The sequence below is a fragment of the Pseudomonas sp. GW822-FHT02D10 genome (assembly GCF_058802345.1).
This window is the reverse complement of the sequence record NZ_JBXAOB010000009.1, coordinates 115,344-227,323: the sequence shown is the minus strand read 5'-3', so window position 1 is coordinate 227,323 and position 111,980 is coordinate 115,344. Positions and strand designations below refer to the sequence as shown.

110 protein-coding genes and 2 pseudogenes (2 of these 112 cut by a window edge) are annotated in these 111,980 nt (G+C 58.4%); 56 read left to right on the top strand and 56 right to left on the bottom strand.

The features are described 5' to 3' along the window. Nucleotides 1-338 carry the end of a LysR family transcriptional regulator gene (locus AC1RPZ_RS16990; RefSeq protein WP_493138126.1) on the top strand. Its footprint begins 577 nt before the window's first position, so 338 of the gene's 915 nt are visible here — the last part of the coding sequence; the start codon falls outside the window, past its left edge; the stop codon is at nt 336-338. A 15-nt stretch (nt 339-353) separates the two neighbouring features. Here the strand turns inward: AC1RPZ_RS16990 and AC1RPZ_RS16985 are convergent, their stop codons facing one another. The 4 genes from AC1RPZ_RS16985 to AC1RPZ_RS16970 all read right to left on the bottom strand — a co-directional run bounded on the left by AC1RPZ_RS16985 (nt 354) and on the right by AC1RPZ_RS16970 (nt 4,567). Beyond that, on the bottom strand, nt 354-2,162 hold the full coding sequence (locus AC1RPZ_RS16985) for an aminopeptidase P family protein (protein ID WP_493138125.1): 1,809 nt from the start codon (nt 2,160-2,162) through the stop codon (nt 354-356). A 58-nt stretch (nt 2,163-2,220) separates the two neighbouring features. Beyond that, nucleotides 2,221-3,390, bottom strand: a complete 1,170-nt coding sequence (locus tag AC1RPZ_RS16980) for an aminotransferase class V-fold PLP-dependent enzyme (RefSeq protein WP_493138124.1) — start codon at nt 3,388-3,390, stop codon at nt 2,221-2,223. 195 nt (nt 3,391-3,585) lie between these two features. Further along, nucleotides 3,586-4,200 carry a LysE family translocator gene (locus AC1RPZ_RS16975; RefSeq protein WP_019692862.1) on the bottom strand — a complete coding sequence of 205 codons (615 nt, stop codon included), beginning with the start codon at nt 4,198-4,200 and terminating at the stop codon, nt 3,586-3,588. A gap of 97 nt (nt 4,201-4,297) precedes the next feature. Then, entirely contained in the window at nt 4,298-4,567 is a 270-nt protein-coding gene (locus AC1RPZ_RS16970; RefSeq protein ID WP_493138123.1) for a hypothetical protein, read from the bottom strand. 274 nt (nt 4,568-4,841) lie between these two features. Here AC1RPZ_RS16970 and AC1RPZ_RS16965 point away from each other — a divergent pair, with 274 nt between their 5' ends. After that, entirely contained in the window at nt 4,842-5,300 is a 459-nt protein-coding gene (locus AC1RPZ_RS16965) for a VOC family protein (protein WP_493138122.1), read from the top strand. A 94-nt stretch (nt 5,301-5,394) separates the two neighbouring features. On the opposite strand, the gene AC1RPZ_RS16960 is transcribed toward AC1RPZ_RS16965, so the two are convergent. From AC1RPZ_RS16960 to AC1RPZ_RS16950, 3 genes are all read right to left on the bottom strand, one after another. Further along, nucleotides 5,395-5,931: a GNAT family N-acetyltransferase gene (locus tag AC1RPZ_RS16960; protein ID WP_493138121.1), complete on the bottom strand. Its 537-nt coding sequence runs from the start codon at nt 5,929-5,931 to the stop codon at nt 5,395-5,397. A gap of 118 nt (nt 5,932-6,049) precedes the next feature. Then, a complete protein-coding gene (locus AC1RPZ_RS16955) occupies nt 6,050-7,375 on the bottom strand; it encodes an ATP-binding protein (protein ID WP_493138120.1) in 1,326 nt (441 codons plus the stop codon). Beyond that, entirely contained in the window at nt 7,372-8,052 is a 681-nt protein-coding gene (locus tag AC1RPZ_RS16950) for a response regulator (RefSeq protein WP_493138119.1), read from the bottom strand. The genes AC1RPZ_RS16955 and AC1RPZ_RS16950 overlap by 4 nt, the downstream gene beginning before the upstream one ends. A gap of 153 nt (nt 8,053-8,205) precedes the next feature. Here AC1RPZ_RS16950 and dsbD point away from each other — a divergent pair, with 153 nt between their 5' ends. Genes dsbD through dsbG form a run of 3 tightly spaced genes read left to right on the top strand, consistent with a single transcriptional unit; the run spans nt 8,206 to nt 11,551 of the window. Further along, nucleotides 8,206-9,942, top strand: a complete 1,737-nt coding sequence (gene dsbD / locus AC1RPZ_RS16945; RefSeq protein ID WP_493138118.1) for a protein-disulfide reductase DsbD — start codon at nt 8,206-8,208, stop codon at nt 9,940-9,942. Further along, nucleotides 9,942-10,808: a TlpA family protein disulfide reductase gene (locus tag AC1RPZ_RS16940; RefSeq protein ID WP_493138117.1), complete on the top strand. Its 867-nt coding sequence runs from the start codon at nt 9,942-9,944 to the stop codon at nt 10,806-10,808. Before dsbD ends, AC1RPZ_RS16940 begins: the two co-directional genes overlap by 1 nt. Next, nucleotides 10,784-11,551, top strand: coding sequence for a thiol:disulfide interchange protein DsbG (dsbG, locus tag AC1RPZ_RS16935; RefSeq protein WP_493138116.1), 768 nt, complete (start codon nt 10,784-10,786; stop codon nt 11,549-11,551). The genes AC1RPZ_RS16940 and dsbG overlap by 25 nt, the downstream gene beginning before the upstream one ends. A gap of 189 nt (nt 11,552-11,740) precedes the next feature. Here the strand turns inward: dsbG and AC1RPZ_RS16930 are convergent, their stop codons facing one another. Together AC1RPZ_RS16930 and AC1RPZ_RS16925 are read right to left on the bottom strand one after the other, a co-directional pair. Then, entirely contained in the window at nt 11,741-12,496 is a 756-nt protein-coding gene (locus AC1RPZ_RS16930) for a substrate-binding periplasmic protein (RefSeq protein WP_493138145.1), read from the bottom strand. Nucleotides 12,497-12,637: 141 nt separating this feature from the next. Then, a complete protein-coding gene (locus AC1RPZ_RS16925; RefSeq protein WP_493138115.1) occupies nt 12,638-13,261 on the bottom strand; it encodes a TetR/AcrR family transcriptional regulator in 624 nt (207 codons plus the stop codon). Between the two features lie 179 nt (nt 13,262-13,440). Between AC1RPZ_RS16925 and AC1RPZ_RS16920 the strand changes: the two genes are divergently transcribed. The 7 genes from AC1RPZ_RS16920 (at nt 13,441) to ppnP (ending at nt 21,927) form a co-directional block, all read left to right on the top strand. Continuing rightward, a complete protein-coding gene (locus tag AC1RPZ_RS16920) occupies nt 13,441-15,231 on the top strand; it encodes an acyclic terpene utilization AtuA family protein (RefSeq protein WP_493138114.1) in 1,791 nt (596 codons plus the stop codon). Between the two features lie 11 nt (nt 15,232-15,242). Beyond that, entirely contained in the window at nt 15,243-16,859 is a 1,617-nt protein-coding gene (gene atuC / locus AC1RPZ_RS16915; protein WP_493138113.1) for a geranyl-CoA carboxylase subunit beta, read from the top strand. Nucleotides 16,860-16,897: 38 nt separating this feature from the next. Beyond that, entirely contained in the window at nt 16,898-18,055 is a 1,158-nt protein-coding gene (atuD, locus tag AC1RPZ_RS16910; protein ID WP_493138112.1) for a citronellyl-CoA dehydrogenase, read from the top strand. Beyond that, nucleotides 18,052-18,849 (top strand): enoyl-CoA hydratase/isomerase family protein, encoded by a 798-nt coding sequence (locus AC1RPZ_RS16905; protein WP_493138111.1) that lies wholly within the window; start codon nt 18,052-18,054, stop codon nt 18,847-18,849. Before atuD ends, AC1RPZ_RS16905 begins: the two co-directional genes overlap by 4 nt. A 138-nt stretch (nt 18,850-18,987) precedes the next feature. Then, nucleotides 18,988-20,949 carry an acetyl-CoA carboxylase biotin carboxylase subunit gene (locus AC1RPZ_RS16900; protein ID WP_493138110.1) on the top strand — a complete coding sequence of 654 codons (1,962 nt, stop codon included), beginning with the start codon at nt 18,988-18,990 and terminating at the stop codon, nt 20,947-20,949. 70 nt (nt 20,950-21,019) lie between these two features. After that, nucleotides 21,020-21,562: a 3'-5' exonuclease gene (locus AC1RPZ_RS16895; protein WP_493138109.1), complete on the top strand. Its 543-nt coding sequence runs from the start codon at nt 21,020-21,022 to the stop codon at nt 21,560-21,562. An 80-nt stretch (nt 21,563-21,642) separates the two neighbouring features. After that, nucleotides 21,643-21,927 (top strand): pyrimidine/purine nucleoside phosphorylase, encoded by a 285-nt coding sequence (gene ppnP, locus AC1RPZ_RS16890; RefSeq protein ID WP_007940055.1) that lies wholly within the window; start codon nt 21,643-21,645, stop codon nt 21,925-21,927. A gap of 68 nt (nt 21,928-21,995) precedes the next feature. Here ppnP and AC1RPZ_RS16885 read toward each other — a convergent pair whose 3' ends face one another. Together AC1RPZ_RS16885 and AC1RPZ_RS16880 are read right to left on the bottom strand one after the other, a co-directional pair. Then, nucleotides 21,996-22,802 carry an MOSC domain-containing protein gene (locus tag AC1RPZ_RS16885; protein WP_493138108.1) on the bottom strand — a complete coding sequence of 269 codons (807 nt, stop codon included), beginning with the start codon at nt 22,800-22,802 and terminating at the stop codon, nt 21,996-21,998. A 101-nt stretch (nt 22,803-22,903) separates the two neighbouring features. After that, a complete protein-coding gene (locus tag AC1RPZ_RS16880) occupies nt 22,904-23,839 on the bottom strand; it encodes a chemotaxis protein CheV (RefSeq protein ID WP_493138107.1) in 936 nt (311 codons plus the stop codon). 571 nt (nt 23,840-24,410) lie between these two features. Between AC1RPZ_RS16880 and AC1RPZ_RS16875 the strand changes: the two genes are divergently transcribed. The 3 genes from AC1RPZ_RS16875 (at nt 24,411) to AC1RPZ_RS16865 (ending at nt 26,949) form a co-directional block, all read left to right on the top strand. Then, complete coding sequence (locus AC1RPZ_RS16875) at nt 24,411-24,881, top strand: hypothetical protein (RefSeq protein ID WP_493138106.1); 471 nt, start codon at nt 24,411-24,413, stop codon at nt 24,879-24,881. A 518-nt stretch (nt 24,882-25,399) separates the two neighbouring features. Then, a complete protein-coding gene (locus AC1RPZ_RS16870; protein WP_493138144.1) occupies nt 25,400-26,293 on the top strand; it encodes a sensor histidine kinase in 894 nt (297 codons plus the stop codon). After that, nucleotides 26,290-26,949: a response regulator gene (locus tag AC1RPZ_RS16865; protein WP_493138105.1), complete on the top strand. Its 660-nt coding sequence runs from the start codon at nt 26,290-26,292 to the stop codon at nt 26,947-26,949. The genes AC1RPZ_RS16870 and AC1RPZ_RS16865 overlap by 4 nt, the downstream gene beginning before the upstream one ends. Nucleotides 26,950-26,978: 29 nt before the next feature. On the opposite strand, the gene AC1RPZ_RS16860 is transcribed toward AC1RPZ_RS16865, so the two are convergent. Together AC1RPZ_RS16860 and moaB are read right to left on the bottom strand one after the other, a co-directional pair. After that, entirely contained in the window at nt 26,979-28,166 is a 1,188-nt protein-coding gene (locus AC1RPZ_RS16860) for a molybdopterin molybdotransferase MoeA (protein WP_493138143.1), read from the bottom strand. A gap of 22 nt (nt 28,167-28,188) precedes the next feature. Further along, complete coding sequence (gene moaB, locus AC1RPZ_RS16855) at nt 28,189-28,728, bottom strand: molybdenum cofactor biosynthesis protein B (protein ID WP_054596381.1); 540 nt, start codon at nt 28,726-28,728, stop codon at nt 28,189-28,191. Nucleotides 28,729-28,809: 81 nt separating this feature from the next. On the opposite strand from moaB, the gene mobA reads away from it, so the two are divergent. After that, entirely contained in the window at nt 28,810-29,412 is a 603-nt protein-coding gene (gene mobA / locus AC1RPZ_RS16850; RefSeq protein WP_493138104.1) for a molybdenum cofactor guanylyltransferase MobA, read from the top strand. Between the two features lie 77 nt (nt 29,413-29,489). Continuing rightward, nucleotides 29,490-29,711: a YgdI/YgdR family lipoprotein gene (locus tag AC1RPZ_RS16845; RefSeq protein ID WP_493138103.1), complete on the top strand. Its 222-nt coding sequence runs from the start codon at nt 29,490-29,492 to the stop codon at nt 29,709-29,711. 132 nt (nt 29,712-29,843) lie between these two features. Here AC1RPZ_RS16845 and AC1RPZ_RS16840 read toward each other — a convergent pair whose 3' ends face one another. The 4 genes from AC1RPZ_RS16840 to AC1RPZ_RS16825 all read right to left on the bottom strand — a co-directional run bounded on the left by AC1RPZ_RS16840 (nt 29,844) and on the right by AC1RPZ_RS16825 (nt 32,893). Continuing rightward, on the bottom strand, nt 29,844-30,734 hold the full coding sequence (locus tag AC1RPZ_RS16840) for a pseudouridine synthase (protein ID WP_493138102.1): 891 nt from the start codon (nt 30,732-30,734) through the stop codon (nt 29,844-29,846). Nucleotides 30,735-30,827: 93 nt separating this feature from the next. Further along, nucleotides 30,828-31,148: a transcriptional regulator gene (locus AC1RPZ_RS16835; protein WP_123428899.1), complete on the bottom strand. Its 321-nt coding sequence runs from the start codon at nt 31,146-31,148 to the stop codon at nt 30,828-30,830. Between the two features lie 123 nt (nt 31,149-31,271). Beyond that, complete coding sequence (locus AC1RPZ_RS16830) at nt 31,272-31,508, bottom strand: glutaredoxin family protein (protein WP_493138101.1); 237 nt, start codon at nt 31,506-31,508, stop codon at nt 31,272-31,274. A gap of 176 nt (nt 31,509-31,684) precedes the next feature. Continuing rightward, on the bottom strand, nt 31,685-32,893 hold the full coding sequence (locus tag AC1RPZ_RS16825) for an ammonium transporter (protein ID WP_493138100.1): 1,209 nt from the start codon (nt 32,891-32,893) through the stop codon (nt 31,685-31,687). Between the two features lie 386 nt (nt 32,894-33,279). Here AC1RPZ_RS16825 and AC1RPZ_RS16820 point away from each other — a divergent pair, with 386 nt between their 5' ends. The 8 genes and pseudogenes from AC1RPZ_RS16820 to AC1RPZ_RS16785 all read left to right on the top strand — a co-directional run bounded on the left by AC1RPZ_RS16820 (nt 33,280) and on the right by AC1RPZ_RS16785 (nt 42,251). After that, nucleotides 33,280-33,594 carry an ElaB/YgaM/YqjD family protein gene (locus AC1RPZ_RS16820; RefSeq protein ID WP_493138099.1) on the top strand — a complete coding sequence of 105 codons (315 nt, stop codon included), beginning with the start codon at nt 33,280-33,282 and terminating at the stop codon, nt 33,592-33,594. Nucleotide 33,595: 1 nt separating this feature from the next. Further along, nucleotides 33,596-33,985 (top strand): phage holin family protein, encoded by a 390-nt coding sequence (locus tag AC1RPZ_RS16815; protein ID WP_493138098.1) that lies wholly within the window; start codon nt 33,596-33,598, stop codon nt 33,983-33,985. Beyond that, entirely contained in the window at nt 33,982-34,326 is a 345-nt protein-coding gene (locus AC1RPZ_RS16810) for a hypothetical protein (protein WP_493138097.1), read from the top strand. Before AC1RPZ_RS16815 ends, AC1RPZ_RS16810 begins: the two co-directional genes overlap by 4 nt. Before the next feature lie 124 nt (nt 34,327-34,450). Continuing rightward, a complete protein-coding gene (locus tag AC1RPZ_RS16805; RefSeq protein ID WP_493138096.1) occupies nt 34,451-35,614 on the top strand; it encodes an EAL domain-containing protein in 1,164 nt (387 codons plus the stop codon). A 66-nt stretch (nt 35,615-35,680) separates the two neighbouring features. Next, nucleotides 35,681-37,012, top strand: a complete 1,332-nt coding sequence (locus AC1RPZ_RS16800; protein WP_493138095.1) for a deoxyguanosinetriphosphate triphosphohydrolase — start codon at nt 35,681-35,683, stop codon at nt 37,010-37,012. Nucleotides 37,013-37,282: 270 nt separating this feature from the next. Continuing rightward, nucleotides 37,283-37,660, top strand: a pseudogene (locus tag AC1RPZ_RS16795) (response regulator); the annotation flags it as partial. Between the two features lie 326 nt (nt 37,661-37,986). Next, complete coding sequence (locus tag AC1RPZ_RS16790; RefSeq protein ID WP_493138094.1) at nt 37,987-38,613, top strand: response regulator; 627 nt, start codon at nt 37,987-37,989, stop codon at nt 38,611-38,613. An 8-nt stretch (nt 38,614-38,621) separates the two neighbouring features. Next, entirely contained in the window at nt 38,622-42,251 is a 3,630-nt protein-coding gene (locus tag AC1RPZ_RS16785; RefSeq protein WP_493138093.1) for a transporter substrate-binding domain-containing protein, read from the top strand. A gap of 55 nt (nt 42,252-42,306) precedes the next feature. Here AC1RPZ_RS16785 and AC1RPZ_RS16780 read toward each other — a convergent pair whose 3' ends face one another. Together AC1RPZ_RS16780 and AC1RPZ_RS16775 are read right to left on the bottom strand one after the other, a co-directional pair. Beyond that, the gene (locus AC1RPZ_RS16780; protein ID WP_493138092.1) at nt 42,307-42,789 is read right to left on the bottom strand and encodes a GAF domain-containing protein; all 483 of its coding nucleotides are present in this window, start codon (nt 42,787-42,789) and stop codon (nt 42,307-42,309) included. Next, nucleotides 42,786-43,676 (bottom strand): ATP-binding protein, encoded by an 891-nt coding sequence (locus AC1RPZ_RS16775; RefSeq protein ID WP_493138091.1) that lies wholly within the window; start codon nt 43,674-43,676, stop codon nt 42,786-42,788. Before AC1RPZ_RS16775 ends, AC1RPZ_RS16780 begins: the two co-directional genes overlap by 4 nt. 166 nt (nt 43,677-43,842) lie before the next feature. Here AC1RPZ_RS16775 and AC1RPZ_RS16770 point away from each other — a divergent pair, with 166 nt between their 5' ends. Then, entirely contained in the window at nt 43,843-46,170 is a 2,328-nt protein-coding gene (locus AC1RPZ_RS16770) for a hybrid sensor histidine kinase/response regulator (protein WP_493138142.1), read from the top strand. On the opposite strand, the gene AC1RPZ_RS16765 is transcribed toward AC1RPZ_RS16770, so the two are convergent. The 3 genes from AC1RPZ_RS16765 to msrB all read right to left on the bottom strand — a co-directional run bounded on the left by AC1RPZ_RS16765 (nt 46,154) and on the right by msrB (nt 47,596). Continuing rightward, nucleotides 46,154-46,615, bottom strand: a complete 462-nt coding sequence (locus AC1RPZ_RS16765) for a MarR family winged helix-turn-helix transcriptional regulator (protein WP_493138090.1) — start codon at nt 46,613-46,615, stop codon at nt 46,154-46,156. The two genes, AC1RPZ_RS16770 and AC1RPZ_RS16765, sit on opposite strands and share 17 nt — an antisense overlap. Beyond that, on the bottom strand, nt 46,612-47,097 hold the full coding sequence (locus AC1RPZ_RS16760; RefSeq protein WP_262117121.1) for a glutathione peroxidase: 486 nt from the start codon (nt 47,095-47,097) through the stop codon (nt 46,612-46,614). The genes AC1RPZ_RS16765 and AC1RPZ_RS16760 overlap by 4 nt, the downstream gene beginning before the upstream one ends. Before the next feature lie 103 nt (nt 47,098-47,200). Next, nucleotides 47,201-47,596: a peptide-methionine (R)-S-oxide reductase MsrB gene (gene msrB / locus AC1RPZ_RS16755; RefSeq protein WP_493138089.1), complete on the bottom strand. Its 396-nt coding sequence runs from the start codon at nt 47,594-47,596 to the stop codon at nt 47,201-47,203. A gap of 224 nt (nt 47,597-47,820) precedes the next feature. On the opposite strand from msrB, the gene AC1RPZ_RS16750 reads away from it, so the two are divergent. Both AC1RPZ_RS16750 and htpX read left to right on the top strand, forming a co-directional pair. Beyond that, the gene (locus AC1RPZ_RS16750) at nt 47,821-49,032 is read left to right on the top strand and encodes a pyridoxal phosphate-dependent aminotransferase (protein WP_489111775.1); all 1,212 of its coding nucleotides are present in this window, start codon (nt 47,821-47,823) and stop codon (nt 49,030-49,032) included. A 313-nt stretch (nt 49,033-49,345) separates the two neighbouring features. Further along, entirely contained in the window at nt 49,346-50,233 is an 888-nt protein-coding gene (htpX, locus tag AC1RPZ_RS16745) for a protease HtpX (protein ID WP_493138088.1), read from the top strand. Nucleotides 50,234-50,294: 61 nt separating this feature from the next. Here htpX and AC1RPZ_RS16740 read toward each other — a convergent pair whose 3' ends face one another. Continuing rightward, nucleotides 50,295-50,960 (bottom strand): thiopurine S-methyltransferase, encoded by a 666-nt coding sequence (locus AC1RPZ_RS16740; RefSeq protein WP_493138087.1) that lies wholly within the window; start codon nt 50,958-50,960, stop codon nt 50,295-50,297. Nucleotides 50,961-51,063: 103 nt separating this feature from the next. Between AC1RPZ_RS16740 and AC1RPZ_RS16735 the strand changes: the two genes are divergently transcribed. After that, nucleotides 51,064-51,831: a DODA-type extradiol aromatic ring-opening family dioxygenase gene (locus AC1RPZ_RS16735; protein ID WP_493138086.1), complete on the top strand. Its 768-nt coding sequence runs from the start codon at nt 51,064-51,066 to the stop codon at nt 51,829-51,831. 106 nt (nt 51,832-51,937) lie between these two features. On the opposite strand, the gene AC1RPZ_RS16730 is transcribed toward AC1RPZ_RS16735, so the two are convergent. Beyond that, nucleotides 51,938-53,611: a DEAD/DEAH box helicase gene (locus AC1RPZ_RS16730; protein ID WP_493138085.1), complete on the bottom strand. Its 1,674-nt coding sequence runs from the start codon at nt 53,609-53,611 to the stop codon at nt 51,938-51,940. 422 nt (nt 53,612-54,033) lie between these two features. On the opposite strand from AC1RPZ_RS16730, the gene AC1RPZ_RS16725 reads away from it, so the two are divergent. Further along, entirely contained in the window at nt 54,034-54,825 is a 792-nt protein-coding gene (locus AC1RPZ_RS16725; RefSeq protein WP_493138084.1) for a crotonase/enoyl-CoA hydratase family protein, read from the top strand. A gap of 105 nt (nt 54,826-54,930) precedes the next feature. On the opposite strand, the gene AC1RPZ_RS16720 is transcribed toward AC1RPZ_RS16725, so the two are convergent. Next, nucleotides 54,931-55,686 (bottom strand): spermidine synthase, encoded by a 756-nt coding sequence (locus AC1RPZ_RS16720; protein WP_493138083.1) that lies wholly within the window; start codon nt 55,684-55,686, stop codon nt 54,931-54,933. A gap of 156 nt (nt 55,687-55,842) precedes the next feature. On the opposite strand from AC1RPZ_RS16720, the gene AC1RPZ_RS16715 reads away from it, so the two are divergent. After that, nucleotides 55,843-57,189 (top strand): class II 3-deoxy-7-phosphoheptulonate synthase, encoded by a 1,347-nt coding sequence (locus AC1RPZ_RS16715; RefSeq protein WP_493138082.1) that lies wholly within the window; start codon nt 55,843-55,845, stop codon nt 57,187-57,189. Between the two features lie 81 nt (nt 57,190-57,270). Here AC1RPZ_RS16715 and AC1RPZ_RS16710 read toward each other — a convergent pair whose 3' ends face one another. Further along, nucleotides 57,271-58,515, bottom strand: a complete 1,245-nt coding sequence (locus AC1RPZ_RS16710) for a winged helix-turn-helix domain-containing protein (protein WP_493138081.1) — start codon at nt 58,513-58,515, stop codon at nt 57,271-57,273. Nucleotides 58,516-58,579: 64 nt separating this feature from the next. Further along, nucleotides 58,580-58,801: a DUF1127 domain-containing protein gene (locus tag AC1RPZ_RS16705; protein ID WP_493138141.1), complete on the bottom strand. Its 222-nt coding sequence runs from the start codon at nt 58,799-58,801 to the stop codon at nt 58,580-58,582. A gap of 97 nt (nt 58,802-58,898) precedes the next feature. On the opposite strand from AC1RPZ_RS16705, the gene AC1RPZ_RS16700 reads away from it, so the two are divergent. After that, nucleotides 58,899-59,753 (top strand): LysR substrate-binding domain-containing protein, encoded by an 855-nt coding sequence (locus tag AC1RPZ_RS16700; protein ID WP_493138140.1) that lies wholly within the window; start codon nt 58,899-58,901, stop codon nt 59,751-59,753. On the opposite strand, the gene AC1RPZ_RS16695 is transcribed toward AC1RPZ_RS16700, so the two are convergent. After that, a complete protein-coding gene (locus tag AC1RPZ_RS16695; protein ID WP_493138139.1) occupies nt 59,743-60,477 on the bottom strand; it encodes a sulfite exporter TauE/SafE family protein in 735 nt (244 codons plus the stop codon). The two genes, AC1RPZ_RS16700 and AC1RPZ_RS16695, sit on opposite strands and share 11 nt — an antisense overlap. Before the next feature lie 191 nt (nt 60,478-60,668). Here AC1RPZ_RS16695 and AC1RPZ_RS16690 point away from each other — a divergent pair, with 191 nt between their 5' ends. Both AC1RPZ_RS16690 and AC1RPZ_RS16685 read left to right on the top strand, forming a co-directional pair. Continuing rightward, on the top strand, nt 60,669-61,130 hold the full coding sequence (locus tag AC1RPZ_RS16690) for a MarR family winged helix-turn-helix transcriptional regulator (RefSeq protein WP_493138080.1): 462 nt from the start codon (nt 60,669-60,671) through the stop codon (nt 61,128-61,130). A gap of 243 nt (nt 61,131-61,373) precedes the next feature. Then, the gene (locus tag AC1RPZ_RS16685; RefSeq protein ID WP_493138079.1) at nt 61,374-61,793 is read left to right on the top strand and encodes an organic hydroperoxide resistance protein; all 420 of its coding nucleotides are present in this window, start codon (nt 61,374-61,376) and stop codon (nt 61,791-61,793) included. A gap of 76 nt (nt 61,794-61,869) precedes the next feature. Here the strand turns inward: AC1RPZ_RS16685 and AC1RPZ_RS16680 are convergent, their stop codons facing one another. After that, complete coding sequence (locus AC1RPZ_RS16680) at nt 61,870-62,439, bottom strand: elongation factor P (RefSeq protein WP_007899917.1); 570 nt, start codon at nt 62,437-62,439, stop codon at nt 61,870-61,872. A 48-nt stretch (nt 62,440-62,487) separates the two neighbouring features. Continuing rightward, on the bottom strand, nt 62,488-63,624 hold the full coding sequence (gene earP, locus AC1RPZ_RS16675) for an elongation factor P maturation arginine rhamnosyltransferase EarP (RefSeq protein ID WP_493138078.1): 1,137 nt from the start codon (nt 63,622-63,624) through the stop codon (nt 62,488-62,490). Nucleotides 63,625-63,746: 122 nt separating this feature from the next. Here earP and AC1RPZ_RS16670 point away from each other — a divergent pair, with 122 nt between their 5' ends. Then, nucleotides 63,747-64,148: a hypothetical protein gene (locus AC1RPZ_RS16670; protein WP_493138076.1), complete on the top strand. Its 402-nt coding sequence runs from the start codon at nt 63,747-63,749 to the stop codon at nt 64,146-64,148. A gap of 2 nt (nt 64,149-64,150) precedes the next feature. Further along, nucleotides 64,151-64,633 carry a GreA/GreB family elongation factor gene (locus AC1RPZ_RS16665; RefSeq protein WP_493138075.1) on the top strand — a complete coding sequence of 161 codons (483 nt, stop codon included), beginning with the start codon at nt 64,151-64,153 and terminating at the stop codon, nt 64,631-64,633. Here AC1RPZ_RS16665 and cysB read toward each other — a convergent pair. The 5 genes from cysB to AC1RPZ_RS16640 all read right to left on the bottom strand — a co-directional run bounded on the left by cysB (nt 64,630) and on the right by AC1RPZ_RS16640 (nt 68,573). Continuing rightward, nucleotides 64,630-65,604: an HTH-type transcriptional regulator CysB gene (gene cysB / locus AC1RPZ_RS16660; protein WP_003183769.1), complete on the bottom strand. Its 975-nt coding sequence runs from the start codon at nt 65,602-65,604 to the stop codon at nt 64,630-64,632. The genes AC1RPZ_RS16665 and cysB overlap by 4 nt on opposite strands. 113 nt (nt 65,605-65,717) lie before the next feature. Continuing rightward, nucleotides 65,718-66,218, bottom strand: coding sequence for a universal stress protein (locus AC1RPZ_RS16655; RefSeq protein ID WP_493138074.1), 501 nt, complete (start codon nt 66,216-66,218; stop codon nt 65,718-65,720). 84 nt (nt 66,219-66,302) lie between these two features. Next, complete coding sequence (locus tag AC1RPZ_RS16650) at nt 66,303-67,208, bottom strand: 5'-nucleotidase (protein ID WP_493138073.1); 906 nt, start codon at nt 67,206-67,208, stop codon at nt 66,303-66,305. 19 nt (nt 67,209-67,227) lie between these two features. Continuing rightward, the gene (locus AC1RPZ_RS16645) at nt 67,228-68,190 is read right to left on the bottom strand and encodes a putative 2-dehydropantoate 2-reductase (protein ID WP_493138072.1); all 963 of its coding nucleotides are present in this window, start codon (nt 68,188-68,190) and stop codon (nt 67,228-67,230) included. Then, entirely contained in the window at nt 68,187-68,573 is a 387-nt protein-coding gene (locus tag AC1RPZ_RS16640; RefSeq protein ID WP_493138071.1) for a YbbN family protein, read from the bottom strand. Before AC1RPZ_RS16640 ends, AC1RPZ_RS16645 begins: the two co-directional genes overlap by 4 nt. Between AC1RPZ_RS16640 and AC1RPZ_RS16635 the strand changes: the two genes are divergently transcribed. Then, on the top strand, nt 68,572-69,015 hold the full coding sequence (locus tag AC1RPZ_RS16635; RefSeq protein WP_493138070.1) for a PilZ domain-containing protein: 444 nt from the start codon (nt 68,572-68,574) through the stop codon (nt 69,013-69,015). The genes AC1RPZ_RS16640 and AC1RPZ_RS16635 overlap by 2 nt on opposite strands. 132 nt (nt 69,016-69,147) lie before the next feature. Further along, on the top strand, nt 69,148-70,224 hold the full coding sequence (locus AC1RPZ_RS16630) for a 3-deoxy-7-phosphoheptulonate synthase (protein WP_493138069.1): 1,077 nt from the start codon (nt 69,148-69,150) through the stop codon (nt 70,222-70,224). A gap of 63 nt (nt 70,225-70,287) precedes the next feature. Here the strand turns inward: AC1RPZ_RS16630 and AC1RPZ_RS16625 are convergent, their stop codons facing one another. After that, nucleotides 70,288-70,569, bottom strand: a complete 282-nt coding sequence (locus AC1RPZ_RS16625; protein ID WP_019692933.1) for a GNAT family N-acetyltransferase — start codon at nt 70,567-70,569, stop codon at nt 70,288-70,290. Nucleotides 70,570-71,204: 635 nt separating this feature from the next. Between AC1RPZ_RS16625 and oprI the strand changes: the two genes are divergently transcribed. Further along, a complete protein-coding gene (oprI, locus tag AC1RPZ_RS16620) occupies nt 71,205-71,456 on the top strand; it encodes an outer membrane lipoprotei OprI (protein WP_002553018.1) in 252 nt (83 codons plus the stop codon). A 124-nt stretch (nt 71,457-71,580) separates the two neighbouring features. Here the strand turns inward: oprI and AC1RPZ_RS16615 are convergent, their stop codons facing one another. The 3 genes from AC1RPZ_RS16615 to AC1RPZ_RS16605 all read right to left on the bottom strand — a co-directional run bounded on the left by AC1RPZ_RS16615 (nt 71,581) and on the right by AC1RPZ_RS16605 (nt 73,649). Further along, the gene (locus tag AC1RPZ_RS16615; protein WP_123427782.1) at nt 71,581-72,549 is read right to left on the bottom strand and encodes a L,D-transpeptidase family protein; all 969 of its coding nucleotides are present in this window, start codon (nt 72,547-72,549) and stop codon (nt 71,581-71,583) included. A 143-nt stretch (nt 72,550-72,692) separates the two neighbouring features. After that, the gene (locus tag AC1RPZ_RS16610) at nt 72,693-72,986 is read right to left on the bottom strand and encodes a hypothetical protein (protein WP_493138068.1); all 294 of its coding nucleotides are present in this window, start codon (nt 72,984-72,986) and stop codon (nt 72,693-72,695) included. 57 nt (nt 72,987-73,043) lie between these two features. Next, the gene (locus AC1RPZ_RS16605; protein WP_493138067.1) at nt 73,044-73,649 is read right to left on the bottom strand and encodes an arylesterase; all 606 of its coding nucleotides are present in this window, start codon (nt 73,647-73,649) and stop codon (nt 73,044-73,046) included. A gap of 10 nt (nt 73,650-73,659) precedes the next feature. On the opposite strand from AC1RPZ_RS16605, the gene AC1RPZ_RS16600 reads away from it, so the two are divergent. From AC1RPZ_RS16600 to greB, 3 genes are read left to right on the top strand one after another with little or no spacing between them, the layout of a single operon-like run. Next, nucleotides 73,660-74,346: an ABC transporter ATP-binding protein gene (locus tag AC1RPZ_RS16600; RefSeq protein ID WP_493138066.1), complete on the top strand. Its 687-nt coding sequence runs from the start codon at nt 73,660-73,662 to the stop codon at nt 74,344-74,346. Further along, on the top strand, nt 74,346-76,850 hold the full coding sequence (locus tag AC1RPZ_RS16595; protein WP_493138065.1) for an ABC transporter permease: 2,505 nt from the start codon (nt 74,346-74,348) through the stop codon (nt 76,848-76,850). The genes AC1RPZ_RS16600 and AC1RPZ_RS16595 overlap by 1 nt, the downstream gene beginning before the upstream one ends. A 34-nt stretch (nt 76,851-76,884) precedes the next feature. Further along, nucleotides 76,885-77,382 (top strand): transcription elongation factor GreB, encoded by a 498-nt coding sequence (gene greB / locus AC1RPZ_RS16590; protein WP_071554293.1) that lies wholly within the window; start codon nt 76,885-76,887, stop codon nt 77,380-77,382. Nucleotides 77,383-77,396: 14 nt separating this feature from the next. Here the strand turns inward: greB and AC1RPZ_RS16585 are convergent, their stop codons facing one another. The 3 genes from AC1RPZ_RS16585 to AC1RPZ_RS16575 form a co-directional block, all read right to left on the bottom strand. Next, nucleotides 77,397-77,705, bottom strand: coding sequence for a class I SAM-dependent methyltransferase (locus AC1RPZ_RS16585; RefSeq protein ID WP_477770004.1), 309 nt, complete (start codon nt 77,703-77,705; stop codon nt 77,397-77,399). Nucleotides 77,706-77,952: 247 nt separating this feature from the next. Continuing rightward, nucleotides 77,953-78,387 carry a DoxX family protein gene (locus AC1RPZ_RS16580; RefSeq protein WP_493063246.1) on the bottom strand — a complete coding sequence of 145 codons (435 nt, stop codon included), beginning with the start codon at nt 78,385-78,387 and terminating at the stop codon, nt 77,953-77,955. A 107-nt stretch (nt 78,388-78,494) separates the two neighbouring features. After that, nucleotides 78,495-79,916, bottom strand: coding sequence for an MltF family protein (locus tag AC1RPZ_RS16575; protein WP_493138064.1), 1,422 nt, complete (start codon nt 79,914-79,916; stop codon nt 78,495-78,497). A 233-nt stretch (nt 79,917-80,149) separates the two neighbouring features. Between AC1RPZ_RS16575 and AC1RPZ_RS16570 the strand changes: the two genes are divergently transcribed. The 3 genes and pseudogenes from AC1RPZ_RS16570 (at nt 80,150) to AC1RPZ_RS16560 (ending at nt 83,094) form a co-directional block, all read left to right on the top strand. Beyond that, entirely contained in the window at nt 80,150-80,956 is an 807-nt protein-coding gene (locus AC1RPZ_RS16570; protein ID WP_493138063.1) for a TatD family hydrolase, read from the top strand. A gap of 109 nt (nt 80,957-81,065) precedes the next feature. Further along, entirely contained in the window at nt 81,066-82,547 is a 1,482-nt protein-coding gene (locus tag AC1RPZ_RS16565) for a methyl-accepting chemotaxis protein (protein WP_493138062.1), read from the top strand. Nucleotides 82,548-82,731: 184 nt separating this feature from the next. Then, nucleotides 82,732-83,094 (top strand): annotated as a pseudogene (locus AC1RPZ_RS16560) (terminase). Nucleotides 83,095-83,099: 5 nt separating this feature from the next. Here AC1RPZ_RS16560 and AC1RPZ_RS16555 read toward each other — a convergent pair. The 3 genes from AC1RPZ_RS16555 to AC1RPZ_RS16545 all read right to left on the bottom strand — a co-directional run bounded on the left by AC1RPZ_RS16555 (nt 83,100) and on the right by AC1RPZ_RS16545 (nt 85,162). Continuing rightward, entirely contained in the window at nt 83,100-83,897 is a 798-nt protein-coding gene (locus AC1RPZ_RS16555; RefSeq protein WP_493138061.1) for an acyl-CoA thioesterase, read from the bottom strand. Between the two features lie 122 nt (nt 83,898-84,019). After that, the gene (locus tag AC1RPZ_RS16550; RefSeq protein WP_493138060.1) at nt 84,020-84,787 is read right to left on the bottom strand and encodes a CHAD domain-containing protein; all 768 of its coding nucleotides are present in this window, start codon (nt 84,785-84,787) and stop codon (nt 84,020-84,022) included. Nucleotides 84,788-84,883: 96 nt separating this feature from the next. Then, nucleotides 84,884-85,162: a hypothetical protein gene (locus AC1RPZ_RS16545; RefSeq protein WP_493138059.1), complete on the bottom strand. Its 279-nt coding sequence runs from the start codon at nt 85,160-85,162 to the stop codon at nt 84,884-84,886. A gap of 224 nt (nt 85,163-85,386) precedes the next feature. Between AC1RPZ_RS16545 and AC1RPZ_RS16540 the strand changes: the two genes are divergently transcribed. Further along, nucleotides 85,387-86,424, top strand: a complete 1,038-nt coding sequence (locus tag AC1RPZ_RS16540) for a patatin-like phospholipase family protein (RefSeq protein ID WP_493138058.1) — start codon at nt 85,387-85,389, stop codon at nt 86,422-86,424. 103 nt (nt 86,425-86,527) lie between these two features. Here the strand turns inward: AC1RPZ_RS16540 and AC1RPZ_RS16535 are convergent, their stop codons facing one another. The 6 genes from AC1RPZ_RS16535 to kdpF all read right to left on the bottom strand — a co-directional run bounded on the left by AC1RPZ_RS16535 (nt 86,528) and on the right by kdpF (nt 94,523). Continuing rightward, the gene (locus tag AC1RPZ_RS16535; RefSeq protein WP_493138057.1) at nt 86,528-87,223 is read right to left on the bottom strand and encodes a response regulator; all 696 of its coding nucleotides are present in this window, start codon (nt 87,221-87,223) and stop codon (nt 86,528-86,530) included. Between the two features lie 48 nt (nt 87,224-87,271). Continuing rightward, complete coding sequence (locus tag AC1RPZ_RS16530) at nt 87,272-89,923, bottom strand: DUF4118 domain-containing protein (protein ID WP_493138056.1); 2,652 nt, start codon at nt 89,921-89,923, stop codon at nt 87,272-87,274. Between the two features lie 118 nt (nt 89,924-90,041). Beyond that, a complete protein-coding gene (kdpC, locus tag AC1RPZ_RS16525; protein WP_493138055.1) occupies nt 90,042-90,587 on the bottom strand; it encodes a potassium-transporting ATPase subunit KdpC in 546 nt (181 codons plus the stop codon). 53 nt (nt 90,588-90,640) lie between these two features. Continuing rightward, on the bottom strand, nt 90,641-92,719 hold the full coding sequence (gene kdpB, locus AC1RPZ_RS16520; protein ID WP_493138054.1) for a potassium-transporting ATPase subunit KdpB: 2,079 nt from the start codon (nt 92,717-92,719) through the stop codon (nt 90,641-90,643). 11 nt (nt 92,720-92,730) lie between these two features. Next, nucleotides 92,731-94,425 (bottom strand): potassium-transporting ATPase subunit KdpA, encoded by a 1,695-nt coding sequence (gene kdpA, locus AC1RPZ_RS16515; protein ID WP_493138053.1) that lies wholly within the window; start codon nt 94,423-94,425, stop codon nt 92,731-92,733. Nucleotides 94,426-94,433: 8 nt separating this feature from the next. After that, a complete protein-coding gene (kdpF, locus tag AC1RPZ_RS16510; protein WP_093421975.1) occupies nt 94,434-94,523 on the bottom strand; it encodes a K(+)-transporting ATPase subunit F in 90 nt (29 codons plus the stop codon). Nucleotides 94,524-94,926: 403 nt separating this feature from the next. Here kdpF and eat point away from each other — a divergent pair, with 403 nt between their 5' ends. Further along, the gene (gene eat / locus AC1RPZ_RS16505; protein ID WP_493138052.1) at nt 94,927-96,291 is read left to right on the top strand and encodes an ethanolamine permease; all 1,365 of its coding nucleotides are present in this window, start codon (nt 94,927-94,929) and stop codon (nt 96,289-96,291) included. A 123-nt stretch (nt 96,292-96,414) separates the two neighbouring features. Next, a complete protein-coding gene (locus AC1RPZ_RS16500; protein ID WP_401120743.1) occupies nt 96,415-96,582 on the top strand; it encodes a DUF2897 family protein in 168 nt (55 codons plus the stop codon). Nucleotides 96,583-96,668: 86 nt separating this feature from the next. On the opposite strand, the gene AC1RPZ_RS16495 is transcribed toward AC1RPZ_RS16500, so the two are convergent. From AC1RPZ_RS16495 to AC1RPZ_RS16475, 5 genes are all read right to left on the bottom strand, one after another. Next, nucleotides 96,669-97,520 (bottom strand): urea carboxylase-associated family protein, encoded by an 852-nt coding sequence (locus tag AC1RPZ_RS16495; protein ID WP_493138051.1) that lies wholly within the window; start codon nt 97,518-97,520, stop codon nt 96,669-96,671. A gap of 15 nt (nt 97,521-97,535) precedes the next feature. Next, entirely contained in the window at nt 97,536-98,189 is a 654-nt protein-coding gene (locus AC1RPZ_RS16490; protein WP_493138050.1) for a GntR family transcriptional regulator, read from the bottom strand. A gap of 81 nt (nt 98,190-98,270) precedes the next feature. After that, on the bottom strand, nt 98,271-99,065 hold the full coding sequence (locus tag AC1RPZ_RS16485; protein WP_493138049.1) for an SDR family NAD(P)-dependent oxidoreductase: 795 nt from the start codon (nt 99,063-99,065) through the stop codon (nt 98,271-98,273). 219 nt (nt 99,066-99,284) lie between these two features. Beyond that, nucleotides 99,285-99,620, bottom strand: a complete 336-nt coding sequence (locus tag AC1RPZ_RS16480; protein ID WP_493138048.1) for a ComEA family DNA-binding protein — start codon at nt 99,618-99,620, stop codon at nt 99,285-99,287. A 113-nt stretch (nt 99,621-99,733) separates the two neighbouring features. Further along, nucleotides 99,734-101,728, bottom strand: coding sequence for a polysaccharide biosynthesis protein (locus AC1RPZ_RS16475; RefSeq protein ID WP_493138047.1), 1,995 nt, complete (start codon nt 101,726-101,728; stop codon nt 99,734-99,736). A gap of 678 nt (nt 101,729-102,406) precedes the next feature. Here AC1RPZ_RS16475 and AC1RPZ_RS16470 point away from each other — a divergent pair. The 8 genes from AC1RPZ_RS16470 to AC1RPZ_RS16435 all read left to right on the top strand — a co-directional run. Next, the gene (locus tag AC1RPZ_RS16470; RefSeq protein ID WP_493138046.1) at nt 102,407-103,207 is read left to right on the top strand and encodes an ABC transporter permease; all 801 of its coding nucleotides are present in this window, start codon (nt 102,407-102,409) and stop codon (nt 103,205-103,207) included. A 13-nt stretch (nt 103,208-103,220) separates the two neighbouring features. After that, nucleotides 103,221-103,964, top strand: a complete 744-nt coding sequence (locus AC1RPZ_RS16465; protein ID WP_493138045.1) for an ABC transporter ATP-binding protein — start codon at nt 103,221-103,223, stop codon at nt 103,962-103,964. A gap of 713 nt (nt 103,965-104,677) precedes the next feature. Beyond that, nucleotides 104,678-106,108: a UbiA family prenyltransferase gene (locus AC1RPZ_RS16460; protein WP_493138044.1), complete on the top strand. Its 1,431-nt coding sequence runs from the start codon at nt 104,678-104,680 to the stop codon at nt 106,106-106,108. After that, on the top strand, nt 106,105-107,418 hold the full coding sequence (locus tag AC1RPZ_RS16455; protein ID WP_493138043.1) for an FAD-binding protein: 1,314 nt from the start codon (nt 106,105-106,107) through the stop codon (nt 107,416-107,418). Before AC1RPZ_RS16460 ends, AC1RPZ_RS16455 begins: the two co-directional genes overlap by 4 nt. Then, complete coding sequence (locus AC1RPZ_RS16450; RefSeq protein ID WP_493138042.1) at nt 107,415-108,155, top strand: SDR family oxidoreductase; 741 nt, start codon at nt 107,415-107,417, stop codon at nt 108,153-108,155. The genes AC1RPZ_RS16455 and AC1RPZ_RS16450 overlap by 4 nt, the downstream gene beginning before the upstream one ends. Then, a complete protein-coding gene (locus AC1RPZ_RS16445) occupies nt 108,116-109,123 on the top strand; it encodes a lysylphosphatidylglycerol synthase transmembrane domain-containing protein (protein WP_493138138.1) in 1,008 nt (335 codons plus the stop codon). Before AC1RPZ_RS16450 ends, AC1RPZ_RS16445 begins: the two co-directional genes overlap by 40 nt. Before the next feature lie 69 nt (nt 109,124-109,192). Next, nucleotides 109,193-111,109: a hypothetical protein gene (locus AC1RPZ_RS16440; RefSeq protein WP_493138041.1), complete on the top strand. Its 1,917-nt coding sequence runs from the start codon at nt 109,193-109,195 to the stop codon at nt 111,107-111,109. Between the two features lie 471 nt (nt 111,110-111,580). Further along, nucleotides 111,581-111,980, top strand: the start of a protein-coding gene (locus AC1RPZ_RS16435; protein WP_493138040.1) for an acyltransferase family protein. Its footprint extends 785 nt past the window's final position; the window shows 400 of its 1,185 coding nt (coding positions 1-400); the start codon lies at nt 111,581-111,583; its stop codon lies off the right edge, out of view.

Here is a 111,980-nt window from a genome sequence, read left to right as displayed (position 1 = left end):
ACCTGCTGAGCAGCCAGAATCAGTGGATCTACGAAAAAAACGCTCAGCGCTACAGCGTGCGGATCAAAGGCAACGCCCAGAGCAACAGTTCGGAGGCCATACGCGAGATGGTGTTGGGCGGGCTGGGTATTGCGCTGTCGCCCGTGTGGTTGTTCAGTGAGGATTTGAAGGCCGGTCGGGTGACCGCGATCTTGCAGGATTACCGCGCACAAGCGCTGCCAATCCATGCCGTGTCCCCGGCCAATCGTCGCCAGTCGGCCAGGCTCAAGGCATTCGTCGACTACATGAGCGAGGCCCTCGCCCACGCGCCAGAGCTTGCGCCGCCGTCTGAAGACTGACGGCGCAACACCGACTCAGATCGCTGCGGTTCGGGTGTTCAGCCACGCCAGCGCAGCACCGTCGAGCAAGGGACTCAAACGCTCACGAACGTGCGCGTGATAAGCGTTGAACCACTCGCACTCATCCTGGGTGAGCAACGAAGGTTCCAGGCAACGGGTGTCGATCGGGCACAAGGTCAGGGTTTCGAACTTGAGGAACTCGCCAAACTCGCTGCTGCCCGCCTCGCGGTTCAACACCAGGTTCTCGATCCGCACACCCCAGCGACCCGGACGATAAGTGCCCGGCTCGATCGAGGTGATCATCCCCGGCTGCATCGCGGTTTGCGGCGCCGGCGCGGCTTGATAGGCGATGACTTGCGGGCCTTCGTGAACGTTCAGGAAGTAACCGACGCCATGCCCGGTGCCGTGACCATAGTCGACGCTTTCAGCCCAGATCGGCGCACGCGCGATGGAGTCGAGCAGCGGCGAGAGAATGCCACGCGGGAACTGCGCACGGGACAAGGCAATCACGCCCTTGAGCACGCGTGTGCAGTCGCGTTTCTGCTCGGCAGTCGGCGTCCCCACCGGTACCATCCGCGTAATGTCGGTGGTGCCACCCAGGTACTGGCCGCCGGAGTCGATCAGCAACAGGCCGTCGCCTTCGATCACTGCGTGTTCTTCCTCGGTGGCGTGGTAGTGCGGCATTGCGCCGTTGGCGTTGAATGCAGCAATGGTGTTGAAGCTCAGCGACACATAGCCCGGACGACGGGTACGGGCAGCGGTCAGGTGTTCGTCGATAGTCAGCTCGGTGATGCGTTCGCGGCCAAGTGCGCTGTCCAGCCAGGTGAAAAACTCGCACAGCGCCGCACCGTCCTGCTCCATGGCCTGACGGATGTGTTCGGCATCGGCGAGACTTTTCTGCGACTTGGCCAACGTGGTCGGGTTCAGACCTTCAATCAGCATCACGCCACTGCCAAGGTTATCCAGCAGACCGGCCGTCACCCGCGCCGGATCGACTTGCAGGCTTGCGCCATTTGGCACAGCAGCCAGCGCCGAGGCCACTTCGCTGTAATCGCGCAGGGTCACGCCGTCCTGTTCGAGGATCGCGCGCAGTGGCGCATCGACCTTGTTCAGTGCGACAAACAAGGTTGCCTGCTGTTGACTGATCAGAGCGAATGATACGAACACCGGGTTGAACGATACGTCGCCGCCGCGCAGGTTGAACAACCAGGCGATGTCATCAAGGGTGGCGATGAAGTGCCAATCGGCCCCGCGCGCTTTCAGGCTTTCACGCAGTTTGGCGAGTTTCTCGCCACGACTGACGGTGGCCTGCGGCGGCAAGTGCTGATAGATCGGTTGATTCGGCAGGCTCGGGCGATCGCTCCAGACTTCGTTCAACAGATCGATATCAGTGCGCAGCCGTGCGCCACGCTCCTCGAGCTTGCTGCTCAGTGAACGCGCCGACGCCACGGCCATGACCGCGCCGTCGACCGCAACCACACCCCCTTCCGGAGTTTGTTCGGCCAGCCAGTCCAGCGGGCCGGGTTGGCCAGGCTGAAGTTTTACCAACTCGATGCCGCTGCCCTTGAGCTCCTTGGTCGCCTGTTCCCAGTAGCGACTGTCGGCCCAAACGCCAGCGAAGTCCTGGGTGACGATCAACGTGCCGACCGAGCCATGAAAACCCGACAACCACTGACGCCCCTGCCAGTAACCCGGCAGGTATTCCGACAAATGCGGGTCGGCCGACGGCACCAGCAAGGCGTGGATACCCTCCCGGCTCATCAGCTCGCGAGTGTGCGCCAGGCGCTGGGGAACCGTTCCGTGGGTCAAAGGCTGCGTACTCATCATGTCTCCTGCTAACCGCTTGAATATTGTTATAGGGCGCTGACTTTTGGTCTGCGCATCAGGGTTGGGTGGTAGCCCAGAACGCCGGTGCACTGGCGGTTGCTGCTTTAATCAATTGTGCGGCCTGATCGATGTCCTGCTCGGTGGTGAAACGCCCGAGACTCAAGCGAATGGTCCGCCCCGCCGTCTGCGCGTCATGCCCCAAGGCTAGCAGCACATGGGAAGGCGCATTACTCGCGGAGTTGCAGGCCGACGTCGCCGAAAAGGCGATCGAAGCACTCAAGGCCTGGGAATTGAACTCGCCTTCACTGAAGGTCAGGCTCAGGGTATGGGGAATGCGCTGGGTCGGGCTGCCGTTCAAGCGTAGACCGGTAATGCCGCTGAGTTGCTCAAGCAAGCGCTCGCGCAAGCGGGCGATAGTGGCCGCCTCTTCTGCAAAGTGTTCCGCTGCCAGCGCAAAGGCTGCGCCCATGGCTGCGATCTGATGCGTGGCCAGAGTCCCGGAGCGTAAACCGCCTTCGTGCCCGCCGCCATGGATCTGCGCCTGCAAGCGTTGCTGGGCACGCGGGCCGACGTAGAGTGCGCCGATCCCCTTGGGACCGTAGATCTTGTGCGCGGAAAACGACATCAAATCCACCGGCCATTGGGCCAGATCAATCGCTACCTTGCCCGCGCCCTGCGCGGCGTCAACGTGAAACAACGCACCGTGCTCACGCACCCGCTGACCGATGGCCGGGATGTCGTTGACGGTACCGAGCTCGTTGTTGACCAGCATCAGCGACACCAGAAAGGTGTCTTCACGCAGTGCCTCGCTGACCGCTTGCGCGGTGATCAAACCGTCGGCGTCCGGCAGCAGATACGTGACGGCGACCCCGGCATCCTGCAATTGCCTGGCGGTGTCGAGGATCGCCTTGTGTTCGATCTGGCTGGTGATGATGTGACCGCCGGACTGGCCGCGGGCCTGGGCCACGCCTTTGAGCGCAAGGTTGTTGGATTCGGTGGCGCCGGAAGTCCAGACGATCTGCAGCGCTTGCGCGCCCACCAGATCGGCGACTTGCTGACGTGCCCGCTCGACCGAACGCCTGGCTTGCTGGCCGAAGGCGTGGGAGCTGGAGGCCGGATTGCCGAAGTTACCGCTGAACCCCAGACAGTCGACCATGACCTGAATAACCCGCTCATCCACCGGCGTGGTGGCGGCGTAATCAAAATACAAAGGACGCTTATTCATAAAAAGACTCGCAGAGCTTGTTCCGGGATCAGGTGTATTCGCTGAAAGCGCCGCACTGGAGGTGGTGTACAAACTGCGGGAAATCAGCAATACCTGATCGGATGCCGTTAAAGAAGTACGACTTCATTTCAAAGTGCGTAGGAACGCTCCTGAAGTCGAGCTTAACAGGCATCGGACACCGGGTTGAAGCGTAAGTCAGCTAAAGCTCTCGTGCAGCATTGGATACAGCGACGCCACCAACAGCAAGGCCATGCCCCAGTTGAATACCCGCAACCAGCGCCGATCACGCAGGACATTGCGCAACAGGCTGCCGCAAGCCACCCAGACACTGACGCTCGGCAGGTTGATGATGGCAAACACCGCAGCGATGACAATCACATTGGTGAAATAGCCCTGCAGCGGTGTGTAGGTGCTGATGGCGCCAATCGCCATGATCCACGCCTTGGGATTGACCCATTGAAACGCCGCCGCGCCCCAGTAGCTGATGGGCTTGGCATGACCTTGTTCGGCTTCGGAGACGGGACCTGAATGGGCGATTTTCCACGCCAGATACAGCAAATAGCCCGCGCCGACATAACGCAGCACGCTGTAAAGCACAGGGTAGGTTTGAAACACCGCGCCCAGGCCAAAACCGACGGCGAGCACAAGGATGAAGAAGCCGCAGGTGATGCCGAGCATGTGTGGGATGGAGCGGTTGAAACCGAAATTGACGCCCGAGGCCAGCAACATTGTGTTGTTTGGGCCCGGGGTGATCGAGGTCACCAGGGCGAACAGGGCAAAACCCAGCAGTAAATCCAGCGAGAGTGTCATAGGGCGATTCCATCAGGGTCGGTCAGGTATTGACCCTATCGCAGCCCATGCGTGAAACCCACGGACAGTTAGGTGAAACTTCGAGCAGTACAGTCGCTTAGCTGGCGTGGCCGTGAAGGCTAACACCGCGCGCAGCGTTCATTTCACCCTGCTGGTCAAAACTGAAAGCTTTCTGCGGCTGGCCGAGCAATTCGGCTTTTTTCGCCTGGTACTCATCAAACGACAAACCGCGACGATTCAATGCTTCCAGCGCCAGCTCTTTGGTTTCTTCGGCAGTGTACGGGCGCAATTCGGGGGCAGGATGACTGGCGCAACCGGCAAGCACCGAAGCAACCAATATCAATGATGTGACGAGTGAACGGTTCATGGGGAGGCTCCCTGCGAGCGGGTCTTGAGCAATGGACACAGGCTACTCCCGCCCTTTGAGCGACAAAAATCATCGCTCTCGATAGTCGCTATCGACAGTCGCTATCGACCTCTGCAAAAGCCGTTCAGCTCACCGGGCTGGTTGATGGCAGAACATTGGCAAACCTGCAACCCGTCGGCCACTCGGTTGCCTTGTTGGGGCTGGCCTATAGTCAATCGACCGGAAATCGGCGAAGGACTTGCTACATCCCCCAACAAGAATATGGAGAACGGTCATGAGCGTTAAACCCATTCCCGAGGGTTATCACAGCATCACGCCCTACTTGGGAATCCAGAAATCTGCCGAAGCTATCGACTTTTACAAAAAAGCCTTTGGCGCCACGGAAGTCATGCGCCTGGCGATGCCCGACGGCAGCATCGGCCATGCCGAACTGCGCATTGGCGACTGCCCCATCATGCTCGGTACACCATGCGATCAAGGTCCGCTGAGCAACCCCGACAAATCGCCGTCCGTAGGCCTGCATCTGTATGTCGAGGATGTGGACAAAAGCTACGCCCAGGCGATCAAGGCGGGCGGTACGGTGGTTTCGGAAGTGAAAGATCAGTTCTACGGCGACCGTTCGGGCACCTTGAAGGACCCCTTCGGCCATGTGTGGTTCCTGTCGACCCGCAAGGAAGACCTGACCCAGGCGCAAATCGAAAAACGGGCGAAGGAGATGTTCAACCAGCAGTGACCCCCTCCCCCTGTAGCTGGCGCAGCCTGCGATCTTTTGATCTTGCTGCTTCCAGCCAAAAGCCCCCGTAACCTTGCGGCAGAGGGGGCTTTTGTCAGCGGCGTGTCCCGTCCTGAATAAGGATTACACCTTCTGACTTCTTTTCAGGAAGGTGTAGCGTCAGCGACTTGTTCATGGGGACCGCCGTGAGCCCGGCGACACTGAAGGTTTCAGCACAGCGTCGGTACCCAAGGTGCTGAAAAAATTCTTCACTGGTACAGGTGCTGTTGAGGCGCGCCTGGCTGAAACCATGCTCGATCAACCAGGTTTCGAGGCCCTGGATCAACGCCTGCCCGGCACCCCGCCGAAACCATTCCGGCAGGACGTAGCAAAACCCGACCTTGCCGCTGACGGCCGCCATGGCCACACCGATCGGTTTGTCATCCAGCAACGCGAGGTTCAGGTACAGGCGTGGATCAGACAGCCAGGGCTGCACATGTTCAACGGTTTTGTTGTGGGTCCAGGCCGCAACGACTTTCGGGTCATTGCGGTGATCCGCGGCGCAGCCGACCTTGATCGAGCGTTCGACGATCCGGCTGATAATCCCCGCATCCGCGGGCCCGGCTTTGCAGATGTGTATCAATGTATCCATAGCGCTATCACCTCAATCCATTGAGTCAAAGCTGCGAAGGACGATAGCGCCGCGGGGGCCAGGTGGCTAATGGAGAGAAGTTACATTTGGTGTGCAACAGGCACTCATAGGGTGTTTGTCAGACTGACTGCAACGGCATCGTCAGTTCAACCCGCAAGCCGTCGGCACGGCTGTCGAAATGCAGCACGCAACCGCAGCGCTGAACGATCGCCTGGACAATCGCCAACCCAAGACCGCACCCGGTGCTCGCGCCGTTGCGCCAGAAGCGTTGGGTCAGGTGTTGCAGGTCCTCGTCGGCGATTCCAGGGCCATGGTCGCGCACCTGAAAGCGCACGCGGTTACCCGTGGTTTCCAGACTCAGCTCCACCGCCGCGTCCGCTGGAGTGTGGCGCAAGGCGTTATCCAGCAGGTTGCGCAACGCGGCAATCGACAACACGGCCGGCATTTGCACCGGCGCCTGTGAGTAATTCGCCGGCAAGTGCAGTTTGATCCGCTGATGATCACCGCTGGCCGCGTCCTGAATCGCCAAACGGGCCACCTGCTCGGCACTGCACTGCACGCCATCGTCGAACGACAGGCTGCCTTCGACCCGTGCCAGCAACAGCAGTTGCTCAAGCGTGCGGTGCAAGCGGTCGGCGCCTTCCTCGGCACGGGCCAGGGACTGATCACGGGCAGCGCCTTCGGTCATGCGCGCCACTTGCAGGTGCGTCTTGATCGCCGTCAGCGGGCTGCGCAGCTCATGGGCTGCATCGCCGGTCAGCCGTCGCTCGCGCTCGATGGTCTTGCCAATTCGCTGGAACAGCTGATTCTGGGTTTCCAGCAACGGTTGCAGTTCGCTCGGCAGTGGCTGGATCTGCAACGGCTCAAGGGAATCGGCGCTGCGACGCATCAAGGCATCGCGCATGCGATTAAGCGGCGCCAGGCCTTGGCCAATCCCCAGCCAAAGCAGACACAAACAACCGAGCAACGCCACGCCTACCGGCACCGACGCCGCCAGCAGCACCGACATGTTCAGCGCTTCACGCTCGACTTGCCGGTCGGCCGTGGTAATACGCACATCACCGCGAGCCAGGGTGAAACTGCGCCAGCGCGCACCGTCGATCATCTGGTCATGGAAGCCCATCTTTTCGGCTTCCAGGGTTTGCTCGGGAGTCGTGTGGCTGCGGGCGAGGATTTCGCCACGCAAGGAGCTGACCTGACAGGCCATCCCCCCCGGAATATTCAACTGCTCAGCACTGAAATGGGTGCCATCGCCCTTGCTCGGCAGGGCCGGCAATTGCTCCAGCAACCCGGCGACCATCCGGGCCGAGGCCACCAGCCGCTGGTCGAGGGAAAACATCATCTGATTGCGCAAGTCGCTGAGCATCCAGGCCGCGGCCAGGGCCCAGATCAGCGCGAAGGCCGCGCCGAGGGTCAGACTCAGGCGCAAACGCAAACTCATCACTTCGATTGCTCTCCGCCATCCGCCGGCCCCAAGCGATAGCCCAAACCGCGCACGGTCTCGACAATGCCGTTGCCGAGCTTGCGCCGCAGGTGATGGATATGCACGTTGAGGGCGTTGCTTTCCAGTTCATCGTTGAAGCCGTAGACGCTGTCCTTGAGTTGCTCGGTCGACAGCACCCGGCCACGGTTGTGCAGCAAGGCCTGCAACAGCGATTGCTCGCGGCGCGACAAGTCCACTGGCTGACCGGCAAGCAGGGTTTCGCGGCTGCTCGGATCGTAAGTCAGGGCGCCGTGTTCGATCAGATTGACGCTGCGCCCCGCCACCCGCCGTAACAAGGTGTGCAAGCGCGCGGCCAGTTCACGCAGGTCGAAGGGTTTGAGCAGGTAATCGTCGGCGCCGGCCTGCAGGCCATCGACGCGGTCGGTCACCGAGTCGCGCGCGGTGAGAATCAGTACCGGAATCTCCAGTCCGTGATGGCGCAACTGCTGAAGCAGCTTCAGCCCATCTTCGTCCGGCAGCCCCAAGTCGAGCACCATCACGTCGAACGCGGCGACTTTGAGCATCGCTCGGGCAGCCGAGGCCGTGGCGACATGCTCCACGGTCAGGCCCTGGGCAGTGAGGCCGGCAACAATGCCGCTAGCGATCAGCTCATCATCTTCACAGACAAGTACGTGCATGGTGAGACCTGTAGAAAAGCAGTGATTAAGAAGGCGCCGGATTAAGCGGACATTATGCCCGACGCGCCATTGCCTCAAGGATAATGCGGTTAATCATCGGTTAATCGCCACCCATCATCGTGCACCGTACTTGCACCGCGATAAGGCTTACTCATGCGTCGTCTGTTTCTACTGCTTTTTCTTTTCATCGCAGGACTGGCCCAGGCGGCGTCGAATCCGTTCGAAACCAAACCGGATTTCCTGCCTGTCAGCAAAGCCTTTGTTTTTACCTCCGAACGCCTTGAATCCGGCGAAACCCAGCTCTTCTGGCAAATTGCCGACGGTTACTACCTGTACCAGAAACGCATGAGCTTCAACGGTTTGCCCGATACCCAAAAACCAGCGCTGCCCGAGGGCGAAGCCCACAGCGATGAGTTCTTCGGTGATCAGCAGGTCTATCGCCAAGGCCTGGAGTTAAAGATTCCAGCTGGCGCCAGTGGCCAGATCAAAGTGGGTTTCCAAGGCTGCGCCGATGCCGGTTTGTGTTACCCACCGCAAACCCAGGTCGTGGATCTGGGGGGCGATGCGGCGGTGGTCAGTGCCGGCGAGGCACCGGATCAAGCCCTGGCCAGCGGTCTGCAACAGCGCGCGCTGGGCTGGAGTTTGCTGGTGTTCTTTGGCCTGGGGCTGTTGCTCGCTTTCGCGCCCTGCTCGCTGCCGATGTTGCCGATTCTCGCCGGTTTGATCGTCGGCAGCGGCGCCAGCCCCAAGCGCGGTTTCGCTCTGGCCGGCAGTTATGTGGTCAGCATGGCGCTGGTGTATGCGGCTCTGGGCGTGCTGGCCGCGTTGCTCGGTGCAAACTTGCAGGCGCTGTTGCAGAACGTTTGGTTACTTGGTGGTTTCGCCGTGGTGTTTGTGCTGTTGTCGTTGCCGATGTTCGGTTTCTTCGAACTGCAACTGCCGGCCGCGCTGCGTGACCGTCTGGAAAACGCCAGTCGCCAACAAGGTGGCGGCAGCCTGGTCGGTGCCGGTGTGCTCGGGGCCTTGTCCGGTTTGCTGGTCGGCCCGTGCATGACTGCGCCGCTGGCCGGGGCCTTGCTGTACATCGCCCAGAGCGGCAACGCATTGCACGGTGGGCTGATCCTGTTCGCCATGGGCATCGGCATCGGTTTGCCGCTGTTGTTGCTGGTGACCGTCGGCCACCGTTTCCTGCCCAAGCCCGGCGCCTGGATGAACCTGCTCAAAGGCCTCTTCGGTTTCCTGTTCCTCGGCACCGCGCTGGTGATGGTGCGGCCGGTGCTTGATGAGTCACTGTGGGTCGGTCTGTGGGGCGCGCTGTTGTTAATCATCGCCTATAGCGCCTGGCGCCAGACCGGTGGACACGACCGCGCCGCTCATGTGTTCGGTGGCCTGGCGCTGCTTTCCGGATTGTGGGGCAGCCTGCTGTTGATCGGGGCCGCGGGCGGCAGCGATGACCTGTTCAATCCGTTGCAGGTTTACAGTGCACAGGCGTCGACCAGCGTTCCCAACCCGGCGGCCGACGACGTTTTTATCACCGTCAAGGATCCCGCCGCGCTGCAACGCGAACTCGACGCTGCCCGCGCCCAAGGCCAGTGGGTGCTGCTGGACTACTACGCCGACTGGTGCGTGTCGTGCAAGATCATGGAGAAACAGGTGTTCGGCAAACCTCAGGTAGTGGACGCGCTGAAGGAAGTCCGCTTGCTGCGTCTGGACGTGACCGCCGACAATGCCGCCAGCCGTGAACTGCTCGGCCGTTATAAAGTGCCGGGACCGCCAAGCTTGCTGTGGATCGGCACCGACGGCATCGAGCGCCGCAGCCAGCGCATCACCGGAGAGGTGAATGCCGCCGGTTTCCTCCAACGCTGGAACATCACCCGGGACGCTCGTTGATGCTGACCTTTACCCTCGGCACCTTTGCCATTGCGCTCAACCACCTGCTGCTGATCAGTGCCTTGGCACTGGCCACCCTGGTCGGCTGGCGGGTGGCCAAGCGCGGTGGCGAGAACCCCGAGTCAGTGCTGTTCAGCCTGTTCCTGTTGGGTTTGCTCGCCGCCAGGATCGGTTTCGTGCTCGCCTACTGGGCCCACTACCGCGATGATCCGTGGCAGATCATCGACCTGCGCGATGGCGGTTTCCTCGCCTGGCCCGGGGTGATTGCCCTGCTGCTGGCAACGCTGTTGCGCGGCTGGCGTCGGCCAGCGCTGCGTAAACCGCTGGGTTTCGGCGTTGTCAGCGGTCTGTTGTTCTGGCTGCTGGCGAGTTTGTCCCTGAGTCTTTACGAACAAGGCACACGTTTGCCGGGCATCGTCTTGCGCAATGCCGCCGGCGAAACCGTGCAACTGGCCGATTATCAGGGAGGCCCCCTGGTGATCAATCTTTGGGCCACCTGGTGCCCGCCCTGCCGGCGCGAAATGCCGGTGCTGGAGAACGCCCAGCAACATCGGCCGGACCTGACCTTTTTGTTCGTCAATCAGGCTGAAAGCATGCAAAGCGTCAGCACCTTCCTCGCCACTCAGGGCTTGAGCCTGTCCAACGTGCTGTTCGATGGCGGCGGCCGACTGGGTCAAGCCGTCGGCTCGATGGCATTGCCAACTACGCTGTTCTACAGTGCCGAGGGCCGACTGCTCACCAGCCACCTGGGTGAATTATCGGAAGCCAGCCTGGCCCGCGCCCTGGAAAACTTCGACTCCCCGAATTCAGCCATACAGGCCACACCGTCAAGGAAACTGCCATGCCCCGCCTCCGCCACCTGCTGACGCTGTCCCTGGGCGCAGCGCTGCTGCAAATCCCGTTGCTGCACGCCGAAGAACTGCCTGCGGCGATCCGCAAGATCGAAGCGAAAGGCGCAAAAATCATCGGCAGTTTCGACGCACCTGATGGCCTGCGCGGTTACGCAGCGCAGTATCAACACCGTGGCATGACCCTGTACCTGACGCCCGACGGTCAGCATGTGCTGCTCGGCAACCTGTACGACGCCGACGGCAAGGACCTGAGCGCCGAGCCGTTGCAAAAGCTGGTCTATGCGCCGATGGCCAAGGAAGTCTGGGCGAAGATGGACGCCAGCAACTGGATCGCCGACGGCAGCAAGGATGCACCGCGCACCGTCTACCTGTTCAGCGACCCGAACTGCCCTTACTGCAACATGTTCTGGGAACAAGCCCGGCCGTGGGTGACGGCCGGCAAAGTGCAACTGCGGCACATCATGGTCGGGATCATCCGTGAAGACAGCCCCGGCAAATCCGCTGCACTGCTGGCCAGCAAAGACCCGAGCAAGGCCCTGGAGGAACACGAAAAGGCTGGCAAACAAAGCTCGCTGAAAGCGCTGACAACCATTCCTGCCGCGATCCAGGCCAAACTCGACGCCAACATGAAGTTGATGGAAGAGCTGGAACTGTCCGCCACCCCGGCGATTTTCTACATGGACGACAAGGGCGAGTTGCAACAGCAACAAGGCGCGCCGTCGCCGGACAAACTGGTGAAGATTCTCGGGCCGAAGTAGTTTTTGCCGTTAGATTTCTACTGGATTCACCGACGCCATCGCGAGCAAGCTCGCTCCCACCTTTTCGGCTCAGCGCTGACTCTGGACAAGGACCTGGCTCACGTTAATCGTCGACAGTTCAACGATGTGACGTGAGCCAGGAGGGGAAATTCAGGGGCTGGAATAAAATTGGCGATTGATGGCCTGATTTCAGCTTTTGGGCACCGGCACGATGGCAATTTTGTACGGATCGAAAATCTTCAGCATCTGCCCATTGTCCCGCAAGCCTTGCAGCAACTTGCCGAAGGTTTCAGCGCTGATCGGCGCTTGCGGACGTAACAGCGCGTAGTGGTGATAAACCTGATCGATACGCTGGGATACCAGCAACTGTGCCCCGACCTTTTCATTGCGCAGCAGGTAATCGTAGAGGTACGAACGCGTGACCAGTGCGATGTCGGCACGATCGCGAAGGATCATTAAAATATTGCTGTCGTGGGAAGTCGTGAGCGTCGCGTTGTAAGTGTTCTTGAGAAATTGCGGATCGGCATTGAACCCGGCAAATTCGTAGTGATAATCCTTGTACAACGCCAGACGCTTACCTTTCAAATCGGCGAAGTAGCTCTGCTGGCGGTCCGGTTTGCTCTGTGCGACAAAAATTTCAGCATCTTCCAGCCCCATGTCGACAGTGCTGTGCGGGATATCCTTCCAGCCCCACTCCGGATTTTCGAAGATTGCCATGTCAACCCGGGCGTCCTCGAAATCACCAAAACGACGCTGTAATGAGGTCGGCACGAGTTTGAACTGATAGTCGGTTTGCAACTTGTTCAGTGCCTCGACCAACTGCGGCAGCAGTCCGGTATCGTCGCCATTCTCCGGTCGAACGGTATAGGGAGGAAAATGCGCAGCGCCCACCTGTACCACTTGCGCGGCCGAAGCCGGCAGCACGAACAGCGCGCCCAGCGCCATCAGCGAAATCCGTAAAACCTTCCGAACGGATGAAGAGTTCAAAACAAACCCACCTTTAAAAATACATTCACTACAAAGCTAGGCGGTTTTATCCACTTAGACAATGTGATGATGGCTATTTAATGGTTTCTGGCAAAACCGTCATTTTTCTTCCAGCACCAGAATCAACGCTTCGTCCGCCAATTGATCAAGGCTCATACTGCCGTCCGCACGAAACCAAGTGGTGGTCCAGGACAGCGCGCCGGTTAGAAAACGTCGGGTGATGAACACGTCGCCGCGAATAAAACCGGCGTCTTTCGCCTCTCCCAGCACTTGCAGCCAGATCTGTTCATAGATATCACGCAGCGCCAGCACCTGGGCCTGGCCTTCTTCGGACAGCGAGCGCCATTCGTAGACCAGCACCGCCATCGCTTCACCGCTACCGCCCATGATCGACTGCAATTCGCAGCGGATCAGCGCCAGCACCCGCTCACGCACAGTGGTCGCTTGCGCCAGGGACGCGCGCATCAGCGCGGTGTTGTAGCGAATGGTTTCCTCCATCACCGCCCGCAGGATTTCATCCTTGCTTTTGAAGTGATGAAAAATGCTCCCCGACTGAATCCCCACCGCGCTGGCCAGGTCACGCACCGTGGTGCGCTCGTAACCCTTGTTGCGAAACAGGTGAGCAGCCATTTGCAGCAGTTTGCCGCGAGCGCTGTCCGGATCGGTCAGTTGCCCGTTATCGACCAACTCGCGCATTACCAGCAGGGCTTTTTGCTCGTCCACCCGTTCTCTCCTACAGTCGCTCAATCACATGTGCGATCACACCACGAAAACAGTGGGTTGCGCGGGCAATTTAAGCTGACCGGGGCGACCAAGCAAGCGCTTGGGCAGAAGAGGTTGCCGGCATTTACAAACCAAGCGCTTGCTTGGTAGTCTCAGCTCACTTCTGTCGGAGGCTTGCAATGAACAAAACCGTTCGTATCGGCTGCGCCAGTGCCTTCTGGGGCGATACCTCGACCGCCGCCGCGCAATTGGTTGAAGGCGCTCGGCTGGACTATCTGGTGTTCGACTACCTGGCAGAAATCACCATGTCCTTGCTGGCCGGCGCGCGAATGAAAGATCCCCAGGCCGGTTACGCGACCGACTTCGTCGAAGTCCTCAGCCCGCTCCTCGAGCGACTCTCCGAACAGAACATCCGGGTGATCAGTAACGCCGGCGGGATCAATCCACTGGCCTGCGCAGCAGCGCTGCAAACGGCGTGCGATAAAGCCGGCGTGCCACTGAAGATCGCTGTATTGCTGGGCGATGACCTGCAACCGCAGTTCAAGCAACTGGCTGCCTGCGGCGTACAAGAAATGTTCAGCGGCGCGCCCCTGCCAGCGATGTGCGTGTCGACCAACGCCTACCTCGGCGCCCCCGGTATTGTCGAAGCGCTGCGTCTGGGCGCGGACATCGTCATCACCGGCAGAGTGGTCGACAGCGCGGTGGTCAGCGCCGCGTTGGTGCATGAATTCGGCTGGTCGTGGCAGGACTACGACCCACTGGCCCAGGCCGCGCTGGCCGGACACATCATCGAGTGCGGCGCGCAGTGCACCGGCGGCAACTTCACCGATTGGCAAGAAGTACCGGACTACGAACACATCGGTTTTCCGATCGTCGAGGTCAGTGCCGACGGCCAGTTCATCGTCAGCAAACCTGAAGGTTCCGGCGGTTTGGTCACTCCGCTGAGCGTTGGCGAGCAACTGCTGTATGAAATCGGCAACCCTCGCGCTTACCTGCTGCCGGATGTGGTCTGCGACTTCAGCCAGGTCAAACTCCAGCAACACGGCAAAAACGCCGTGCACGTTCACGGTGCCAAAGGCTTGCCGCCGCCTCGTCAATACAAGGTCAGCGCAACCTGGCCGGACGGTTTTCGCTGCACCGCCAGTTGCCTGATTGCCGGGATCGACGCGGTGGCCAAGGCGCGTCGGGTGAGTCAGGCGATCATCGCCAAGACCTCGGAAATGTTCAGCCAACGCGGCTGGGCGCCCTACAGCGAAGTGAACATTGAACTGCTCGGCAGCGAAGCGACCTACGGCCCCCATGGTCGGCGCCAAGACAGCCGCGAAGTGGTGATCAAACTGGCGGTGCGGCATCCGAACAAACAAGCGCTGATCCTGTTTTCCCGAGAGATCGCCCAGGCCGCCACCGGCATGGCGCCAGGGCTGACCGGAATCGTCGGCGGGCGGCCAACGGTGTACCCGTTGATCCGTCTGTTCTCGTTCCTGATCGACAAAAACACCTGCACGCTGGAAATCGACCTGCAAGGCCAACGTCACCCCTGCGTCCTGCCTGCTCTCGATCACCTTGACAGCGCCGACCTGCCGGTATCTTTTTCGCCCCCCAAACCCCAAGGCCGGGCCGACGCCAGTGTGGCGCTGGTGAAACTCGCGGTGGCGCGCTCCGGTGACAAGGGCAATCACAGCAACATCGGCGTCATGGCCCGCACCCCCGAATACCTGCCGTGGATCGCCGAAGCGCTGACGCCGGCGGTAGTCGTCGACTGGATGAGTCACGTTCTCGACCCGATCCACGGGCGTGTCGAGCGCTGGTATCTACCCGGCACTCACAGCCTGAATTTTCTGTTGGAAAACGCCCTCGGCGGTGGTGGCGTGGCCAGCCTGCGAATCGACCCGCAAGGCAAGGCGTTCGCTCAGCAACTATTGGAAATCCAGATCCCGGTGCCGCAAGGCATCGCTGACCAAGTCAAGTAGAGGACTGATCCATGCCGCTGATTGAATCGCAACTCGACCCCCACACTCCGCAGTTCGCACAGAACCGCGAGGCGATGTTGAGCAGCATCGAGCAGGTCCGTCAGCTGGAACGCAACCTGCTGGCCAAAGCCGCTGAGGCCAAAGCGAAATTCGACAAACGCGGGCAACTCCTGCCGCGCGAACGGCTGAACCTGCTGCTCGATCCCGGCGCGCCGTTTCTCGAACTGGCCAGCCTGGCCGGCTACAAGCTGCACGACGACAAGGACGGCAGTCAGGCCGGTGGCGGGTTGATCGCCGGGATTGGCTACGTGTCCGGCGTGCGGGTGCTGGTGGTCGCCAACAACAGCGCGATCAAGGGCGGAACCATTTCCCCCAGCGGTCTGAAAAAGTCCCTGCGCCTGCAACAGATCGCCATGGAAAACAAACTGCCGGTGATCACCCTCGCCGAAAGCGGCGGCGCCAACCTCAATTACGCCGCCGAGATTTTCGTCGAGGGCGCGCGCAGTTTCGCCAATCAGGCACGGATGTCGGCCATGGGTTTGCCGCAAATCACTGTGGTGCACGGTTCGGCCACCGCCGGCGGTGCTTATCAGCCGGGGCTCTCGGACTACGTGGTGGTGGTGCGCGGCAAGGCCAAGCTGTTTCTCGCAGGTCCCCCGCTGCTCAAGGCCGCCACCGGCGAAGTCGCCACCGATGAAGAGCTCGGTGGTGCCGAGATGCACGCGCAAACCGCCGGCACCGCTGAATACCTGGCCGAAAACGATGCCGACGGCGTACGGCTGGTACGCGAAATTGTCAGCCTGTTGCCGTGGAATGCGCGGTTAGCGCGGCACAGCGCCCAACACTGGGACGAGCCGCTCTACCCCATCGACGAGCTGCTGGGATTGATTCCCGACGATCCGAAAAAGCCCTACGACGTGCGCGAGATCATTGCGCGCATCGCCGATGGCTCATGCTTTCTCGAGTTCAAGGGCGAGTTCGATCAACAGACGGTTTGCGGCCATTTGAAGATCCAGGGACGGCCCTGCGGCTTTATCGGCAACAACGGTCCGATCACCCCACAAGGCGCCAGCAAGGCCGCGCAGTTCATCCAGCTCTGCGACCAGAGCCAGACGCCGCTGCTGTTTTTCCATAACACCACCGGTTTCATGGTCGGCACCGAGTCGGAACAGCAAGGGGTGATCAAACACGGCGCGAAGATGATTCAGGCAGTCGCCAATGCGCGGGTGCCGAAGCTGACCATTGTGGTCGGCGGCTCTTACGGCGCCGGCAACTACGCGATGTGCGGCCGTGGGCTCGACCCGCGTTTCATCTTCGCCTGGCCCAACAGCCGCACTGCTGTCATGGGCGGCGCCCAGGCCGGCAAGGTGCTGCGCATTGTCACCGAAGCCAAGCAGGCCAAGCAGGGTTTGGTCCCGGACCCGAAGATGCTCGACATGCTCGAGCAGGTCACCGCGCAAAAACTCGACAGCCAGTCCACTGCACTTTATGGCAGCGCCAACCTGTGGGACGACGGGCTGATTGACCCGCGAGATACCCGCACCTTGCTCGGCTACCTGCTGGATATCTGCCATGAGGCCGAGGTCCGTCAGTTGCAACCCAACAGTTTTGGTATTGCACGTTTTTGAGGCTCTGATCACCACCAGGTTTAGGGAGAACAATAAAAATGATCTTCACCCAGGAACACGAAGAACTGCGCCGTACCATCCGCAATTTTGTCGACCGCGAAATCAACCCGCACGTCGATGAGTGGGAAAAGGCCGGACGTTTTCCGATTCACGAGATTTTCCGCAAGGCCGGCGCGCTCGGTCTGTTGGGGATTTCCAAACCGGAAAAATTCGGTGGCATGGGCCTGGACTACAGCTATTCGATTGTCGCCGCTGAAGAGTTCGGCACCATCCATTGCGGCGGGATTCCGATGTCGATTGGCGTGCAGACCGACATGTGCACCCCGGCCCTCGCCCGCTTCGGCTCCGATGAGTTGCGTGAAGAATTCCTTCGTCCGGCGATCAGCGGTGAACAAGTCGGCTGCATTGGCGTCTCGGAAGTCGGTGCCGGCTCTGATGTCGCCGGGCTGAAAACCACTGCGCGCAAGGACGGCGACGACTACGTGATCAACGGCAGCAAAATGTGGATCACCAACTCACCCAGCGCCGACTTCATCTGTCTGCTGGCCAACACCTCGGACGACAAGGCGCACATCAACAAGTCGTTGATCATGGTGCCGATGAACTGCCCCGGCATCAGTCTCGGCTCGCACCTGGACAAACTCGGTATGCGTAGCTCGGAAACCGCCCAAGTGTTTTTCGACAATGTGCGTGTGCCGCAACGCAACCGCATCGGCCACGAAGGCGCAGGCTTCATGATGCAAATGCTGCAGTTTCAGGAAGAACGCCTGTTCGGTGCGGCGAACATGATCAAGGGCCTGGAATACTGCATCGACAGCACGATTGAGTACTGCAAGGAACGCCAGACGTTTGGCAATGCACTGATCGACAACCAGGTCATCCACTTCCGCCTCGCGGAGCTTTCAACCGAAATCGAATGCTTGCGGGCGCTGGTCTACCAGGCCACCGAACAATACGTCAAAGGCCAGGACGTCACGCGCCTGGCGTCCATGGCCAAACTCAAGGCCGGGCGGCTGGGCCGGGAAGTCAGCGACAGTTGCCTGCAATACTGGGGCGGCATGGGCTACATGTGGGACAACCCGGTGGCCCGCGCCTACCGCGATGTGCGGCTGGTGTCGATCGGTGGAGGCTCCGACGAAATCATGCTGGGGATCATCTGCAAACTGATGGGCATCCTGCCCGGGAAGAAAAAATGAGCACTCTGCCCGTTTGCCAGACTCTGCTGCTGGAACCACACAACGGCGTTCTGCACATCACCTTGAACCGGCCGGACTGCCGCAACGCCATGAGCTTGCAGATGGTCGCCGAATTGCGTGCAGTACTGGCGGCGGTACGCGATGACCGCAGCATCCGCGCATTAGTGCTCGGCGGTACCGGCGGCCATTTCTGTGCCGGTGGCGATTTGAACGACATGGCCAACGCCCGCGTTCAAGGTCAGGAGGCTTACCGTGAGTTGAACCGCGCGTTTGGCGCCCTGCTCGAAGAGGCCCAGCACGCGCCGCAAGTGCTGATCACGGTGTTGCAGGGGGCCGTGCTCGGCGGCGGCTTCGGTCTGGTCTGTGTCAGCGACATTGCACTGACCGACCACAATGCCCAGTTCGGTTTGCCGGAAACCAGCCTCGGCCTGCTGCCGGCGCAAATCGCTCCATTTGTGGTCCAGCGTATCGGTCTGACCCAGGCGCGACGCCTGGCGCTGACCGCCGCGCGTTTTGACGGGCATGAGGCGCGGCGTTTGGGGCTGGTGCATTTTGTCGAACACGATGCGCAAGCCCTGGCCGAACGCCTGGATGCGGTGCTCGCCCATGTTCTGTGCTGCGCTCCCGGTGCCAATGCCGCGACCAAGGCCTTGTTGCTGGCCAGCACCGAACAGCCGCTGGGGCCGTTGCTCGACCAGGCAGCCGAATGGTTCAGCGAAGCCGTGACCGGGGCGGAAGGCGTCGAAGGGACGATGGCCTTTGTGCAGAAACGCAAACCGGGTTGGGCGCCCTAAGAGCATCGCGAGCAAGCTCGCTCCCACAGGGGTTCCAGGGTGTTTGCACTATCCAATGCCTACCAAAGATCCAATGTGGGAGCGAGCGTGCTCGCGATGAGGCCCTCACGAACACCGCATCACTAAAAGGATCAACACATGCCCACCCTGCGCAAAATCCTCATCGCCAACCGCGGTGAAATCGCCTGCCGCATCCAGCGCACCGCCCAGGCGCTGGGCTATCGCACGGTGGCGGTGTTCAGCGACGCCGACGCCGATGCCCTGCACGTGCGCATGGCCGATGAGGCGGTCAACATCGGCCCCGCTGCCGTTGCGCAGTCCTACCTGAACAGCGCGGCGATCATCGGTGCCGCATTGCGCAGCGGTGCAGACGCGATCCACCCCGGCTACGGCTTTCTCTCGGAAAACGCTGAATTCGCCACGGCCTGCGCCCGGGCCGGCATCACCTTTATCGGTCCAAGTCCTGCGGCCATTGAACTGATGGGCAGCAAACGCTTGTCGAAAATCGCCATGCTCGCCGCGGGGGTGCCGTGCATCGGCGGTTACCAAGGGGCTGAGCAGGACGATGCCACCCTGAGCCGTGAAGCCGAGCGCATCGGCTATCCGCTGATGGTCAAGGCCAGCGCTGGCGGTGGTGGACGCGGCATGCGTCTGGTACACCGTGCGAGTGAATTGCTTGAGCAGATCCGCACCGCACGCTCCGAAGCCCTGCACGCGTTTGGCAGCGACGAGTTGATTCTCGAACACGCGCTGATCGAACCGCGCCACGTCGAAATCCAGCTGTTCGGCGACCAGCACGGCAACCTGATCTACCTCGGCGAGCGCGACTGTTCGGTCCAGCGGCGCCATCAAAAAGTCATCGAAGAGGCACCTTGCCCGGTGATGACCGCCGAATTGCGCCAGGCCATGGGCGAGGCCGCGCTGAAGGCCGGGCGTGCGGTGAATTATGTCGGCGCCGGCACCGTGGAGTTCTTGCTCGATGCGCGGGGACAGTTCTATTTTCTGGAGATGAACACTCGCTTGCAGGTCGAGCACCCGGTGACCGAATTGATCACGGGGCTGGACCTGGTGGCCTGGCAACTGGATGTGGCCGCCGGATTACCGTTGCCGTTGCGCCAGGACCAGGTCGAACTCAAGGGCCACGCGATGGAGGTGCGTCTTTATGCGGAGGATCCGGCGCAGGGTTTCCTGCCCCAGACCGGGCAGATCACGCGCTGGGAACCGGCCCTGCAGGACGGGGTGCGCATTGACCACGGTTTGCTCGAAGGTCAGCCGGTCAGTCCGTTTTACGACCCGCTGCTCGGCAAAATCATCGCCTACGGCGCCACCCGCGAAGAGGCTCGGCGCAAGTTGCTGCGAGCAGTCGAAGACAGCGCCTTGCTGGGCCTGCAGACCAATCAGCGTCTACTCGCCGGCTTGCTGGAGCATCCGCGGTTTATCGCCGGGGATTTCAATACCGGGTTCATCGCGCAACACTTCGCCGATCACCCGAGCCTTCACCCACACGCGCCCACGGCCGAAGAGCTGGCTATCGCCACGGTGCTGTTCTATCTGCAGTCCGCCGGCGTCCATACGCCAGGACTCGCCGGTTGGCGCAACAACGCCACCGCGCCGTTGCTGCAACAGATCGGCCTCAACGACGGTCGCTGGTCAACCGAAATGAGCGTCCTGCCCGACGGGCAATTACGCGTTCAGGTGGCCGGGGAAACGCTGCAACTGAAGCTATTCGATATCAACGCACGCTCGGCCAACCTGGAAATCAACGGCATTCGCCGCCGCTACGCCTGGCAACTGGCCGCCGGACAACTGTGGTTGTTCACCCGCCCCGGCAGCCTGCTGTTGCAAGACCAGACGCTGGCGCCCGTCAGCGGCCAGGTTGGCACCAGCACCGGCACGCTGAAAGCGCCGATGGATGGTGCGATTGTCGAAGTGCTGGTCAGCGAAGGCTCCCCGGTGAGCAAAGGGCAACTGTTGCTGGTGCTGGAGGCGATGAAAATGGAGCATCCGCTCAAGGCTGGCATCGATGGTGTGATCAAACGGCTGCAGGTCAGCCCCGGCGATCAGGTAAAAAATCGTCAGATTTTGTTGGAGGTTGAATAAGTCGCTAGGCGGATCCGTCGCGGTTGGCTACGCTCAGCCTCATCAGGACGCGGAAACCAGGAAACCTGCGATGCCTCATTGGCTGGTAATTGATCTCGAAGCGACAACGGATGACGGTGGCTGGCCAGTGACCGAGATGGAGATCATCGAAATCGGCGCCACCCTGGTCAATCGCGAAGGCCGCGAACTGGACCACTTCCAGCGCTTCGTTCGGCCCCTGCGACGGCCGCTGCTGACGCCCTTTTGTCGCGAACTGACCCGCATCACCCAAGCCAATATCGACGCCGCCCAGCCGCTGACCGAGGTCTGGCCGCTGTTCGAGCGCTGGCTCGGCCAGCATCACACGCGCCTCCAAGGCTGGGCCAGCTGGGGCGATTACGACCGCAAACAACTGCTTCAGGAATGGCAACGCCTGCAACTCGACAGCGCCCTGAGCCGAGTCCCCCATATGAATCTGAAACAGCGCTTCGCCAAGGCCCGCCGACTGGAGCGGCCGCTGGGACTCAATGGCGCTCTGCAACTGGCGGGAATGCAATTTACCGGTCAACAGCACCGGGCCCTGGAAGATGCACGTAATACCGCGCGCCTGTTACCGCTGATTCTTCCGGGTTGATCCTTGAGTGCAACAGGTGACGGGCGGAAAGGCCTTGTGCATACTGGCCGGCCTTTTTAGCCCATTTCGAGGAATCGCCCATGTTTAAAGTCAACGAGTACTTCGACGGCACCGTCAAGTCGATTGCCTTCGGCACTGCTGAAGGTCCGGCCACTATCGGCGTCATGGCACCGGGCGAATACGAGTTCGGCACCAGCCAGCGTGAAATCATGCACGTGGTTTCCGGCGCCCTGACCGTCAAACTGCCTGACAGCAGCGACTGGGAAACCTTCGCCGCCGGCAGCCAGTTCAACGTGCCGGCCAACAGCAAGTTCCAGCTGAAAGTCGCCGTCGACACCGCTTACCTGTGCGAATACCGCGGCTAAGCGTTTCACCGCGATAAAAAAATGCCCGTGTCGAAAGACACGGGCATTTTTATTCCGGCGTTACAGCGTCATTCGAGAATCTCTATCGGCATGCCGACTTCAAGCCGGCCATTGCCGTCGTTGACCAGGTTCTGGCCAAACATCGCGCCATCCTCTTGCGCGCGGTATTTCTGCAGCGTAGCCAGAGGTTCACGGTCGTCGCTGCGCTCACCGGTCTGCGGGTCGATGGTGGTGAGGACACAGCGTGAACACGGTTTGACCACGCGGAACTCGACATCGCCAATCCGAATGCGCTTCCAGCCGTCTTCGGCAAACGCCTCACTGCCCTCGATCACCAGATTCGGTCGAAAACGCAGCATCTCGAGTGGACGGCCAACGCGTTGCGACAGGTCCTCAAGCGAAGCCTGGCCAATCAATAGCAACGGAAAACCGTCGGCAAAGGCGACTTTATCGTCATCCTTGCCATAACCGGCCTGAGTGGTACGGGCCAGCGCCTCGGGCACCTGCACCAGCCGCGTCGGTTTGCCGATAAACTCACTGACCCAGGCACCGGCCGCATCACCGGCATCAGGAACCCGCAAGGTATCGCGCCAGATGGTCACGCCGCGCAGTTCAGCGTCGCTGGCTGGCAGGGCAATATCGATCGGCGAGCGACCGGGTGCACTGAGCGTCAGGCCACCGGCGGCATTCCACAACGCCGACAACTGGCTCATGTCCGCTACCGCGCGTTGCGTCAGGAAGCGTCCGCTGGCCTCGTCCACCAGCATCCAGCGTCGATCCCCGTCCAGCCCCAGCTTGTCCAGGCTGACCTGTTGCAGGGTTTCGCCCTTGCCGGACTTGAGTGGATAACGGTAAAGCGCGCTCAGACGCAACATGGCCAGCTCCCTGGTGGGCAAAAGCGCCACGATATACGAGCCGGCTGACGAATCAAAGAAGCACATCACGGGCAGACGCCAAGTCTACCCGTGATGCTCCGTCAGGCCGGGACTGCGTCGAGCATCAGGCGCTGGCGCACTACGTCGACCAGTTTGTCTGGCTGGAATTTCGAGAGGAAGTTGTCACAACCGACCTTCTTTACCATCGAGTCGTTGAAACTGCCGGACAGCGAGGTGTGCAGGACTACGTACAGGCGACGCAGACGTGGATCGTTGCGGATCTCGGTGGTCAGACGGTAGCCGTCCATTTCGGGCATTTCCGCGTCGGTGAAGATCATCAGCAGTTTGTCGGTCATGACCTCGCCGGTATCGGCCCAGGCCTTGAGCATGTTCAGTGCCTTCAGACCATCGCTGGCGACGTGCATTTTCACCCCGAGCTGACCCAGGGTGTCGCGCAACTGGGACAGGGCCACCTTGGAGTCGTCCACCAGCAGCACTTCACGACCGCGGGCACGCTCCAGCACCGGGTCGTCGAGCTTGTCACGCGAAACCTTGGCGTTGTAAGGCACGATCTCGGCGAGTACTTTTTCGACGTCGATGATTTCCACCAATTGGTCATCGACCTTGCTGATGGCAGTGAGGTAATGCTGGCGGCCGGCACTGGTTGGCGGCGGCAGAATGGCTTCCCAGTTCATGTTGACGATGCGATCGACGCCACCGACCAGGAATGCCTGCACCGAGCGGTTGTACTCGGTCACGATGATGGTGCTGTTGGGCCCCGGCACCAGCGGCCGCATACCGATGGCCTGGGACAGGTCAATTACCGGCAACGTCTGGCCACGCAGATTGACCACACCACAGACAAACGGGTGACGCTGCGGCATCAAGGTCAGCTTTGGCAATTGCAGGACTTCTTGCACCTTGAAGACGTTGATCGCAAACAACTGCCGACCGGCCAGACGAAACATGAGAATTTCCAGGCGATTCTCACCCACCAGCTGTGTGCGTTGATCTACTGTGTCGAGAATGCCGGCCATTGATGACTCCTGGGCTTTTCTGATGATTTCACTAAAGATGGTTATCGGCGGTTCACGCGCAATCTTGACCCGCGAACAAAATGCCATGCAAAGGAATTGATGTCACATTAACATCATGCTCTACTGAAGCGGTCGTTTCATCAACTGCACAACCCTTCCCTTCGCGGGACCCGCCTTTGCGCGTCAGGTTCCGTGGCATAAGGGAATCCCCTAGCCGCAATCAGGACTCGCCTGATATTCGCGATATCCAATAGCCATTAATGTGATGCCATTCTCATTGCATGAATGGAGTCGGGCTTTTGTTTGTGATCGAAAAACCATTGCCGAGCTCGTTCTTCAGCCCGCCAGGTTACGCCGCTCATGCCTTATGGCGAATGATTGCGGCACCTCGTTACGCTGCAAATCAGACTCGTTCAATCGGGGAATTCGTGTCGAACGCAAACAGACCGTTCATCGCCAGCCACAAAAAATCAGAACTGCCCTACAGATTCCGGTCGTCGTCCGGCAGTACCTTACGCCCGTTCGCCATACGGCTGATTGCATCACCTGACTTGATGTCGTGGAGAAAAGCATGCTGAACGATCGTAAAAACCGGAATCAGCGACTGCCCGAATTGTTGATCGAGGCAGAATCCCTGCTGGCTAAATCCGAGGAATGCCTGAGCCACCTGCAACTGATCAACAATGATCAGGACGCCATCGACTGCATGCTGAACACACTGTTCACCCTGGCCAACCGGGCCGATGCATTGGCACTGCAGGCCGTATCGGAGTTCTCGATGTGCCTTCACGCCTTGCTCAGCAATACACGCAATCAAATCGATCTGAATGACCAGGCACTTTGCGCGTTGAAAGAGTGCTTCACATTGATGGCCTGGCAACTTGAACTGGTCGACCTGACGACCGGCCAACTCAGCCTTGATGACGCTGAACAGAGATCATTGATCGAAGCCTTCGCGATGGAAATTGGCCGTGCCCCGACGCGCCAGGCATCACCCTCCAGGCCATTCGCATGCGCCCTGCTTTCGGCAACACATGCCTGAATTGCATCAAGTAATGCATCGGATCGCTTGATAATTTCCAGCACTTCCAGCAACAACCTTTCACGTCGCAATTGAACATTTCATATTTTTTAACGACAGAAGCCAGTTAATAACCCAACTATTGGTTGTCGACTTCCGACCTCTTGAACTACCCGCCTGGAGCGCTGCGAACTGTTTAGCAACGTAATGAATCACGCTGGACGCTCCGTCACCAGCCCATGCCCGCTAACGTGGAGCAGACGTCCAGCAATGACAAAATTCCTGACGCCATGGACCTATATAGCGAACGCGACCAACGGTATGTTAAGTGGTATTATGCGGCCCAATTAGTTAGCACTACTTTAGGGCACTCTGACTTCAGGCTGGGCCTATCCTCTGGAAGGTGCAAAACTCGATTTTGACAATCAGACTGCGCTAACTTGAAGCCGACTTCTCAATCACCAGCGTTTTCCAGACAGAGACCCGTCAGCCGCCCTGATTGGTCTGCCCGCAGCGAACATTCATTGGCTCCATCCGCTATGTACGCCAGCCTCAAGTCAGTCACCTCTTGGCCACCCTCCCGAAAAAACGTTCGCTGGTTCACTCTGTTGCTGTGCCTGTGCTCGGCAGTGGGCAGCCTGCTGGTTTATTGCCTCTCCTGCCGCCTTCCAGTTGTGCTGCTGGTACTGAATCTGGCAGCAGCCACCGGTGTCTGGGTGCAGCATCGCAACTCGCGCAAATCGATCAAGTTCCAGCCTCAGGAACTTGCCGACCGTTTGCTGGAAGTACAGGAAAACGAGCGCCATCGGCTCAGCCGTGAACTCCACGACGATATCGGTCAATTGTTGACGGCGGCGAAGCTTCAAAGTGAATGGCTCAAGCGACGTTTGCCCGCAGAACTACAAAGCCATTGCACCGTGCTCTGCGACACGCTGGAAGAAACCCTGACCAAAGTTCGCGATGTGTCGGCCATTCTCAATCCAAGACAACTCACCAGCCTTGGCCTGGAAGCCAGTTTGCGTGCGCATCTGCTCAAGACACTGGCCAACACTGCCGTGAACTGGAGCCTTGAATGCCAGCAGCGTCTGACCGGTATTCCAGAAGAAATGGCGGTGGCGGCCTTTCGGATTACTCAGGAAGCCGTCACCAACATGCTGCGCCATGCCCAAGCCAAAAATCTGTTGATCCGCGTGCAACGCCTGCCCCAAGGGCTTGCGCTGTTTATCAGCGATGATGGGCTGGGCTTTTCTCCAGCCACCCATCCTGGCCGTGAAGGACAGCGCGGAATGGCCGGAATGTCAGAGCGGATCGAGCAACTGGGCGGCACCCTGAGCATTACCAGTGAGCCCGGCAAGGGTACGCAGATCGAAGCACTTTTCCCCTGGGCGCCCCGCGCGCTCGAACGAGCCAGTCCGAATAAGGTTCCACATTGACTTGTAACTTGCTTCTGGTGGATGACCACTCGCTGATCAGGGCCGGCGTACGCGCACTGGTTCTGGATATTCCGGGTTACGCCGTCATTGGTGAAGCCAATGATGGCGCGCAGCTGCTCGAAATGGTCGAACAGCTAAGCCCCGACATCATCCTGCTGGATATATCCATGAAGGAAACCGGCGGGCTTGAGGCTCTGCAAAGACTCAAGACCGTACGCCCGCAGAGCAAGGTGCTGATACTGTCGATGCACACCGACCCGGCGCTGATCATGCAAGCCCTGGAGTCCGGTGCTCATGGCTACCTGCTCAAGGACACCACCGCCACGGAACTGGAACACGCGCTTGAAGCTTTGCGCAACAACGAACGCTACCTGAGCCCGGCCATCGCTCACACCGTGATCAACCAGGCACTGATTCGTGTCCGGAAATGCCAGACAGAACCGGTCGACACGCATAATCTGACGGCACGTCAGCTAGAAATTCTGCGCTTGATCGTACGTGGCAAATCCACTCGCGAGATTGCCAGCGGTTTGGGCCTGAGCATCAAAACAGTGGAAACCCATCGCTCTCAGATCATGAAGCGCTTGCAGATCTTCGATGTCGCGGGCCTGGTGCTGTTTGCCGTGCGCGAGCAAATCATCAGTCTCGACGACTAGCTGTTGAGATCCCATAGTGCGCAAAAGGCTTATCCCAGCACTTCACTCAGCGGGATGAAATTCACCCAATCACCTTCGGCCAACGTGCGCTCTTCCAGCACTTCAACCAGCCCCTCAGCCCAGGCTGCACTGCGCAAAACACCCGAGCTCTGGTTTTTGTAGATAATTGCCCGCCCATGCTCCAGACGACCGCGCAGGTATTCCCGGCGATTGCCGGCCTTGGACCAGACGAATCCTGCCGGAACCTGAAACTGCAAGGGCCGGACTTCTCTTACGCCTTGACGACGTAACAGATAGGGACGTGCCAACAAGGCGAAGGTCACCAGTGTCGAAGCAGGATTGCCAGGTAATCCAATCACCGGCACACCTCGAAAGTGCCCAACCGTCAGTGGTTTCCCTGGCTTGATGGCCAGCTTCCACAACGCCAGCTCACCCTCTTCACGCAGCGCAATACCCAGAAAGTCCGCCTCGCCAACCGATACACCGCCGGTAGAAAGGATCAGGTCGACATTCCCCAATTCGGCGAGACGATTGCGAGTGGCTTGCAAATCGTCCGGCAGAATCCCCGCATCGATCACTTCGCAGCCTAAACGCTGCAACCAGCTGCACAGCAATACCCGATTGCTGTTGTAGATCTGCCCTGGGCCAAGGGCCTGTCCAGGCTCGACCAATTCGTCCCCGGTGGACAACACCGCAACCCGTACCTTGCGCACGACTTCAAGTTCTGCACACCCCAGTGAGGCCGCCAAACCTTGTTCGATCGGACCCAAGCGCGTACCGGCGATCAACACCCGTTCACCCACCGTGGTTTCCTGACCTTGCGGGCGGATGTTCTGCCCTGCGCGCATAGGCTCGGTAAAACGTACCCGTTGGTCTGGCTGAACTTCTGCGTTTTCCTGCATTTCAACGCAGTCTGCACCCGCTGGCACCGGGGCACCGGTGAAGATCCGGGCACAGGTACCCGACGCCAATGGCTCCGGGGCTTGCCCGGCAAAGATCTTCTGACTGACCACCAGTGGCTCGCCAGTCCAATCGGACAGGCACAAGGCATAACCGTCCATGGCGCTGTTGGGCCATGGAGGCAGATCGAGGGTCGATACAAGGTCCTCGGCAAGAACACGGCCCTGGGTCGCAGCCAACGGCAATCGCTCACGCTCAAGGATTGGCGACGCCTCGGCCATTTCCAGCAAGCGTGCCAGCGCCACTTCGACGGGCATCAAACTGCCGGTCTTGCCCGGCTTACCCACGGGATTCACAGGGTGCCGCCTGCTTCAAGTGAGCGACGAAGTTGCACGGGCGATGCCGCGAATCCAGTTGCTCCGCGAGAATCCCGTCCCAACCGGTTCGCACCGCGTTGGTGGAGCCTGGCAGACAGCAGACCAGCGTGCCATTGGCCAGCCCTGCCAACGCACGGGATTGCACCGTCGAGGTACCAATGTCCGCAACTGATATCTGCCGAAACAACTCGCCAAATCCGTCGACCTGCTTATCCAGCAGGCAACTGACGGCTTCCGGTGTACTGTCACGACCGGTAAAACCCGTACCGCCAGTAATCAACACCACTTGCACGACGTCGTCAGCGATCCAGGTCGCGACTTGCGCACGAATTTTGTAGAGGTCATCTTTAAGCAGAATACGTGCGGCCAGGTTATGTCCGGCGGCGCTCAGACGGTCAACGAAGACCTGTCCCGAGGTATCGGTTTCCAGCGTGCGGGTATCACTGACAGTCAACACCGCAATGTTCAGCGGCGCGAAAGGTACATCAGCCTTGGCTTTCATAGGCTCGTCCAGTTGTAGGAGAAACAGCCCGGTGTTATATCACAGCGCCTCATTTTTTCACCGCACCTATGGAGATGCGCCATGACCTCGAACATCCAGTTGCCACCCTGCTCCATCCTGCTTCTGGCGGGAGGACGTGGCCAGCGCATGGGTGGTCAGGACAAGGGGCTACTGGTGTGGCAAGGCCTGCCTCTGATTGCTCATCTGCACCGCCAGACTCGAGGTTTAAGCGATGACCTCATCATTTCCTGCAACCGCAATCTGGAAACATACGCGCCTTACGCCGACCAGTTGGTCCATGACGACAACAATGACTTCCCGGGCCCATTGGCCGGCATCCGCGCCGGATTGGCGGTCGCGCGACATGCCCATCTGATGATACTGCCCTGCGATGTGCCGCGCATTGATGCCGAACTACTCACGGCTATGCGCGAAGCCGCCCGCCTACAGCCGGACAAACCCTTGATGCTACGCCAGGGCGAGCATTGGGAACCGTTGCTGTGCATTATCCCTGTGGCGCTGGCAGGCGAGTTTGAAAACGCCTGGAACGAGGGTGAGCGCAGCCCCGGACGCATCATGCGAAACCTGGGTGCCATCGCGCTGCAATGCCCCGAAAACGATCGACGCCTGGCCAACCTGAATACACCGGAGCTGTTAAGCCTGCACAGCAGCGTGTCAGAATGACGCCAACCAAGGAACTTGCACACCAGGCATACGTCTGAGTTTCAGTACTCAAAAGAATTCATTTTCGGAGACATCACATGACTCAACGGACCCTCGCCACTCTCATGCTCGCCTTGGGCCTCGCTACCCTTGCCGGTTGCTCATCGCCTGCGGTGATCACCTTGAATGACGGTCGCGAAATCCAGTCGGTTGACACACCTCAATTCGATTCCAAGTCGGGCTTTTACGAATTCGAGCAACTGGATGGCAAGCAAACCCGAGTCAACAAAGATCAGATTCGCACCGTTAAAGACCTGTAAGCCTCACGGCGACAGCCAGGCAAACATAAAGCCCGCGACGTGCGGGTTTTATCATTTCTGATAGAAGAAAATCCTGTCCAGCCCAGGCCTCTCACTGAGCGCCTCGCTTGAGCTCCATAACCACCACGGGACTCACCACTGCAGGGTGATTTCACTTTCAAAGCTTCGCTCCAGCCCGGTCACCGGATCGATAAAACGCAACCCTTTGGCCAGCAACTTCAATGGATTGGCGTAATCATCTTCAACGTCTTTCAACGCATCAGGATAAAACGGGTCATTGCAGATACTCGCCCCCAACGCGGTCATGTGTACCCGTAACTGGTGCTTTTTACCGGTCACCGGATACAGCGCATAACGCCAGAGGTCGGCGTTTCTTTCCAGGACTTCAACTGCAGTCTCGGTATTGCTCGCACCGGGGCCCTCTTGCATGCGAAAGAACGGTTCGCCATCGACCAGGCGGCTTTTATGCACCAGCGGAAACGACAACTCCGGCAAAGCGCGAGCAATCGCTTCGTAACGCTTTTCGATCTGCCGTGTCGGAAACAGCGACTGATAGGCCGAACGACTCTCTGGGTTGGCAGAAAACAGCACCAGCCCCGCCGTGTGCCGGTCGATGCGGTGCAAAGGCACCAAATGCGGGTTATCCAGGCGACGGATCAAACGCCGCAGCAGCGTCTGTTCGACGTATTCGCCCGCCGGGGTCACCGGCAGAAAGTGTGGTTTGTCCGCGACCACCAGATGCTCGTCGGCATACAGAATCGTCTCAAGCACCGGGATTGGTTTTTCATCGGGGACTTCCCGGAAATAGTGAATCCGCAGCCCTTCCTTGTAAGGCAGGTCCACGGCAATCGCATGACCTTGACCATTCAGGACACGACCACGGGCAATCCTGTCCAGCCATTGTTCGCGACCAATGGCGTTGAAGTGCTCACACAGACAATCGAGTACGGTCAACCAGGCACCCGGCGGCAGGTACAGCGTACTGGCCTGATTCTGTGCGGCGGAAAAAGATGAGGTGGACATACGAAAGCTCTGGCCCTTAATACAGGCGTGCATTATCCAACAAGGGCATGAGCGAACCTAGGAGAGATTCCGTGCGAGCCGCCCTCATGATTATCACGCTGTCAGCGACTCTCGCTGCGCCGCCGCTTCGGTAAACTCCTTCAGCCAGCGCAATACATCGACAGCCTCCCAACGGCCAGGATCATAAAGCGCATATAACAACCCTTGATAACCCACGACATCCAGTTGACGGTGATAACCCGCACGCTGAAACAAGGCTTCGATTTCAGCGAAGCACGTGTTGAAGTGCAATTTGTTGAATGGCGTTTTTCCTTCCGTGACCAAACCATCCAGGCGCAACTCCAGCACCGCCTCCTGTACGACATCAGCCGACATACGGTTCACGCTGGCTTTCAATTGTTCGACATTGACCATGCTGCATCCCTCTAACGCGAATAACTGTACGTGCATACAGTAAACGAATAATCGGGGTTACGCCAACGCATTACCTGGGGATCGCGACAGGTGGAACGTCTGCCGCTGAAAGCGAGAAGGGGGTTAACGCAGGAATGCCACGACCTGTTCGGCGTCGAAAGGCCAACCCAGCTCGGCCCCCGTATCAACGCGGCGCAACACCGGAATGCGCAAGCCGTAGGCTTCAAACAAGTCTTCGCTGCCTGCAATGTCGACCAGTTCCACCAACAAACCGTGCTCAATCAACGGCATCAGCTCCGCTTCAGCGAGTTCACAGAGATGGCAACCAAGGGTGCCGAACAACTGGCATTCAGGGGGCATGACAAGCAGACCAACGAGGATTGGGTGACTATTCTAGGCCGGGGATGAAAAGTCGTCGAGCGACGGCCCCCCTGTGGACGGCCAATTTGAGTTATCCGGATAACAAGGCGCGGTTACCGCGCCCGCGCAGAACCGTAAAATATCCTGCGCGAGCTCGGCCGATCAACTAAAGGCAACTAATCCTGGCTGACCGCGCCGATCTTGTGAATCGACAGATCCGCTCCGTAATACTCCTCTTCCTGACTCAGGCGCAGCCCATGGAGCAGCTTGATCGCGCCATACACCGCAAAGCCTCCGATCAGTGCCACGGCTATCCCGAGCGCGGTGCCGATCAACTGGCTGATCAGGCTTACCCCACCGAGCCCACCCAAGGCGCTCTGACCGAATATCCCACAGGCAATCCCGCCCCAAACGCCACAAAGACCGTGCAACGGCCAGACACCGAGTACATCGTCGATCTTCCATTGGCTTTGCGCCGCGATGAAACACCAGACAAACAAAGCCCCGGCAATGGCTCCGGTCACCAGCGCACCAACCGGGTGCATCAAGTCAGAGCCGGCGCAGATTGCCACCAGCCCGGCCAGTGGACCGTTGTGCAGGAACCCTGGGTCGTTACGGCCGACAATCAGCGCGGCAACCGTGCCGCCGACCATCGCCATCAACGAGTTGACCGCCACCAGACCACTGACGCCTTGCAGGGTTTGCGCGCTCATCACGTTAAAGCCGAACCATCCGACGATGAGAATCCACGAACCCAATGCCAGAAACGGAATGCTCGACGGCGCAAACGCCACCAGACGCCCATCGCGATACCGGCCATTGCGCGGCCCGAGCAACAATACCGCCGCCAGCGCCAGCCAACCGCCCATGGCGTGCACCACCACAGATCCCGCAAAATCATGGAAGCTGGCACCAAAACGCGCTAACAGCCAGTCTTGCAGACCAAAGTTTCCGTTCCAGACCATACCTTCAAAAAACGGATAGATGAACGCAACGATCAGCGCCGTCGCACACAACTGCGGAACGAATCGAGCGCGCTCGGCAATACCCCCGGAGATGATCGCCGGAATGGCTGCGGCAAAGGTCAGCAGGAAGAAAAACTTCACCAACCCATACCCGTGATCAGCACTGATGACCGCGGCCGGTTGCATGAAAGTGACACCGTAGGAAACCCAGTAGCCTATAAAGAAGTAAGCCAGCGTCGAGATGGCAAAGTCGCTGAGGATTTTCGATAAAGCGTTGACCTGGTTTTTTTGCCGAACCGTGCCGACTTCCAGAAAAGCGAAACCGGCATGCATGGCCAGAACCATGACAGCGCCGATCAGAATGAACAGCGTATTGGAGCTATGGACCAGGCTGTCCACAGCACTTTGCAAATTTTCCATGGAGTTGGCAGACCTTAAAGTCGCAAAAGCACCAAAGCAGTTCATTGAGCCAATTTACGCACCAAGTTGATACCAGGCTTGGCATCGACCCTTACACCGGCGAACCGTTTTGGCGCAAAAAACTCATTGAGGTCAATCGTTGCTCGGGTGTTTGCGCGCGGTTCTATTATTTGGGTTAAGGTTTTCGCGAAACATGCCCAGTTTCAGCACATCGGCACTGGCTGGCGCACCACGACATAGCAAAAGCTGTACCAGGCATTAGGGGGCGTTCTCAATTAGTTTCCCCGGCGCGGAGGGGAAACTAATTGAGAACGCCCCCCCCTAGCACTGAACCTTCGAGCAAGGCTCATACTCGAACATTTCATACGCCATTGATGGAGATCACCATGGTCAGCAAAACGGCAAAGACTGCTCAAGAAATCCTGATGGAAGATTTTCAGACACTGGTCAACGACACTGAACGGTTGCTGGAACACACCGCCACACTGGCCGGTGATCAAGCCGATGAGCTACGCAGTCAGATTCACGAAAGCCTGCTGCGGGCTCGCGAAACCCTGCAACTGACCGAAGACTCCATGCGCGAACGCGGCAAGGCAGCCGTCACCGCCACTGAAGACTATGTTCAGGCCAATCCTTGGCAAGCCGTGGGTATCGCGGCCGGCGTAGGCTTTTTGATTGGTCTGCTGGCGACGCGGCGCTGATATGGCTATTGGTGAATCCGGCTCGTCCGAAACTGGCCCTGGCGCTTCATCGCGACGCCTCGGCGCCGCTTTCCTTGGATTGCTACACGGCCATGTCGAGTTGTTCGGCATCGAATTACAAGAGCAGAAAGCCCGCACCGTCAGTCTGTTGCTGTTCGCAGGCCTGGCGCTGGTTTTCGCCTTGCTGTTGCTGATGGGGCTTTCGGCGCTGGTATTGATTCTGCTGTGGGACACTAATCGCCTGGCGGGGATCATCGGCCTGTGCGTCTTCTATACGCTCGCGGCGCTCTTCTGCGGCATACGCTTGAAAACAGCGATCTTTGATGAATCATCGCCTTTCAACGCCACCCTTGAAGAATTGGCGAACGACAGGGAGCGCCTGCTGCCATGAGCCTGCCTGAAATCCCCAAAAACAGTTCCCGGCAAGAGATGCGCAAGGCGCTGATTCGCTTGCGCATGGAAATGCATCGCCAGGAGATTCGCCATGAATCACGGCAGCTGTTGCAGCCCTTGCAACACGTACGCGCGATGAAGCAAAACTTCCAGGAGGGTCTGGGCATCAAGCACGCGCCGCTCTGGGGCATCGCCGCCGTGACCTTGCTGGGCTTTCTCAGCGGCAAGGGCGCCAAGAACGGTGGCATCAGCAGTGTCACTCGGCTAGTCCAGCTGGGTACCAGCCTGTTGCCGCTGATCAAGTTGGTACTGCAAGGCTCCTCGGGTAAAAACCAGTAGGCCAACATCTGGCTGCATTCTTGCAAAGCATCAAGGAACGAACCTCTTTATCGAGGGGTTCGGTTCTGCCTGCCTACCCGGCAACCAGGCTCGACTCCAAACCAGACCTTACTAAGGAGGCCACGTGATCGACGGGCAACCGCTCGCCTGCTTTCAGCCGTTCATCGATACCGCCACAGGACGTATTGCTGGCGTCGAAGCGCTGGGTCGCCTGCGCCAGGCCGATGGCCAACTCGCCTCGGTCGGCCCGCTGTTTGCCGATCAACGAACCCCCGCCATCGCGTTACGCCGTCTCGATCGGCAAATCCGTGATGACGCTTTGAGCCGGTTGCATGAAGCTCCCGCCGACTGGTTTCTGAGCCTGAACATGTCACCGCGCTGGATCAGCCGATTGCGTGCGGATCAGGCATTACCCAGCCTCAAACAACTGAACCGGCACGCTGTCGACCCGCGACGCATTGTTTTCGAGATTACCGAACTGGGTGGCGACAGCCAGCGTCTGAGCGAGGTGGTGACTCGCTATCGACAGGCAGGTGCGCGAATTGCCATCGATGATTTCGGCGCCGGGTATTCCCAGCTCGATCGCGTTCTGGCGCTGCAACCCGATATTCTCAAACTCGACATGCGCCTGTTCCAGGCGGCCGCACGGGGCGGTCCAAGCAGCGATGTGGTCAAGGCACTGGCACAAATGGCAGAGAAAACCGGTTGCTGGATCATCGCCGAAGGCGTGGAAACCGAAGCTCAGTTGAATTTCGCTCTGGAGTGCGGCTCACGTTACGTTCAGGGCTTTCTGTTCGCCAGGGCGCAGGTCGATTTCTTCGCCAGCGATGCATTCGTCGAACACTTCGCAAGGTTGCGAGAACGCTATGTGCAACAGAAACTCGCCGAGCGCGGACGGCTGATGGTCATGCGCCAACAGCTCGGCGAACTGATGGGTATTCTGCAAGCCTGGGCTCAGGCCCATGCGCCCATCAGCCATTTGCCGCAATTGAATGCTTTCCCCTGGCTACTGCGCTTTTACCAATGCGACCGGCAGGGTACCCAGCTCACCCCCAACCTGGAATGGCGCAATGGCGGCTGGGAAGCCGACAACAGCTATCTGGGTCACAACTGGTCCTGGCGACCGTACTTCTATCATCTGCTGGCCGAGGGCTGGGACGAGCGACGCTTGACCCTGTCGAACACTTACCGCGATGCCACCAGCAACCAGTATTGCCTCACCGCCGGGCAGTTCTTCGACAATGGTCAACGCTTGCTGCTGATCGATATCGACGCGGTGGGCCTGTAGTTCCGCTTGCAGGGCGTTGCACGAACCGGGAAGCTAGGGCATCAGTCACCTGACGGAGAACCTGCCTTGGATTGGCATACCCTGCTTAATCGTGAACGCCTCGGAAAACCGGTGCACAGCCCGGAAGAACTCGGTCGCAGCCCCTTCCATAAAGACCACGACCGGGTCATTTTCTCCGGCGCCTTTCGCCGTCTTGGCCGCAAGACCCAGGTCCACCCGGTATCCAGCAATGACCATATCCACACGCGCCTGACCCACTCACTGGAAGTCAGTTGCGTGGGGCGCTCATTGGGTATGCGCGTTGGTGAAACCATCCGCAGCGCCCTGCCCGACTGGTGCGAGCCAAGCGACCTGGGCATGGTGGTGCAGTCAGCTTGCCTGGCCCACGACATCGGCAATCCGCCCTTTGGCCACTCGGGTGAAGACGCCATCCGCTACTGGTTTCAACAAGCCGCGGGCAAGGGCTGGCTGGATGCCATGAGCGAAGTCGAACGCGACGACTTCCTCAACTTCGAGGGTAATGCCCAGGGCTTCCGGGTGCTGACCCAACTGGAATACCACCAGTTTGACGGCGGTACACGGCTGACCTACGCAACACTGGGTACGTACTTGAAGTATCCATGGACCGCGCGCCATGCCGATTCGCTGGGTTACAAAAAACACAAGTTCGGTTGCTATCAGAGCGAACTGCCTCTGCTGGAGCAAATCGCCCAGAAACTGGGCCTGCCTCAACTCGAGGAACAGCGCTGGGCCCGGCATCCTCTGGTCTATCTGATGGAGGCTGCCGATGACATTTGCTACGCCTTGATCGACCTTGAAGATGGTCTGGAGATGGAGCTTCTGGAATACGCCGAGGTGGAGTCCCTGTTGCTCGGTCTGGTTGGGGATGACCTGCCGGAAACCTACCGTCAACTCGGCCCCAATGACTCGCGTCGCCGCAAACTGGCGATTCTGCGTGGCAAAGCCATCGAGCACCTGACCAACGCTGCGGCACGCGCATTCGTCGAGCAACAGGACGCACTGTTGGCGGGCACCCTTCACGGCGATCTGGTGGAACATATGCATGGGCCCGCCAAGCGTTGCGTGCTGAATGCCAAGGACATGGCGCGTAAAAAAATCTTCCAGGACAAGCGCAAAACCCTGCACGAAATCGGTGCATACACTACGCTGGAAATTCTGCTGAATGGCTTCTGCGGCGCGGCGCTGGAGCAGCACGGCGGTCGAACAGCTTCATTCAAGAACCGTCGCATCCTCGATCTGTTGGGAAGTAACGCGCCCGACCCGCACGGGCCTTTGCATACCTCGTTTTTACGCATGATCGACTTCATTGCCGGCATGACCGACAACTATGCAAGCGAAATGGCACTGGAAATGACCGGACGCTCCAGCCACTCGTGAAATCAATCGATCAGTCGCCCCGGAATATTCAGTGGCGGCTGATCATCCCCCAACACTTTGTAGTACTGAGAGATTTTCCCTACATCTTGTGCAGAGTAAACTGATCGTTTGCTCTATATACACCCGAAATAATCACTCTATCCTGATCAACAGGATCGAGAGCCGTAAAGCGGACAGATATCCATCAACGGCAAAGAAGACAGTGCTGATTAAAACTATAAAATTATTTCTGACGCCACCGCAGGTCAGCCATTTTGCATGGAAAGCTATATGTTCAAATACGATCTGCGCATCCTGCTGGTGGAGGATCACCCCTTTCAGCTGAAAGCGACCCAATACCTGCTTGAAAGTTACGGTTTCACTCAGCTCACCGCCGTAAACAATGCTGAAAATGCATTACAGGCGATGACTCAAGTTCAGCGACCATTCGACATCTTGCTGTGCGATCAATGCCTGCCTGACCTCTCCGGCCTCGACTTGATTGGCATTGCCAGCCACCAGGGTCTGATCCAACAGGCAATCATCCTGAGCAGCCTTGACTCGACCGAACTGGATACATTGAAAAAAAATGCACACGAACGGCGACTGCCATTACTTGGGTATTTGGCAAAACCACTGAAACAATCTGAATTTATAAACTTGTTGACCCCTAGAACACAACAAACACAACAAACACAATTAACGGAGAACCCTCAGACACCTCATGACAAACAAAAAGCCCTCAACACCACCACGCACCAGAAATAGTGATTGGGCACTAACTGTAAAAACCCATATCAACCAGAACTAATGACCGTCTACATACCGACCTAATACTCTCACTCTTCCTCACAAGCCTAGTTAGCACGTAGTCCGTTGCCTCTTTTAATGTAGGACATGTCCTATATTGCACCTACAGGCCCGTCACTTCATGCGTCAACTCCCTTATCTGAGCTAAGGTGCTCGCTTTATTTGTGCACGTATGGGACATGATTATGAACTCAGTTTTTATTGTCGACGATCACCCCGTCATTCGCCTTGCAGTTCGTATGTTGCTAGAACATGAAGGTTACAAAGTAGTCGGTGAATCCGACAACGGAGTCGATGCGATGCAGATGGTTCGCGAATGCATGCCCGACCTGATCATCCTTGACATCAGTATTCCGAAACTCGATGGACTGGAAGTGCTCTCCCGCTTCAATGCTATGAGTACTCCGCTGAAAACACTGGTTTTGACGGCCCAGTGCCCAACACTTTTCGCCATCCGCTGCATGCAGTCCGGAGCCTCCGGTTACGTCTGCAAACAGGAAGACCTCAGCGAGCTGCTGAGTGCCATCAAGGCCGTGCTGTCCGGTTACAACTACTTCCCCAGTCAGGCCTTGAACCCGGTTCGCGGGGATGAAGGACGCTGCGCAGAACTGGACTTGTTCAAGACCGTCAACGATCGCGAACTGATGGTTCTGCAGTTGTTCGCCCAAGGTCGTACCAACAAGGAAATCGCCAAAGGCATGTTCCTCAGTAACAAGACCGTCAGCACCTACAAAAAAAGACTCATGCAGAAACTCAAGGCCAAATCCTTGGTTGAGCTTATCGAGATGGCAAAACGTAACGCGCTAGTGTGAGAGACAGGATGCCCAGGTGTTTAAAGGACTATTTATTGTATTTGAGTGCAGGTTTATGCCTGAGCACCTCCGCGTCCGTAGCAGACACCGGAATCGGCAACTACACACTGCTCAGCCGCTCAACCGCAGGTCATATGGACGTTCAGCTGGATAAATCACAACGGCTGTGGATACACAATAAACGCGAACTGATCCTGGGGACCTCCGCTCCTGACTACCCTCCTTTCGATTTAACAATCAGCGGCCACGACTATGAGGGGTTCACAGCTGATTATGCGGGGATTCTTGCAAAATCCCTGGGCTTGCCGATCAAGGTCCGTCGCTACCTCGACCGTGAGGCTGCCATCCAGGCACTCGAAAACGGCGAAATCGATCTGCTCGGAACGGCCAATGGTTTTGAAGCAAGGCACTCAAACATCGCGCTTTCTGCACCCTACGCCATTGATCAACCGGTTCTGGTCACTCGGGAGGCGGAAAAACGATCATTAACTGAAGGCCTGGCCGACATGCGCTTAAGCATGGTCTATCACTATCTGCCGCTGGATGAGGTAAAGGCGCTATACCCCAAGGCAATCATTACCGCCTATCCGTCCTACCAGAATGCGATCAGTGCCGTCGCCTTTGACCAGGCAGACGTGTTCCTCGGCGATACCATTTCAACCCACTTCACGATCAACAAGGGTTATCTGAAGAACATACGGATGGCCAACTTCGGCAAACATGAGGCCTATGGGTTCAGCTTCGCTGTGCGCAAGGACGATCAGAACCTGCTGGACATCATCAATGCCGTACTCAAAGGGGTACCTGCGGGCGAGCGGGAAAACATTGCCAAACGATGGAGCGCGGGCAGCGACATCCTTCTGACGGACCACAAACTGCAATTGACCCATCGTGAGGAGCGCTGGCTTGTGCAGCACCCGGTTGTTCGCGTGGTCGTCAATGACGCCTTCGCACCGCTGACGTTCTTTGACGCCGACAAGAGCTTTCGGGGTATTACTGCTGACTTGCTCGAATTGATCAGGCTTCGAACCGGTTTACAGTTCGAGATTCACCGCAGCCGAAGTGACAGCGAGATGATCAGACAGGTTAAAGACAACCAGGCTGACCTGATTGCCGCGATTCTTCCCAGTACCGAACGCGAGGCGCAGCTGAGTTTCACCCGTCCCTACCTGGAAAACTCATTTGTACTACTGACCCGAAAGAGCACCATCAGCCCACTCAGTCTTGAGCAACTGAGTGGCAAGAGCCTTGCAATCACTCAAGGTAATCCGCTCCTCGACTACCTGCGCCGCGAACACCCGACGATCCAGCTGATTGAAACGCCTGACACGTTCAGCGCGGTAGAGTTACTCGCCAAGGGTCAGGTAGAGGGCGCCGTCAACTCATTGGTGATTGCCAACTACTTCATTTCATCGCAAGTGTTCGAGGACGCCTTGCAAATCAGTGCGACTATCGGGACACAGCAAGCCGCGTTTTCACTGGCGACCGCGCGCGGCGCTACCGAACTGAACGCCATCCTCGAAAAAGCCCTGCTAAGCATTGCGCCGGATGAACTGGGAATAATCAACAGTCGCTGGCGCGGCTACACGGGCACCTCCAATAGCACCTGGCGTAACTACCATCGCCTGTTCTATCAACTGGTGATTGGCAGCGGTCTGTTGTTGCTGATTTCACTGGCCTGGAATGCCCACATGCGCAGGCAGATCAAACAACGCCAGGAAGCGGAGCGCGCACTCAATGACCAGTTCGAATTCATGCGCTCGCTGGTCAATGGAACACCTCACCCCCTCTACGTACGCGACCGCGAAGGACTGCTGCAAAGCTGTAATGACAGTTACCTGGAAGCTTTTTGCGCCAAACGCGAGGACGTGATAGGCAAAAACGTCATGCAAGGCGCGATGAGCAATGAGTTCGAGGCCAGGGAATACCAGGCGGATTACCAGCGAGTCGTGGCCGAAGGCGTCCCGCTGATTCTTGATCGCCCCCTGCACATTGGCCGGCAAAAACTGACGATCTATCACTGGATTCTTCCCTATCGAGATTCGACGGGTGAGGTCCAGGGGATCATTGGTGGCTGGATCGACATCAGCGAACGACGGCAGCTTTTTGATGAGCTCAGGTCCGCCAAAGAACAGGCAGACAAGGCGAATCGCGCCAAGAGCACCTTCCTCGCCACCATGAGTCATGAAATCCGCACGCCGATGAACGCGGTAATCGGCATGCTCGAACTGACCTTGAAACGGGCCGATCAGGGTCACCTGGATCGGCCGGCCATTGAGGTGGCCTATAGCTCGGCCAAGGACTTGCTGGAGCTGATTGGCGATATCCTCGATATCGCCCGAATAGAATCCGGCCATTTGAGCCTGGCGCCAGAACGGGTGAACCTCGGCGAAACCGTGGAAGCGGTCGTGCGAGTCTTCGACGGATTGGCCCGGCAAAAAAACCTCAGCCTGGTGCTGGAGTTCCCCACCAGCGCTGAACAACCCGATGTGTTGATAGATCCCCTGCGCTTCAAACAGATACTGTCCAACCTGATCAGCAATGCCATCAAGTTCACCGAGCACGGCCAGGTCAAGATCAAGGTCACGCTGCAACCGGCCCTGGAGCCCGACAGGATGGAAATGGAGTTATCGGTCAATGACACCGGTGTCGGCATCAGCGAAGACGATCAGCGACGGTTGTTCGAACCCTTCAACCAGGCGGACAACACCGGGCACTTGGCCAGAAGCGGCGCGGGTTTGGGCCTGGTGATCAGCCGCAACCTGTGCGAAATGATGGGCGGTTGCGTGCAGTTGACCAGTTCGCCAGGGGTCGGCACTCAGGTCCGGATTTCATTGCGGATGACTGCGCTGCCAGACGCAGTGGTGCCCGACAACCCGCAACCGGTGATCGCGCATACCTCGGTCACCTTGAGCGTGCTGGTGGTCGATGATCATCCCGCCAATCGATTGCTGATGTGCCAGCAGCTCGGCTTTCTGGGGCATCAATCCGTCACGGCCGACAACGGTGAGGCTGGTTTCCAGGCATGGAAAGAAGGCCATTTCGACCTGGTGATTGCGGACTGCAACATGCCACTGATGAATGGCTACGAATTGACCCGTGCCATTCGCCAGACTGAGCACGATGAGCAACGCCCGCCCTGCACCGTGCTTGGCTTCACGGCCAATGCTCAACCAGAAGAAAAACAGCGATGCCGGCAAGCAGGCATGAACGATTGCCTGTTCAAACCCATCGGTCTGACGACACTGAGCCAGCGACTGGAAGCTCTCAAGCCGGTCAGCGAAGATCAGGCGTTTAACCTGGACGGTTTACAGTTACTCACCGGCGGCGATCCAAAACTGGTTCAGCGCTTGCTCGCCGAACTGCTCAACAGCAATCGCCTCGACCGCCAGGAGCTCCTCGCGCTGCCACCTACGAGCGGGCCGCAAGCCTTCATCGATGTGGCGCACAAAATCAAAGGGGCGGCCCGTATCGTCCAGGCATCAAGACTTATCGACGGCTGCGAAGCGCTTGAGCGCATGTGCCATGAAGGCTTCTGTCTGGACCAGCTCGAGGCCCGCAGCAAAGGCATAGAACACGCCATGCTGGAGCTGGAACAGGCGCTGCAACGACAGATCCGTCATCACGCCAACGTGTAAAAACCACGCTGAAACAACTCGTAGCAGCTGCCTTCAGCAACTGCTACGGGCTAGATCAGCATTCGGTCAAACGCAGGAAAATCGCCGCCAACTGCTCGATGCCGGCCTGATCATCAACGGTGAAACGCGCCAGCAAAGGACTGTCCAGGTCCAGCACGCCGATCAACCGACCGTCCTTGACCAGCGGCACCACCAGTTCACTGTTCGAGGCACTGTCGCAGGCAATATGCCCGGCGAACGCGTGCACATCCTCAACCCGTTGAGTGCAAAGAGTTGCCGCCGCTGCACCGCAAACTCCACGGCCGAATGGAATGCGTACACAGGCGATCTGCCCCTGGAACGGTCCGAGCACCAGCTCCTCGTTGCGATTGAGGTAAAAGCCGGCCCAATTCAGGTCATCGAGCTGGTTGTACAAGAACGCCGAAAACTGCGCGGCGTTGGCGATAAAATCGCACTCATCCGCCAGCAACGACTCCAGTTGCGCGCAGAGCAGGCCATAGCCCTCAAGACCTGCGCCGCTCTTTTGCAAATCGATCATGCCTTGTGCTCCAACAACTTCAGTCCGACCCAATACCGGGCAAATTGATAGGCGCAACGTCCGTTGCGATTACCGCGTCCGGTGGCCCAGCGAACCGCAAGAATCTCCAGCTCTTCATCACGTTTCCACTCAAGACCGGCCTTGCCTGCCAACGCTCCCACCCAATGTTCGACCACATTGAGAAAGTGCTCTTGAGTAAATGGATAAAACGACAGCCACAGGCCAAATCGATCCGACAACGCGATCTTGTCTTCGACCGCCTCGTTGGGGTGAAGCTCGCCGTCGACCCTTTTCCAGTTTTCGTTATCGCTCTCTTTTTCCGGGACCAGATGACGACGGTTAGAGGTGGCGTACAACAGCACGTTATCCGGTGCCTGTTCGAGCGATCCATCAAGCACACTTTTGAGCACCCGGTAGTCGCCCTCACCGGCCTCGAAGGACAGATCATCGCAAAACAGCACAAAGCGCTGAGGCAGCCTGGCGACTTGCTCGACGACGCGTGGCAGGTCCGCCAGGTGATCGCGCTCGATCTCGATCAGGCGCAAACCACCCTTGGCGTGCTCAGCCAGCAAGGCCCGCACCAGCGACGATTTACCCGTGCCGCGCGCGCCCCAGAGCAACGCGTGGTTGGCAGGCATGCCGTCGAGAAACTGCCGGGTATTTCGCCCCAACTGCTCCAACTGCTTATCAACCCCGATCAGGTCAGACAGTCGCATGTCCAGGCTGACCTCAAGCGGCAACAAAAAACCGCTGCGCCCCTCACGCTGCCAGCGCGCAGCCAGGCACTGCGTCCAGTCGATGGCAGTACGTGGAGCAGGCAGCAACGGCTCGATACGCGCCAGAACCGCATCGGCGCGTTCAAGAAATGCATTCAATCGAGAATCCACGACTTCTCCTCAGGCACATTCACAGTAATGATGGGGGACAGAAAACCAAACGCAGCGCGCAATGCCGGGAATATCGCGATAATCGCTCACCCGTCAGTCATGCCGAAACCCACTGATGATCGGCTATGCTTCGCCCAGAAGGGAAACGAAAGTGGTTCAGCACACCATGGATATCAAGTTCACCAACCGCCTGTCTTACAAGCAAGCCAAGTTCACAGTGCTGGTCGGTTTCATTCTGGGAACCCTGCTCAGCCTGGTCCAAATAGGCATCGATTATGCCAGCGAAGACGCCTCTATCAACCGGGAAATACTGTCGCTGCTGGAAATCAGCCATAACCCGGCGTCTCGGATCGCCTACAACATCGATGCCGAACTGGCCCAGGAACTGACCCTTGGCCTGCTGCGTTCACCCGCAGTCATCAGTGCGCAACTGAGCGATAACAACAATACGATCCTCGCCAGTGTCAAACGCCCGGAACTGCAAAACGGCAGCTATCGGGCGATCAGCGACTTTCTGTTTGGCGCCAATCGGCAGTTCAAGGACCGCCTGTTCCTCGACCACCTGCCCGATGAATCCCTCGGTACATTGCAACTGGATATCGACACCTACGCGTTTGGCAGCCGCTTTCTGCGCCGGGCCGAAGTCACACTGCTCAACGGCTTTGCCCGCAGTCTGATACTGACCGGGATTCTGCTGGCGCTGTTCTACGTAATGCTCACCAAACCGCTGGTGCGGGTCATCCGCGAACTGAGCAGACGCGACCCACGCAGTGCCGAACAGCCGCCGCTGGAGTGTCCGGTGGCGCACGAAAGCGATGAAATCGGCGTCCTGGTTACGGTGGCCAACCAGCAATTCGAAAACATGACCACCGAGATCCAGCAACGTCGCAACGCCGAAAACCGTCTGACCGACTACCTCGGGCAACTGGAAAATATCGTCTCGGCGCGTACCGGTGAACTGAAAGCGATCAATAGCCGATTGACGGTATCGAACGAAGAATTGGAAATCGCGCGCCAGACCGCTCTGGACATGGCCCAGGCGCGTTCGGTGTTTCTGGCCAACATGAGCCATGAAATCCGTACACCGCTCAATGGCTTGCTGGGCATGATCGCCCTCTCGCTGGACGGTCCGCTGAATGCCGAACAACTCCAGCAACTGTCGATCGCCCACGACTCCGGCAAAGTACTGGTGGAACTGCTCAACGACATTCTCGATTTGTCGAAATTCGACGCCGGCCAGCTTGAGCTGGAACGTATTCCATTCGACCTCGGCTCGCTGATCGAAGACACCGCCAACCTGCTGTCGCAGAACGCGGCGCCCAGCGTCGAACTGACGTGCCTGATTGATCCGCAGTTCCCGTCTCTGGTGCTCGGCGACCCGACGCGGGTTCGGCAGATTGTCAGCAACCTGCTCTCCAATGCCCTTAAATTTACCCGCTTTGGACGAGTGGACGTGCGCCTGAGCACCCACGAAGACGGCGTCAGAATTGAAGTGTGCGACACCGGCATAGGCATCGCACAAGACGCCCAGCTCAAGATATTCCAGCCGTTTACCCAAGCCGGAGCCGGCATCACCCGTCAGTTCGGTGGCACCGGGCTGGGTCTGGCGTTGACCTTCAATCTTTGCGAAGCCATGCAGGGCCGTCTCACCATCAGCTCGGAGCCTGGTTTCGGCAGCCAGTTCTGCGCCGATCTGCCATTGCCCGGGCACACGCCGGCAATCGCCTCCGCCCCCCTGCAAGGCAAGGTCCTGGCAATCACTGCCGCCAGCAGTGGTCTGGCTGAACTGTTAGGTAATCTGCTGCCAGGTTGGGGTCTGGAGTATCAACAACGCACTGTCGACGAGTCCTTGATCGGGTTGTCGCCCGATGTGCTGGTCACCGACTGCCCGGAATGTCTGTTCGGGTTGCGTCCGGGCATGACCGCACCGATTCTACTGGTGACCGCCTACGGCAATTTCATGCCCAGCGAAGAAGCCACTGCCCTCGCCCCGCTGCAGCAACAAGCGCGCCCGCTGGCCCGCAACGCGCTCTACCAGACACTACGACGCACCTTGCAGGCCGACACAGTCGCACTTGTCAGCGATGCTCAACAGCCAAGCGCCATCCCCCTGCGGCGAGCGCGAATCCTTCTGGTGGAAGACAACCCGGTCAATCAGCTCGTGGCCAAAGGCATGCTCAGCAAGTTGGGCTGCAAGGTGACTGTCGCCGCCCACGGCGCCGAGGCGCTCGATCAGCTGGAACTCCATCAGTTTGATCTGGTGCTCATGGACTGCAACATGCCGGTCATGGACGGCTACGAGGCCAGCCGGCAGATCCGTCGCAGTGGACGCTGGCCGGATCTGCCGATCGTTGCCCTGACCGCCAATGCCATGCCCGAGGAGCGCGAACGCTGCCGCGCGGCGGGCATGAACGATTACCTGGCGAAACCGTTCCGTCGCGAGGAACTGGCCGCCCTGCTTGAACAGTGGGTGCCGGCTACGATAACGCCTTGATCTGCCCCAGCAGTTGGTCAAGACCACCGCGCAATTCGCTCAAGCGCTCAAGATCGACACCGCTGTCGCACAGCAGTCGCGCCTTGAGCGGCCCGACCTGTTCGCGCAGGGCAACCCCGGCCGGCGACAGGCTCAAGTGCACTTCTCGCTCATCGCGCACCGAGCGTTGACGCTGGACCAATTGCAACTGCTCAAGACGCTTGAGCAACGGCGTGAGCGTCCCTGAGTCCAGCGACAGCCGCTCGCCAAGGGCCTTGACCGTTGGCTGCTCAGGCGCACTCTGCTGCCACTCCCACAACACCAGCATCACCAGGTATTGCGGATAAGTCAGGCCCAGTTGATCGAGCATCGGCTTATAGCCGCGGATCACTGCTCGGGATGCTGCGTACAGCTTGAAGCAGAGCTGGCTATCGAGCAGCAGCGAATCGGCTGACAAATCATTCATTTGAGCAGGGCTTCAATCTCGCGGGTCAGGTCCTGTGGCTTGGTCGCTGGCGCAAAACGCTTGACCAGCTTGCCATCCTGACCGATCAAAAACTTGGTGAAATTCCACTTGATACCCTGGGAGCCAAGTACACCCGGCGCACGTTTTTTCAGCTGAACAAACAGCGGGTGGGCATCGCTGCCGTTGACGTCGATCTTTTTGAACAGTGGAAAACTCACACCGAAGTTCAGTTCGCAGAACTCGGAAATCGCCCCTTCGTTGCCTGGTTCTTGCTTACCGAACTGGTTGCACGGAAAACCGAGCACCACCAGGCCTTGATCCTTGTAGGTCCGCCACAGTTCTTCGAGACCTTTGTACTGCGGGGTGAAACCGCATTTGCTGGCGGTATTGACCACTAAAACCGCCTTGCCGGCGTAATCGGCCAGGGTCTTTTGCTCACCTTTGATGGTGGTGCAGGGAATACTCAGCAGGGTGTCAGTCATGGCGCATGCTCCGGTGGAAGACGAGGAAGGCACTAAACATAGCGAGCAATTAGATTGTGTGCAATTTAATCAATCAAAAAATCACCGCCCGTAGGGGATCGGGTTATTCGCGCGGCATCAGGTCCAGGCATACCGAATTGATGCAGTAACGCAAACCGGTCGGTGGCGGACCATCCGGGAATACGTGTCCCAGGTGCGCGTCGCATTTGGCGCAGACCACTTCAGTGCGGATCATGCCGTGGCTGATATCGCGGATCTCGACCATGGCACTCTCGCCAATCGGCTCATAGAAGCTCGGCCAGCCGCAGCCTGAATCGAACTTGGCCCTGGAGTCGAACAACGGTTCGTTGCAGCAGATGCAGTGATAGACGCCATCGGTTTTGATGCCGTTGTACTTGCCCGAGAACGGCCGCTCGGTGCCCTTCAGGCGACAAACGTTGTACTGCTCCGGGTCAAGCATCGCACGCCATTCTTCCAGGGTTTTTTCCAACTTTTCCATCGTCATACCTCTGCAACTGAAAAAGCCTGATCTGTACCTTTTCCACGGATCAGGCGGCACGTATGATTGCGCCTCGTTAAACGCCAGTCTGGCAGCCGCGTTACCCGCATTCAAACAGATTTTGGTGCGATGACCCCAGGCGCCAGGCGTGTGTGAAAACACAGGATTCCCAGTACGGTAGTTCAAACAGCGTCTGGATCGTTCATTTTCGGGAACACATCGCCATGCAGGTCAGCAAATCGAACAAGCTCGCCAACGTCTGCTACGACATTCGCGGCCCAGTGCTCAAGCACGCCAAACGCCTGGAAGAGGAAGGCCATCGCATCCTCAAGCTGAACATTGGCAACCCGGCGCCTTTTGGTTTCGAAGCGCCCGATGAAATCCTCCAGGACGTGATCCGCAATCTGCCGACCGCCCAGGGCTACAGCGACTCCAAAGGCCTGTTCAGTGCGCGCAAGGCCGTCATGCAGTACTACCAGCAGAAACAGGTAGAAGGTGTCGGCATCGAAGACATCTACCTGGGCAACGGCGTTTCCGAGCTGATCGTGATGTCGATGCAGGCCCTGCTCAACAACGGCGACGAAGTTCTGGTCCCGGCCCCTGACTACCCGCTGTGGACTGCCGCGGTCAGCCTGGCTGGCGGTAATCCGGTGCACTACCTGTGTGACGAACAAGCCAACTGGTGGCCTGACCTGGCCGATATCAAGGCCAAGATCACCCCGAACACCAAGGCCCTGGTGATCATTAACCCGAACAACCCGACCGGCGCGGTGTATTCCAAAGAAGTCCTGCTGGGCATGCTGGAGCTGGCTCGCCAGCACAACCTGGTGGTGTTCTCCGACGAGATCTACGACAAGATTCTGTACGACGATGCCGTGCACATCTGCACCGCGTCCCTGGCGCCGGACCTGCTGTGCCTGACCTTCAACGGCCTGTCGAAGTCCTATCGGGTTGCCGGTTTCCGCTCCGGCTGGATCGCCATTTCCGGTCCCAAGCATCACGCCCAAAGCTACATCGAAGGCATCGACATACTGGCCAACATGCGCCTGTGCGCCAACGTGCCAAGCCAGCATGCGATCCAGACCGCGCTGGGCGGTTATCAGAGCATCAATGATCTGGTGCTGCCGCAAGGGCGCCTGCTTGAACAACGCAACCGCACCTGGGAACTGCTCAACGACATCCCGGGCGTCAGCTGTGTCAAACCGATGGGCGCGCTCTACGCCTTCCCGCGGATCGACCCTAAAGTCTGCCCGATCCATAACGATGAAAAGTTCGTCCTCGACCTGCTGCTCTCGGAAAAACTGCTGGTGGTCCAGGGCACGGCCTTCAACTGGCCATGGCCGGACCACTTCCGTGTCGTGACCCTGCCACGGGTCGACGACCTGGACATGGCTATCGGTCGGATCGGCAACTTCCTCAAGTCCTATCGCCAGTAAGCGCGATGACGCCGAGGGCCTCTGAAAGACCCTCGGCGATTAATTCAGCAACACATCTCCAACCTCCCACTGCGACAGTGCCTTGAGTTCTGGCGGTTTTACGCGACCGCCGGTTACGCCCAATAGCGGCGGGGCTTGTGAAAACAAAATCCAGCCAAGTATCTCTTCAGGCGACGTCAGAAATGCCCTGCAAGCATCTAGAATCCAGCTGTAGGACACAGTTTGAAATAGTCACCCGGTTGAATAGCCCGGTGTGGCACCTTATATACCCCGCAGTACGCTACATATTTAGCATGAGGAGATTTCTACAACCATGATGCGCATCCTGCTGTTTTTGGCCACTAACCTGGCGGTCGTGCTGATTGCCAGCATCACCCTGAGCCTTTTCGGCTTCAACGGGTTCATGGCGGCCAATGGGGTTGATCTCAACCTCAATCAGCTGCTGATTTTCTGTGCGGTCTTTGGTTTCGCCGGCTCGCTGTTCTCGCTGTTCATCTCCAAGTGGATGGCGAAGATGAGCACCAGCACCCAAATCATCAGCCAGCCGCGCACTCGCCATGAACAATGGCTGCTGCAAACCGTCGAGCAGCTGTCTCGCGAAGCCGGAATAAAAATGCCTGAAGTCGGGATTTTTCCGGCCTACGAGGCCAACGCCTTCGCCACCGGCTGGAACAAGAACGACGCGCTGGTCGCGGTCAGCCAGGGATTGCTCGAGCGCTTCTCGCCCGACGAAGTGAAAGCCGTTCTGGCCCACGAAATCGGCCACGTGGCCAATGGTGACATGGTGACGCTGGCGCTGATTCAGGGCGTGGTGAACACCTTTGTAATGTTCTTCGCACGGATCATCGGTAATTTCGTCGACAAGGTGATCTTCAAGAACGAAGAAGGCCAAGGTATTGCCTACTATGTCGCGACCATCTTCGCCGAACTGGTACTGGGCATCCTGGCCAGCGCGATCGTCATGTGGTTCTCGCGCAAGCGCGAATTCCGTGCAGACGAAGCTGGCGCCCGTCTGGCCGGCACCAGCGCAATGATCGGCGCCCTGCAGCGCCTGCGTTCGGAACAAGGCCTGCCGGTGCACATGCCGGACACCCTGAATGCCTTCGGCATCAACGGTGGCCTCAAGCAAGGGTTCGCTCGCATGTTCATGAGCCACCCGCCGCTGGAAGAGCGTATCGACGCCTTGCGTCGTCGCGGCTGACAGGTTCCGCTGTGATAAAAAAAGGGGCGATCAGATCGCCCCTTTTTTGTGGGCGTTCGGTTTATGGAATATTTGGCACCTTTAACCGATAAACCCGCTCCTCAAGGCGCGTAACGCCCGCCTGGAGGAACTTCCAGCTCTCACCCAGAATGTCCCGCGCCTCACAGAACTCAAGCTGCCAGCGCTCCCCCAGCAACGCCTGTACGTTTTCATCCGTCACGGCAAAGGGCGGCCCGGCCAGCTGCGCCTGATCGTAGTCCATGGTAATCAGCAAACCTTCACAGGCTGCCGGCAAAATCCGGCTCAGGTGCGCTGCGTATTGCTCGCGCATGGGCGGCGGCAAGGCAATCAGCGCCGCCCGATCATAGACGGCCGCACAATCAGGCACATCGTCTGCGCTCAGGCCGAAAAAATCTCCGCACCACAGCGCGACGGAACCGGCCTGATAGATCTTGAAGGCACCTCGTTCGGTGATTTTCGGCGTCAGTTGCTGCTCACGGAAAAATTCTTCCACGGCTTTTTCCGACAACTCGACGCCCAACACCTGATGTCCCTGCCCCGCCAGCCACACGAGATCAAGACTTTTCCCACAGAGCGGCACCAGGACCCCAGAGCCCTTCGTCAGATTCAACTGTGACCAGTAAGACTGCAAATAAGGATTAACTTCTGACTGATGGAAACCGATCTGATTGAGCTCCCAACGCTTTTGCCAAAACTCCGGCTGCATAAATCACCCCGAAAATTCGATCAATATGCCCTAAAACTTATATTAGATTTAGATCAATGATCTGACTGAAGATGAGCTCATCTTAACGCTCAGGACCTTATTCATGTTCCCTAGCCTGTTCATCTCTCACGGTTCACCCATGCTAGCACTGGAGCCCGGCGCCAGTGGCCCGGCGCTGTCCCGCCTGGCCAGCGAGTTGCCGAAACCCAAGGCCATCGTGATTGTTTCCGCACACTGGGAAAGCCAGGACCTTCGCGTCAGCAGCGCTGAGCATCCAGAAACCTGGCACGATTTTGGTGGTTTCCCCGCTGCACTGTTCGCGGTGCAATATCCCGCACCCGGCCAGCCGGAGCTCGCGGCGCAGGTCGCCGGATTACTCAAGGCTGACGGCTTGCCGGCACAGCTCGATAACCAGCGCCCGTTCGATCATGGTGTTTGGGTGCCGCTGTCACTGATGTATCCCCAGGCCGACATTCCGGTGGTGCAAGTGTCGCTGCCAAGTCGTCTCGGCCCTGCCCTGCAAACCCGCGTCGGACGAGCCTTATCGAACCTGCGTGAACAAGGCGTGCTATTGATCGGTTCCGGCAGCATCACGCACAACCTGCGCGAACTGGACTGGCATGCCGGCCCGGAAAGCGTCGAACCCTGGGCCAAGGCCTTTCGCGACTGGGTCATTGAAAAGCTCGCTGCAAACGACGAAGCCGCCCTGCACGATTATCGCCAGCAAGCCCCGAATGCCGTGCGCAGCCATCCCAGCGACGAACACTTGCTGCCGCTGTACTTTGCCCGCGGCGCCGGTGCCGATTTCAGCATCGCCCACCAAGGCTTCACCATGGGTGCATTGGGTATGGACATCTATCGTTTCGGCTGACCGATACACCGAGTCGCCCCCCAGGTCAGACACAAAAAAGCAGGCAAAAAAAATCCCCGAACCAGTCGGGGATTTTTTATGTGCGATCAATCAGCCCGAGAGCGGATCAATCTTCGCGATAGCGACGCAGTTTCAGCTGCTTACCGGCAACGCGAGTGTCCTTCAATTTGGTCAGCAGACGCTCCAGACCATCTTCCGGCAACTCGACCAGGCTGAAGCTGTCACGCACCTGGATACGACCGATTGCTTCGCGAGCCAGACCTCCTTCGTTGAGGATGGCGCCCAGCAGGTTCTTGGCAGCGATACCATCACGCGCACCCAGCGCGGTACGGCAACGAGCACGGCCTTCGGCCAATGGGATCGGAGCACGACGCTCACGGTCACCACGGTCCGGACGATCACCGGTACGCTCTGGACGATCGCCACGCGGTGCATTGTTCGGCACCAGTGGACGTTCTTTCTCGATCGCAGCCAGGGTCAGAGCCTGAGCATTGGTAGCCTTGCGCAGCAGCGCAGCGGCCAGTGCACGCGGGGTGCAACCGATGTCGGCAGTCAGACGATCCAGCAGATCACCGTGAGTCGATTCGGCATCGGCAACCAGCGGCGACAGGCTGTTGGTCAGTTTCTTGATGCGTGCATCGAGAACGGCTTGAGCGTCTGGCAGGCGAACTTCAGCAACCTTTTGACCGGTTACACGCTCGATCACTTGCAGCATGCGGCGCTCACGCGGAGTCACCAGCAGCAGTGCACGACCTTCGCGACCGGCACGGCCAGTACGGCCGATACGGTGAACGTAGGACTCTGGGTCGTACGGCATATCAACGTTGAAAACGTGAGTAATGCGCGGAACGTCCAGACCACGAGCAGCAACGTCGGTCGCCACAACGATGTCCAGACGGCCATCCTTGAGGGATTCGATCACGCGCTCACGCTGGTTCTGAGCAATGTCACCGTTCAGCGCAGCGGCTTTGTAGCCTTTGGCTTCCAGGGCACTGGCCAGGTCCAGGGTCGCTTGCTTGGTACGCACGAACATGATCAGTGCGTCGAAATCTTCCACTTCCAGCAGGCTCAATACAGCCGAGGTCTTCTGGTCAGCGTGAACCAACAGGTGAGCCTGTTCGATCGCGGTAACGGTCTGAGTCTTGGTCTGGATCTTCACGTGCTGCGGATCGCGCAGATGGCGCTCGGCGATGGCACGGATCGACTGTGGCAGGGTGGCTGAGAACAATACGGTCTGACGGGTTGCCGGCAAGGCCTTGAAGATAACTTCGAGGTCGTCCATGAAGCCCAGTTTGAGCATTTCGTCAGCTTCGTCGAGAACCAGGTGGTTCACAGTCGCCAGTACTTTTTCGTCACGACGCAGGTGGTCGCACAGACGGCCCGGAGTGGCGACAACGACCTGTGCGCCATTACGGATTGCTTTCAGTTGCGGGCCCATCGGCGCGCCGCCGTAAACGGCCACAACGGTAACGCCCGGCATTTGCTTGGCGTAGGTTTCGAAAGCGGTTGCTACTTGCAGCGCCAACTCACGGGTTGGCGCCAGGATCAGGGCTTGCGGCTCGCGCTTAGCAGGATCGATGCGATGCAGGATCGGCAGGGCGAACGCAGCGGTTTTACCCGTACCGGTTTGCGCCTGACCAATCATGTCGTGACCGGCCATGATGATCGGGATCGATTGCTGCTGAATAGCCGAAGGCTCTTCGTAGCCAGTCGCGATGACGGCTGCAAGGATATTCGGATTAAGATTAAAAGCGGCGAAGCCGCCGGTTTCCTGGGTCATGGGTCTGCCTCTAAGTGCATCCGCAAAGACCCATGCTCCAAAGCTGCGCATGCCGTGTAAGACTCAAGAGTCGCCCTGGCTGCTTTGTCGGCGGGGATTTGCGAAAACGAATGAATGAAAAAGATTCGTCAAGGAAGAGTCCGCTGTGCGGACGTGCAGCCGAAGCTGACTTCGGGGAATTGCGCTACCTAAACGCGGCCTGGCTAAAGACCGGCGCGCACTATACCGGAATTCGCAAAAAAAGGGAGCTTTATTTGTCGGAAAAAACCCGCATACACCGTTGTGTCACAGGCTTTGCGGATAATCGCGTGACGGTCTATTTTTCAAAGGCCCGGCCCTGTTGGTCATAACGCTTAAACGGTTCATCTTTCAGGCCCTGACCTTCGGTCTGAGCCCCCTTCCCCGCCCGAGGAAATACCCCCATGAATCAACCTGATTGCAGTCGTGTCACCCGTGAACGGCGCGGTCATGTCCTGTTGATCGGGCTGGACCGGGTGACCAAGCGCAATGCGTTTGACCTCGATCTGCTCAATGCGCTGAGCCTGGCCTATGGCGAGTTCGAAGCCGACAGCGAGGCCCGCGTCGCGGTGGTGTTCGGTCATGGCGAGCACTTTACCGCCGGGCTGGACCTGGCGAATGTCAGCGCTGCGCTGGCCGAAGGCTGGCAAGCCCCGACCGGCGGTTGCGACCCGTGGGGGGTGTTCGTCGGACCCAGGGTCAGCAAACCGGTGATTGTTGCGGCTCAGGGCTATTGCCTGACCATCGGCATCGAGCTAATGCTGGCCGCCGATATCAACCTCTGCGCCAGCAACACCCGTTTTGCACAAATGGAAGTGCAGCGCGGCATCTTCCCCTTTGGCGGTGCAACCCTGCGCCTGCATCAGGTGGCCGGTTGGGGCAATGCCATGCGCTGGCTGCTGACCGGAGATGAATTCGATGCCCACGAAGCCTTGCGTCTGGGGTTGGTGCAAGAAGTGATGGCCAGCGAAGACCTGTTACCTCGTGCGATCGAGTTGGCAGAGCGTATTGCCCGGCAGGCGCCGCTGGGGGTTCAGGCGACCTTGCAGTCCGCACGTCAGGCCCATCTGGAGGGCGAATCAGCGGCGGCATTGGGTTTGCCACCGCTGGTCAAGAAACTGCTCAACAGCGAAGACGCCAAGGAAGGTGTGCGGTCGTTGATCGAGAAACGCCCCGGGATCTTCAAAGGGCACTGACACTCTGTAGGAGCTGCCGCAGGCTGCGATCTTTTGGCGTCTTCAAGCGCGCTGAAGATCAAGATCAAAAGAGCGCAGCCTGCGGCAGCTCCTACGGGAGTTTCTTCAGGTCGCCGGGCGAATCGCCTTGATCAGCGACTGCAACGAATAGCCCAACCGTGGCGCCAGCGCTTCGGCGCGGGCGGTCAGGCCTTGCATGTCCAGTTCCTGGTCGAGGTCGGATGGCACGATCAGAATCACGTTGCCCTCCTTCACCGGCAGCTCCCAATAATGCCTATGGTAAAGCCCCCGCAACAACGCTGCGCCCAACGGTTTTCCGTCATCGGTGGCCCATTGATTGATCACCAGCCAGCCGCCCGGATTCAGGCGTTTCTGACAGTTTTCCAGAAAGCCCCAGGCCAAATGACCGACACCCGGACCGACGTCGGTATAAAGATCGACGAATATCAGATCCGCCGGTTCAGCCGTCTGAAGCAACTCAAGGGCATCGCCGATGCGGATATACAGTCGAGGATCGTCGTCCAGCCCCAGGTATTCGATGGCCAGGCGCGGCACGTCCGGGCGCAACTCGATCGCTTCGACGTCTTCCAGCGGTAAAAACTTCAGGCACGCCTGAGTCAATGTGCCCGCACCCAGACCGAGAAACAGCGCACTTTCCGGCTGTTCATGGCACAGCGCACCAATCAGCATCGCGCGGGTGTAGTCGTACTCGAGCCAGCTCGGGTCGGCAGTGAACACGCAGCTCTGCTCGATGGCATCGCCAAATTCGAGAAAACGATAATCCGCCACTTCCAACACCCGGATCATACCGAATTCATCGTGCACCTCGGCGAGCAGATGCTCGACGCGCTCCTCAGTCATTTCGTCTCCTGGTCGTTGTCGGGCTGATCCCCGGCAACGCAATCATTCGTTCCGCTTGGCGCGGCAAAGGCGCGATTGTCCGCCAAGCTTCGGGAACAGGTCACGCACTAATTGCTGATAACATGAACGTCCGACCGTAAAACACTAGAGTCCATGATGAGCCAACCCTGGAGCCCTGACAGCTGGCGCGCCCTGCCGATCCAGCAGCAACCGCACTACCCCGACGCCGCACATCTACGGCAGGTCGAGCAAAGCCTGGCCAGTTATCCGCCACTGGTGTTTGCCGGTGAGGCCCGGGAGTTGCGCCGTCAGTTTGCCGAGGTGACTCAGGGCCGGGCGTTTCTGCTGCAAGGCGGCGATTGTGCGGAAAGCTTCGCCGAGTTCTCGGCGGCGAAAATCCGCGACACCTTCAAAGTCCTGCTGCAAATGGCGATCGTCATGACCTTCGCCGCCGGTTGCCCAGTGGTAAAAGTCGGGCGCATGGCCGGGCAATTCGCCAAGCCGCGTTCGGCCAATGATGAAACCATCAACGGCGTGACGTTGCCGGCTTACCGAGGTGACATCGTCAACGGTATCGGTTTCGACGAAAAGAGCCGCGTGCCGGACCCGGATCGCCTGTTGCAGTCCTATCACCAGTCCACCGCGACCCTGAACCTGCTGCGCGCCTTTGCCCAGGGCGGTTTTGCCGATTTGCATCAAGTGCATAAATGGAACCTGGACTTTATCGCCAACTCGGCGCTGGCCGAAAAGTACAGCCACCTGGCCGACCGCATTGATGAAACCCTGTCCTTCATGCGTGCCTGCGGCATGGACAGCTCGCCGCAACTGCGCGAAACCAGTTTCTTCACCGCCCACGAGGCGTTGCTGCTGAACTATGAAGAGGCCTTCGTGCGCCGCGACAGCCTGACCAACGATTACTACGACTGCTCGGCGCACATGCTATGGATCGGCGACCGTACGCGTCAGCTCGACGGCGCTCATGTCGAGTTCCTGCGCGGGGTGAACAACCCGATCGGGGTCAAGGTCGGCCCGACCATGAACACCGAAGAGCTGATTCGCCTGATCGACGTGCTCAACCCGGACAACGATCCGGGCCGCCTGAACCTGATCGCACGCATGGGCGCGAACAAGGTTGGCGACCATCTGCCACAATTGATCCGTGCGGTGGAACGCGAAGGCAAGAAGGTGCTCTGGAGTTCCGATCCGATGCACGGCAACACCATCAAGGCCAGCAGCGGCTACAAGACCCGGGATTTTGCGCAGATCCTCGGCGAGGTGAAGCAGTTCTTCCAGGTCCACAAAGCTGAAGGCACCTATGCCGGCGGCATTCATATCGAGATGACCGGGCAGAACGTCACCGAATGCATCGGCGGCGCACGACCGATTACCGAAGATGGTTTGTCGGATCGTTACCACACCCACTGCGACCCACGGATGAATGCCGATCAGTCGCTGGAGTTGGCGTTCCTGATTGCCGAGACGCTGAAGCAGGTTCGGCGCTGAGTGTAGGAGCTGCCGCAGGCTGCGATCTTTTGATCTTGTTTTGATTCAAGGCAGCCAAAAGATCGCAGCCTGCGGCAGCTCCTACGAGAGAGACGGTTTATCCGCGAAAAGACCCGCCAATGCCACCCTCAACCGCGCCGCACTGGCCCTTGGGCAATTCAACTGAATCTGTTCCAACCCCAACCAATCGGCCATCTGCCGCAGATTCGCCGCTAACGCCTGCATCCCCGCGTCATCCAGTCCCGGCTCTTCTTCATGCACCGCATGCACCGCTAACCGGCCCAACGCCCGTTCCGCTCGAAGATCAACCCGCGCGGCAATTCGTTCATTGTGCAAAAACGGCAGCACGTAATAGCCATAAACCCGTTTGTCGGGTGGCGTGTAAATTTCCAACCGATAGCGAAAATCGAACAATCGCTCGGTTCGACTACGCTCCCAGATCAACGAATCAAACGGCGAAAGCAACGCACTGACTTCAACCTTGCGCGGCACCTTTGGGACCGGCAGGCAGTACGCCGGTTGCTTCCAGCCCTGTACTTCGCCTATCAGCAACTCGCCATTTTCAACCAGCTCGGCCAGACCATTGCGGCACTCAGCCAGACTCAAACGAAAATAATCGCGCAGATCCTTTTCCGTGCCGACACCCAGCGCGCTGGCTGCGTGCAACAGCAAACCGCGTTGCGCCTCGGTTTCGCCGAGCAGCGGTTGCTGAAGAATCGATTCGGGAATCACCCGCTCCGGTAAATCGTAAAGACGCTCGAAGCCGCGACGCCCCGCCACCGTCACTTCGCCGGCCGCGAACAACCATTCCAGCGCATGCTTTTCAGCGCTCCAGTCCCACCATGGACCGGCCCGCTCCTGGCGTGTCGACAAACTGCCGGCACCGAGCGCACCCAGCTCCTGGACCGAGGCCAGGACGCGGCGAATAGTGTCTTGCTGTTCGCGACCGAAACACGCCAGCTGCTGATAAATCCCCTCGCCTTGCGCCGCACGCTGCATGCGCCAACGCATCAAGGGATACATCGACAGCGGCAACAACGACGCTTCATGCCCCCAGTATTCGAACAACGTGCGACGTCGGCCCTGGCCCCAGGCGGCCTGGTCGAGCAAGTCGGCGGAGTAGTTGCCAAGACGCGAGAACAGCGGAAGATAGTGCGAGCGCACCAGTGCGTTGACCGAATCGATTTGCAGAATGCCCAAGCGTTCGATCAGACGGTTGAGCTGAGCGGGCTTGATCGCCGCTGGCGGCTGACGCCCGGAGAATCCCTGGGCGGCCAGCGCCAGACGCCGAGCCTGTTTGAGAGATAAGGACAGTTCTGCGGGCATGTGCATCTCCTTGTCTGCTCGCAAACTACCTCAGTGTGAAGCTTCTTGTGTAGCGGTTCGGTACTCATTTGTGCATCGGGTCATCCCAGAATGGCCGGACGACTTCATGCTCGACATCGGCACGGCTGAGCCCCATGTCCTTGAGTGCTTCGTCGCTCATGCTGGCCAGCAGTTCACGTTCGCGGTGGACCTCGTACCAGCCGCTGACTTTCTTCCACAAGTGACGCAGTGAGAAACCGTGGAATGAAAACCTGTGCGCCAGTACATAACCTTTTTGACCTTTCATCATCTTGCCCTCCGTTGTAGATGACTGAAGTCTCGCGCCGGAGCTAAGATCAATCCAACGAATGTTTCTTATGCAATACATCTCGGAGATTGATGAATTGAGCCACTACCCGAGTATCGATACGGAAGTCCTGCGCACCTTCGTTGCCATTGCCGATCAGGGTGGTTTCACCCGCGCCGGCGAGTTGGTCAATCGCACGCAATCGGCGGTGAGCATGCAGATGAAACGGCTGGAAGAGGACGTGCTGCAACGCCAGTTGTTTCAGCGCGACGGCCGCCAGGTGAAGCTGACCGCCGAGGGTCAGGTGCTGCTGGGCTATGCCCGGCGAATCCTGAAACTCCACAGCGAAGTGTTCAACACCCTGCGTGAGCCACACATGGTCGGCACAGTGCGCATCGGCACCCCGGATGACTACGTCATGCGATTCCTGCCGGGCATCCTTTCGCGCTTTGCCCAGGCCTACCCGCTGATCCAGATCGAAGTTCACTGCGAGTCGTCCAAGCAACTGCTGCTGCGCCAGGATCTGGACCTGTCGATCGTCACCCGCGAACCCGGCAGCGAGATCGGCCAACTGCTGCGCAAGGAGCGATTTGTCTGGGCACAAGCGCAATGCTTCAGCCCCAACGAGCAGACCCCGCTGCCTCTGGCGATGTTCAACAGTGATTGTTTTTGCAGGATTTGGGCCTGCAATGCGCTGGACGCGTCAGGCCGCGATTACCGCATCGCCTATAACAGCTCGAGTTTGTCAGCACTGATGGCCGTGGTCAGCGCCGGATTGGCCGTCACCGCACAACTGGAAAGCCTGATCCCTGCGGACATGCGCATTCTGGGCGAAGCCGAAGGTCTGCCACTGCTGCCCGAGGCCAGCATCATGCTGGTGCGCAACCTGAACAACCCTTCGCCCATCACTGAATGCCTGGCGGAACACATTGTCGAAGGCTTCAAACTTTAAAGGCGAGCATCACCGCGCAGAGCACCAGAAAGCCGCAGAACAACCCGCGCAGTAAACGCTCTGGCATGGCGTGGGCGATCTTCACGCCCCAACTGATGCTCAGCAACCCGCCCGCCGCCATGGGCAGTGCGATGCTCCAGTTCACTTGATGATGGACCGCATAGGTCACCAGCGTGACACCGGTGCTGGGCAAGGCCAGCGCCAGTGACAACCCTTGAGCCACCACTTGCGTGGTGCCGAACAGGCTGGTGAGCACCGGCGTCGCCACCACCGCACCGCCAACGCCGAACAACCCGCCCATGGTCCCCGATGCTGCGCCCAGCACACCCAACCATGGCCACGAGTAACGCATCTGCGACGCGGCCGGCGCAGTAGCCATGAACATGCGCAGCAGGTTGTAGACCGACAAGGCGATCAGGAACGCCACGAAACCGATGCGCATCACCTGCGCATCAATGCCCACCGCCCAGATCGAGCCGATCCAGGCAAAGCAGAAACCCATCGAGGCCAATGGCAACGCGTGGCGCAGTTCGATGCGATTGCGCTGGTGATAGCGCCATAGCGCCAGCATCACGTTCGGCACCACCATCACCAGCGCCGTGCCTTGGGCAATTTGCTGGTCCAGACCGAACAACACACCCAACGCGGGAATCGCGATCAAACCACCGCCAATCCCGAACACACCGCCTACAGTGCCCAGCGCAGCGCCGAGCACCAGATACATCACTAACTCAATCACTGACGACTCCCCTTCACATCAGGCCTCGCATCCTACGCAGTCGGCACACGCAGGGAAACGCGCAGTAACGTCGAAACCCTGCCGCGTGCGTCCTCGGCCGGCAATAATCGAAAATTATCTGGCGCATTAAAGACTCGACCGCTAAATTCATGACGATGAATGATCAAGGTTTAGACATGAGCACCCAACGCAATACCCCGGACAACTGCGACAACCTGCTGCTGGATAACCAGCTGTGCTTTGCCCTGCACTCAACGTCACTGCTGATGACCAAGGTCTACAAGCCCTTGTTGCAAGCGCTGGGCCTGACCTATCCGCAATACCTGGCAATGATGGTGCTGTGGGAACGCGACGGGCTGACCGTCGGCGAGATCAGCACACGCCTGCTGACCGACCCCGGCTCCCTGACGCCGTTGCTCAAACGCCTGGAAGCGGAAGGCCTGCTGAGCCGCACCCGCAGCCGCGAAGATGAACGCGTGGTGATCGTCGAGCTGACCGAACAAGGTCGCGCCCTTCGGGAAAAAGCCCGTGAGGTTCCACCGTGCATCCTCGGCGCCAGCGGCCAGACCCTGGAGCAGATGCGCAAACTGCAAGCCGATCTGCAGAACCTGCGTAACCACCTGCAAGACAGCCTCTAATCTTCAATACACCACACCACCACTGTGGGAGCGGGCTTGCTCGCGAAAGCGGACTGACATTCAACATTGATGTTGGCTGACACACCGCCTTCGCGAGCAAGCCCGCTCCCACATATTTTTCTCGGCAAACATTTTCAAAAATTTATCTTGCGCACAATATATTAGCGAGCTACATTTATTTCGCACTTACTTAGCGCGCAAACATTTAGCGCAAAACAATCAAACCCGAATGAGGCTCACACCATGCAAACTCTCTATACCGCAGTTGCAACCGCTACCGGTGGCCGTGATGGTCGCGCCGTTTCCAGCGACAACATCCTCGACGTCAAACTCGCCACGCCAAAAGAACTCGGCGGTGCCGGCGGCGCAGCGACCAACCCTGAGCAACTGTTCGCGGCCGGTTACTCCGCTTGCTTCATCGGCGCACTGAAATTCGTTGCCGGCCAGACCAAGCGCAAAATCCCTGATGACGCCTCGATCACCGCTCACGTCGGCATTGGTCAGATTCCCGGTGGTTTCGGTCTGGACATCGACCTGCATGTCAGCTTGCCGGGCCTGGAGCAAGCCGATGCACAAACCCTGGTCGACGCCGCACACCAGGTCTGCCCGTACTCCAACGCCACGCGCGGGAATGTAGACGTTCGCCTGCACGTCACTGTCTGAGTGCTCGCACCCAACAGACGCGCACAAAAAAGCCCGACTCAATGGTCGGGCTTTTTCTTTCCTGCAAAAACGGCGCTTATTTAGCGCGGCCTTTGTAAGAACCGCCTTCGCGGGTATCGATCTCGATCATGTCGCCGATTTCGATGAAGTCAGCAACCGACAGCTCGGTACCGTTCTTCAGTTTGGCAGGCTTCATCACCTTGCCGGAAGTGTCACCGCGAGCGGAACCTTCGGTGTAGTCAACCTGACGCACGATAGTGGTCGGCAGCTCTACGGAAACCAGACGCTCTTCGAAGAAGATCGCTTCGCAAACATCGGTCATGCCTTCTTCAACGAAAGGCAGAACAGCTTCGATGTCTTCAGCGTTCAGCTCGTACATGGTGTAGTCAGTGGTGTCCATGAACGTGTAGGAGTCGCCGCTGATGAACGACAGGGTCGCTTCTTTGCGGTCGAGGATCACGTCGTCGAGTTTGTCGTCGGCGCTGTAAACGATCTCGGTCTTGTAACCGGTCAGCAGGTTTTTCAGCTTGGTCTTCATGATCGCGCTGTTACGACCGGACTTGGTGAATTCAGCTTTCTGAACCAGCCAAGGGTCGTTTTCGAGACGGATCACCATCCCGGGTTTCAGTTCTTTACCAGTTTTCATTGCGAATATCCGAATTTGGATGGGATTTACAAAAATCTAGGCCGCGTATCATATCCAATTTAGATAAAACTGTACCAGCGCCGCAGCAAGATCCGCCTGCGAAGCCTGTTCCAGACACCATGCCTGGGCGTGTTTTTGCAGTTCTGACCAGTGTTCCTGTGCCGCACCCCATGCCTGAGCCATTCCTGCGCCGGTGTTCCAGGCTCGCCATAATCCGACGAGCGCCGCTTTTGCCGCCGGTGAAAGGCCTGCGGTGTACAGCGTCAGAAAGGCTTCGAGCTTGTCCAGGTGGACATCTTCTTCCTGTTGATAAATATGCCACAGCATTGGCCGAGCCGCCCATTGCGCGCGGACGAACGAGTCCTCCCCACGTACCGCGTTGAAATCACAGCTCCACAGCAGCAGGTCGTATTGATCCTGTCGGACGAACGGCAACACCTGCACGGTCAACGCACCCCGCACCTGCAACGCGCCGACACAAAGCCCTTCAACGCCCAGCCAACGCTCGACGTCGCCCAGGATCCGGCCTTCGGGCACCAGCAGATGAGTGGTATGAGTGTCGCCCGCCATGACGTCCAGCCAATCGGCCAACCCGGTATTCTCATAGGCAAATAACGAAATCAGCCGTGCGCCTTCGGCGCGATCGACACCCAGCCCTTGCAGGAATTCGCGCTGCGCCTCGGTACTGCGTTGAAACTGCTCACGCCGCTCCAGCAATCCGCGCTCACGCAGCAAGCCGCCAGTGCCGGCCTGAAACCCCGGGAAGAAGAAGTACTTCTGCACCTGCTTGTACTTCACCGACGGCAAGCCATGACAGCCGACGATCCAGTCTTCGGCACTCAAATAATCGAGGTTCATCCACAGCGGAGCCTTTTCGCGGACCGCCATCGCTTCCATGTAAGCACTTGGCAACTGACAGGCGAACGCAGCGATGACTACATCGGCGGCGTTTGTCGTCGGTTGCCAGTCGGCCGACCAATGGCAGACTTCAACGCCCTGCTGCCACTGTTGAGCAGCACCGATGTCGAGTTCCGGGCACAAGCGTTCGAACGCCCGCAGGTCATCAACCCACAGTCGCACCGCGCAGTGATGCTCGGCGACCAATTGCCTGGCCAGGCGCCAGGTCACGCCGATGTCGCCGTAGTTGTCGACGACCGTGCAGAAAATATCCCAGTCGACTTTCATTCCGGGCTCCGTGGGGCAAAGACCTCAATTGTCCGCATAAATCGTTGCGTGCAGAAGAGCCGACGCCGATTAATCTTCATGCGACAATCGCGTCAGCCCACAACCCTCGCCAGGAGGCAATCATGCCCTACCGTCCACACGTTCGCCGCACGGTGTCTATCACACTCAGTCCGCTGCAACTGATTGCCAGCATTACGGTGGGTTTGTGGCTGGGATTTCTGGCCATCGCACTGACCTGCTGGCTGCTGTCGAAACTGCTGCCCAACGAACAACTCGCCCCGCTCGCCGAAGCAGCACGTCAGATCACTTATCCCAAGCCTGCGGTGGTAGAACCGGCCCCCGAGAATCCGATGTTTGAGCAGTACAAGGAAAACCTGCGCAAACAGGCTCAACAGCAAACGCTCGATCAGGCACGCAGTAACCCCCGCAACCTGTCCAACCCGAAATGCCAGTTCTGGCTGCAACAAGACCAAACCGCGCCCAGCGAAAAAAGCCGCACCAACGTCCTGCAATTCTGCGAATGATCATGAACAAACACACGGTCCACCACCTGATTCTGGAAAAGCTTGCGGTCGATCTCGATATCGCCGAGCGCGCAGCGCAAACCGCGTACGAAACCGCGACCCACGAAGAAAACATCGCTGAGAACAAGTACGACACGTTGGGGCTGGAGGCGTCTTATCTGGCGGCAGGTCAGGCAAAGCGTGTGGAGGAAATCAGGCAGTCACTGACGCTGTGCCAGAACCTGACACTGCGGCCTTATGATGATCAGCGCGGGATTGAAGTCGGCGCGTTGCTGGGTCTGGAAGACGAAAAGGGACGCGAACAGTGGCTATTCCTGGCCCCTGACGCGGCCGGCTTGAAGGTTGATCTGGTGGGGCAACTGATCACCGTCATCACCCCACGCTCACCGCTGGGCAAAAGTTTGCTGGGCAAGTTTGAGGGGGATGAGGTGGAGATCGTGGTGTCGGGCACTCGACAACAGTTCGCTGTCACCGAGGTCGTTTAGTGAACCGGTAGTTCAACGCCGTCGAACAGTTCTTCCAGCTCCTGCTTGTTGTGGCACTGGATGGCCTTGGCCATGACTTCGCGAGTCAGGTGCGGAGCGAACTTCTCGATGAAGTCGCACATGAAACCACGCAGGAACGTCCCGCGGCGGAAGCCGATTTTGGTCACGCTGGATTCGAACAACTCGCTGGCGTCGAGCACCACCAGGTCGTTGTCGAGTTTGGTGTCGACGGCCATTTTCGCCACGATACCGACACCCAGCCCCAAGCGAACGTAGGTCTTGATCACGTCGGCGTCGGCGGCGGTGAACACCACTTTCGGGGTCAGGCCGCGATGGCTGAAGGCTTCGTCGAGTTTCGAACGACCGGTAAAACCGAACACGTACGTCACGATCGGGTATTCAGCCAGGGCTTCGAGGGTCAGCTTCGGCAGCTTGGTCAGCGGGTGACCTTGCGGCACGACAACGCAACGGTTCCAGCGGTAGCACGGCATCATCACCAGGTCGCCGAACAGCTCCAGCGCTTCGGTGGCGATGGCAAAATCCACGGTGCCGTCAGCGGCCATTTCGGCGATCTGCATCGGCGAGCCCTGGTGCATGTGCAGGGCAACGTCCGGGTATTGCTTGATGAAGTTGCTGATCACCGGCGGCAGTGCATAACGTGCCTGGGTGTGGGTGGTGGCAATCGACAGGGTGCCTTTCTTCTCGTTGGAGAACTCCTGAGCGATCTGCTTGATGCTTTCGACCTTGCGCAGAATCTCGCCAGCGGTGGTGATGATTCGCTCACCGGCCGGGGTGACTCGGGTCAGGTGCTTGCCGCTGCGCGCGAAAACCTCGACCCCCAACTCGTCTTCCAGCAGACGGATCTGCTTGCTGATGCCCGGCTGCGAGGTGTACAGGCTTTGGGCAGTAGCGGAAACGTTGAGGTCGTGGTGCGCCACTTCCCAGATGTAGCGCAATTGTTGAAGCTTCATATGAATCCCTCAAAGCAGATAGACGCCACGGGCATCAGCGACGGTATATAACTATATTTATGGTTCGAAGAATAAATCTAGAACTTTTTTATCAAAAGGCCAGCATTCTCGCCTCAAATGTCTCCGTGACGCCGACGCTGCGACAACGGCACCAGATAAACCGGCACCTGCGACAACTGCAACACGCGCGCAGCAGTCCGCCCCAACGGTGTTTCCCCACCGGCCCCATGGCTGTGACTACCTAGGATCAACAAATCCACCGAGAGTTTCTGTGCCTGTTCGAGAATGACCTGCGACGGGTCGCCCTGAAACACTCTGACCGATTGAATCAGCGCCAGATCCTGCTGCCCCTCCCCCAACTCTTCGCGAAAACTGTCGAGTACCCGCTGCTCGATATTGGCCATCACCGTGTTCAAGCCCTGGCTGTGAAATTCATTCAAGGCTTGCTCGTCGAGATAGCTCTGCAACACCGATTCGGCAAACAACCCCATGGGTTCAACTGCGTGTACCACATACAGATCAGCTTTGAATGTTCGTGCCAGCGACAGTGCATGCTGCATCACAAAAGGAGCGTAAAGGCCGAGGTCGGTGGCATACAGCATCGAATGAATCATGTGACCTCCTCGAATGCCAGAATGGCGGAGATTGATTCAGCTTAGCAGTGCCACAGCGAGTACGACGTCCCGCGCCGCAGGCGCTTAAACCTTCAGTTCATTGCTGATGCCATGAGGGACGTGACCGGTGGCGACCACCTCACGGGCCAACTCGCAATGGCCCGCCTGATCGTCGAAAAATACGTCGGCGGCAAAGGCTTCGAGAAATGCTGACTTGGCCAGCCCGCCGAGAAACAGCGATTCGTCGAGCCGAATATCCCACTCGCGCAAGGTCCGAATCACCCGCTCGTGAGCCGGCGCCGAACGCGCGGTCACCAGTGCAGTACGGATCGGGCAACTGTCGTCGGGAAATTCGCGCTGCAACAGATTGAGTGCCGCCAAAAAGCCTTTGAAGGGACCACCGCGCAATGGCTCGCGAGCGGCTTCGCGTTCGTTGGCCTGAAAAGCTTCGAGGCCGTCCGACTGATAAACCCGCTCCGACTCATCGGAAAACAGCACGGCGTCACCATCAAAGGCAATGCGCAGTTCGTCGCTGGCGGCACGGCTCGCGCCACCCGACAGAATGGTCGCCGCGGCGAAACCGGCGTCGAGCGCACTGCGTACGTCATCGGCATGAGTGGAGAGAAACAGATCGCAGCCGAATGCCTTCAGGTACGGATACGGACTGCGCCCACCGACAAACGCCGCGCGGGAAATCGTCAGGCCGTAATGGTGAATCGAGTTGAAGACTCGCAAACCGGTGTCCGCGCTATTGCGCGACACCAGCACCACCTCGACCCGCGCCCGGCCGAGGCGGGTATTGAGGTTCAACAGTTTTTGCACCAGGGGGAACGCATCACCCGGCTCGAGGATTTCGTCTTCGTGCTCGATCTGATACTGCCGATAAGCCTCGACGCCGCTCGCCAGGTACACCTTGTGGCTCTCGCTCAGGTCGAACAGCGCTCGCGAAGAAATCGCCAGCACCAGTTTGTCGCCTAGCCCTTTTGCCATGTTGCTCCCCCCAGGTGACTCAGCCGTTATGCCGATCGACAAAACTCAGGGCCTGATACAAGGCCTCGATTTTCGGTAACTGGCAACCGGCAGCCTTGGCTGCCTCCAACGGCCTTGCGTAGATCGCTGCCAGTTCCAGCGGCCGTTTGTGCAGGTAGTCGTGGTACATGCTCGGCCAATAGTCGGGCATTTTTTCCGTGACCTTGAACAGGTGCTCGGCATACCCCGGCGGCATGCTGTGGCCACACGCAAGCGCGCCTTGCACCACTTCGGCCATCAACACCTGAATCAGTTCACGGCTGCTCTCATCGGCCATTAGCGGCGTCGTGCTCGCACCGAGCAACACCGACAAACCGTTGTACGGAACATTCCAGACCAGTTTCTGCCAGCGCGCCTGCTGAAGATTGACCATTGCCTGTGAATCAAGACCGGCGGTACGAAACAGCCCCGCCCCCTGCTCGACAATCGCCTGACGTGCCGTCTCGTCATCGAACGCCGGCCCACTGTGATATCCCACGTTTACCGCACCGAGCGCCTGATGTTCGATCACTCCGGGACCCGCGCGATGCACACAGATAAAACACAACCCGCCCAGCAGGTGCAGCGAACCGGGCAATAGATCACGCAGGCTGTCTTCGACATCCAGACCATTTTGCAGCAGCAGGACCTTTGCACCCGGCGCTGCAGCCTTGATGATCGCCGGTGCCAGCTCGGCGTTACTGGTGGTTTTCGCGCCGACCAGCAGCCAGTCGCAGGCCGGCATATCGTCGGCCGACGAATACGCCTGAACCGGATTCAAGATCAACGCGCCATAAGGCGCGCTGTTGAGTTGCAAACCACACTCGGCGACGGCTGAAAACTCGCTGCGCAACAGAAAGTGCACATCGAACCCGGCCCGCGCCAGCATCACGCCGTAAAAACCACCGATCGCCCCGGTACCGATAATGCCGATTCTCGGTTTTTCAACCGCTGTATTCGTCATGGCAACTCCTCTGGATGTCGACTCAGCGCCTGCCCTACCGCTGCGTTCATTTCGGTGCGGGCCAGGCGCGACTGTAGCGCCCCATAAAACTCGCCATCGCGCACGACAAACAGCGCGGGCAAATGAAAGACCTGATATCGCTCCACCACGCCACCGTTGTTCCCCGCGTCGATCCAGCACAGCTGATCGACATCAAGGTCAAGTTCCGGCAACTGCTGGCGCGCCCAGCGACAACTGGAACAGCCGATACTGGTAAAAATCACCAGAGACACACCACTCATCGCCAACAGCCGCTGGTCGGCATCGAAATCGGTCAGCTCGCATTCGACCACTATACTGGGTGAAACACTGTCGAATGACCGACACTTGGAGTCTGTGTTCATGGGGCGCTTTATTCCTCATCCTGACGATGTGCCTGTCGAGTTAACGTTGCGCAAGCATCAGTGTATTTCTCGGCAAGAGCTGCACACTATCAGTCTCGGAGGCATGGCTTGCAATTACCACCGTGCCTGGCGCAAGGGAACGGCACTGGAAGTGCGAATGCCGACCCTGAGCGAAAATGTCTGTTATCTGGGCTATGTGGCCTGGTGCCTGCGACGAAAGCACGGTTATCTGGTCGGCATCGCCTTCATCGACGAGCAGACCCTGTTTAAAGCGCGGATGGGCGAGCAGGTCTGCCAGATTGAACGCTACTGCCGTCAGCAAAAGCCTCAGGTCGAGCAACAAGGTGTCGAGGCGGTGGCCCTGAAATGGGTCGACCAGCATGCCACCGAGTACTCCCACGAGACCGTTCACCAGGCCTTTGCGCAATCAGCACTGGATTAAACCCGCGCCTGCCCATTGTCGAGCAACCGCGTAACGCGCTAAGGTTCGGCTCCCCGCTGCGCTTAAATCATGCTGTGCTCCGCCGCGCGGGGATCGCTGGCGGCCGGCACCCGTGACCTGACGAGTAACACGATGGCTGATTTACCGATCAATGACTTAAACGTCGCCTCCAACGAGACGCTGATCACTCCTGACCAGCTCAAGCGTGATATCCCTTTGAGCGATGCTGCATTGCACACCGTGACCAAGGGCCGCGAAGTGATTCGCAACATCCTGGATGGCACCGACCACCGCCTGTTCGTCGTCATCGGGCCTTGCTCGATCCACGACATCAAGGCTGCACACGAATATGCCGAGCGCCTCAAGGTACTCGCCGCTGAAGTGTCCGATACCCTGTATCTGGTCATGCGGGTCTATTTCGAGAAGCCACGTACCACCGTCGGCTGGAAAGGCCTGATCAACGACCCGTACCTGGATGACTCGTTCAAGATTCAGGACGGCTTGCACATTGGTCGTCAGTTGCTGCTGGACCTGGCCGAGATGGGCCTGCCGACAGCGACCGAAGCCCTTGACCCAATCTCGCCGCAATACCTGCAGGATCTGATCAGCTGGTCGGCGATTGGCGCGCGGACCACCGAATCCCAGACTCACCGCGAAATGGCTTCGGGCCTTTCCTCGGCTGTCGGCTTCAAGAACGGCACCGACGGTGGCCTGACGGTTGCCATCAACGCCCTGCAATCGGTTTCCAGCCCGCACCGGTTCCTGGGGATCAACCAGGAAGGTGGCGTGTCGATCGTCACCACCAAGGGCAATGCCTATGGTCACGTGGTGCTGCGCGGTGGCAACGGCAAGCCGAACTACGACTCGGTCAGCGTCGCGCTCTGCGAGCAAGCGCTGAACAAGGCGAAGATCAAGCCGAACATCATGGTCGATTGCAGCCACGCCAACTCCAACAAGGATCCGGCGCTGCAACCGCTGGTGATGGAGAACGTGGCCAACCAGATCCTCGAAGGCAACCAGTCGATCATCGGCCTGATGGTCGAAAGCCACTTGAACTGGGGTTGCCAGGCGATTCCGAAAGACCTCGCCGAGTTGCAATACGGCGTGTCGATCACCGACGCCTGCATCGATTGGTCAGCCACCGAAAACACCTTGCGCAGCATGCACGCCAAGCTCAAGGATGTGCTGCCGAAACGTCAGCGCAACTGATTGCATTCAGCGCACATAAAAACGCCGGGCTAAGCCCGGCGTTTTTTTATTCGGTGACCCTGATCAGAGCTTCGCGGCGTGCCGTTGGTGGCGCTCCATATAGCGCTCGACGTAAGAGCATGACGGAATGACTGTGTAGCCCATTTCCTCAGCGTACTGCAGCGCCTGCTCGGTCAATGCCGCAGCAATGCCGCGACCACGCAGCGCGTTGGGCACGAAGGTACGATAGATATCCAGGGTCTGTTTCCCCAGATCCATATAGGTCAGGTAGGCACGATGACCGTCCACATTGGTCTCGAACTGATGACCAGCCTGGTCATGGTGGATGGACAACGCCTCGCTCATCACTACTCCTCGCGGGTCTTGAATTAACCCCTACCTTACCGATGTTTTTCCGGCGAAGGAACCTCTACGCCACCCCGTGTCTGCTTGGACACTGAGAAGAACTGCACCGATCTCGCGCAACCGGACACGTATCAAATAGTAGGCACCAAAAGCGGAAATGCTCAAGGCGCACTCGTCATCGCGTCGATTGCGGTGGTTCAGCGCAGCGTACGTAGCAGCGGCTCGACCGAACATCTCCCCTGGTCGATAGCCTGAACATTGCCGGATGTTGAGACTTAAGACGAGCACGGCTTGTTAAAGTCACCTCTACATGCACAAAGAGGCGTGAGCCGCTCCGCAAATCCTGAACAAAAGTGTAGACGAATCGATATAGAGCGACTTTAGCGCTAGAGCGTGAAACAGCCGCAAGCGTCAGCCAGCTTTACATGCAGGTCGCTCAGGACGGGCTTCCCAGCTGAACACTTTCTATACAGAGCGATTAAAAGTTGCTCGAAAAAGATTCAGCGCCTACAATTTTTTTTGCTTCTTGCGCTACGTCAGTTTACTTACTACAAGTAATGGGTAGTATGTACGCCGGCTATTTCCTCACTCTGAGGAGACAGCTACTTAATAGAAAGTCCTTGAAGGGGAACACGATGAACAACGTTCTGAAATTCTCTGCTCTGGCTCTGGCCGCAGTTCTGGCCACCGGTTGCAGCAGCGTATCGAAAGAAACCGAAGCACGCCTGACCGCTACTGAAGACGCAGCAGCTCGCTCCCAGGCTCGTGCAGACGAAGCCTACCGTAAAGCTGATGAAGCTCTGGCTGCTGCTCAAAAAGCACAACAGACTGCTGACGAAGCTAACGAGCGTGCTCTGCGCATGCTGGACAAAGCTAGCCGCAAGTAATAGTCCTTCGGGATTGTTATCAAGCCGACCCATTTTTGGGTCGGCTTTTTTATTGCCTGGGCTTTGCTGGAGGCAATAAAAAACCCGCCGATGCTGCCAAGCCTCGGCGGGTTGTTTGAAGCGATTACTGCAGGTCGATCGGCGTGTTCGACGCCACAGGCACGGAGGTATTCGGCACGGCGATTTCTACCGGCAGGCCATCTTCAGCAGCGACCACGTCGCGCACCACATCCCAGTTCATGCGCAGGTTGTTGGTGATGTCCTCACGCTTGAGCATCGCGTTGATCACAGCCGTGTGCTTGTCGACCACCGACGGGCTGCCATTGTCGTCCAGTGGCGTATGCGCTTCCAGGTAAACCTTGCCGCCACTCATGCCGAACTTGTACGGGTCGTTGAGGATCCGCACCGACGTTCCCACCGGTACCATGCCGGCCATTTCCAGCACGTTGTTGTTGAACATGCGGAAGCAGCCATGGCTGGTCCGCATGCCGATGCCGAACTTCTTGTTCGAACCGTGAATCAGGTAGCCCGGCGTGCCCAACGTGAACTTGAACGGCCCCAGAGGGTTGTCTGGACCGGCTGGCACGACGTTTGGCAATGGATCGCCATCGGCGGCGTGTTCGGCCTTGATCGAGGCTGGAGGGGTCCAGGTCGGGTTCGGTGTTTTGGCAGTGATGCTGGTGTGAGCGATTGGCGAGCCCCAACCTTCACGACCGATACCCAGCGGGAAGGTGTACACCACGTTCCGGCCTTTGGGGTAGTAGTAGAGGCGATACTCGGCCAGGTTGATCACGATGCCTTCACGCGGGCCAGGCGGCAGGATGAAGCGCGTTGGCAGTACGATTTCGGTGCCAGCACCTGGCAACCACGGATCGACACCCGGGTTGGCGGCGACCATTTCCAGGTAGCCCAGATCGTAGGTGGTGCCCAGATCGGCAAAGGTGTCTTCGTACTTGGCTTTGACTGTTTGCACCTGGCCGACGATATCTTCGCCCGGCGGCGGTAAAGGCAACTCCAACGCGGCAACGGGACCCGCCACACACAAGGCGGCAAGAGACAAGCAGCGGGTGACGGCAGGAAAGCGCGGCAACATCCAGAACATCCTTCGTATGACCAACAGAGGGTATGGGAGCGAGATTGTACACCGACACTCCCGAATTCGGGGAGCCGGGTCGATGGATGCCCTGGAGCTGCCGAAGGCTCGGGCCGCGTTCGGACGATCTTTCGACCTTTAGATTAGAGCTCGAAACGCAACTCTGGCCAGATCGGCGACGTACCGCGCTTCTGCGATTCGAGGATCGCCCGGCACAGCGAGCACAGTCGCTGGTCCTGAAACACCGTCCGGTCAACGCCCGACCAGCGCGGTTGCGCCGGCAACAAGGTGCCGCACAAGGTACGGTCGGCCGAGCCGCCCAACTCCAGTTGACGCGTCACCAGATGCACCCGGACTTCCTGGCAGGCGAACAGATCCAGCTGTTCGTCAGGCTCGATCAGTTGGTAGGCAAACAGGGACCAGGCGGGACGCGGCATCGGGGGCTCCAAATCAGGGGGCGCCACATTAGCCGAAAGACTGCCGCTAGAAAAGCGTCATAACAGCGGTTTTAGCGCAGGCCAGACATTTTCCAGCAACTTGCCCTGCGCTGCGACCGCCGGGTGAATGCCATCGGCCTGCATCAGCGCGGGATTCCCGCCGATTCCCTGAAGAAAAAACGGCACCAGCGGGACTTTTTTTTCGTTGGCCAGATCGCTGTAAACCTTCGCGAAAGCCTCGGTGTAACGCACCCCATAATTGGGTGGCAGTTGCATACCGAGTAACAACACCTTGGCACCGCTGGCCCTGGCGTTGTCGATCATCGACGCAAGATTTTGTTGCAATTGCGTTGGCAGCAATCCACGCAGCCCGTCGTTGCCTCCCAACTCGAGGATCACCAGCTCAGGTTTATGCTCTGCAAGCAGCGCCGGCAGGCGTGCCTGGCCGCCGGCACTGGTATCGCCACTGATGGACGCGTTAACCACCGTCTCGGTGAAACCGTCGTGCTTGAGCCGCTGCTCGAGCAACGACACCCACCCTTGCCGGGTATCCAGGCCGAAAGCTGCGCTGATACTATCGCCAACGATCAGGACAGTACCCGCCGCTGCGTTCTGGGCCATGCACATCAAGGCCAGGCCAGCACTCAAAAACCACACACGCATCGGACTCTCCATGGGCGCAAGCATTCTCACTGCGCGGAACCTTAGCAAAGTGGTTCCCAGCGCGGAAGGTGAACTGACCATCCTGCACGAACTCAGCCTGGAACTGAACAAGGGCGACAGCCTGGCCATCGTCGGCAGTTCCGGTTCCGGCAAATCCACCCTGCTCGGACTGCTGGCCGGTCTCGACCTGCCCAGCAGCGGCGAAGTCACCCTGGCCGGGCAAGCCCTGAGCCATCTGGATGAAGACCAACGCGCACGAATCCGCGCCGAGCATGTCGGCTTTGTGTTCCAGTCGTTCCAACTGCTCGACAGTCTCAATGCCCTGGAAAACGTCATGTTGCCGCTGGAACTGGATGGCCGCAAAGACGCCCGCGAACGCGCCACCGAACTGCTGTGCCGCGTCGGTCTGGGCCAACGCCTGAGCCATTCGCCGCGCCAGCTCTCCGGCGGCGAACAGCAGCGCGTAGCCATCGCCCGGGCATTTGCTGCTGAACCCGATGTGCTGTTTGCCGATGAACCCACCGGCAACCTCGACACGCACACCGGTGAGCACATCAGCGATTTGCTCTTCGAACTCAATAAAGAAAGCGGCACAACACTCGTCCTGGTCACACACGACGAACGCCTCGCGCACCGCTGCCACCGCTTGATCCGCCTTGAAGCCGGCCTGTTGGTCGTCGCCCCTCTGGAGCCTTGATGGCACGTTTGCCGCTGTTGCGCCTGTTCAGCCTCGCCATTCGCCAATTGCTGCGCGACGCTCGCGCCGGAGAGCTACGGGTGTTGTTCTTCGCCCTGCTGGTGGCTGTGGCGGCGAGTACCGCCATCGGCTACTTCGGCGCTCGCCTGAACGGTGCCATGCTGCTGCGTGCGACCGAGTTTCTCGGGGCTGACGTATTGCTGGAAGGCAGCTCGCCCGCCCGCCCGGAACAAATACAATCCGGTAAGGAGCTGGGGCTGCAACACGCTCAAGTGGTGGAGTTTTCCAGCGTCATCGCCACCGACAATGGCATTCAGCTGTCGAGCATCAAAGCTGTGGATGGGATCTATCCACTGCGCGGCCAGCTGAAAAGCGCGCCCGCTCCGTTCGCCCCCGAAGTGGCCGGAGGAAGTCCGAAACCGGGCGAGGCCTGGGCCGAGGCACGCTTGCTGACGGCACTGAACCTGAAGGTCGGTGACAGCATCGACGTCGGCCTGAAAACCCTGCACCTGACGCGCGTACTGACCTATGAACCGGATCGCGCCGGCAATTTCTACAGCCTCACGCCCCGGGTGATGATCAATCTCGCCGACCTGACGGCCACCGGCGTAGTCCAGCCCGGCAGCCGGGTCAGTTACCACGAACTCTGGCGCGGCAGCGCGGCGGCCCTGGAAACCTATCGGCAACTGATCAAGCCGGGGCTGGCCGCCAACCAGCGGCTACAGGACGCCCGTGACGGCAACCGGCAAATCGGCGGAGCCCTGGGCAAAGCCGAACGCTACTTGAACATGGCCAGTCTGGTCGCCGTGCTGTTGTCCGGCGTTGCCGTCGCGCTCTCGGCAACCCGTTTCGCCACCCGCCGCTTCGACGCCAGTGCGCTGCTGCGTTGCCTTGGCCTTTCGCGCCGGGAAACCCTGCTGTTGTTCAGCGTGCAACTGACAGTGCTCGGCCTGCTGGCCAGCCTCAGCGGCGCCCTCCTCGGCTGGCTCGCGCAGTTGGGGTTGTTCGCCTTGCTCGGTGAATTGCTGCCCTCTGATGTACCTCCCGGAGGACTGCTGCCGGCAGTCGCCGGGATTGGCACCGGACTGGTCGCACTCGCCGGATTCGCCCTGCCGCCCCTGGCCGCACTGGGTCGCGTTCCACCGCTGCGGGTACTGCGCCGCGACATACTGCCGATCCCTTCAAGCACCTGGATGGTTTATGGCACCGCATTGGCAGCCTTGGGGCTGATCATGTGGCGTTTGAGCCTGGACCTGCTGCTGACCTTCGCGCTGCTCGGTGGCGGCGTCATCGCAGCACTGGTCCTCGGCGGCCTGTTGCTGCTGGTGCTCAACAGCCTGCGTCGCCTGCTGGCCCGTGCGCCCTTGCCATGGCGGCTGGGTCTGGGCCAATTGCTGCGCCACCCATTGGCGGCGGCGGGGCAATCGCTGGCCTTCGGTTTGATTCTATTATCGATGGCCCTGATCGCCCTGCTGCGCGGTGAGTTGCTGGACACCTGGCAGAACCAGTTGCCAAAAAACGCCCCCAACTACTTCGCACTGAATATTTTGCCCGCCGACAAACAGGCCTTCACCGATCGCCTGATTGAACTGTCCGCTCAATCCGCGCCGCTGTACCCGGTGGTGCCGGGGCGGCTGATCAGCATCAACGGCGAACCGGTTCAGGGTATCGTCAGCAAGGACACTGAAGGCGATCGGGCTATCCAGCGTGATCTGAGCCTGACCTGGGCTGCCGACCTGCCCGCGGGCAACAGCATCACGGCCGGCAGTTGGTGGTCTGCGCAGCCTACAAGCGAGGTACCCGGCGTTTCGGTGGAAGGCAAAGTGGCCGAGAGCCTGAAACTCAAACTCGGCGACCATCTGGTCTTCACCGTCGGTGGGATCAACCGCGAGGCGCAGGTCACGAGCCTGCGCAAGATCAACTGGGACAACTTCCAGCCGAACTTCTTCATGATCTTCCAGCCCGGCACCTTGAAAGACCTGCCAGCCACGTACCTGACCAGTTTTTACCTGGCGGCCGGTCACGACCAACAGATCATCGACCTGTCGCGGGCGTTCCCGGCGGTGACCATTCTGCAGGTCGAAGCTTTGCTCGCGCAGCTGCGCAGTATCCTTGAGCAAGTCACCCTGGCAGTCGAGTACGTGCTGTTGTTCGTGCTGGCGGCCGGCATGGCGGTGTTGTTTTCCGGCTTGCAGGCGACGCTCGATGAGCGCATTCGCCAAGGCGCGCTGCTGCGTGCACTGGGCGCCGAACGGCAGTTGTTGGTCAAGGCCCGGCGGATCGAGTTCGGCTTGCTCGGCGCGGTCAGCGGTTTGCTCGCGGCGCTGGGGTCGGAACTGGTGAGTCTGGTGCTTTACCGCTATGCGTTCGATCTGGCCTGGCATCCGCATCCGTGGCTGCTGTGGCTCCCGGTGATTGGCGCGTTGCTGATCGGCGGTGCGGGCGTGTTCGGCACTCGTCGGGCGCTGAATGCCAGCCCACTGACAGTCTTGCGCGAGGGTTGATAGACTCGACACTTCCTAACCAAAAGAAACTGCAATGAGCCGCTATCGCCCTCCTCGCACCGCCGGCACCGCCCTCATCACTCCCGAGGGCGAAGCACGGATGCGTGCCGAGTTCCATGAGCTCTGGCATGTACGCCGCCCCCAGGTGACTCAATCGGTCAGCGAGGCGGCTGCGCAGGGCGACCGTTCTGAGAACGCCGAGTACACCTACGGCAAAAAGATGCTGCGCGAGATCGACAGCCGTGTGCGGTTTCTCACCAAACGGCTGGAAGCGCTCAAGGTTGTCAGCGAAAAACCCAGCGATCCGAACAAGGTCTACTTTGGAGCCTGGGTAACCATCGAAGATGAACACGGCAAAGAATCGCGCTATCGCATCGTCGGCCCGGATGAGCTGGACCTCAAACAAGGCCTGATCAGCATCGACTCACCGCTGGCGCGGGCCTTGATCGGCAAAGCGCTGGACGCCGAAGTCCGGGTGCAGACGCCTACTGGCGAGCAGTTCGTGTATATCGTCGCAATCGACTATCCCTGAACCTCGGCTGAGCCTCAGCGACGGGTAATCAACCCTTGGCGAGCAACGCGCGTCAGTTGCTTGATCACTTCGGCCGCGTCTTCGGCGCTGGGCGACTGGATCACGGCCAGATCGAAACTGTCGCTGGCAAAACGCGCCAGCGATTCACCGTCTTCGACAAACTGGATCAGGAACGCTGCCGGGCCGCCGGTACGACGTGGCCAGCCATCCAGATAACGCAGCAGCGTCGGCTGATGATTACCGCCAAGGAGGATTTTAGGATTGCGCTGGGTCAGGTGTGCCGTGATCGGCGCGGGACGTACTGGGGGGCGTAGTGCATTCATCGTGTCGTGTCTCTGCCTCAAAAGTCTGCATGGCAGGTGAGAGGCAACACCGAACCAGCGCTTTAGCGGTATTTCGAAGCCTGTTTCAAGCTTCTATCGGCAACTGGATGAGTTACCTGGCGCCCCGCAAGTAGCTGTTTAAATCGGCGCATGGCAAACATCCTAGAGAAGCCGACAGGACAGTGTCAAGAATCTCGCGCAACAAAAAGGCCCGAACAATTCGGGCCTTATTGTTGAGCCAAAGCGGTCAGCCGGTGATGGCGCGATCTGCCGACAGCTTGCCGGCGCCTTCGATTAGTACAGCAATGCTACCGCCGAGCAAGGCCAGGGCGAATTCATAACCGTTGTTGGCCAGAAACAGACCGTTGTGAATGTGCACCGAGAAAATAGCGACCAGCGAGAGGAAGGTCAGCCCCAGCGCTGCCGGGCGTACCAGCAAACCGATGATCAGCGCCAGACCGCAGAAGAATTCGGTACCACCGGCCAGAATCGCCATCAGGTGACCCGGCGCCAGGCCGATGCTTTCCATGTACTGCGCAGTACCGGCAATGCCATAACCGCCGAACATGCCGAAGAGTTTCTGTGAGCCGTGGGCAGCGAAGATGACGCCGACGAAGATTCGCAGAACGGTCAAGCCGTAGCCAGCGCGGGTGGACAGTACCTTGTTGATCAGAGTGCTCATGCTGTTTCATCCATTGTGAGGGCGTGTGTATGGGTTGGTCGCTATATTAATCAGTAAATCTCATGTTAAAAGCGCAAAAAACCCGCCATAACAATCAGTTTAGTCGATCATTTACGAGAGGCAACTTTCTGCCCCTGCGGCTCCAACGACTCCCGTTCCCGGTCATATGCCAAAAAGTATTTATTCACACTATTAACATAGCTGACTGGACCCATTCCCACCTGCTCCATAGCAATGCGCTCGACCTGGAAAAACCACTGATTGGGGTTCAGGCCACGGCGCCGGGCCTCGGCACGCATCCCCTGAACACGTTCCGGCCCGATGTTGTAGGCCGCCAGAACGAAGGCCATGCGCTCACGTTCATTGAGCTTGGGACTGGCGAAAAACTTGTGACGGATCATAGCCAGGTACTTGGCCCCGGCCTGCACATTGCTGTCCACGGACTGAATGTTATTAACCCCGACCCGTTGCGCCGCCGACGGGGTAATTTGCATCAATCCGGTCGGACCACTGCCGCTGCGGGTGCCGGGTTCAAGCGCTGACTCCTTGAACGCCAGCGCCGCCAGGTTCAGCCAGTCCATGCCCTGCTCTCGGGCGTGCTTTTGCAGGACCGGGCGCAGCTTTTCGAGACGCTGACGGTCGGCGCGGGCCAGCGGGTAGTGAACCTGGTACAAGCGTCGGTAGATGCGCAAGAAAGCTACATCTTGATCGGAGGGGGTTTTATAGGCTTGCAGGAATCGATCAATGCTCGCTCGCAACATCGACGCATCGCGACGCACGAACCAGTACTCCTTGCCCGGCTCGCTGATGACCACCTGCCGATCAATGCGCAGCCTGGGCAGGATCTTGCCCCAGCGCTCAGCGATCGGTTGCTCGACGATGGTCAGGTGAAAAATTCCGCCCTGCACCATCTCCAGCACGTCTTCGACTGCCAGACTCGGGTCGACCCACTCGACCTTGACCGGCGGCAGTTTGTGCAGCGCCAGCTTCTGATTGATCTGGTTGATGGCTTCACCGGCCGCGCTACCAGTGGTCAGCGCCAGGGTTTTGCCGGACAGTTGCTCAAGACGGGTGTAGCGGCGCTCGCCCTTGATTCCCACCAACAGCAACGGCACGTTACTGACGATCGGCTCGCTGGTACTGACCGCAAGTGCGGACTGCGCATCCAGTAACTCCCCCGGTGCCACCAGGTCACCCTCGCCGCGCTGTAAAGCGCCGAGCAATTGATCCTTGGCTTTGGGAATGATCTTGAGGGAGATTTCCTGACCGTCACGGGCGTGGCCATTGAGGTACTGCTCGAAGGCTCGCAGGCGATGATATTCGACGCCAATGGTCTGGCCCTGGACTTCACCGGAGCTGTTGCGGCTCTGATTGACCAGCACCCGCAGCACGCGGCTGCCACGAATTTCCGCCAGATCGCGGACCTTGCCCGACTGAACGGCCTCCACGGGACCCGTCAACCGCGCAACCGCCGGCATCGGCAGCAGCATCGACAAACACAGCAGTAGCAAAACCTGGAGTCGTGTCATCCGTTCTCCGGAAAGAATACTGTCCAACGTCTCGATAGTTCGAGCAGAGGGTCGACAGAAACAGAGCGCCTGGAGCGCTGGCAGAGTGCGAAAGATTGCAGCAGCGACGGCCAACTGGCCCGTCGAAGCTCTCTTCCGGCATCAAAAGACAGCTTTAACTCTTTGTAGTTCTTCGTTTTTATTATAATTCTACGGCTCTGGTATGCTTTCCGGCCAAAGGCTAGGGTCACACCATGCAACTCATCGACATCGGCGTCAACCTGACCAACCCCAGTTTTGCCGACAAACACCAGGCAGTACTCGACCGTGCCTATGCCGCTGGCGTCTGCCAACTGGTGTTGACCGGTACCAGTGTCGAGGGCAGCGAACAGGCCCTGGAACTGTGCCAGCAACTGGACGAAAGCGGGCAGCGACTGTTCTCCACCGCCGGTATCCACCCGCATTCGGCCAGTGACTGGAATGCCGACAGCGCTCAACGTTTGCGCAGTTTGCTCAAAGAACCCAACGTGCGTGCGGTCGGCGAATGCGGGCTGGATTTCAATCGCGACTTCTCGCCCCGTCCGCAACAGGAAAAAGTCCTCGAAGAGCACCTGGCAATGGCGGTCGAGTTGCAACTGCCGGTGTTCCTCCATGAGCGTGACGCCAGTCAGCGACTGTTGGAAATTCTGCGTGACTTCCGCGACCAGTTGCCGGCCGCCGTGGTGCATTGCTTCACCGGTGAGCAGCGGGCGCTATTCAGTTATCTGGACCTTGACCTGCATATCGGCATCACCGGCTGGATTTGTGACGAGCGCCGCGGCACTCACCTGCACCCGCTGGTCCGCGAGATCCCGCGTGGGCGCTTGATGCTCGAAAGCGACGCGCCGTATCTGTTGCCCCGCAGCCTGCGCCCCAAGCCAAAAAACGGGCGCAATGAACCGGCGTATCTGACCGAAGTACTGCGTGAAGTGGCGTTGCATCGCGGCGAAAGCCTGGAAGACGTAGCGGCCCACAGTACCGCGTGTGCGCAAGCGTTTTTCGGGTTGCCGTCGGTTGATTGAACCCGCTGCACCCTGCTTCTCATTGATCCACATCAAAAGTCCCTTCGCTGAGTAGCGGCACAATAATGGCACCTTGCCAAAACTGTTTCCGCTATCAGAGAAGACCTCCATGGGTGCCTGGCTTAGCAACATTTCGCTGAAATACAAATTCTGGGCGGTCAACGCGGTCGCCTTCGTCACCACCCTGCTGTTAGTGCTGTATGCCGTGCAACTTGAGCAACAGTCACGCAGCCAGGCTTCACGGCTGTCAGCCGTCGCTCAGGCGAAGCTGATCAGCGGCTGGCCGCTCAGCCAAGCCTTGCCTGAAGCCGAGCATTTTCTGAGCTTCAGCAAAGGCCAGATTCCCACGCGGAACCAACAGCCACTGCCCGAGCTGAGCAACGCCAACGGCTGGGTCGAAATCAATGAAATGCCATTATTTGGCGACAACCCGTTGATCGGCGCTGAGGTGCTATCGCGTGCGAACGGCGAGCAGATTGCCGTTCTGGCCTATGGCCCGAGCCTGAGCCAGGTGTTCGGCGAACGCTTCGCCAACTACGCGGCGGCCGTGTTCATCCTGATGCTGGCGATGCTGGGTGCTTCGCAACTGTTGATCCGCTTCCTGCTCAGCCAGCTCAACACCCTCAAGGATGTGATGCTCCACGTCGAGAAAACCGGTGACCTCTCGGCTCGCGTACCGCTGGCCTGCACCGATGAGGTGGGCCAGATGGCCAGCGCCTTCAACGCCATGCAGGCCGGTTATCAGCGCGTGGTCAACACCGTGGCCAATACTGCCCGCCAACTGGATGTCGGCGCGGCGCGTCTGGCCGCCAGCATGAACGACGTACGCCACGGCATGCTCGGCCAGCAAAGCGAAACCGATCAGGCCGCCACTGCGATCAATGAAATGTCGGCCACGGTCTATCACATCGCTCAACATGCCAGCGCCACTCGCGACCTCTCGCAAACCGCCGACACCCTTGCCGGCAGTGGTCAGGAAGTGGTCAGCCGGGTACAAAAGTCCATCGCCGGGCTCTCCACCGGAGTGCAGCAAACCGCCGAGATGATTCAGCGTCTGGCCGAAGACAGCCAGAAAATCAACGGCGTGGTCAGCGTGATTCACAGCATCGCCGAGCAAACCAACCTGCTGGCCCTGAACGCCGCCATCGAAGCGGCGCGTGCCGGGGAAATGGGCCGAGGCTTTGCGGTGGTCGCCGATGAAGTGCGCAATCTGGCCAAGCGTGTGCAGACCTCTACCGACGAAATCACCAACATGATCTCGGCGCTGCAAGCCGGTACACGGGATGCGGTGGACTTCATGCAGGAGAGTTCGTTCAAGGCCGACGACTGTGTACAGCAGGCTCAAGAGGCTGGCGCCGCGCTGGCAGAAATCACCGGTGCAGTGGCGCAGATGCGTGAAAGCAACACCCAGATTGCCGTGGCCGCGGAACAGCAGAGCCAGGTGGCAGAGGAGATGAACCGTGCGGTGGTGAGCATCCGTGACGTCACCGTGAACACCGTGCAGCAGACCGTGGATTCGGCCACCACCAGCAATGAACTGGCGACGCTGGCCGGTGAGTTGAGCAAGGCAATCGGCCAGTTGAAGCTCTAATGTCAAAAGATCGCAGCCTGCGGCAGCTCCTACGCTGATCGCGTTCTTCTGTAGGAGCTGCCGCAGGCTGCGATCTTTTTTGCCCATCACACCTATCGCGTCGATAGCCAGCCTTGATTCGCCGCCTACAATTGCCCCACCTATCCTTCAACTATGTGTTCAACACGGATCGAGGATTACCAACATGGGCAAACGTCACCCCAACCTTCCCGCCTGGCAATGGCGCGCCTACCCGCAAAACCACCAGCACCCGACCAATCTGGTGCTGCACCTGATTGCCGTGCCGCTGTTTATCGTGGCCTTTCTGTTGATCGTTTCCGGGGTGTTCGGCCTGAGTGTTCTGAACGTGGCCATCGGCGTCGTGGGCTTGCTCGCCGCGCTCGCTTTGCAACGCCACGGTCACAGCCTGGAGGCGTAAGCCTGCGAGCCGTTCAGTGATCGCAAAGATGCTGTGTCACGCTTGCTGGTCGAGCAATTCCTGACGTTTCCGCGCTTTCTCCTCAGCGGCGGCTGCTGGCGCGCCTGGCGCGAACGGCATCACCGCTAAAGGTCTTACGCGAAAATAGCCACCGTCTGCCGACTCAGCGCAATCAACTGCCCTTCAGCGCTCCACAGCGCGGCGGCGGCGTGACCATATCCGTCACGGGCGTGTTCGATTTCCACAAGATATTTGCACCAGTCCAGCGTGCTCAAGGCCTGCAATGGCTGAACGAATTCGATGGTCCAGGTCAGGGTGCTGCCCGCCGCCGGTCTCTTCAAATGCGGCAACAACGCCGGCGGCCATGCATCCACTAGCGCCAGAATGTGCGCCTCGGTGACCGGTTCCTCTTTGACATCGCCACGCAGGCGTACCCAACCGCCCATTTCCCGGGATTTATTCCCGGTAAACGGCAAACCGCCGACACTCCAACGCATCGCCAGGTGGCGCATGAACTCGGGGGTTACGCCTTTGATGTAGGGCAGTTCCTGGCAGTCATCCCAGTGTTTCATCTCGGGTGCCGGCTCGGCCACCACCTCGACTTCGGAAGGACGGGAAGCGCCAAAGCTGCCCTGAACCAGGGTCACCACCTGGCCGTTCTGCAAGGCTCGCCCCAGTACCTGACTGACCGCTTTGCCTTCGCGCAGCACATCCACTTCAAAGCTGATGGGGACACCGGGTTCGGCCGGGCCGACAAACGTGATCGCCAACGAACGCACCGGGCGATCCGCCGGGACTTTCGCACGCATGGCTTCGTACTGCAAAGCGGCGACCAGACCGCCGAAACTGGCGCGGCCCTGGGCCCACTCCGCCGGAATAGACAGCTCATGCGGTGAACTGCGCACGGCGTCGAGCAAATCGGAAAAGCGCATGGAAACCTCAAGGCTGGGAAAGGATTGAATGATGTTAACCAGCCAGCAGCGCCTGTACAGCGCCTATTCCGGCCAAAGAGGCTGGCAGATAGGCCGCCAACGGCGACGAAAGGCAATCCGCGTCAGGCTTTGAAGCAAGCCGATATGAGTTTGTCGAGCACCTGATCGGCGCGACCTTCAGCCTTGGTCATGGTTGCCCGCCAGACGGCCACGCAAGGCAGCAAGTCGGGCTCGTGCTCGGCACGGGCCAACCATTGCCAGCAATCGTGCCACTCGCCGAGGGCTTCTTGTGCCGACTTGAGACGCGGCATGGCCGCTTCGGGCAGGCGATCCAGTTCGGGGTAGGCTTCAATCGCATAGCGCACGCGCTTGATCAACAGCCGCAGACGATGGCGGTCATGCGCGGGATCGTGCAGGGCCACATCCAGCGCTTTCCATTGCTTGGCCAGGCGTTTCTCGATACAAGCACGCAAGCCCTTGAGCAAACCTTGACGCTGGGAGGCGCGCAAAAAGCGCGGAAAGGCATCAAGGATCATCAACAACTGCGCCAGTTCCGGGCTGCCGGCTACAGCCGGATAGGCTTGCGCCATTTGCACCATTCGGCGCTTGGCCGCGTCCGCTTGACCGTGCGCCAGCAAGTACGCCGCCAATACCTCATGGTCGCGCAACGGTGTCGTCAGGCTTCCAACGCTCGCGGCTGCCGCCTCCAGTTGCTCGACACCGGGCAAGCCACGCAATGGCCGCAACAGGCTGCGCAGACGGCGAACCGTCGTGCGCAAGTCATGCAGCGCTTCTGCGTCGGTATTGGCGCTCAGGCGCGCCTGACAGGCCAGCAAACGCACGTCCAGCCCCAACACCCGAGCCACCAACCGATCGACCAACGCAGACATGGCTTTCTCCAACGTGACGAGCAACATTAGAACGCAAACTTTAGCCTATGCTGGCCATGTCACCGGGGGCCTACATTGCGCTACGTCATTGCATCCTCAACGCCCCGCACGGGATTCGCGAATATAGAAGCGTGCCTTCTCGGCTTTTTTGGAGCAGCCCTCGTAGGCTTCGAACTGCTGCTGGGTCTTGGCCCCGGTCAGCAACGAAAGGGCCTTGGAGTAACTCACGGTGCCGGCGAAGCCTTCAGCCTTGGCGATGTCCAGCTCATGCCAGGCGGCGTCCAGTTGACTACCGCAACTGTCGCGGTAAGCGGTTTTACCTGCGCAACCGGTCAGTACTAACGCGATCAATGGCAGACAGATCCAGGCTTTCATCAATGATTCCTCGAGGTATAAAAAACAATCGTGCAGGGTAAGACGGCCAACGCCACAAAAAGTGCCTTAGCCCATCCATGGAAACTATAGCCCCCGCGAGAATACCCATGTGCCTTCATTGAGTGTCGAAAAACGACGCTAACGGCTTGGCTCTGAATCAGCATGATTGAAGCACGCCCCTCATTGGGTGCATTGTTGAAGTCTGTTCGATGAAGGGGCGAATCATGAAAAAGCGTGTCGCATTGGTGCTGGGCTCAGGCGGAGCCCGGGGCTACGCCCATATCGGGGTCATCGAAGAAATCGAAAGGCGCGGTTATGACATCGCCTGTATCGCCGGTTGCTCCATGGGGGCGGTGGTCGGCGGCATCTACGCCGCCGGCAAACTCAACGATTACCGCGACTGGATCGAGAGCCTGGACTACCTCGACGTGTTGCGCCTGGTGGATGTGAGCTTTCGTCTCGGGGCGATACGCGGCGAGAAAGTCTTCGGGCAGATCCGCAAGATCGTCGGCGAGATCAACATCGAAGACCTGCGCATCCCCTACACGGCCGTCGCCACCGACCTGACCAACCAGCAGGAAATCTGGTTCCAGGAAGGCTGCCTGCACCAGGCGATGCGCGCCTCTGCGGCGATTCCAAGTTTGTTCACGCCGGTGATGCAGGGCAATCGCATGCTGGTCGACGGCGGCTTGCTCAACCCGCTGCCGATTGTTCCGGTGGTATCGAGCCATTGCGACCTGATCATTGCGGTCAACCTCAACTCGGCCAACCAGCGGCACTATCAGCTACCGGTGATCCAGCGCCCTGCCGCATTCAAGAGCCGCTTCGACAACCTGATCAACTCCCTCGGCTCGCGCCTGCCGTTCCGGCGCAAACAGGCCGAACAATTGCTGCTCCTGGAACAGGAAGCACTGCGCAGCGCAGCCGCCGAAATCAACCCCTGGCTCGACTCCGCCGAACCCGAGTCGCAGCAACCCGCCGCTGCGCCGGAAACCGACGGCACGCCAAAATCCGCCACTGGCTCATTTATCATCGACAACGTGGGCCCCGCCTCGTTGCTGGACTTGATCAACCAGAGTTTCGAGGTGATGCAAACGTCATTGGCGCAGTACAAGATCGCCGGTTATCCACCGGACATCGTGATCAACGTGCCAAAGCGGGTTTGCCGGTTTTTCGAGTTCTACAAGGCGCCGGAGCTGATCGCGCTGGGACGGGAGATTGCCCGGGATACGCTGGATCGGTATGAGAATGAGCGGGATTAAGCGTTTTCAAGATCAAAAGATCGCAGCCTACGGCAGCTCCTACGCGGTATTTGCATACATCCTGTAGGAGCTGCCGCAGGCTGCGATCTTTTTGACAGTCCCTCTAGTTCAAGGATTCCAGCAGCCGATACCCCACCCCCGCCTCGGTCAGGATAAACCTCGGCCGGGTCGGGTCATCCGCCAGTTTCTGGCGCAGATGCCCGACCACAATCCGCAGGTAGTGACTGTCTTCGGTGTGGGTCGGGCCCCAGATGTCCTTGAGTAGCTGCTGTTGGGTGATGACCCGCCCGGCGTGGCGCGCCAGTTGCGCCAGCACCGAGTACTCCTTGCGGGTCAGCGCCACTTCGGTACCGTCCAGCAACACCCGCCGATACGCCAGATCGACCGTCAACGGGCCGAATTTGAGCGCTGCTTCCTGAGCCTCACCCATCGGAGCCTGCCGCAACAAGGCCCGAACCCGCGCCAGAAACTCCTGAATGCCGAACGGCTTGGTCACGTAGTCGTTGGCGCCGCCATCCAGCGCTTCGACTTTCTGCCCTTCGCTGGCGCGCACCGACAGCACCAGCACCGGCACCGTCGACCATTCACGGAATTCGCGCAGCACCTGCTGGCCGTCCATGTCGGGCAGGCCGAGGTCAAGCACCAACAAGTCCGGCTTGTTCAGCGCGGCCTGGGCCAGGCCTTCGGTGCCGGTGCCGGCTTCAAGCACTTTGTAGCCCTGGGAGGCCAGGCTGATGCGCAGGAATTTGCGGATCTGCGGTTCATCGTCGATGACCAAAATGGTCGCGGTCTGGCTCATGGTTTCAAATCAGGCAAAAGAGGTGGCAGAAGAGTAGCGCAGGCAGTGTCAGGCTTCACTTTCAAACCCCGGCTGTTCCTGCAATGGCAAGTGGATGGTGATGCAGGTGCCGCGTCCTTCGATACCGTTAGCGACACTGATCCGCCCGCCATGGGCGCCGACCATGCCCTGACAGATTGCCAGACCCAGCCCGGTGCCCTGCCCGCCCCGATCACCACGAGCAGCGGTGTAGAACATGTCGAAGATCTTCGCGCGTTCGTCCTCGGGAATGCCAGGGCCCTCGTCACTCACGGAAAAAAACAGCTCGCTGTCATGGGTGCCGGCACTCAACTGCAAGCGGCCATGGGCCGGCGAAAAGCGCGCAGCGTTTTCCAGTACATTCACCAGCGCCTGCTCGATCAACGCCGCGTGTACATAAAGCAATGGCAACTCACCTGGCACATCGGTGCTCACCTGCAACGGCGCCAGTACTGCGCGCAAACGGTTGAGCGAACTGCCGACGATATCCGCCGGCGACACCCAATCGCGCGCCAGCTTCAGCGCGCCGTGGCCCAGGCGCGTCATGTCCAGCAGGTTCTGAATATAGCGGTCGAGCCGTTCGGCTTCATCGCGGGTGCCTTCAAGCAACTCACGACGATCCTCCAGCGGGATTGCCTCACCCAGCGCCAGCAAGCTGTCGATGCTGCCGCGCATGGACGTCAGCGGTGTGCGCAAATCATGAGACACCGACGCCAGCAAAGCGCTGCGCAATTGTTCGGTTTCACCGTGCAAACGTGCCGCCTCAAGGTCGTCGGCCAACTGCGCACGGGCCAGTGCTTGAGCCAGTGGCTGACTCAACGCGGTCAGCAAGCGCCGCCGCTGACCACTGAGCTGTTGCCCCTCTTTCGGGCAAACGCCGAGCAGGCCCAGCGGCCCGTCGTCGACCGACAACGGCCACCACCACCAACGACCGAACGGTAACGTGCCAGTGCCCATGCCGGCCGGTTGATCGTGCTGCCAGGCCCAATCGGCGGCAGCGCGCTCGGCTTCGGAAAACTGCAACGGGCCACCGGTTTCGACTTTCCAGCCGCCCTGCCCATCACGGTTAACCAGACACAATTGCAGATCGTTCCAGCCGACCAGATGCTGCGCTGCCGCGCTGATCACCGCTTGCCGGTCGGTGGCGGCGGTGAGTTTGCGCGACAGGTCGAGCAGTTCGCTGGTTTCTTGCTGAGTGTCGCGCAAGGCCTCTAACTGGCGCCGCTGGCGCGCAGCGAGGTTACCGGTGAGCGCGGCCATCAGCAGGAAAAACAGCAGCGTCAGCACGTCTTCTTCACGCTGAATGGCAAAAGAGAAGGTCGGCGGGATGAACAGAAAATCGTAGGTCAGAAATGACAGCGCGGCACACGCCAGCGCCGGCCCCAGACTGCTGCGCACGGCCACCAGTAACACCGCCGCAAGGAACACCAGCGAAATGTTCGGCAGCGGCAGAATACTCGACACCGCCCAGGCTAAACCGGTGGCCAACACCGTTGCCAACAGCGCCAGCACATAATCAAACCAGACCAGCGAGTGCGCCGAACGCTGGCGCGGTTGATGCTGTTGTTCATCGCTGTCGAGGACGTTGATTTCCAGTCCTCGGGCATTGCGCAACAAGCGTGAGGCCAACCCGCCGCCGAACAGTCGACGGCGCAAACGCTGACGCGATTGACCGACCAGCACCAGGCTGGCGCGGCGTTCGGCGGCGTGTTGAATCAGGGTTTTCGCGACCTCGCCAGCACGCAGCAATACCACCTCCCCGCCCAGCCGCTCAGCCAGTTGCTGGGCGCTTTGCAGGCGCAAACGCGATTGCTCGTCGCGCACGCTGCCGTTGTCCACATGCACCAGACTCCACGGCAAATGCCGACGCTGCGCGACCCGACTGGCATGACGCACCAGACGCTCGGCCTGAGCATCGCCGTCGACCCCCACCAGCAAACGACCGCGCACGGCCGGTGCCGCCTGGCCCAACTGTCGATAGCCGCGACTCAAGTCGTCATCGACCTGCGCCGCCGCAGTTTGCATCGCCAGTTCACGCAGGGCCGTGAGGTTGGTCTGGGTGAAGAACGCATCGATTGCCGCCCGCGCCTGCTCCGGCACGTAGACCTTGCCGTCACGCAGTCGCTCAAGCAGCTCGCGCGGCGGCAGGTCGATCAGCAGCAGTTCGTAGGCTTCTTGCAGCACCCAGTCCGGCAAGGTTTCGCGCACTTGTACGCCGGTGATCCCGCGCACCTGATCGTTAAGACTTTCCAGGTGCTGGACGTTGACCGTGGTGAAGACGTCGATACCCGCCGCCAACAACTCCTGAATGTCCTGCCAGCGCTTGGCATGGCGGCTGCCCGGCGCATTGCTGTGGGCCAGCTCATCGACCAGCACCAGTTTCGGCTTGGCCTTGAGCAAGCCATCGAGGTCCATTTCCTCGAGCATCACGCCACGGTATTCCGAGCGCACCAACGGTTGCTGCGGCAAACCACCGAGCAGCGCTTCGGTTTCCGCCCGACCATGGGTTTCCACCACCCCGGCAATGATTTTGACGCCCTGGCGCAGCTGGGTGTGAGCGGCTTGCAGCATGGCGTAGGTCTTGCCAACACCGGGGGCGGCACCGAGAAAAACCTTGAGCCGGCCACGACCATCGCGGGGTAAATCAGCTAACAGTGCGTCGGCGCGGCCGGAGTCGCTCATTGATTTCTCGCCTTTCAGATTCGGTTTCGTTGTTGCGGAAAAGATCGCAGCCTGCGGCAGCTCCTACAGGAGAGTGCGTTCTAACTGTAGGAGCTGCCGCAGGCTGCGATCTTTTGATCTACAGCTTTTCCAGCGCGATGTTCAATTCCAGCACATTGACCACCGGCGGACCAACCAACGGCTGTTCGATGTGCGCTTCCATCAACTGCTCGACCGTCGATATCGGCAGGTTGCGTGCCGCCGCAACCCGCGCCAGTTGATAGGCAATTGCCGCCGGTGGCAAGTGTGGATCGAGACCACTGCCAGAGGTGGTCAGCAACGCCAAGGGCACCGGCCCCTGTCCTGGCACCAGCAGTTTGTTGGCATCGTCGATCACCCGGGTTGCGAGTGCCGGATTACTCGGTGCCAGGTTGCTGGCACTGCTCGATACCGTTGCGAAAGCGCCCGCCGATGGCCGTGGGTGGAACCACGCATCACCGACAAAATCCTGGGCGATCAAGGACGAGCCGCGCACCTTGCCTTCGGCGTCACGCACCAGGCTGCCATTGGCCTGATCGGGGAATGCGACCTGGGCGACACCGGTCACCACCAGTGGATACGCGACGCCGGTGATCAGGGTCATCAGAACAAGCAGGCTCAGGGCCGGACGGATCATAGTGGACATTTCAAAACCCTCAATTCAGGTGAACGCCGCGCACGGGGCGCGGCGTGCAGCGGTTACACCAAATGCAGCGCAGTCAACAGCATGTCGATCGCCTTGATGCCCACGAACGGCACCACGATGCCGCCCACGCCGTAGATCAGCAGGTTGCGACGCAGCAGGTGCGCAGCGCTCGCGGCCTGGACGCGTACCCCACGCAACGCCAGCGGGATCAGCGCGACGATGATCAAGGCGTTAAAGACGATGGCCGAGAGAATCGCGCTCTGCGGACTGGTCAGACGCATGATGTTCAGCACGCCCAGTTGCGGGTAGATCGCGGCAAACAGCGCCGGCAGGATCGCGAAGTACTTGGCCACGTCGTTGGCGATGGAAAACGTCGTCAGCGCGCCACGGGTCACCAGCAGTTCTTTACCGATCTGCACCACGTCCAGCAGCTTGGTCGGATCGCTGTCGAGGTCGACCATGTTCGCCGCTTCACGCGCTGCCTGAGTCCCGTCATTCATTGCCATGCCGACGTCAGCCTGAGCCAGCGCCGGTGCGTCGTTGGCGCCGTCACCGCACATGGCGACCAGACGACCGTCGTTCTGCTCATGGCGAATGCGGGCGAGTTTTTTCTCTGGCGTGGCTTCGGCCAACACGTCATCGACACCCGCTTCTGCGGCAATCGCCGCAGCGGTCAGCGGGTTGTCGCCGGTCACCATGACGGTGCGAATCCCCAACTTGCGCAGCTCGGCGAAACGCTCACGAATGCCCGGCTTGACCACGTCCTTGAGGTGGATCGCACCGAGCAACTTGCCCTCGGCACACACCAGCAACGGCGTACCACCGCTTTGGGCGATCTTGTCGATTTCCCGGGACATCGGCGCCAGCATATCGGCGCGAGTCAGACCGACGAAGGCCAACACCGAATCCACCGCGCCTTTGCGATAGACGCGGCCCTGATAGTCAACACCGGACAAGCGGGTTTCGGCGCTGAATGGCACAACGGTCAGTACCTCAGCGGACGGTTCAGCCTGTGGATAAAGTCCGCGCAGGTACTCGACAATCGACTTGCCTTCGGCCGTGTCGTCGGCCAACGAGGCGAACAAAGCACCCTCAGCCAGCTCCTTGGCACTGACGCCCGGCGCGGCGTAGATCGCGGTGCAACGACGGTTACCGAAGGTGATGGTACCGGTCTTGTCCAGCAGCAGCACATGCACGTCACCCGCCGCTTCTACCGCACGCCCGGATTTGGCGATCACGTTCAGCCGCACCAGACGGTCCATGCCGGCGATACCGATGGCCGACAACAAACCGCCGATGGTGGTTGGAATCAGCGTCACCAGCAGCGCCACCAGGAACACCAGCGGCAGGTTGCCGTTGGCGAAGTGGGCGAATGGCTGCAAGGTCACGACCACTACCAGAAAGATCATGGTCAAGCCGATCAGCAGAATATCCAGCGCCACTTCGTTCGGGGTTTTCTGCCGTTTGGCCCCCTCAACCAACGCGATCATGCGGTCCAGGGTCGACTCGCCGGGGTTGGCGGTGATGCGCACCAGCAACCAGTCGGACACCAGTCGAGTGTTGCCGGTGACCGCCGAACGGTCACCGCCGGACTCGCGAATCACCGGTGCGGATTCACCGGTAATCGCCGCTTCGTTGACCGCGGCGATACCTTCGATCACCTCGCCGTCACCGGGGATCATCTCCCCGGCTTCGACGCGAACCACATCGCCTTTGCGCAGACTGGTCGCCGGCACCACTTGAAAGCTGCCATCGGCCTTTTTGCGACGAGCGCTGAGACCTTCGCTGCCGGCCTTGAGGCTGTCGGCGCGGGCCTTGCCGCGACCCTCGGCCAGTGCTTCAGCAAAGTTGGCGAACAACACGGTGAACCACAACCACAGGGCGATTTGCACCGCCACAAAGGTTGGCACCGCCGGGTCTGGTATCACGCACAGCACGGTGGTGAGGATTGCGGTCAGTTCGACCACCAGCATCACCGGCGAGCGCTTCAATTGCCGTGGGTCGAGTTTGACAAAGGCTTGCACCAGCGCCGGCCGCCACAGGGCCGAAATCGCGGTTTTCGGTTGCTCGACTGGTTGAGCCGGCGCAGCGTGCGGTGCGGTTTTTTTCGATACACGAACGGGCATATTCATCATCAAATCCCTCAGAAGCCCAGGCTCAAATGTTCAGCGATAGGGCCCAACGCCAGGGTCGGCAGGAAGGTCAGGCCACCCACCAGCAAAATGGTCACGGTCAGCAAAGTGACGAACAGCGGGCCATGGGTCGGGAAGCTGTTCTGGCCAATCGGAGCGGTTTTCTTCATCGCCAGGCTGCCGGCCAGGGCCAGTACCGGAAGGATGTAGCCGAAGCGCCCGATCAACATGCCCAGACCCAGCATCAGGTTATGGAATGGCGTGTTGGCGCTCAGACCACCGAATGCCGAACCGTTGTTGGCACTGGCCGAGGTGTAGGCATACAGCAGTTGGCTGAAACCGTGCGGGCCAGGGTTGCTGATAGCACCGGCAGGGCCAGGCAGACTCGCCGCAATGGCACCCAGTACCAGCACGCCGATCGGCATCACCAGCAAGGTCACCACCAGCAACTGGACTTCCTTGGCTTGCAGTTTCTTGCCGAGGTATTCCGGTGTGCGTCCGATCATCAGACCGGCGAGGAACACGGCGATCAGCACGTTGAGCAACATGCCATAGAGACCAGCGCCGACGCCGCCGAAGATCACTTCGCCGACCATCATGTTGATCAGCGCGACCATGCCGCTCAGCGGGTTGAGGCTGTCGTGCATGCCGTTGACCGAACCGTTTGAGGCCGCAGTGGTGGTCACCGACCAGAGCACAGTCGCGGTGGTCCCAAAGCGTGCTTCCTTGCCTTCCAGCGGTGCAGTCTGTTCGACCGCAACGTTGTTCAGAGTCGGGTTCGGCTGGTATTCAGCCCACAGCGACACCGCGCCACCGATCAGAAACAGCGCGAGCATGCAGGCGATGATCGCCCGGCTCTGACGCAGGTCCTTGACGTAGTGGCCGAAGGTGAACACCAGCGCCACCGGGATCAGGATGATCGAGGTCATCTCAAACAAGTTGGACCAGGCGGTCGGGTTCTCGAACGGATGCGCCGAGTTGACGCCGAAGAAGCCACCGCCGTTGGTGCCCAGTTGCTTGATCGCAATCTGGCTGGCCGCCGGACCCAGCGGAATGACTTGATCGACGCCTTGCATGGTCAAGGCGTTCACATAGTGCGCGAAGGTTTGTGGCACTCCCTGCCAGACCAGGAACAGTGCCAGCAGCAGGCACAGCGGCACCAGGCCATAGAGGGTGGCGCGGGTCATGTCGACCCAGAAGTTGCCCAGGTTTTTTGTCGATTTGCGGCCGATACCACGGCAAAGAGCAACCAGAACGGCCAGACCGGTGGCGGCGCTGACGAAGTTCTGCACGGTCAGACCCACCATCTGACTGAGGTAGCTCAAGGAGGCTTCACCGCTGTAGGACTGCCAGTTGGTGTTGGTCATGAAGCTGACAGCCGTGTTGAACGCCAGCGTCCACTCCTGACCCGCCAGGTTCTGCGGGTTGAGTGGCAAATAGTCCTGGAACAGCAGGATCGCGAACAACAGCAAAAAGCCCGCAAGGTTGAATGCGAGCAATGCCAGGGTGTATTTCTGCCAGCTCTGTTCACTCTGTGGGTCGACCCCGGCCACGCGATAGCAACCGCGCTCCACGGGCCCAAGGATCGGCGTCAGCCACGTGCGCTGGCCCTCCATCACCTTGTAGTAGAACCTTCCCAGGAACGGCGCCGGAATCAACACCACGGCGAAGAAGGCGAGGATCAGCCAATAGTCATAACTGTGCATAGCCGCTCCTAGTTCTGATCCGCGCGCAACAGCGCAACCAGTAGATAAATGAACAGTCCCACCGCCAACAGCAGGGACACCCCGTCCAGAACACTCATGGAATTTCTCCGTCGTACGGCGATTGCCGCGTGTGGCGCAATTGTCCGCAGGAAGGCTGTAAAGGAACGAGAGCGAGGGGTTGGGCGAGGCATAAAGAAAGCGTAAAGAGTGGCTTTACGCGGGAGTTACAGCGGTGTGCCGACTGACCTCATCGCGGGCAAGCCCGCTCCCACAGGGGGTCCGCGGTGCATCGACAATCGGATGCTCATGTGGGAGCGAGCTTGCTCGCGAAGGCGGCATAACAGACACCAACGCTCCCAACTGGCGCACAAAAACACTACATCTGGTTGCAAACATCCTCGATACGACGCCTTTTTGTCCTTTACGACCGCTGTCGCAACACTGGCACGCCCACTGCACACGCCCTCCCCGAGCTTTTCCAAACCGCTGCGGGAGAAATGCATGAACACACAACTCAAACCTACGTTGGGCACCCTGCATTTATGGGGTATCGCGGTCGGCCTGGTGATTTCCGGCGAATACTTCGGCTGGAGTTACGGCTGGGGCACCGCAGGCACCCTGGGTTTTCTCGTCACCTCATTGATGGTGGCGACGATGTATACCTGTTTCATCTTCAGCTTCACCGAGTTGACGACCGCGATTCCCCACGCTGGCGGGCCTTTTGCCTACAGCCGACGGGCCTTTGGTGAGAAAGGCGGCTTGATCGCCGGGATCGCCACGCTGATCGAGTTCGTCTTTGCACCACCGGCCATTGCCATGGCCATCGGCGCCTACCTGAACGTGCAATACCCGGATCTGGACCCGAAAATCGCCGCAGTCGGCGCCTATGTCGTGTTCATGGGCCTGAACATCCTCGGCGTCAGCATTGCCGCAACCTTCGAACTGGTGGTGACCGTGCTGGCGGTCGCCGAATTGCTGGTGTTCATGGGCGTGGTTGCACCGGGCTTCAGCTTCAGCAATTTCGTACTCAATGGCTGGTCGGGTTCGAGCGAGTTCACGATGGGCTCGATCCCCGGGATGTTTGCGGCGATACCGTTTGCTATCTGGTTCTTCCTCGCCATCGAAGGCGCGGCCATGGCTGCCGAAGAAGCCAAGGACCCGAAACGGACGATTCCCAAGGCTTACGTCAGCGGCATCCTGACCCTGGTGTTCCTGGCGATGGGCGTGATGGTCATGGCCGGCGGCGTGGGCGACTGGCGTCAACTGGCGAACATCAACGACCCGCTGCCACAGGCGATGAAAGCCGTGGTCGGCAATAACTCCAGCTGGATGCACATGCTGGTGTGGATCGGTCTGTTCGGTCTGGTGGCGAGCTTCCACGGGATCATCCTCGGCTACTCGCGACAGTTCTTCGCCCTGGCTCGCGCCGGTTACCTGCCTCAAGGCCTGGCCAAGCTCTCGCGTTTCCAGACGCCGCACCGGGCGATTCTGGCCGGCGGCGTGATCGGTATCGCGGCGATCTACAGCGACGGGTTGGTCAATCTGCAAGGCATGACGCTGACCGCTGCGATGATCACCATGTCGGTGTTCGGCGCCATCGTGATGTACATCATCAGCATGCTCAGCCTGTTCAAACTGCGCAAAACCGAGCCGTTGCTGGAACGCACCTTCCGCGCGCCGGGCTATCCGATCGTGCCGGGCATTGCGCTGTTCCTGGCGGTGGTCTGCCTGGTGGCGATGGCCTGGTTCAACGCGCTGATCGGGGCAATCTTCCTCGGCTTCATGGCTGTGGGATTTGTCTACTTCCTGCTCACCGCCCAGCTGCGCGCCGACGCCCCGGCCGATGCGATGCTGACCGGTCTTTGATGAGGTGATCCCGGCAGAACGGGCTTAGAATGGAACCACTGAGAAACGCTGTGTCTCAACGTGGACAGGCACGGCGTTGACGCGAAACCATTCGCGTCAAAACCTGCCCTTAAGGAGAGCCCTATGCCCTGGTATGCCTGGTTGATTCTGGTGGTTGCTATCGGATCGATCGTCGGTGGCTTGATGCTGCTGCGCGACACCGCGAACAAGGTGGAACTGACCGATGAGCAACGCAAACGCGTCGCTGAGCGCAACGCGGAAATGGACGCCAAGGACGCTCAGGATCGCTGAACAATCCGTAGGAGCTGCCGCAGGCTGCGATCTTTTGTCGTTTTCGAATGTGCTGAAGATCAAAAGATCGCAGGCTTCGCCAGCTCCTACACTTCCCAATCTGCCTTGGCGATATGCAGCCCATGCAGCCCCTTGTACGCTGCCCGCTCAGGCTGGCTCCAGCCTGCGAGCAACGCATCCTCCAACCGATAGATTTCCACACCCAACGGCCGACAAACACTTAACGGGTCCTGCGCATCCGGCCCCCACATCGGCAACGACAAATCGCCCCCCGGGCAAGTCGACAAGGCACAGAGCAAATCGATCTCGGCGAAAAACTCCAGATAGTCACCCTTCTGTGCCGGGCAGGCCTTCATGAAGTACATATCGTCATGGTTGAGCCCCGTGCACTGAAAGATGTTCAGCACGTCATGCACGTCGAACTCGGTCAACCCGTGAGGTAAAACGGCGCGGGTCAGGTTCGAATGGCAGTGGTGGTGGAAGTCCTCGCCGGTGAGCATTTTGTTCACATAGGGATCACAGCGCGTGCCCAGCAGATCGTGCAAACGTCCGCCATGTTCGTCGATACCGTAATGCGCCAGGCTATCGTCGGTAATGGTCACCAGCGGTCGCAGAAAGGGCAGGTTCGACCAGAGCCGGTCATGGGTGCTGACATGGGCGCCCTGCAATTGCCGGGTCCGTGCCGCCCACAGCCGCTCGCGCGGGTCGTTGGCATTCCAGACATTGAAGTCCCCCACTTGCGGGCCCACCGGTGTGGTCACACGAAACACGTGCCCCGCCGGTACATGCCAGGCACGTCCGGTGCGGATCGGCACTTCGAATTGCTCGATCAACGTGCGGCCGGCCGGTGTATCGCGGATCCGCTCGTAGAAGGCTTTATCGACCTGCAACGCCGAGCCCTTACTGACCTGATAAGCCGCGGGATAGTCTTTGTACATGGCATGAGTCCTCGATCAGTGACGGGAAGGATGGTTGAACAACTCGAGCAGTTGCTGTTCGGAGTCGTCTAGATAATCGCTCAAGGCGTCGTATGCGCCGGGCTTGTCGCCTTCGACCAGCAGGTCGTGAATCAGCCGGTCACGCTCAAGCCACGGCGCCTGGAAGCGTGACTCGTCAGGCGCCGCACTGAACACCAGACGCAGTTGCGCGACGACATTGGTAAAGAATTCATCGAACAGCGGGCTGCGTAATAAACCGACAATGTGTTGATGAAAGCGCAGGCTATGCGTGCCGACAGCCCGCCAGTCTTCACGCTCGCGAGCCAGTTGCGAGGCTTCAATGGCTTCGATCATGTCGTCGGATTGGTATTCGCGCAGCGGTCGGCTGGCCGTGATTGCCTGTAACTCCAGCGTGCGTCGGACCTGAAACAGATCGCGGACCTGATCGGCGCCGAGCTGGCGAACCATCACGCCTTTGTGGCGCACATAACGGGTGAGACCTTCCTGCCCCAGGCGGTGCAGGGCTTCGCGGATGGTATTGCGCGAGGCGTTGTAGGCAATCACCAGATCACCTTCCACCAACGCCCGGCCCGGCAGCAAACGACCGCCGATGATATCGGCGCGCAACTCCAGTGTGATGTGGTCCGCCAGGGATAGTCCGCTGCTCATACTCATCGCCTCAGGATTGTTCAACAATCGTCAGTCAATGAGTAATCACTATTCGTGCCAGTTGTTAAGTGAAGAGCGCCACTACTTGTAGCGCGAAGCCGCAGCACTCTTCGACAGGTTTGGCCCTAGCGCGTGGCGTGCGGTAACAAACGCATTCCAGTCTGCGGCATCGGGTAGCGAAGGAATGGTGATCAACTCACCCTGATCGAATCCGGACAATGCCGCATCGACCATCTCCCCTGCTTCCATCACCATTTCTGCCGGGATAACGCTGGCATCAATCCCAGAGCGCTCCCAGATTTCGGTGCGTGTCACCCCGGGCAACACCGCCTGAACCTTCACGCCCGAACCACTCAGCTCAGCATTCAGCGACTGCGTGAGGCTCAGCACGTAGGCCTTGGTCGCACTATAAGTCGCGTTGAAACGCTCAGGAATCAGCGCAACCACCGACGCCAGGTTGATGATCGAACCGCGCCCGAGCGCCGAAAAATTTGCGGCTGCCGCAGCAGCCAAACGTGTTACCGCCACCACATTGAGCTGAATTATCCGCTCCAGCTGATCCGTGTCTGCGCCAGCCAAAGAGCCATCCGCCGCGATACCCGCATTGTTCAGCAGCAGACTGATGCCGGAATCACTGCGCAGACGCTGCTCGACAGCCAATAAATCAGCCTTGAGCGTTAGGTCCGCCTTCAATACTTCGACCTGCACGCCATACTCGGCGCGCAACCTTATTGCGGCGGTCTGGAGACGTTGCTCATCGCGAGCCACCAACAACAAGTCAAAACCACGCGCCGCCAACCGCTCAGCATAGATCGCACCAATACCGGATGAAGCGCCGGTGATCAGAGCAATACCTTGGGACTGAATAGAATTCATAGCTGCGCTCCTGGGAGATACCTGAAGGATGTTGAATGCCCCAGGTTCAGGGAACCTTTGCGGGCGACGGATTTATTATAGGCATAATTTAAACTGAATATGACAGCCGTAATTTTTCTTTCCGGACAAAAGGCGGAATTGCTCCGCCTTTCTGAAAAAACGATCACCGCAAATAAAAAGACCGGTCAATGACCGGCCTCTGGCGCTAGCTTCTACGAATCAGTTCACCTCAAGCTTGTCGCGGTTCTTGTCAAGAATCGCCTTGCCGATGCCCTTGACCTCCAACAACTCATCCACCGATGCAAATGCCCCATTACTCTCGCGATACGCAACAATCGCCTTGGCCTTGGCCTCACCTACCCCGGCGAGCTCACGCTGGAGTGTCGTTGCATCTGCTGTATTGAGATCGACTTTTGCAGCCTCCCCGGACGGTGCAACCTGTAACGCCAATGGCGCGGTTACAACCTCGGGCGTGGTCGCCGGCGCAGCGATAGCAGCAATAGAGGCGCTGGTCAGCAGGGCAAAAACCAGGGAGTAGAAATAACCTGTACGCATAAGTGACGCTCCATGACATCGATTGGAAGAAGCAGCTTTTCCGAAGCTGCCTCCCAAACCTAGGTCATGCTGTGAGTCTGTCAAAAATGTGTCCGTTACAGAGTGTGTAACAATCAGGGGTCTAGGCGGCGTTGCTGGTGGATCCAGTCGACGATTTCGCCGTCAGGGGTATAGCCGCTGACCGTGTCGCGCAACAACTGACGAACCCGTGAGTAGTCATCCCGCTCGACAGCTCCGAGCAGCTCGGTCAGCCGCGTCTTGAGCACGTCCCAAGGCAGATGATCTTCATTGGCACTCATGATCATTGGATGCTGAGTCGCCGCGACGTTGTCGCCGATCAGCAATTCTTCGTAAAGCTTTTCTCCCGGGCGAAGGCCCGTAAACTCGATCGCGATATCGCCATGCAGGTTCTTTTCCGAACGCACACTCAAGCCGGACAAGTGAATCATCTTCTCCGCCAGCTCGACGATCTTCACCGGCTCGCCCATATCGAGTACAAACACATCTCCGCCCTGCCCCATGGAGCCCGCCTGGATGACCAGTTGCGCCGCCTCGGGAATGGTCATGAAGTAACGCGTAATTTTGGGATGAGTGACCGTCAATGGCCCACCGGACTTGATCTGGCTGTGGAACAACGGAATCACCGAACCGGAAGAACCCAGCACATTACCGAAGCGCACCATCGTGAACCGGGTCTTGTTGACGCGCGATACATTAGCCTTGTCACCCAGCAGTACCGGCGCAATCTCACGACTAAGCGCTTGCAGTGTCAATTCGGCCAAGCGCTTGGTACTGCCCATCACATTGGTCGGACGCACGGCTTTGTCTGTAGAAATCAGTACAAAGTTCGCAACACCCGCCTGCAACGCCGCCTGAGCGGTATTGAGCGTACCCATCACATTGTTCAGCACGCCTTCGGCGATATTGTGCTCGACCATCGGCACATGCTTGTAGGCCGCGGCGTGGTAAACCGTGTCCACCTTCCAGGTTTTCATTACATCCAGAAGCTTGCCCTCGTGCCGGATAGAACCGAGGATCGGCAGCAGACGAACAGACCGGGACTCACGACGGACTCGTTTTTCCAGCTCACACAGAATGCTGTAAAGATTGAACTCGCTGTGTTCAAACAGGATTAGCGTCGTAGGACCAAGAGAAAAAATCTGTCGGCAAAGCTCCGCACCGATAGAACCGCCAGCACCGGTCACCATGACCGTTTTGCCCTTTATGCAACGCTCGAGCAGATCAGGTTGCGCCGGCACCGAGTCCCGCCCCAGCAAGTCGGCAATGTCGACTTCCTGGATATCGTCGACCTTTACTCGCCCACTGGCCAGATCGGTAAAGCTCGGGACACTTCGAATATGTAATGGAAAACCCTCAAGGAGATTGAGAATTTCCCTACGCCGCGCACGAGTCGAAGACGGCAGCGCCAACAGAATTTCCTGCGCTCCGGTGACATCGATCATCTGTTGGATGTGCTTGGGTTTGTAGACCTGTAGCCCGGAAATAGAACGATCCGCGATACTCGGGTCGTCATCGATGAAGGCCACAGGACGCATCACCCGCCCCATGCGCAAGGCTGCAACAAGCTGATTACCCGCCACACCCGCACCATAAATGGCGACTTTGGTCAGGCCATCGTCCCGGTTGGTGAATGGTACGTGCTGAGCGGCGGAAAACCAGTCACCCATGAAATATTGGCGCATGCAAAGGCGCAGGCCGCCGATGATGACCAGGCTTAGCCACCAGTAGTTGAAGATGATGGAGCGCGGAACCACAGTTTGGTGATTACTGTACCAATAGACAACGACCGTCAGAATCAGCGATGACAGGCTGACAGCCTTGACGATGGCGATGAGGGCATCGTTGCCGAAATAGCGCATTACGGCACGGTACATGCCAAAGCGGATAAAAAGAGGGATGGCGACCACTGGCGCACAGACGAAGAGCCAGAAATGGACCTTGAGCGGGTTGTACATATCGTCAATGCCAAGACGAACGATGAAGGCAAGCCATAAAGCGACCCACACCAAAACTACATCGGTGGCGACCTGCACCAGTCTTTTTTGCCTACGAGGCAAACCAAGCAAAACTCTCCGCACTTTATCCATTCAAGCTTTGGAGCACGTAGCTCCCTCCTTTAAGCAGTCGTCGATCGGCATTGTAACCTCAATGAGGGCAAGATCACCCCAACACTTGCATACGCAGGGCCTAGAGGGAGCATTTTGCTCAAAGCGCCGCTACAATTCACCTTTCTGACGGGGATGCCCGACAGACGAGGGGCACGGGCCCGAAATTTGGTTGAAGACTATGAAGCGAAGCGTTGCTGCCGTGGAACTGCTCGCGGGTAACCATTAGCTAACGCCCTGCCCACTTTTGAGTAGGTGGACGTTACGCGGCACTTGCGATCTGACGTGGTAATTGAGGTCGGAATGCTTTTCTGGGCTGAGGGAAATTTCTTGGGTGTGCGCTTCTGCGCGTGGGATGATAGGCCAAGCAAAGTCAATAAGGCTGAGACATCATTCTTGGATATGCACACTAGGGCGGCTCGGCGCAAGAACTTTTTTGAGCGAATAGCTCAAGCAGGTCATGGTGGCGAACTCAGCGAGCGGGCGCACACGCCCCGCAAGAAATAGCAGCAGCCCCCCTCCTCACAGCAGAGGGCGTTCTACGTGGAGCATACCTCCCGCGATCGTGAAAAACTGGAAATTTGACGGGATGGAAAAAGTAACACCACCCCCTCCGACAAGATTACAATCATCGACTGTTTTGACAACCCGGTGTTTCGAATGCTCAACAACTCAATAAACGCTGCCTTGGCGGACATAGGGACGGCGGTAAAGCGCTATTCTCTGGTAGGTATGCTCGGATGGCAGGATGTGCGTCAACGCTATAGGCGCTCTGCCGTTGGACCGTTTTGGCTAACAATCAGTATGGGCGTTATGATTGGTACAATTGGCCTCGTATTTGGCCAAATATTCAACTCCCCTATGAAAGAGTTCCTTCCATTTCTTGCAGCCGGCATGATTTTCTGGAGCTTCATTGCTACATGTTTGACAGAGGGATGCACTAGCCTCATATCCGCAGAAAGCATTATCAAACAACTACCCATTCCATTATTTGTACATATTCTGCGTACGCTATGGCGCAACACTTTGATCCTCGGACATAACATCGTCATTTTTCCACTAGTGCTATTGGCAGTTCAGAAACCCCTGGGCCTTGAAGCGCTATTAAGTATCCCAGGCTTTGTGCTGCTTGTTCTAAACTTGGCATGGGTCAGCTTAATATTAAGCATTTTATGCGCTCGATACCGCGACCTTCCTCAAATTATTACCAGCATCTTGCAAATTGCTTTTTACTTGACACCAATCATGTGGCTCCCAAGCCTACTTCCAGGACGATCCAGCAGCTATTTATTGGATCTAAACCCCATCTACCACCTCATGCAAATAGTCAGGGCGCCTTTGCTCGGACAGGATGTGAGTTCTGTTAGTTGGTGGCTGGCCGGAGGTATGGCTCTGCTTGGCTGGTGCATAGCGATCATGGTCTATGGCAGCTATAAACGTCGCATTGCTTATTGGCTCTAAGAAGAAAACTATTATGGCTTCTATTGAATTTCATAACGCATGCGTTGATTTCCCTATCTACAACGCAAACGGACGCTCTCTAAAAAAACGGCTGATTGAAGTCGCGACCGGTGGAAAAATCAGTGCCAACGACAAAGGTCGAGTTGTCGTAAGGGCACTGGAAAACCTTACGTTTGCTCTCAATGACGGAGACCGGGTTGGACTACTCGGCCATAACGGTGCCGGTAAAAGCACATTACTCAGACTGCTTAGCGGTGTGTACGCCCCCTCTTCTGGTAACGCTAAAATCGACGGCGAAGTCGCCTCCCTCATCGATATTTCATTGGGAATAGACCCCGAGGCAACCGGCAGAGAAAACATCTTCATGCGCGGCATCCTGCTCGGCATGACGAAAGGTGACATTACAGAGAAACTTGACGAAATCATTGAGTTTTCGGAGCTAGGCGACTTCATCGACATGCCTGTACGCACGTACTCTTCGGGTATGCACCTGCGCCTGGCCTTTGCGGTATCGACTACCATCAGACCACAAATCCTGATCATGGATGAATGGCTATCGGTAGGGGACGAAGGCTTCAAGCACAAAGCAGAAGCACGAATGAACGAATTGGTCGAAGCCACCAATATACTGGTGATCGCCAGTCACTCCCGCGAACTGGTGATGCATACTTGCAACCGGGTCATTTGGCTGGAACACGGCAAGATAAAAATGGACTCGGATCCTGGAACAGTGACCCGCGCTTATTTCGGCGAGTAATATTTTCTTATCCCGTCTATAGGTCGTAGAAGCCTGCAAGCACAGCTGTACATCCTTGCAGGCTCCGGCATTGGGCACTTATCCTCCCGCCAGCTGAAAATACGCTCGATGACGCCCCTCCACGGGAGTCGCGGAGCAGGCCCACCAAACCGCAAGCCCTCTCTCCACTCAATCTTCGCCAGAGCCCCCGCCCATCCACCGATCAACACCCTTTTTTGGCGAGCAAGCAGCATCGGGCAAGCCCTTTGCAGTCCGAAGCCCCTAGCACTGTCACTCGGTTTTTGGCAGCCCTCACAAACGCCGGGGGGTCAGCTTGTGTCGGCCTCATCACCGCAGCAGCATGCGTGACGCTCACAAATACCATGCGACAATTAAAGCTTGTACTTGCAGCGCCGCCACAGCCACCGTAACCTTCCCGCCTGCAAAAAATTATTCTAGGCAGACCGATGCTCCTGAAGCAGCTTTCCACGCCAATTTCAGGCAAATATCCTAGATCAAAACAGGGCAATAAAACCCAAGATTGCTTGCGCTAAAAACTAGCTTTAGCTCTCGAAACGCGTACATCAATTCGAAATCGAGACGAGGCTTCAAGCACTGTTAACTTAAACACTGACTACAGTGCGTTATTCTGGCTACGAGAGTCAAAAAACGTTCGAGTTGTAATTTTCATCCTAGTCAGAAATAGTCTGACCTCCGTTTTTCAGGGAAGTGTTATGGTGACTACCCCCCCCCCTCTCGTCGTCGATCTCGACGGCACACTGCTGCGCTCCGACCTCCTGCTAGAAACTGGCATGGCTTTCGTTCGCAAGCAGCCACTGCAGATACTCAAACCCTTTTGCTGGCTGTTGAAGGGCAAAGCTGCATTAAAAGAGGGATTTGCCAACGCGACCCAAATCGATGTCACCTCTCTACCCTATGACCTTGAGGTCATTGAGCTGATCGAAACGGAGCGAAGCAAAGGACGAAAGGTAGTGCTGGCAACTGCAAGCCATTGCTCCCTTGCAGAGCGCATTGCCGAGCACCTCCAACTGTTTGACCAGGTTTTGGCCTCCGATGCCAAGCGCAACCTTTCAGCGCATCGAAAACGCGATCTTTTGGTTGAACATTATGGCGAGAATGGCTTCGATTATGCGGGTAACTCCCATGATGACATTCCAGTGTGGGCGGCAGCTCGACACGCTTACGTGGTCAATCCCGAGGCCGGCGTAGAGCGACGCGCACGGGCACAGGGTAACGTGGAGCATCTCATCAACTCCAATCAGTCCGAGCTCAAGGACTGGATGAAGGCGCTACGACTGCACCAGTGGATGAAGAATGCGTTGATCTTCGTACCGCTGCTGGCTGCGCATCAGTTGACTAATCCCCTGCTGCTTTTGCAGGGAATTCTCGCTTTTCTGCTATTCGGGTTATGCGCCTCTAGCGTCTATGTACTCAACGACCTCCTCGATCTGGAGGATGACCGACATCATAAAAGCAAGTGCAAGCGTCCTTTCGCGGCGGGCCGATTGTCTATCAAGTCCGGCTTGATCGTGTTCCCGATCTTGTTGATAGGGGCGTTTGCTGGCGCCATGCTGTTACTGCCCTGGCAATTTTCCGCAGTGCTGTTGGCCTACTACATATTGACGCTGGCCTATTCGCTATCCTTGAAACGGCAAATGGCGGTCGACGTTATTGCACTGGCCCTGCTCTACACCGTGCGCATCATTGCCGGTGCGGCTGCCTTTAGCCTACCGCTGACCTTCTGGATTCTGGCGTTCTCGATGTTCATGTTCCTCAGCCTGGCTCTGGTGAAGCGCTATGCCGAACTATATGAAGCCCGCAAAAAGGGTAAGACAGAGAAAACCCGCGGCCGTGGATACTATCCTGCCGACCTGGAAATGATCTCTTCATTGGGGGCTTCTTCTGGCTATCTGGCGGTGATGGTTCTGGCGCTGTACATCCACGACCAGGCCACTACAAACCTCTATACCTATCCACAAGTAATCTGGATCGCCTGCCCATTGCTGCTGTTCTGGATCACCAGAGTCTGGATGCTCACACACCGGGGCGAAATGCATGACGACCCGGTGGTATTCGCTATCCGCGATCGCGTCAGTCTAGTGGTCGGCGTCCTGTTCGGGCTGGTATTCTGGATGGCTGCATGAGTTCCCCTCTTTATTCCTGGGGGAGATACCCCGACAGGCCTCAGACAGGCATGACCTGTGGCTGGCGTAGCGAAATACCTGCGCGACTGGAGCAAATCATTACAGCTCACGGCAGCACCCTTGCCTATGGCAACGGGCGTAGTTACGGAGACAGCTGCCTGGCGGCAAGTGATCAGGTGCTGAACATGCGCTCACTCGATCGCTTCATCCAGGTCGACTGGCAGCAGGGCACCGTAATGGCGGAGGCAGGTACCACCCTGGGCGAGATTCTGGCGGTTGCCATTCCACAGGGCTGGTTCCTTCCTGTCACCCCGGGAACACAGTTCGCGACCCTTGGAGGAGCGATAGCCAACGACGTTCACGGAAAGAACCATCACCTACGGGGCACTTTCGGCAATCATGTCCGACGCTTCGGCCTGCTGCGTCATGGTCAGGAGATACTGACCTGCTCCGCCACTGCAACCCCCGAGTTGTTCGCAGCTACCATCGGAGGACTGGGGCTGACCGGAGTGATTGCCTGGGCAGAGATCCAGTTGATGCCAATCCGATCCAGCCAGATTGACAGCACATTGGTGCGCTTCGACAACCTGAGCGAGTTCTTCGCTCTTTCTGCCGAACTGGATCATAAACATGAATACAGCGTCGCGTGGATTGATTGCCTGGCCAAAGGCGACAAGACCGGGCGTGGAGTATTCATCGTTGGCGACCACGCGCAGTATGGATCTCTGGATCGTCACGAGCGTCCAAAACGGCAAGTACCGCTTACCCCACCGATCTCTCTGATCAACAATCTGTCCCTTCACGCCTTCAATGAAGCCTACTGGCGGCTACATCCGATCCAGCGCACGCGAAAACGTGTCAGCTATGAGCCGTTTTTCTATCCACTGGATAGTATCCTGCATTGGAACCGGATCTATGGGCGTCGAGGCTTCCAACAGTACCAATGCGTAATTCCCGACATCGCAGCTGAAATGGCCATGCGAGAACTTCTGGGAGCCATCGCGGACTCCGGCCAGGGCTCCTTCCTTGCCGTACTCAAACGCTGCGGCGACATCACGTCACCAGGCTTGCTATCTTTCCCACAGCCAGGCACTTCGCTCGCCCTGGACTTCCCGCAGAAAGCGTCGCTCTTTCCGCTGTTCAAGCGCCTGGATGCCATTGTGAGCGAAGCGGGCGGCCGCCTGTATCCGGCAAAGGATGCGCACATGAGTGGCCATGACTTCCGCAAAGCCTATCCAGACTGGGAAAAACTGGAAGCGCTGCGTGACCCAACACTGATGTCCCACTTTTGGAAACGAGTAATTGCATGAAACGAGTTTTGATCATTGGAGCTACCTCGGCCATCGCCGCAGCCTGTGCCCGCCTCTGGGCCGAGCAAGGTAGCACGTTCTTCCTGGTTGCCCGCGACCAGGAAAAACTGGAGCAAACAGCCGCTGATCTTAGGGCGCATGGTGCCAAAGCCGTAACCCTCTACTCCATGGATGCGACCGATTTCGCCTCGCATGCGCCAATGCTCCGCAGTTGCCTAAGCGAATTGCAACAAATTGATATTGCCTTGATTGCCCATGGCACCCTTCCCGACCAAAAGGCCTGTGAGCAGGATGTTGATGTGGCCTTGCGGGAGTTTGCCATTAACGGAACTTCAGTCATTGCCATGCTGACTCTGTTGGCCAACCAACTTGAAGAACAGCGCTGCGGTAGCCTGGCAGTCATTTCATCGGTGGCCGGAGACCGTGGTCGTCCCTCCAATTATCTATACGGCACCGCCAAAGCAGCCGTCTCCACTTTTTGTGAAGGTCTACGCGCCCGGCTCTTCAAAGCAGGGGTAAGTGTTACCACTATCAAACCCGGCTTTGTAGAAACCCCCATGACTCAAGGCCTGAAATTACCTCCACTTCTGCTGGCCAAACCCGAACAGGTTGCCCGCCGTATCGTCGAGGGCATTGAACGTAAAGCCACTACTCTATACGCACCTGGGTTTTGGGCGTTAATCATGCTTATCATTCGATGCATTCCTCAGGCAATCTTCAAGAGGCTCAGCTTGTGACTGTGCAAACTCACCTGTCTGGCTGGAAGTACCGCGCGCTCATCCTCTCCGTCGTAGTGTCCGCGATAGGCTACCTCGGTTTTTCAATGTGGGGCGGCTGGGAGGCCGTTGCAAAATCAGTCAAGGAAGTTGGCCTGTTGGGGTTAGCTATCGCCCTGTTGATGTCTTCCTTCAATTACTTATTAAGATTCGTGAGATGGCAGATCTACCTGAAAGTACTCGGGCATGCCATCCCCTGGAAACCCAGTCTGAAAATCTATCTGGCAGGTTTCGCTTTAACTACAACACCTGGAAAGGCCGGAGAGGCATTGAGAGGTGTTTTGCTTAAACCTTGGGGAATGCCATACAGGAAAAGTTTCGCGGCATTCTTCAGCGAACGACTGTCGGATCTTATTGGCATAGTACTGCTAACTTTTTTAGGTCTTACGCTATACCCGGATGCGCGACCCGTTATTATTTTCGGTGCAATCTGCATTGGTATATTGATAGTCATACTGTCTCAACAAAAAAGCCTTGAGTGGGCAGAGCATTTCATCCAGCAAAAGCAGACCAGACTTGCACAACTAATCAACCATTTGATTGGCATATTTAAAGAAGCTCAACGCTGTCACAAAATCGACATATTACTTCTCACGACGTTGCTAGCGGTAATTTCCTGGGGCGCTGAGGCTGTCGCTTTTTACTGGATACTCACCTGGATGGGTGCAGACATCAGCCTGCAATTTGCAACATTTGTATACGCTCTTGCAATGTTAGCAGGCGCGGTAAGTTTTATGCCTGGAGGCCTTGGCGGAACCGAAGCTGTAATGGTCACGCTATTAATATGGAATGGAATGCATAACGCAGATGCCGTTGCTGCAACAGTCTTAATAAGGCTCGCAACACTGTGGTTTGCGGTAGCCATAGGCTCAGTATGTCTAAGCGTTGCAAGAACCGAATCAACCCCAACCATTATTCCTCCAACGTAATACCTTTGACTTGAACAGTTACGCGTACTTCAGCAATGTCGAAACAGCATACATGACAACGAGGTAAAAATGCTGACCCTTGGAAGTAACACAAAGCAGACTGGAATAACCACCACAGAAAATATCGTCCGACTTAAAGGTCACATATTTTTTGCAGTGGTAGCCTTTTTAGTTTACGTATACGGCGTGCAGTCCGGCTGGGGGGGAGCAACTGCCGATGACGGATCGTTCTTCTTGCGTTATGCGGAGAACATGACGCACGGTGAATTCTGGAAGTGGAACCTGGGAGAATCTCCAATCTGGGGATCATCCGCCCCCCTTTATCCACTGTATCTGTCACTACTGATGAAATTAGGGGCTTCCCCACTGGTAGCTCTAGTCGGTGGGGGTTCTTTACTTGGGTGTCTGGCACTCACACTGACAAGCTGGATGCTAGTACGCCAATTTGGCTACATCGCCGGCGCATTGTTTGTAGCATCCACATCTTCCGATGGCCTTTTCATGTGGTTTGCCGGGACTGCCGGACTTGAATCGCCTCTAACGATCGCGGTGCTTTCTTATGGCTTGTGGGCTCTCCTCAAGAGCAAGAGCGGGATTCACGTAGGCGTTGCTGCAGGCTTACTTGCGGTACAAAAGCTTGATTTGATCCCTGCTGCATTTTTTCTGATTTGTGCATGGAGCGTATCGACACGCTCTATCCCTGTAAAATCAATAGCACTGGCTGCCGCTATCGCCGCCACTTGGTACGGTTTTGCATGGATATACTTTGGCCTCCCTGTCCCCAATTCATTTATCACGAAAACATTCTTCCAAAATCAACAGTCCTACATTACCTGGCAGTGGTTTGGAAAATATCTGCTGATTGAAAACAATCATTACTGGATAGTAATCCTCGCACTGGCAAAACTAATAAAACTAGACAAAAAATCCGCCCCGCTGATTATTTTCCTGGGCGGCCTGACCGTTACTCACCTGATAGCTTATAGCCTGAAATTCCCGCTAGAGCGTTACGACTGGTATGCAATGCCGTCCCTATACAGCTTGTTCATTCTGGGATCATTGGGCGCCCAAACCATCTGGAATATTGGCACCAAATACACTTACATTATAAAACTGTTCCTCATTGTATTCTTAGGCTACATAGTCAGCCAGTCATACACGATCGGCAAGCAGACGACGGTTGGTGTTCAGCACTACTTGAACCTCGAAAAAGACCGAACGAATGCCGGCAAGTGGGTAAGCGAACACACACCAAAAGACTTCAAACTGCTGACTTGCTGGGGAAGCCCTGCTTTCTTTTCTCACCGACAGTCATATGACAGTTCTTTCCTGAACCGTCACTACGAGAGCAACGACTTAATCGCAACTTACGCCCCCGAGGTCATTATTACTGACACCGGGAGAGTTGGAGACAACTACACACTCGTAAAAATCTTTAACAAAGCAATCAATGTTGGCATCAACTATCCATTTGGCGTTCACATCAGAAACGATGTTCTTTCCCAGGTTACAGACGTAGACCACACGCTCAAAGCGTGCTCTGCCAGTAACAGCTGCGCATCTATCGATACACCTTTTATCGATCTCATTGCCAAACCAGTACTCGGTGACAAGTACGGGGTTTTGCGTATTGATGAAAAGCCAGATACCATTTTCGTTCACCCAGGCGAAACCCAGCCTACGTCATTTGAACTTGACTCGAGCAAGTTCGAAAAGTGGGGCGTCACCTCTTTGACCTTGACCGCCTCTGTCTCTCCTCACGTTCCCGAGAATGTTATTGCACGGGGCGGGGCGGTAGTCGGAGTGACGGTTTACCAACAAGATAACGTTATTGCAGAACGGAGGGTTGTAAAATCCGGAGAACCCACCACCATCAGTCTGCCCATCGTGAAAGATGGAAACTACCGCGTCGTTATAGACAATAACAAAGTGGTTGATACGAACTGGGTTCTGATCAAACTAGAACAGAAAAAAATAGAGATGTAGCATCTCTACTCTGCGAAAGCCATGCTTTCGCAGAGTATTTTGAAGGCCATGACCCCGATCAGTTCAATACTGCCCCCTCCTGATTTACCCCTCCTCCCCACCACTCCTTCAAAACAATCAAGATAATTTAGTGGATATTGACGAAATCTGCGAAGCCTCCACACATCTTATCTTGTATCGCATGCGATAGAAGAAAGAAGACAGCAACCAAGCAGACGCTTCTCTGCCTTGCATCGCCCCTACCGGAATTTACCATGCCGAGCATGCCATGCATCGATCCGATCCGATCCGATCCGATCCGATCCCTGCCAGCCTGCCAGTGGGTCAATGCAAAAATGCAAAAAATACGCGTGAATGATGACCTCGCAGGGTTTATCGGACGCGCTGCTGGTGTGAGCTACTCCCAATCCGATAAAATGCACTGTTCAGCTAAACCTGATTGACTCAAAAAACCAATACACAAGGCCTGACATGTCAGCAAAAACGGAATACGCAAGTAATAGATTAGTCCCTCTTGAAGCCTATAGGGGAATAGCTGCATTTATCGTGCTTGTTCACCATTTTTTTTTGGCATTCTCCCCCTATACAACAGGACTACTGGAGCAGGCACGAAATCAAGACAGCCTGATAGGACAGCCGTTTTTTGCATTGTTTAATGGCACAGGAGCTGTCGGCTTTTTCTTTACACTTTCCGGATTCGTTTTGTGCTGGTCCTACTTCAACCACGAGAGCCCGCAAAAACTTCTTCTCGCCTTTCTCAAAAGGCTTCCAAGGCTAGCTGCGATAGTTACAATTACCACAATCGCAAGTTACTGCCTATTCAAACTAAACCTGTACTACTTTCGTGAAGCTTCGGAACTTAGCTTGAGCC

Bases quoted from the DNA above. Each gene is read 5' to 3' on its own strand.
- AC1RPZ_RS16985 (WP_493138125.1), bottom strand. From the start codon at position 2,162: ATGAGTACGCAGCCTTTGACCCACGGAACGGTTCCCCAGCGCCTGGCG.
- AC1RPZ_RS16980 (WP_493138124.1), bottom strand. From the start codon at position 3,390: ATGAATAAGCGTCCTTTGTATTTTGATTACGCCGCCACCACGCCGGTG.
- AC1RPZ_RS16975 (WP_019692862.1), bottom strand. From the start codon at position 4,200: ATGACACTCTCGCTGGATTTACTGCTGGGTTTTGCCCTGTTCGCCCTG.
- AC1RPZ_RS16970 (WP_493138123.1), bottom strand. From the start codon at position 4,567: ATGAACCGTTCACTCGTCACATCATTGATATTGGTTGCTTCGGTGCTT.
- AC1RPZ_RS16965 (WP_493138122.1), top strand. From the start codon at position 4,842: ATGAGCGTTAAACCCATTCCCGAGGGTTATCACAGCATCACGCCCTAC.
- AC1RPZ_RS16960 (WP_493138121.1), bottom strand. From the start codon at position 5,931: ATGGATACATTGATACACATCTGCAAAGCCGGGCCCGCGGATGCGGGG.
- AC1RPZ_RS16950 (WP_493138119.1), bottom strand. From the start codon at position 8,052: ATGCACGTACTTGTCTGTGAAGATGATGAGCTGATCGCTAGCGGCATT.
- dsbD (WP_493138118.1), top strand. From the start codon at position 8,206: ATGCGTCGTCTGTTTCTACTGCTTTTTCTTTTCATCGCAGGACTGGCC.
- AC1RPZ_RS16940 (WP_493138117.1), top strand. From the start codon at position 9,942: ATGCTGACCTTTACCCTCGGCACCTTTGCCATTGCGCTCAACCACCTG.
- dsbG (WP_493138116.1), top strand. From the start codon at position 10,784: ATGCCCCGCCTCCGCCACCTGCTGACGCTGTCCCTGGGCGCAGCGCTG.
- AC1RPZ_RS16930 (WP_493138145.1), bottom strand. From the start codon at position 12,496: ATGGCGCTGGGCGCGCTGTTCGTGCTGCCGGCTTCGGCCGCGCAAGTG.
- AC1RPZ_RS16920 (WP_493138114.1), top strand. From the start codon at position 13,441: ATGAACAAAACCGTTCGTATCGGCTGCGCCAGTGCCTTCTGGGGCGAT.
- atuC (WP_493138113.1), top strand. From the start codon at position 15,243: ATGCCGCTGATTGAATCGCAACTCGACCCCCACACTCCGCAGTTCGCA.
- atuD (WP_493138112.1), top strand. From the start codon at position 16,898: ATGATCTTCACCCAGGAACACGAAGAACTGCGCCGTACCATCCGCAAT.
- AC1RPZ_RS16905 (WP_493138111.1), top strand. From the start codon at position 18,052: ATGAGCACTCTGCCCGTTTGCCAGACTCTGCTGCTGGAACCACACAAC.
- AC1RPZ_RS16900 (WP_493138110.1), top strand. From the start codon at position 18,988: ATGCCCACCCTGCGCAAAATCCTCATCGCCAACCGCGGTGAAATCGCC.
- AC1RPZ_RS16895 (WP_493138109.1), top strand. From the start codon at position 21,020: ATGCCTCATTGGCTGGTAATTGATCTCGAAGCGACAACGGATGACGGT.
- ppnP (WP_007940055.1), top strand. From the start codon at position 21,643: ATGTTTAAAGTCAACGAGTACTTCGACGGCACCGTCAAGTCGATTGCC.
- AC1RPZ_RS16885 (WP_493138108.1), bottom strand. From the start codon at position 22,802: ATGTTGCGTCTGAGCGCGCTTTACCGTTATCCACTCAAGTCCGGCAAG.
- AC1RPZ_RS16880 (WP_493138107.1), bottom strand. From the start codon at position 23,839: ATGGCCGGCATTCTCGACACAGTAGATCAACGCACACAGCTGGTGGGT.
- AC1RPZ_RS16875 (WP_493138106.1), top strand. From the start codon at position 24,411: ATGCTGAACGATCGTAAAAACCGGAATCAGCGACTGCCCGAATTGTTG.
- AC1RPZ_RS16870 (WP_493138144.1), top strand. From the start codon at position 25,400: ATGTACGCCAGCCTCAAGTCAGTCACCTCTTGGCCACCCTCCCGAAAA.
- AC1RPZ_RS16860 (WP_493138143.1), bottom strand. From the start codon at position 28,166: ATGCCCGTCGAAGTGGCGCTGGCACGCTTGCTGGAAATGGCCGAGGCG.
- moaB (WP_054596381.1), bottom strand. From the start codon at position 28,728: ATGAAAGCCAAGGCTGATGTACCTTTCGCGCCGCTGAACATTGCGGTG.
- mobA (WP_493138104.1), top strand. From the start codon at position 28,810: ATGACCTCGAACATCCAGTTGCCACCCTGCTCCATCCTGCTTCTGGCG.
- AC1RPZ_RS16845 (WP_493138103.1), top strand. From the start codon at position 29,490: ATGACTCAACGGACCCTCGCCACTCTCATGCTCGCCTTGGGCCTCGCT.
- AC1RPZ_RS16840 (WP_493138102.1), bottom strand. From the start codon at position 30,734: ATGTCCACCTCATCTTTTTCCGCCGCACAGAATCAGGCCAGTACGCTG.
- AC1RPZ_RS16835 (WP_123428899.1), bottom strand. From the start codon at position 31,148: ATGGTCAATGTCGAACAATTGAAAGCCAGCGTGAACCGTATGTCGGCT.
- AC1RPZ_RS16830 (WP_493138101.1), bottom strand. From the start codon at position 31,508: ATGCCCCCTGAATGCCAGTTGTTCGGCACCCTTGGTTGCCATCTCTGT.
- AC1RPZ_RS16825 (WP_493138100.1), bottom strand. From the start codon at position 32,893: ATGGAAAATTTGCAAAGTGCTGTGGACAGCCTGGTCCATAGCTCCAAT.
- AC1RPZ_RS16820 (WP_493138099.1), top strand. From the start codon at position 33,280: ATGGTCAGCAAAACGGCAAAGACTGCTCAAGAAATCCTGATGGAAGAT.
- AC1RPZ_RS16815 (WP_493138098.1), top strand. From the start codon at position 33,596: ATGGCTATTGGTGAATCCGGCTCGTCCGAAACTGGCCCTGGCGCTTCA.
- AC1RPZ_RS16810 (WP_493138097.1), top strand. From the start codon at position 33,982: ATGAGCCTGCCTGAAATCCCCAAAAACAGTTCCCGGCAAGAGATGCGC.
- AC1RPZ_RS16790 (WP_493138094.1), top strand. From the start codon at position 37,987: ATGAACTCAGTTTTTATTGTCGACGATCACCCCGTCATTCGCCTTGCA.
- AC1RPZ_RS16785 (WP_493138093.1), top strand. From the start codon at position 38,622: ATGCCCAGGTGTTTAAAGGACTATTTATTGTATTTGAGTGCAGGTTTA.
- AC1RPZ_RS16780 (WP_493138092.1), bottom strand. From the start codon at position 42,789: ATGATCGATTTGCAAAAGAGCGGCGCAGGTCTTGAGGGCTATGGCCTG.
- AC1RPZ_RS16770 (WP_493138142.1), top strand. From the start codon at position 43,843: ATGGATATCAAGTTCACCAACCGCCTGTCTTACAAGCAAGCCAAGTTC.
- AC1RPZ_RS16765 (WP_493138090.1), bottom strand. From the start codon at position 46,615: ATGAATGATTTGTCAGCCGATTCGCTGCTGCTCGATAGCCAGCTCTGC.
- AC1RPZ_RS16760 (WP_262117121.1), bottom strand. From the start codon at position 47,097: ATGACTGACACCCTGCTGAGTATTCCCTGCACCACCATCAAAGGTGAG.
- msrB (WP_493138089.1), bottom strand. From the start codon at position 47,596: ATGGAAAAGTTGGAAAAAACCCTGGAAGAATGGCGTGCGATGCTTGAC.
- AC1RPZ_RS16750 (WP_489111775.1), top strand. From the start codon at position 47,821: ATGCAGGTCAGCAAATCGAACAAGCTCGCCAACGTCTGCTACGACATT.
- htpX (WP_493138088.1), top strand. From the start codon at position 49,346: ATGATGCGCATCCTGCTGTTTTTGGCCACTAACCTGGCGGTCGTGCTG.
- AC1RPZ_RS16740 (WP_493138087.1), bottom strand. From the start codon at position 50,960: ATGCAGCCGGAGTTTTGGCAAAAGCGTTGGGAGCTCAATCAGATCGGT.
- AC1RPZ_RS16735 (WP_493138086.1), top strand. From the start codon at position 51,064: ATGTTCCCTAGCCTGTTCATCTCTCACGGTTCACCCATGCTAGCACTG.
- AC1RPZ_RS16730 (WP_493138085.1), bottom strand. From the start codon at position 53,611: ATGACCCAGGAAACCGGCGGCTTCGCCGCTTTTAATCTTAATCCGAAT.
- AC1RPZ_RS16725 (WP_493138084.1), top strand. From the start codon at position 54,034: ATGAATCAACCTGATTGCAGTCGTGTCACCCGTGAACGGCGCGGTCAT.
- AC1RPZ_RS16720 (WP_493138083.1), bottom strand. From the start codon at position 55,686: ATGACTGAGGAGCGCGTCGAGCATCTGCTCGCCGAGGTGCACGATGAA.
- AC1RPZ_RS16715 (WP_493138082.1), top strand. From the start codon at position 55,843: ATGAGCCAACCCTGGAGCCCTGACAGCTGGCGCGCCCTGCCGATCCAG.
- AC1RPZ_RS16710 (WP_493138081.1), bottom strand. From the start codon at position 58,515: ATGCCCGCAGAACTGTCCTTATCTCTCAAACAGGCTCGGCGTCTGGCG.
- AC1RPZ_RS16705 (WP_493138141.1), bottom strand. From the start codon at position 58,801: ATGAAAGGTCAAAAAGGTTATGTACTGGCGCACAGGTTTTCATTCCAC.
- AC1RPZ_RS16695 (WP_493138139.1), bottom strand. From the start codon at position 60,477: ATGTATCTGGTGCTCGGCGCTGCGCTGGGCACTGTAGGCGGTGTGTTC.
- AC1RPZ_RS16690 (WP_493138080.1), top strand. From the start codon at position 60,669: ATGAGCACCCAACGCAATACCCCGGACAACTGCGACAACCTGCTGCTG.
- AC1RPZ_RS16685 (WP_493138079.1), top strand. From the start codon at position 61,374: ATGCAAACTCTCTATACCGCAGTTGCAACCGCTACCGGTGGCCGTGAT.
- AC1RPZ_RS16680 (WP_007899917.1), bottom strand. From the start codon at position 62,439: ATGAAAACTGGTAAAGAACTGAAACCCGGGATGGTGATCCGTCTCGAA.
- earP (WP_493138078.1), bottom strand. From the start codon at position 63,624: ATGAAAGTCGACTGGGATATTTTCTGCACGGTCGTCGACAACTACGGC.
- AC1RPZ_RS16670 (WP_493138076.1), top strand. From the start codon at position 63,747: ATGCCCTACCGTCCACACGTTCGCCGCACGGTGTCTATCACACTCAGT.
- AC1RPZ_RS16665 (WP_493138075.1), top strand. From the start codon at position 64,151: ATGAACAAACACACGGTCCACCACCTGATTCTGGAAAAGCTTGCGGTC.
- cysB (WP_003183769.1), bottom strand. From the start codon at position 65,604: ATGAAGCTTCAACAATTGCGCTACATCTGGGAAGTGGCGCACCACGAC.
- AC1RPZ_RS16655 (WP_493138074.1), bottom strand. From the start codon at position 66,218: ATGATTCATTCGATGCTGTATGCCACCGACCTCGGCCTTTACGCTCCT.
- AC1RPZ_RS16650 (WP_493138073.1), bottom strand. From the start codon at position 67,208: ATGGCAAAAGGGCTAGGCGACAAACTGGTGCTGGCGATTTCTTCGCGA.
- AC1RPZ_RS16645 (WP_493138072.1), bottom strand. From the start codon at position 68,190: ATGACGAATACAGCGGTTGAAAAACCGAGAATCGGCATTATCGGTACC.
- AC1RPZ_RS16635 (WP_493138070.1), top strand. From the start codon at position 68,572: ATGGGGCGCTTTATTCCTCATCCTGACGATGTGCCTGTCGAGTTAACG.
- AC1RPZ_RS16640 (WP_493138071.1), bottom strand. From the start codon at position 68,573: ATGAACACAGACTCCAAGTGTCGGTCATTCGACAGTGTTTCACCCAGT.
- AC1RPZ_RS16630 (WP_493138069.1), top strand. From the start codon at position 69,148: ATGGCTGATTTACCGATCAATGACTTAAACGTCGCCTCCAACGAGACG.
- AC1RPZ_RS16625 (WP_019692933.1), bottom strand. From the start codon at position 70,569: ATGAGCGAGGCGTTGTCCATCCACCATGACCAGGCTGGTCATCAGTTC.
- oprI (WP_002553018.1), top strand. From the start codon at position 71,205: ATGAACAACGTTCTGAAATTCTCTGCTCTGGCTCTGGCCGCAGTTCTG.
- AC1RPZ_RS16615 (WP_123427782.1), bottom strand. From the start codon at position 72,549: ATGTTGCCGCGCTTTCCTGCCGTCACCCGCTGCTTGTCTCTTGCCGCC.
- AC1RPZ_RS16610 (WP_493138068.1), bottom strand. From the start codon at position 72,986: ATGCCGCGTCCCGCCTGGTCCCTGTTTGCCTACCAACTGATCGAGCCT.
- AC1RPZ_RS16605 (WP_493138067.1), bottom strand. From the start codon at position 73,649: ATGCGTGTGTGGTTTTTGAGTGCTGGCCTGGCCTTGATGTGCATGGCC.
- AC1RPZ_RS16600 (WP_493138066.1), top strand. From the start codon at position 73,660: ATGGGCGCAAGCATTCTCACTGCGCGGAACCTTAGCAAAGTGGTTCCC.
- AC1RPZ_RS16595 (WP_493138065.1), top strand. From the start codon at position 74,346: ATGGCACGTTTGCCGCTGTTGCGCCTGTTCAGCCTCGCCATTCGCCAA.
- greB (WP_071554293.1), top strand. From the start codon at position 76,885: ATGAGCCGCTATCGCCCTCCTCGCACCGCCGGCACCGCCCTCATCACT.
- AC1RPZ_RS16585 (WP_477770004.1), bottom strand. From the start codon at position 77,705: ATGAATGCACTACGCCCCCCAGTACGTCCCGCGCCGATCACGGCACAC.
- AC1RPZ_RS16580 (WP_493063246.1), bottom strand. From the start codon at position 78,387: ATGAGCACTCTGATCAACAAGGTACTGTCCACCCGCGCTGGCTACGGC.
- AC1RPZ_RS16575 (WP_493138064.1), bottom strand. From the start codon at position 79,916: ATGACACGACTCCAGGTTTTGCTACTGCTGTGTTTGTCGATGCTGCTG.
- AC1RPZ_RS16570 (WP_493138063.1), top strand. From the start codon at position 80,150: ATGCAACTCATCGACATCGGCGTCAACCTGACCAACCCCAGTTTTGCC.
- AC1RPZ_RS16565 (WP_493138062.1), top strand. From the start codon at position 81,066: ATGGGTGCCTGGCTTAGCAACATTTCGCTGAAATACAAATTCTGGGCG.
- AC1RPZ_RS16555 (WP_493138061.1), bottom strand. From the start codon at position 83,897: ATGCGCTTTTCCGATTTGCTCGACGCCGTGCGCAGTTCACCGCATGAG.
- AC1RPZ_RS16550 (WP_493138060.1), bottom strand. From the start codon at position 84,787: ATGTCTGCGTTGGTCGATCGGTTGGTGGCTCGGGTGTTGGGGCTGGAC.
- AC1RPZ_RS16545 (WP_493138059.1), bottom strand. From the start codon at position 85,162: ATGAAAGCCTGGATCTGTCTGCCATTGATCGCGTTAGTACTGACCGGT.
- AC1RPZ_RS16540 (WP_493138058.1), top strand. From the start codon at position 85,387: ATGAAAAAGCGTGTCGCATTGGTGCTGGGCTCAGGCGGAGCCCGGGGC.
- AC1RPZ_RS16535 (WP_493138057.1), bottom strand. From the start codon at position 87,223: ATGAGCCAGACCGCGACCATTTTGGTCATCGACGATGAACCGCAGATC.
- AC1RPZ_RS16530 (WP_493138056.1), bottom strand. From the start codon at position 89,923: ATGAGCGACTCCGGCCGCGCCGACGCACTGTTAGCTGATTTACCCCGC.
- kdpC (WP_493138055.1), bottom strand. From the start codon at position 90,587: ATGTCCACTATGATCCGTCCGGCCCTGAGCCTGCTTGTTCTGATGACC.
- kdpB (WP_493138054.1), bottom strand. From the start codon at position 92,719: ATGAATATGCCCGTTCGTGTATCGAAAAAAACCGCACCGCACGCTGCG.
- kdpA (WP_493138053.1), bottom strand. From the start codon at position 94,425: ATGCACAGTTATGACTATTGGCTGATCCTCGCCTTCTTCGCCGTGGTG.
- kdpF (WP_093421975.1), bottom strand. From the start codon at position 94,523: ATGAGTGTTCTGGACGGGGTGTCCCTGCTGTTGGCGGTGGGACTGTTC.
- eat (WP_493138052.1), top strand. From the start codon at position 94,927: ATGAACACACAACTCAAACCTACGTTGGGCACCCTGCATTTATGGGGT.
- AC1RPZ_RS16500 (WP_401120743.1), top strand. From the start codon at position 96,415: ATGCCCTGGTATGCCTGGTTGATTCTGGTGGTTGCTATCGGATCGATC.
- AC1RPZ_RS16495 (WP_493138051.1), bottom strand. From the start codon at position 97,520: ATGTACAAAGACTATCCCGCGGCTTATCAGGTCAGTAAGGGCTCGGCG.
- AC1RPZ_RS16490 (WP_493138050.1), bottom strand. From the start codon at position 98,189: ATGAGCAGCGGACTATCCCTGGCGGACCACATCACACTGGAGTTGCGC.
- AC1RPZ_RS16485 (WP_493138049.1), bottom strand. From the start codon at position 99,065: ATGAATTCTATTCAGTCCCAAGGTATTGCTCTGATCACCGGCGCTTCA.
- AC1RPZ_RS16480 (WP_493138048.1), bottom strand. From the start codon at position 99,620: ATGCGTACAGGTTATTTCTACTCCCTGGTTTTTGCCCTGCTGACCAGC.
- AC1RPZ_RS16475 (WP_493138047.1), bottom strand. From the start codon at position 101,728: ATGGATAAAGTGCGGAGAGTTTTGCTTGGTTTGCCTCGTAGGCAAAAA.
- AC1RPZ_RS16470 (WP_493138046.1), top strand. From the start codon at position 102,407: ATGCTCAACAACTCAATAAACGCTGCCTTGGCGGACATAGGGACGGCG.
- AC1RPZ_RS16465 (WP_493138045.1), top strand. From the start codon at position 103,221: ATGGCTTCTATTGAATTTCATAACGCATGCGTTGATTTCCCTATCTAC.
- AC1RPZ_RS16460 (WP_493138044.1), top strand. From the start codon at position 104,678: ATGGTGACTACCCCCCCCCCTCTCGTCGTCGATCTCGACGGCACACTG.
- AC1RPZ_RS16455 (WP_493138043.1), top strand. From the start codon at position 106,105: ATGAGTTCCCCTCTTTATTCCTGGGGGAGATACCCCGACAGGCCTCAG.
- AC1RPZ_RS16450 (WP_493138042.1), top strand. From the start codon at position 107,415: ATGAAACGAGTTTTGATCATTGGAGCTACCTCGGCCATCGCCGCAGCC.
- AC1RPZ_RS16445 (WP_493138138.1), top strand. From the start codon at position 108,116: ATGCATTCCTCAGGCAATCTTCAAGAGGCTCAGCTTGTGACTGTGCAA.
- AC1RPZ_RS16440 (WP_493138041.1), top strand. From the start codon at position 109,193: ATGCTGACCCTTGGAAGTAACACAAAGCAGACTGGAATAACCACCACA.